Source organism: Comamonas aquatilis (assembly GCF_965139575.1).
GTDB classification, from domain to species: domain Bacteria; phylum Pseudomonadota; class Gammaproteobacteria; order Burkholderiales; family Burkholderiaceae_C; genus Comamonas; species Comamonas aquatilis.
In genome coordinates, this window is record NZ_CBCSIW010000016.1 from 1 (window position 1) to 98,790 (window position 98,790).

The 98,790-nt window shown below is 61.1% G+C and carries 90 protein-coding genes; 48 read left to right on the plus strand and 42 right to left on the minus strand.

Features of this window, described 5'->3' with window-relative positions:
* Positions 1 to 131: 131 nt before the first annotated feature.
* Complete coding sequence (locus tag ACNAZA_RS16455) at positions 132 to 1,178, minus strand: recombination-associated protein RdgC (protein WP_415797626.1); 1,047 nt, start codon at positions 1,176 to 1,178, stop codon at positions 132 to 134.
* 253 nt (positions 1,179 to 1,431) lie between these two features.
* Here ACNAZA_RS16455 and ACNAZA_RS16460 point away from each other — a divergent pair, with 253 nt between their 5' ends.
* Positions 1,432 to 1,989, plus strand: coding sequence for a Spy/CpxP family protein refolding chaperone (locus ACNAZA_RS16460; RefSeq protein WP_415797627.1), 558 nt, complete (start codon positions 1,432 to 1,434; stop codon positions 1,987 to 1,989).
* Positions 1,990 to 2,229: 240 nt separating this feature from the next.
* Positions 2,230 to 2,796 carry an acyloxyacyl hydrolase gene (locus ACNAZA_RS16465; RefSeq protein WP_415797628.1) on the plus strand — a complete coding sequence of 189 codons (567 nt, stop codon included), beginning with the start codon at positions 2,230 to 2,232 and terminating at the stop codon, positions 2,794 to 2,796.
* Positions 2,797 to 4,437: 1,641 nt separating this feature from the next.
* Here the strand turns inward: ACNAZA_RS16465 and dinG are convergent.
* The gene (gene dinG / locus ACNAZA_RS16470) at positions 4,438 to 6,603 is read right to left on the minus strand and encodes an ATP-dependent DNA helicase DinG (protein WP_415797629.1); all 2,166 of its coding nucleotides are present in this window, start codon (positions 6,601 to 6,603) and stop codon (positions 4,438 to 4,440) included.
* Positions 6,604 to 7,698: 1,095 nt separating this feature from the next.
* Between dinG and ACNAZA_RS16475 the strand changes: the two genes are divergently transcribed.
* From ACNAZA_RS16475 to ACNAZA_RS16495, 5 genes are all read left to right on the plus strand, one after another.
* Positions 7,699 to 8,823, plus strand: a complete 1,125-nt coding sequence (locus ACNAZA_RS16475) for an efflux RND transporter periplasmic adaptor subunit (protein WP_415797630.1) — start codon at positions 7,699 to 7,701, stop codon at positions 8,821 to 8,823.
* Between the two features lie 21 nt (positions 8,824 to 8,844).
* Positions 8,845 to 11,958, plus strand: coding sequence for an efflux RND transporter permease subunit (locus ACNAZA_RS16480; protein ID WP_415797631.1), 3,114 nt, complete (start codon positions 8,845 to 8,847; stop codon positions 11,956 to 11,958).
* Positions 11,951 to 13,216: a TolC family protein gene (locus ACNAZA_RS16485; RefSeq protein WP_415797632.1), complete on the plus strand. Its 1,266-nt coding sequence runs from the start codon at positions 11,951 to 11,953 to the stop codon at positions 13,214 to 13,216. Before ACNAZA_RS16480 ends, ACNAZA_RS16485 begins: the two co-directional genes overlap by 8 nt.
* Positions 13,217 to 13,354: 138 nt before the next feature.
* Complete coding sequence (locus tag ACNAZA_RS16490; RefSeq protein WP_120965427.1) at positions 13,355 to 14,059, plus strand: response regulator transcription factor; 705 nt, start codon at positions 13,355 to 13,357, stop codon at positions 14,057 to 14,059.
* Positions 14,059 to 15,459 carry a sensor histidine kinase gene (locus tag ACNAZA_RS16495; protein WP_415797633.1) on the plus strand — a complete coding sequence of 467 codons (1,401 nt, stop codon included), beginning with the start codon at positions 14,059 to 14,061 and terminating at the stop codon, positions 15,457 to 15,459. The genes ACNAZA_RS16490 and ACNAZA_RS16495 overlap by 1 nt, the downstream gene beginning before the upstream one ends.
* Positions 15,460 to 15,484: 25 nt before the next feature.
* On the opposite strand, the gene ACNAZA_RS16500 is transcribed toward ACNAZA_RS16495, so the two are convergent.
* Positions 15,485 to 15,886: a YkgJ family cysteine cluster protein gene (locus ACNAZA_RS16500; RefSeq protein WP_120965423.1), complete on the minus strand. Its 402-nt coding sequence runs from the start codon at positions 15,884 to 15,886 to the stop codon at positions 15,485 to 15,487.
* A gap of 223 nt (positions 15,887 to 16,109) precedes the next feature.
* Here ACNAZA_RS16500 and yddG point away from each other — a divergent pair, with 223 nt between their 5' ends.
* On the plus strand, positions 16,110 to 17,021 hold the full coding sequence (gene yddG, locus ACNAZA_RS16505; RefSeq protein ID WP_415797634.1) for an aromatic amino acid DMT transporter YddG: 912 nt from the start codon (positions 16,110 to 16,112) through the stop codon (positions 17,019 to 17,021).
* Positions 17,022 to 17,032: 11 nt separating this feature from the next.
* Here yddG and recX read toward each other — a convergent pair whose 3' ends face one another.
* Positions 17,033 to 17,488: a recombination regulator RecX gene (gene recX / locus ACNAZA_RS16510; RefSeq protein ID WP_415797635.1), complete on the minus strand. Its 456-nt coding sequence runs from the start codon at positions 17,486 to 17,488 to the stop codon at positions 17,033 to 17,035.
* A gap of 133 nt (positions 17,489 to 17,621) precedes the next feature.
* Entirely contained in the window at positions 17,622 to 18,734 is a 1,113-nt protein-coding gene (gene recA, locus ACNAZA_RS16515) for a recombinase RecA (protein ID WP_415797636.1), read from the minus strand.
* A gap of 139 nt (positions 18,735 to 18,873) precedes the next feature.
* Here recA and ACNAZA_RS16520 point away from each other — a divergent pair, with 139 nt between their 5' ends.
* From ACNAZA_RS16520 to ACNAZA_RS16535, 4 genes are all read left to right on the plus strand, one after another.
* Positions 18,874 to 19,365, plus strand: coding sequence for a MarR family winged helix-turn-helix transcriptional regulator (locus tag ACNAZA_RS16520; RefSeq protein ID WP_120965415.1), 492 nt, complete (start codon positions 18,874 to 18,876; stop codon positions 19,363 to 19,365).
* Positions 19,366 to 19,481: 116 nt separating this feature from the next.
* Positions 19,482 to 20,159 (plus strand): response regulator, encoded by a 678-nt coding sequence (locus ACNAZA_RS16525; RefSeq protein ID WP_120965413.1) that lies wholly within the window; start codon positions 19,482 to 19,484, stop codon positions 20,157 to 20,159.
* An 88-nt stretch (positions 20,160 to 20,247) separates the two neighbouring features.
* Positions 20,248 to 21,699: a sensor histidine kinase N-terminal domain-containing protein gene (locus ACNAZA_RS16530; RefSeq protein ID WP_415797638.1), complete on the plus strand. Its 1,452-nt coding sequence runs from the start codon at positions 20,248 to 20,250 to the stop codon at positions 21,697 to 21,699.
* Between the two features lie 107 nt (positions 21,700 to 21,806).
* Positions 21,807 to 22,784: a tripartite tricarboxylate transporter substrate-binding protein gene (locus tag ACNAZA_RS16535; protein ID WP_415797639.1), complete on the plus strand. Its 978-nt coding sequence runs from the start codon at positions 21,807 to 21,809 to the stop codon at positions 22,782 to 22,784.
* Between the two features lie 99 nt (positions 22,785 to 22,883).
* On the opposite strand, the gene ACNAZA_RS16540 is transcribed toward ACNAZA_RS16535, so the two are convergent.
* From ACNAZA_RS16540 to ACNAZA_RS16550, 3 genes are all read right to left on the minus strand, one after another.
* Positions 22,884 to 23,651 (minus strand): SPOR domain-containing protein, encoded by a 768-nt coding sequence (locus tag ACNAZA_RS16540; RefSeq protein WP_415797640.1) that lies wholly within the window; start codon positions 23,649 to 23,651, stop codon positions 22,884 to 22,886.
* Between the two features lie 3 nt (positions 23,652 to 23,654).
* Positions 23,655 to 24,488, minus strand: coding sequence for a biotin--[acetyl-CoA-carboxylase] ligase (locus tag ACNAZA_RS16545; protein ID WP_415797641.1), 834 nt, complete (start codon positions 24,486 to 24,488; stop codon positions 23,655 to 23,657).
* 139 nt (positions 24,489 to 24,627) lie between these two features.
* Positions 24,628 to 25,131 (minus strand): SET domain-containing protein, encoded by a 504-nt coding sequence (locus ACNAZA_RS16550; RefSeq protein ID WP_415797642.1) that lies wholly within the window; start codon positions 25,129 to 25,131, stop codon positions 24,628 to 24,630.
* Between the two features lie 118 nt (positions 25,132 to 25,249).
* On the opposite strand from ACNAZA_RS16550, the gene ACNAZA_RS16555 reads away from it, so the two are divergent.
* The 3 genes from ACNAZA_RS16555 (at position 25,250) to ACNAZA_RS16565 (ending at position 29,489) form a co-directional block, all read left to right on the plus strand.
* Complete coding sequence (locus ACNAZA_RS16555; protein ID WP_415797643.1) at positions 25,250 to 28,195, plus strand: DNA topoisomerase III; 2,946 nt, start codon at positions 25,250 to 25,252, stop codon at positions 28,193 to 28,195.
* A 162-nt stretch (positions 28,196 to 28,357) separates the two neighbouring features.
* Positions 28,358 to 29,149 carry a tyrosine-protein phosphatase gene (locus ACNAZA_RS16560; protein WP_415797644.1) on the plus strand — a complete coding sequence of 264 codons (792 nt, stop codon included), beginning with the start codon at positions 28,358 to 28,360 and terminating at the stop codon, positions 29,147 to 29,149.
* A gap of 187 nt (positions 29,150 to 29,336) precedes the next feature.
* Positions 29,337 to 29,489, plus strand: a complete 153-nt coding sequence (locus ACNAZA_RS16565) for a hypothetical protein (protein WP_415797645.1) — start codon at positions 29,337 to 29,339, stop codon at positions 29,487 to 29,489.
* A gap of 96 nt (positions 29,490 to 29,585) precedes the next feature.
* Here ACNAZA_RS16565 and putP read toward each other — a convergent pair whose 3' ends face one another.
* Positions 29,586 to 31,076, minus strand: a complete 1,491-nt coding sequence (putP, locus tag ACNAZA_RS16570) for a sodium/proline symporter PutP (RefSeq protein ID WP_415797647.1) — start codon at positions 31,074 to 31,076, stop codon at positions 29,586 to 29,588.
* Between the two features lie 187 nt (positions 31,077 to 31,263).
* Positions 31,264 to 33,732, minus strand: a complete 2,469-nt coding sequence (locus ACNAZA_RS16575) for a penicillin-binding protein 1A (RefSeq protein WP_415797698.1) — start codon at positions 33,730 to 33,732, stop codon at positions 31,264 to 31,266.
* A 318-nt stretch (positions 33,733 to 34,050) separates the two neighbouring features.
* Between ACNAZA_RS16575 and ACNAZA_RS16580 the strand changes: the two genes are divergently transcribed.
* Positions 34,051 to 34,545, plus strand: a complete 495-nt coding sequence (locus tag ACNAZA_RS16580; protein ID WP_415797648.1) for a glutathione peroxidase — start codon at positions 34,051 to 34,053, stop codon at positions 34,543 to 34,545.
* 88 nt (positions 34,546 to 34,633) lie between these two features.
* On the opposite strand, the gene ACNAZA_RS16585 is transcribed toward ACNAZA_RS16580, so the two are convergent.
* Complete coding sequence (locus tag ACNAZA_RS16585) at positions 34,634 to 34,993, minus strand: hypothetical protein (RefSeq protein ID WP_415797649.1); 360 nt, start codon at positions 34,991 to 34,993, stop codon at positions 34,634 to 34,636.
* A gap of 176 nt (positions 34,994 to 35,169) precedes the next feature.
* On the minus strand, positions 35,170 to 36,081 hold the full coding sequence (locus ACNAZA_RS16590; RefSeq protein ID WP_415797650.1) for a LysR family transcriptional regulator: 912 nt from the start codon (positions 36,079 to 36,081) through the stop codon (positions 35,170 to 35,172).
* Positions 36,082 to 36,272: 191 nt separating this feature from the next.
* On the opposite strand from ACNAZA_RS16590, the gene ACNAZA_RS16595 reads away from it, so the two are divergent.
* From ACNAZA_RS16595 to ycaC, 3 genes are all read left to right on the plus strand, one after another.
* Positions 36,273 to 37,178, plus strand: a complete 906-nt coding sequence (locus tag ACNAZA_RS16595) for a pirin family protein (protein WP_415797651.1) — start codon at positions 36,273 to 36,275, stop codon at positions 37,176 to 37,178.
* Between the two features lie 104 nt (positions 37,179 to 37,282).
* Positions 37,283 to 37,978 carry an isochorismatase family protein gene (locus ACNAZA_RS16600; protein ID WP_415797652.1) on the plus strand — a complete coding sequence of 232 codons (696 nt, stop codon included), beginning with the start codon at positions 37,283 to 37,285 and terminating at the stop codon, positions 37,976 to 37,978.
* Between the two features lie 39 nt (positions 37,979 to 38,017).
* On the plus strand, positions 38,018 to 38,647 hold the full coding sequence (gene ycaC / locus ACNAZA_RS16605) for an isochorismate family cysteine hydrolase YcaC (RefSeq protein WP_415797653.1): 630 nt from the start codon (positions 38,018 to 38,020) through the stop codon (positions 38,645 to 38,647).
* Positions 38,648 to 38,803: 156 nt separating this feature from the next.
* Here ycaC and ACNAZA_RS16610 read toward each other — a convergent pair whose 3' ends face one another.
* The 3 genes from ACNAZA_RS16610 to ACNAZA_RS16620 form a co-directional block, all read right to left on the minus strand.
* Positions 38,804 to 39,907: a porin gene (locus ACNAZA_RS16610; RefSeq protein ID WP_415797654.1), complete on the minus strand. Its 1,104-nt coding sequence runs from the start codon at positions 39,905 to 39,907 to the stop codon at positions 38,804 to 38,806.
* Between the two features lie 355 nt (positions 39,908 to 40,262).
* The gene (locus ACNAZA_RS16615) at positions 40,263 to 40,820 is read right to left on the minus strand and encodes a carboxymuconolactone decarboxylase family protein (protein WP_415797655.1); all 558 of its coding nucleotides are present in this window, start codon (positions 40,818 to 40,820) and stop codon (positions 40,263 to 40,265) included.
* 94 nt (positions 40,821 to 40,914) lie between these two features.
* The gene (locus tag ACNAZA_RS16620; RefSeq protein WP_415797656.1) at positions 40,915 to 41,925 is read right to left on the minus strand and encodes an AraC family transcriptional regulator; all 1,011 of its coding nucleotides are present in this window, start codon (positions 41,923 to 41,925) and stop codon (positions 40,915 to 40,917) included.
* Positions 41,926 to 42,070: 145 nt separating this feature from the next.
* Between ACNAZA_RS16620 and ACNAZA_RS16625 the strand changes: the two genes are divergently transcribed.
* The 5 genes from ACNAZA_RS16625 to ACNAZA_RS16645 are packed head-to-tail and all read left to right on the plus strand — an operon-like array spanning position 42,071 to position 46,584.
* Positions 42,071 to 43,132, plus strand: coding sequence for a beta-keto acid cleavage family enzyme (locus ACNAZA_RS16625; RefSeq protein ID WP_415797699.1), 1,062 nt, complete (start codon positions 42,071 to 42,073; stop codon positions 43,130 to 43,132).
* On the plus strand, positions 43,129 to 43,722 hold the full coding sequence (locus ACNAZA_RS16630) for an RBBP9/YdeN family alpha/beta hydrolase (protein ID WP_415797657.1): 594 nt from the start codon (positions 43,129 to 43,131) through the stop codon (positions 43,720 to 43,722). Before ACNAZA_RS16625 ends, ACNAZA_RS16630 begins: the two co-directional genes overlap by 4 nt.
* A 20-nt stretch (positions 43,723 to 43,742) precedes the next feature.
* The gene (locus ACNAZA_RS16635) at positions 43,743 to 44,717 is read left to right on the plus strand and encodes a tripartite tricarboxylate transporter substrate binding protein (protein ID WP_415797658.1); all 975 of its coding nucleotides are present in this window, start codon (positions 43,743 to 43,745) and stop codon (positions 44,715 to 44,717) included.
* Between the two features lie 32 nt (positions 44,718 to 44,749).
* Positions 44,750 to 45,784, plus strand: a complete 1,035-nt coding sequence (locus ACNAZA_RS16640; protein ID WP_415797659.1) for a zinc-binding dehydrogenase — start codon at positions 44,750 to 44,752, stop codon at positions 45,782 to 45,784.
* Positions 45,781 to 46,584 carry a TauD/TfdA dioxygenase family protein gene (locus ACNAZA_RS16645; RefSeq protein WP_415797660.1) on the plus strand — a complete coding sequence of 268 codons (804 nt, stop codon included), beginning with the start codon at positions 45,781 to 45,783 and terminating at the stop codon, positions 46,582 to 46,584. Before ACNAZA_RS16640 ends, ACNAZA_RS16645 begins: the two co-directional genes overlap by 4 nt.
* A 161-nt stretch (positions 46,585 to 46,745) precedes the next feature.
* Here the strand turns inward: ACNAZA_RS16645 and ACNAZA_RS16650 are convergent, their stop codons facing one another.
* Entirely contained in the window at positions 46,746 to 47,132 is a 387-nt protein-coding gene (locus tag ACNAZA_RS16650; RefSeq protein ID WP_415797662.1) for a winged helix-turn-helix transcriptional regulator, read from the minus strand.
* A 162-nt stretch (positions 47,133 to 47,294) separates the two neighbouring features.
* Between ACNAZA_RS16650 and ACNAZA_RS16655 the strand changes: the two genes are divergently transcribed.
* Positions 47,295 to 48,302 (plus strand): zinc-dependent alcohol dehydrogenase family protein, encoded by a 1,008-nt coding sequence (locus ACNAZA_RS16655; RefSeq protein WP_415797663.1) that lies wholly within the window; start codon positions 47,295 to 47,297, stop codon positions 48,300 to 48,302.
* Between the two features lie 315 nt (positions 48,303 to 48,617).
* Positions 48,618 to 50,435, plus strand: a complete 1,818-nt coding sequence (locus ACNAZA_RS16660; protein WP_415797664.1) for a DEAD/DEAH box helicase — start codon at positions 48,618 to 48,620, stop codon at positions 50,433 to 50,435.
* A gap of 601 nt (positions 50,436 to 51,036) precedes the next feature.
* Here the strand turns inward: ACNAZA_RS16660 and ACNAZA_RS16665 are convergent.
* Positions 51,037 to 52,098 carry a purine-nucleoside phosphorylase gene (locus ACNAZA_RS16665; RefSeq protein ID WP_415797665.1) on the minus strand — a complete coding sequence of 354 codons (1,062 nt, stop codon included), beginning with the start codon at positions 52,096 to 52,098 and terminating at the stop codon, positions 51,037 to 51,039.
* 174 nt (positions 52,099 to 52,272) lie between these two features.
* On the minus strand, positions 52,273 to 52,845 hold the full coding sequence (locus tag ACNAZA_RS16670) for a flavin reductase family protein (protein WP_415797700.1): 573 nt from the start codon (positions 52,843 to 52,845) through the stop codon (positions 52,273 to 52,275).
* Positions 52,846 to 52,950: 105 nt separating this feature from the next.
* Here ACNAZA_RS16670 and ACNAZA_RS16675 point away from each other — a divergent pair, with 105 nt between their 5' ends.
* Positions 52,951 to 53,334, plus strand: a complete 384-nt coding sequence (locus ACNAZA_RS16675) for a VOC family protein (RefSeq protein WP_120965373.1) — start codon at positions 52,951 to 52,953, stop codon at positions 53,332 to 53,334.
* Between the two features lie 56 nt (positions 53,335 to 53,390).
* Here ACNAZA_RS16675 and ACNAZA_RS16680 read toward each other — a convergent pair whose 3' ends face one another.
* Entirely contained in the window at positions 53,391 to 54,359 is a 969-nt protein-coding gene (locus ACNAZA_RS16680; protein WP_415797666.1) for a dioxygenase family protein, read from the minus strand.
* A gap of 280 nt (positions 54,360 to 54,639) precedes the next feature.
* Between ACNAZA_RS16680 and ACNAZA_RS16685 the strand changes: the two genes are divergently transcribed.
* The 6 genes from ACNAZA_RS16685 (at position 54,640) to ACNAZA_RS16710 (ending at position 59,454) form a co-directional block, all read left to right on the plus strand.
* Positions 54,640 to 54,882: a hypothetical protein gene (locus tag ACNAZA_RS16685; protein ID WP_120965371.1), complete on the plus strand. Its 243-nt coding sequence runs from the start codon at positions 54,640 to 54,642 to the stop codon at positions 54,880 to 54,882.
* A 169-nt stretch (positions 54,883 to 55,051) separates the two neighbouring features.
* Positions 55,052 to 55,663 carry a class I SAM-dependent DNA methyltransferase gene (locus ACNAZA_RS16690; RefSeq protein ID WP_120965368.1) on the plus strand — a complete coding sequence of 204 codons (612 nt, stop codon included), beginning with the start codon at positions 55,052 to 55,054 and terminating at the stop codon, positions 55,661 to 55,663.
* Between the two features lie 75 nt (positions 55,664 to 55,738).
* Positions 55,739 to 56,527 (plus strand): hypothetical protein, encoded by a 789-nt coding sequence (locus tag ACNAZA_RS16695; RefSeq protein WP_415797667.1) that lies wholly within the window; start codon positions 55,739 to 55,741, stop codon positions 56,525 to 56,527.
* Between the two features lie 155 nt (positions 56,528 to 56,682).
* The gene (locus ACNAZA_RS16700) at positions 56,683 to 57,489 is read left to right on the plus strand and encodes a tRNA-uridine aminocarboxypropyltransferase (protein ID WP_415797701.1); all 807 of its coding nucleotides are present in this window, start codon (positions 56,683 to 56,685) and stop codon (positions 57,487 to 57,489) included.
* Between the two features lie 165 nt (positions 57,490 to 57,654).
* On the plus strand, positions 57,655 to 58,614 hold the full coding sequence (locus ACNAZA_RS16705; RefSeq protein ID WP_415797668.1) for a transporter substrate-binding domain-containing protein: 960 nt from the start codon (positions 57,655 to 57,657) through the stop codon (positions 58,612 to 58,614).
* A 72-nt stretch (positions 58,615 to 58,686) separates the two neighbouring features.
* Positions 58,687 to 59,454, plus strand: coding sequence for a sterol desaturase family protein (locus ACNAZA_RS16710; RefSeq protein WP_415797669.1), 768 nt, complete (start codon positions 58,687 to 58,689; stop codon positions 59,452 to 59,454).
* Between the two features lie 63 nt (positions 59,455 to 59,517).
* On the opposite strand, the gene ACNAZA_RS16715 is transcribed toward ACNAZA_RS16710, so the two are convergent.
* Positions 59,518 to 60,069, minus strand: coding sequence for an NUDIX hydrolase (locus ACNAZA_RS16715; protein ID WP_415797670.1), 552 nt, complete (start codon positions 60,067 to 60,069; stop codon positions 59,518 to 59,520).
* Between the two features lie 26 nt (positions 60,070 to 60,095).
* The gene (locus ACNAZA_RS16720) at positions 60,096 to 60,638 is read right to left on the minus strand and encodes a GNAT family N-acetyltransferase (protein WP_415797671.1); all 543 of its coding nucleotides are present in this window, start codon (positions 60,636 to 60,638) and stop codon (positions 60,096 to 60,098) included.
* Between the two features lie 209 nt (positions 60,639 to 60,847).
* On the opposite strand from ACNAZA_RS16720, the gene ACNAZA_RS16725 reads away from it, so the two are divergent.
* The 5 genes from ACNAZA_RS16725 (at position 60,848) to ACNAZA_RS16745 (ending at position 66,595) form a co-directional block, all read left to right on the plus strand.
* Positions 60,848 to 61,102, plus strand: a complete 255-nt coding sequence (locus ACNAZA_RS16725) for a DUF2061 domain-containing protein (RefSeq protein ID WP_415797672.1) — start codon at positions 60,848 to 60,850, stop codon at positions 61,100 to 61,102.
* A gap of 394 nt (positions 61,103 to 61,496) precedes the next feature.
* Complete coding sequence (aptA, locus tag ACNAZA_RS16730; RefSeq protein WP_415797673.1) at positions 61,497 to 62,873, plus strand: omega-aminotransferase AptA; 1,377 nt, start codon at positions 61,497 to 61,499, stop codon at positions 62,871 to 62,873.
* 274 nt (positions 62,874 to 63,147) lie between these two features.
* Positions 63,148 to 65,457: an NADP-dependent malic enzyme gene (locus ACNAZA_RS16735; protein WP_415797674.1), complete on the plus strand. Its 2,310-nt coding sequence runs from the start codon at positions 63,148 to 63,150 to the stop codon at positions 65,455 to 65,457.
* Between the two features lie 167 nt (positions 65,458 to 65,624).
* Positions 65,625 to 66,044 (plus strand): guanyl-specific ribonuclease, encoded by a 420-nt coding sequence (locus tag ACNAZA_RS16740; protein WP_415797675.1) that lies wholly within the window; start codon positions 65,625 to 65,627, stop codon positions 66,042 to 66,044.
* A gap of 125 nt (positions 66,045 to 66,169) precedes the next feature.
* Positions 66,170 to 66,595, plus strand: a complete 426-nt coding sequence (locus ACNAZA_RS16745; protein ID WP_120965348.1) for a barstar family protein — start codon at positions 66,170 to 66,172, stop codon at positions 66,593 to 66,595.
* Between the two features lie 99 nt (positions 66,596 to 66,694).
* Here ACNAZA_RS16745 and rsmA read toward each other — a convergent pair whose 3' ends face one another.
* From rsmA to ACNAZA_RS16760, 3 genes are all read right to left on the minus strand, one after another.
* Complete coding sequence (rsmA, locus tag ACNAZA_RS16750) at positions 66,695 to 67,462, minus strand: 16S rRNA (adenine(1518)-N(6)/adenine(1519)-N(6))-dimethyltransferase RsmA (protein ID WP_415797702.1); 768 nt, start codon at positions 67,460 to 67,462, stop codon at positions 66,695 to 66,697.
* Positions 67,463 to 67,585: 123 nt separating this feature from the next.
* Complete coding sequence (locus ACNAZA_RS16755; protein WP_415797676.1) at positions 67,586 to 69,001, minus strand: peptidylprolyl isomerase; 1,416 nt, start codon at positions 68,999 to 69,001, stop codon at positions 67,586 to 67,588.
* Between the two features lie 15 nt (positions 69,002 to 69,016).
* Positions 69,017 to 71,455 (minus strand): LPS-assembly protein LptD, encoded by a 2,439-nt coding sequence (locus ACNAZA_RS16760; protein WP_415797703.1) that lies wholly within the window; start codon positions 71,453 to 71,455, stop codon positions 69,017 to 69,019.
* A gap of 172 nt (positions 71,456 to 71,627) precedes the next feature.
* On the opposite strand from ACNAZA_RS16760, the gene ACNAZA_RS16765 reads away from it, so the two are divergent.
* The 3 genes from ACNAZA_RS16765 (at position 71,628) to ACNAZA_RS16775 (ending at position 74,411) form a co-directional block, all read left to right on the plus strand.
* Positions 71,628 to 72,734, plus strand: a complete 1,107-nt coding sequence (locus ACNAZA_RS16765) for an aminoglycoside phosphotransferase family protein (protein ID WP_415797677.1) — start codon at positions 71,628 to 71,630, stop codon at positions 72,732 to 72,734.
* A 106-nt stretch (positions 72,735 to 72,840) separates the two neighbouring features.
* Positions 72,841 to 73,581, plus strand: coding sequence for a 16S rRNA (uracil(1498)-N(3))-methyltransferase (locus tag ACNAZA_RS16770; RefSeq protein ID WP_415797678.1), 741 nt, complete (start codon positions 72,841 to 72,843; stop codon positions 73,579 to 73,581).
* Between the two features lie 23 nt (positions 73,582 to 73,604).
* Complete coding sequence (locus tag ACNAZA_RS16775; protein ID WP_415797680.1) at positions 73,605 to 74,411, plus strand: SOS response-associated peptidase; 807 nt, start codon at positions 73,605 to 73,607, stop codon at positions 74,409 to 74,411.
* Positions 74,412 to 74,414: 3 nt separating this feature from the next.
* Here ACNAZA_RS16775 and ACNAZA_RS16780 read toward each other — a convergent pair whose 3' ends face one another.
* The 5 genes from ACNAZA_RS16780 to ACNAZA_RS16800 form a co-directional block, all read right to left on the minus strand.
* Positions 74,415 to 75,260 (minus strand): alpha/beta hydrolase, encoded by an 846-nt coding sequence (locus ACNAZA_RS16780; protein ID WP_415797704.1) that lies wholly within the window; start codon positions 75,258 to 75,260, stop codon positions 74,415 to 74,417.
* A 233-nt stretch (positions 75,261 to 75,493) separates the two neighbouring features.
* Positions 75,494 to 77,002, minus strand: coding sequence for a M20 family metallopeptidase (locus ACNAZA_RS16785; RefSeq protein WP_415797681.1), 1,509 nt, complete (start codon positions 77,000 to 77,002; stop codon positions 75,494 to 75,496).
* A gap of 194 nt (positions 77,003 to 77,196) precedes the next feature.
* A complete protein-coding gene (gene metW, locus ACNAZA_RS16790) occupies positions 77,197 to 77,781 on the minus strand; it encodes a methionine biosynthesis protein MetW (RefSeq protein WP_120965333.1) in 585 nt (194 codons plus the stop codon).
* Positions 77,778 to 78,932: a homoserine O-succinyltransferase MetX gene (metX, locus tag ACNAZA_RS16795; protein WP_415797682.1), complete on the minus strand. Its 1,155-nt coding sequence runs from the start codon at positions 78,930 to 78,932 to the stop codon at positions 77,778 to 77,780. Before metX ends, metW begins: the two co-directional genes overlap by 4 nt.
* Before the next feature lie 123 nt (positions 78,933 to 79,055).
* The gene (locus ACNAZA_RS16800) at positions 79,056 to 79,637 is read right to left on the minus strand and encodes a TMEM165/GDT1 family protein (RefSeq protein ID WP_415797705.1); all 582 of its coding nucleotides are present in this window, start codon (positions 79,635 to 79,637) and stop codon (positions 79,056 to 79,058) included.
* A 502-nt stretch (positions 79,638 to 80,139) separates the two neighbouring features.
* On the opposite strand from ACNAZA_RS16800, the gene ACNAZA_RS16805 reads away from it, so the two are divergent.
* Entirely contained in the window at positions 80,140 to 80,511 is a 372-nt protein-coding gene (locus ACNAZA_RS16805; protein WP_120970537.1) for an RNA recognition motif domain-containing protein, read from the plus strand.
* Positions 80,512 to 80,758: 247 nt separating this feature from the next.
* The gene (locus ACNAZA_RS16810) at positions 80,759 to 81,235 is read left to right on the plus strand and encodes an RNA recognition motif domain-containing protein (RefSeq protein WP_415797683.1); all 477 of its coding nucleotides are present in this window, start codon (positions 80,759 to 80,761) and stop codon (positions 81,233 to 81,235) included.
* A 111-nt stretch (positions 81,236 to 81,346) separates the two neighbouring features.
* Here ACNAZA_RS16810 and ACNAZA_RS16815 read toward each other — a convergent pair whose 3' ends face one another.
* The 4 genes from ACNAZA_RS16815 to ACNAZA_RS16830 are packed head-to-tail and all read right to left on the minus strand — an operon-like array spanning position 81,347 to position 84,335.
* Positions 81,347 to 82,153, minus strand: coding sequence for an SDR family oxidoreductase (locus tag ACNAZA_RS16815; RefSeq protein ID WP_415797684.1), 807 nt, complete (start codon positions 82,151 to 82,153; stop codon positions 81,347 to 81,349).
* A 6-nt stretch (positions 82,154 to 82,159) separates the two neighbouring features.
* Positions 82,160 to 82,777: an LPS export ABC transporter periplasmic protein LptC gene (gene lptC / locus ACNAZA_RS16820; protein WP_415797685.1), complete on the minus strand. Its 618-nt coding sequence runs from the start codon at positions 82,775 to 82,777 to the stop codon at positions 82,160 to 82,162.
* Positions 82,774 to 83,334, minus strand: a complete 561-nt coding sequence (locus ACNAZA_RS16825; protein ID WP_415797686.1) for a KdsC family phosphatase — start codon at positions 83,332 to 83,334, stop codon at positions 82,774 to 82,776. Before ACNAZA_RS16825 ends, lptC begins: the two co-directional genes overlap by 4 nt.
* On the minus strand, positions 83,334 to 84,335 hold the full coding sequence (locus ACNAZA_RS16830; RefSeq protein ID WP_415797687.1) for a KpsF/GutQ family sugar-phosphate isomerase: 1,002 nt from the start codon (positions 84,333 to 84,335) through the stop codon (positions 83,334 to 83,336). The genes ACNAZA_RS16825 and ACNAZA_RS16830 overlap by 1 nt, the downstream gene beginning before the upstream one ends.
* A 125-nt stretch (positions 84,336 to 84,460) precedes the next feature.
* Here ACNAZA_RS16830 and ACNAZA_RS16835 point away from each other — a divergent pair, with 125 nt between their 5' ends.
* Positions 84,461 to 85,018, plus strand: a complete 558-nt coding sequence (locus ACNAZA_RS16835) for an adenine phosphoribosyltransferase (RefSeq protein ID WP_120965319.1) — start codon at positions 84,461 to 84,463, stop codon at positions 85,016 to 85,018.
* Between the two features lie 27 nt (positions 85,019 to 85,045).
* On the opposite strand, the gene ACNAZA_RS16840 is transcribed toward ACNAZA_RS16835, so the two are convergent.
* Both ACNAZA_RS16840 and ACNAZA_RS16845 read right to left on the minus strand, forming a co-directional pair.
* Positions 85,046 to 85,759, minus strand: coding sequence for a hypothetical protein (locus tag ACNAZA_RS16840; RefSeq protein ID WP_415797688.1), 714 nt, complete (start codon positions 85,757 to 85,759; stop codon positions 85,046 to 85,048).
* 244 nt (positions 85,760 to 86,003) lie between these two features.
* Entirely contained in the window at positions 86,004 to 86,486 is a 483-nt protein-coding gene (locus ACNAZA_RS16845; protein ID WP_415797689.1) for a Crp/Fnr family transcriptional regulator, read from the minus strand.
* A gap of 225 nt (positions 86,487 to 86,711) precedes the next feature.
* Here ACNAZA_RS16845 and ACNAZA_RS16850 point away from each other — a divergent pair, with 225 nt between their 5' ends.
* Positions 86,712 to 87,743 (plus strand): Lnb N-terminal periplasmic domain-containing protein, encoded by a 1,032-nt coding sequence (locus tag ACNAZA_RS16850; RefSeq protein ID WP_415797690.1) that lies wholly within the window; start codon positions 86,712 to 86,714, stop codon positions 87,741 to 87,743.
* A gap of 82 nt (positions 87,744 to 87,825) precedes the next feature.
* Here the strand turns inward: ACNAZA_RS16850 and mnmE are convergent, their stop codons facing one another.
* The 5 genes from mnmE to rpmH form a co-directional block, all read right to left on the minus strand.
* The gene (mnmE, locus tag ACNAZA_RS16855; protein ID WP_415797692.1) at positions 87,826 to 89,256 is read right to left on the minus strand and encodes a tRNA uridine-5-carboxymethylaminomethyl(34) synthesis GTPase MnmE; all 1,431 of its coding nucleotides are present in this window, start codon (positions 89,254 to 89,256) and stop codon (positions 87,826 to 87,828) included.
* Between the two features lie 249 nt (positions 89,257 to 89,505).
* A complete protein-coding gene (yidC, locus tag ACNAZA_RS16860; protein ID WP_415797693.1) occupies positions 89,506 to 91,218 on the minus strand; it encodes a membrane protein insertase YidC in 1,713 nt (570 codons plus the stop codon).
* Positions 91,215 to 91,514 (minus strand): membrane protein insertion efficiency factor YidD, encoded by a 300-nt coding sequence (gene yidD, locus ACNAZA_RS16865; protein WP_415797694.1) that lies wholly within the window; start codon positions 91,512 to 91,514, stop codon positions 91,215 to 91,217. Before yidD ends, yidC begins: the two co-directional genes overlap by 4 nt.
* Entirely contained in the window at positions 91,511 to 92,065 is a 555-nt protein-coding gene (locus ACNAZA_RS16870; RefSeq protein WP_415797695.1) for a ribonuclease P protein component, read from the minus strand. Before ACNAZA_RS16870 ends, yidD begins: the two co-directional genes overlap by 4 nt.
* A gap of 63 nt (positions 92,066 to 92,128) precedes the next feature.
* Complete coding sequence (gene rpmH, locus ACNAZA_RS16875; protein WP_012207856.1) at positions 92,129 to 92,263, minus strand: 50S ribosomal protein L34; 135 nt, start codon at positions 92,261 to 92,263, stop codon at positions 92,129 to 92,131.
* Between the two features lie 518 nt (positions 92,264 to 92,781).
* Here rpmH and dnaA point away from each other — a divergent pair.
* The 3 genes from dnaA (at position 92,782) to gyrB (ending at position 98,184) form a co-directional block, all read left to right on the plus strand.
* Positions 92,782 to 94,188 (plus strand): chromosomal replication initiator protein DnaA, encoded by a 1,407-nt coding sequence (gene dnaA / locus ACNAZA_RS16880; protein WP_120965307.1) that lies wholly within the window; start codon positions 92,782 to 92,784, stop codon positions 94,186 to 94,188.
* 129 nt (positions 94,189 to 94,317) lie between these two features.
* The gene (gene dnaN, locus ACNAZA_RS16885; protein ID WP_120965305.1) at positions 94,318 to 95,436 is read left to right on the plus strand and encodes a DNA polymerase III subunit beta; all 1,119 of its coding nucleotides are present in this window, start codon (positions 94,318 to 94,320) and stop codon (positions 95,434 to 95,436) included.
* 135 nt (positions 95,437 to 95,571) lie between these two features.
* Positions 95,572 to 98,184 carry a DNA topoisomerase (ATP-hydrolyzing) subunit B gene (gyrB, locus tag ACNAZA_RS16890; RefSeq protein ID WP_415797696.1) on the plus strand — a complete coding sequence of 871 codons (2,613 nt, stop codon included), beginning with the start codon at positions 95,572 to 95,574 and terminating at the stop codon, positions 98,182 to 98,184.
* Positions 98,185 to 98,288: 104 nt separating this feature from the next.
* Here the strand turns inward: gyrB and ACNAZA_RS16895 are convergent, their stop codons facing one another.
* Both ACNAZA_RS16895 and ACNAZA_RS16900 read right to left on the minus strand, forming a co-directional pair.
* The gene (locus ACNAZA_RS16895) at positions 98,289 to 98,627 is read right to left on the minus strand and encodes a hypothetical protein (RefSeq protein ID WP_415797697.1); all 339 of its coding nucleotides are present in this window, start codon (positions 98,625 to 98,627) and stop codon (positions 98,289 to 98,291) included.
* Between the two features lie 71 nt (positions 98,628 to 98,698).
* The coding region (locus ACNAZA_RS16900) for an IS3 family transposase (RefSeq protein ID WP_415797097.1) at positions 98,699 to 98,790 on the minus strand (92 nt) is incomplete at its 5' end.

Sequence of the window (98,790 nt, forward strand, 5' to 3'; positions counted from 1 at the left end):
GCAGGCCTTTGCTGTCTATGAATTTGATAGCTGTCAGCGCTTGATCAACAAGCCACTCAATGCAATATTGCTTTATAAGTTAGGCAAATAAAGCGCAACCGGCTATTGAATCAATAGCTTTCGAATTGCACTCAGAACGGCGCTTCCTCGGGTGCCAAATCCACGGGTGCGGTCGCAGGCCCGGTCACCGTTCCCTTGCCGGCAGGGCGGCCCTGAGCCAATCGCACGGGCAGAGTTTCGGCGGCGGGTGAGCCCGCTTGCAACGCAGCCGGCAGGCCATCGCCCAGCCCAGTGCGGCCTTCACCGCCCAGAGCCTCGATCAGATCGGGAATCAGGCGCGACAACTCGCCCGTGGCAATGGCTACATCGGTATCAAAGCCGCCATCGTCTTGCGACTGGCCATCCATCACCGCATCGAGCAGCGCAATCTTCTTGATCTGCAGACCTTCGGACAGCACAAAGCTCACGCGGTCGTCCCAGGTCATGGCCAGCTTGGTCGGCAGCTTGCCGTGCTCTATGTGCTGGCGCACCTCGTCGATATCCAGCGGATGGCGTGCATAGCGCACCACGGCCTTGGATTCGTCTGCCGCCTTGAGCTCGCATTCACGATCCACGGTAAAGCCTGCAGGTGGCTCCTGCGTCATCAACCAGTGCGCCATGGCAGCCTGCGGACTGGTCTGCGTATCCACCAGCGCCAGAGAGAAACCGCTGAGGCCTTCAACCAGCAAGGTCACGACTTCATCGGCACGGCCCTGGGCGCTGGTATCGAGCACCAGCGTGCGGGCCTGCGGATCAATCCACACCCACATGCTGCCCTGCTTGGTAAACGCCATGGGCAGCAGATCCAGCTTGGCTTCGTCCTTGAGCTCTTTTTTCTCTTTCTTGCCGGGCTTGCGGCCCTCGGTGGCCTCGATGTGCGCGGCCTTTTCATTGACCTTGCGGTTGAGCACGCTGGCAGGCAGCATTTTGGATTCGCTCATGAAGCGCATCACCCATTGGCCGGCCACCGATTCGGCCAGCGGTCCATGCTGCTCGCCGCGCGGCGGCGCCCAGCCTACCGAGCGCTCCTGGGTTGCGCCGCATTCGGCAAATACTGTTTTTTGCAGCGCATCTTCCAGCGCCTGCAGATCGCCCTGCCAGCTTTCGGCAATGCGATAAACAATCATGTTTTTGAACATCAAAAACCTTCAATCAAACTTGTGCAGAAATTCCGGCTGCATCCGGTCACAACCCGGGCAGCCCACCTATGCATTGTGCCCAAGCAAGCGCTTGTTGCAGCAGGGCAAACTTCTTATTACTTTACAGAGCGGCTGCAAAACCTCACTCAGCAGAAACATGAGCAGCTCACACTTGCCCCATCCGCTGCCGAACGCCAATTGATGCGCAAGAACTAGCGGCCAGTGCTTGCACTTCTTCTGAAAGGAAATTGATATGACCCGCTTTCGCCAGACTCTCACCGGTGCCGCTGTTGCCACGGCCCTGCTCGCATCTCTGAGCCTGCCCAGCTTTGCCCAGACGGCAGCACCCGCAGCCGACAAAACTGCCACCACCCAGACCGCACATGAACAAGGCAAGCATCGCAGCGACAAGCGTGGCGATCGCCAGGAGCAGATGCAAAAGCGCATGACCCAGTTCAAGGCGGATCTGAAGCTCACTGCCGCTCAGGAAGCAGCCTGGACAACGTATGCCAGCACCATGAAACCCGCTGGCGAGCGCCCTGCCCGCATGGACCGCGAAGCCTTTGCCAAGCTGACCACGCCCCAGCGTATCGACAAGATGCGTGAACTGCGTGCCCAGCGCAATGCCGAGATGGACCGCCGCGCAGAAGCCACCAAGGCGTTTTACGCACAGCTCAACGCAGACCAGCAAAAGACCTTTGATGCAGCCAGCCTGCGCATGCACAAGGACCACGGCCCGCGTCACCATGGCCATCATGGTGGCAAGCCCGGACAGGAACGCCCGGCACCCGCACCAGCTGCAGCCAAATAAGCAAGCCGGCAGCGCCCAGGCGCTCGCCCTGCTCTCAAAAGCCTCCGGCCTCCAACGGCCGGGGGCTTTTTTCATGGCTCCGTGCGACACCTCACCTTGGCTGACTTCAGAGTCCCCTGCTTGCTGACAGCCAAACTGGGCACAGCTTCCTAAATTCATATCCACAGCAGTTGCAATAGCCAGCACCGGGAAAGCTATCTGCACTCCATACCGATTGATGCAACGTTGGAGGGAGTTGATATGAATAAGCTAAAAAAGACAGCAGGCTGCCACATCATCCTGATGCTTGGCGCTTTCGGCTGCACAGCTTTTGCACAAACAGCCCCAATCCAGCAAACCAGCGTTTACCTGCAATATGGTCAGGCCGAGCATGCTGCCAAAAGCTGGACTCTGGGGGTCAATCTGCCCTGGCGCAGCTGGAGCTGGCAACTGGGCTCAGGGCTGGTCACAGGCCACTGGGATCTATGGGTCAGCCGCTGGTCTGCTCCCTATCAGGGCGAGGACAAAGCCACCTGGATTCTGGGAGCCCAACCCGTGCTGCGCTGGCGTCCATCCATGGGCCAATCTCCCTGGTTTGCCGAAGCCGGGCTGGGCGTCAGCCTGGCAAGCAACCGCCGCTACATCAGCGATCACACCACCTTCTCCACACGCTACAACTTTGCCACCCATATCGGCGTGGGCTATCTGTTTGGTGAACAGCTGAAAAACGAAATCAGCTTGCGGCTGGCGCACTACTCCAACGCCGGTATCCGGCATCCCAATCCGGGAGAAAACTTTTTGCAGCTGCGCTACGCCCGCAGCTTTTAAAAGCGGCATTGCCACCGTCCTGCTCAAGCCACCTTCGGGTGGCTTTTTTTACGGCTCCAGGAGGTCAAGCGACCTGTGTATAAACATGATGATAAAAATCAACTTATTTCAATGTTTTCCACAGGAAGAGAAGACATCTCAAAGTTGTACCCAAAACAGCGACAGCAGCAACTGGGGTTCGGTCACAGACTTTCACCTATGCTAACAGCATGATTTTTAAGTGTTTTTTTATCTTATTCACACTTAAGTCTAGTACTTACTATTACTACTAATTAAAAAAATTAGGAATAGGAATAACAACCACAGGCATTTTTTCACAGAGCAGTCATGGGCTAGGAAAAAAAAGCGCCTTCCGGTTTGACGGAAAACGCTTGATCAGTGATCACATCCGATCAATGCCTTGTGTTCAATCGCAGTAATCTGCTTCATTAGCTATAAAAATAATAGCTAAATATCTATATATATCAACGTTTAAAGGTATTTAATTAACAAAAATCCAATTCGTATAAAACTGTGGATATCTACGTATGAAAATTCATGTTTTCCACAGAAACGATGATTTCAGCAAAACTATTCATGGAAGCAAGACAGCAGGAACAGCCCTCTGCACACATGCTTATTCTTGGAAAACTGACTTGATTTTTATAGGTTTTCAATAGTTATCAACAGAAAAAGCCATGCTCTATTACTACGACTATTTTTTTATAAGATTTCTAAAGAACAACTAGAGTCCAACACCGCTCAGCATGAAAACAGCCGCTCTTCAGCCATCGGTATCGCGCTTCAAACACGCTGTCGTAAGAGCAATTTCAGAAATCAAGGGCTTTATCGAAATACACGCACCACATCTGAAAAATTTGACGTAAGATGCGCTCCCTGCACTAAAACAGCTGGGGATAAATCTCTTTGGCAAAGCCGTTGAAGAGGTAGTTATCCACAGAATGTTCTGCACAGCGGTGGGTAAGTGCCATAGGCATTGAAAATGCTTGCTTTGGCGATCCAAGTGGTCTCCAGCATGGGTGACTTGTGTTCAAAAAAATTCAATGATCTTTATAGGTAATTGTTTTCATTGAATTTTTATGTGCAGACTCCGTGAATAAGTACAAGATTGAAGTCTTTACCCAGGTTAAAAAAGTCACCCATGTCATTGATGAATGACTGAATTTCGTCAATGTCGGATTCAGTTCTTCATCACCGGTGGAAAGCCCGATGGCGATTTCAGCTGGAGATTTTTGAAGCGCAGGACATCAGGCGCTGTGTAGCGGGACCAGTACCAAGCATTGGAAGCACTCGATGTTTAGGTCGGTTTTGTTAGAAAACTTACACCTGCAGAGGCAACAGGGCTGGTTGTCCATGAACCGGCAACATCTTCTGATTTGGGCAAAGAAAAGTCGTGGAGCCCATCACGATTTCGCGATCAGCTATCGAGATAGTGAGCAAAAACGCTTGGGTTCATCTGCATGCACGCAAGACATGCGGGGAAAGGCGGGCAGGAGCTGACTAAAGCCCGTCTCAGGCCTGCTTCGGCCGTTTTGTGACTCCGGCTGCTACCCCTGCGTGAAAACGCAGGCTGAGGCCGCCAGACCTCTTGTCTCATGCCCGCAGGCCGATCTTTCTTGAACCGGCCTGCTGCACAAGTGCTTATCGCACCGGCTGACGCTGCAAGGTAAAAGGCGGCAAGCCGTTGATCAGTTGCTGGCCGTAGCTGGTGCCAGTCAGCCGCTTGTCGTAGCAGTAGACATGGGCCTGATCTTCTTCGGTACGGATGGCCCGGCCCACCCATTGCGCCAGGCGAATGGCGGTGGCGGGCACCACCAGTTCGTTGAAGGGATTGCGGCCGCTGCTGCGCAGCCACTCGGCTCGCGCTTCGCCCACCGGGTCGTCGGGCGGGGCAAAAGGCAGCTTGGTGATGAACAGGGATTCGCACAAGGCGCCGGGCAAATCCAGACCCTCACCGAACGACTGCATGCCAAAGATGATGGAAGGCTCGCCCAGTTCCACGGCATCGCGGTGGCGGGCCAACAACGTGGGGCGGGGCAGGGCGGTCTGCACCAGCACCTGGTTGCGCATATGGGTCGATAGCGCCTCCACCGCCTGGCGCATTTGCTCGCGTGAGGTGAACAGGACCAGCGCACCGGCCTGTACGCGGCTCAGATCGGTCAACAGGGCCTCCACCATCTCCTCGGTAAAGCGGGCCGCCTCACGTGGGTCTGAGACCGTTTCGCGGGCCACCAACGTGCCTTGGCGGGCATAGTCGAAGGGGCTGGGCACTTCCAGCGTGGTGACTGCCGCGTCGTTCGCAAGACCGGCCTCGCGCAAAAAGAAGTCGAAATGCCCGCAACTGGTCAGCGTGGCCGATGTGAGCACCGCGCCGCGCACCTGGGACCAGAGATGCTGGCGCAGGGTGGAGCCGGGCTGTATCGGGCTGGCATGGGCCTTGACGACGATGTATTCGCCATCCGCCTCCAGCGTGAACCACTTGGCATTGGGCACAGGCTTGCTGTCAGCTTCGTCCTGCGATTGCTGCAGCAGCAATTGAGTGGTGTTGAAGATGGCTTCCAGGCGCGGGGCCAGGGCGCCGACCTGGGCGTAAATGGTGGACAGCCGGCGTGCTTCCTCGGGCTTGTCCTTGATCTCTGCCCGCAAGGCCTTGGAGACGGCGCGCAGTGCATCGAGAAAGCCGTCGGCATGGTGGGCAATCTGGCTCAAAGGCTCCAGCAGCGGCTCTGGCAGCAGCCCGCGGTTGGCTCGCACCCTGGCAGGGCCATAGCTGTCCTTTTGCGATTTGAGAGCCTCTCCGTACTGCTCCATCACCAGCCTGGCCATCTCCTGCATCTGCTGGCGCAGCCCGCTGGCATGCTTGGGCACATCGGCCAGCTCTTCCACCTCGGCCACGGCATTGACCCGCAGGGCGCGGCTGGCCAGCTTGTCTATCCAGCCCAGACGAGACAAGTCCATCTCGCCGGCAAACTGATCCAGGGCCGTGGCTGGCAGGTGGTGGGCTTCATCGAGCACCAGCAGGCAGTTGTCCAACTCCGGCAGCAGCTTGGAGCCTAGCGACGAAAGCAGCAAATCATGGTTGGCCACAATCACTTGAGCTGCTACCAGATCCTTGCGTCGCTCGTAATAAACGCAATTGCTGAAGGCCGGGCAATGCTTGCCGGTACAAGAGGCCGATTCGGCTGCAACAGGGCTCCAGGCCTCGGCTTCTGGCGGTGTTTCCAGTGCGTCCCTGTCTCCATTCCAGGCTTCGGTTGCCAGCGCATCGGCCATGGATTTGTAGAACTGCATGCGCGCCTGCAGCTCGTGTTGTGGGCGGCTGGCGCGGGCCTGAGCCTCCTCTTCGCCAAACAGATCGTCGGCTTCGTCATGGGTCTCGCCGGTGCTGGCCAGGCGCTCCAGCTTGAGCTTGCACACAAAGCGGCCGCGCCCCTTGGCCAGAGCGAATTTGAAAGGCTGTTCCAGCTTCTCGGCCAAGGCTGGCAAATCCTTGTTCACCAGCTGTTCCTGCAATGCCACCGTGGCTGTGGAAATCAACACCCGCGTACCGCGCGACAAAGCCATGCTGATAGCCGGAATGCTGTAGGCCAGAGATTTGCCCACGCCGGTGCCGGCCTGAACGACGGCAATGGCTTTTTTGGGCTCAGGCCCATCTTCATCCACTTTTCCCAGCTGGGCCTGGCTCAGGGTCTGTGCGATCTGGGCGGCCATTTTTCGCTGCCCTTCACGATTTCGGAAACCTGGCATGGCTCCGACCACGGTATCAAAGGAATTCAGGGCCTCTTGAGCCCACTTTTTTTCATGCATTTCAGCGTTATCTGGGACGCAAAGACACTTTGCCTTGGCGTTTTATAAGTATTCGTACATTGATATGTATTAAATAAGATTGTTTTTCTTATGCAATACAGCATACAAAACTGCGATCCTGTACGCCTTACAGAGGGTGATACATCTGATGTCAGCCTCGCTCCGGGCTCTGCATCGTCGATGTTTGTCCACCTCTTGTTTCTTGGTTATCCATTCTAGTTGTGGATTCTGGATACGGCAGTTGTCAAGAAAATTATCCACAGGGTGAAGTAGCATCAAGCCTGTTCTTATCTTGTAGATATCTCTGTTGATTTCTTTGTTGAAAATTTTGTTAAATTTTTATGAACAAAAAGCTTTTTCTAAAATCAAGTTGACTGTGAATTGTTGGTGTTGACTCAAGTTTTCCAGTGCTGTGGGTAAGCTTGTTCCAGGGAAATCATGCTGTTGCACTGCACTATCACATGTGATTTATCCACAGATTTTCTATCTTCGCTTGGTGCGAGCTTGCAGCTGAAAGTTGTGCACGCTTTCCCCGTTGAAGGCTGTTTGTATGAGCCTGGCGGTAAGAAAGTGCCTAACTGCGTTCCATGAAGCCGGAACTGCCAAGATGTTCACCGAGTGGATAACGTTGGAAAATCAAAAATGATAGCTTTATCCACATGCATTCATTGGATAAGAGTCATTTTTTAAGATTTTTCTACAAGCATGGGCTTGTTGAGCCGAGTGGAGTCTGAATGCTGCAAAAAATACTCTTGTACGAAAAAATACAGGGAATTTTCTGAATCTCGAAAGTTGATGCACTAAAGTGCACGCGCCTTTCTGTGGATTGCTTAAAAACAAGGCATTCCACCTGATTTGATGGAAAAAGCAAATTTACTGTACGAATGTACAGTTATTGCCGCAAGCGAGAGGCTTGATGAGCAAAGCGCTTACCAAACGGTAATCAAGGCGTCACCCACGCATGAAGGCCTGTTTTTTAGGATTTCTGCCATCACGGAGTGGTGAGCGCCTAGCCATGCAGCGCTTCACTTTCAAGTCAGAACGAAGGGTCAAGAGATGAAGAAAAGCCTTGCAGCATTTGCACGAGCTGCGCATATGCCGGAGCGCGCTCAGTTCAGATTGGCAATCGGTGTGGCGGCCATGGCGGTTGCAGCTCTGCTTGCGGCTTGTGATTCATCGAATGCCAGGGAAGACGCGCCCAAACCCGCAGCCGCCCTGCCCAAGGGCGTGCTGCAAGTCAGACCTGAATCCATGAAGATGCTGGAGATTGCCGTGGTGGCCGATCCCACCGGAGCGCAAACAGCCTGGGCTCCGGCGCATGTGGCTTTTGTGGAAGATCGCGTGGCCTCGGTTTCTGTTCCCGTGACGGCGCGCGTGGTTAGCGTCAATGCGCACGTGGGAGATATGGTCAAGGCCGGTGATGTGCTGGCCACTCTGGTCAGCCCTGATGCGCTGCGCACGCGCTATGAAGTGGCGGCAGCCAAGACCGCGCACGATGTGGCGGTGGTCGAGTCCCAGCGCCAGCAAAACATGGTCGACAAAGGGGTGGGCGTGGAAGTGGATCTGCGTGCTGCGCAAGCCAAGCTGCGCGAGACATCACAAGAGCTTTCTCGCGCGCAGGGCACGGCTGCATTGCTGGGCTCCGGTGGTGCTGATCGCATCGATCTGCGTGCTCCTCGTGCTGGCATTGTCGCGGAGCGAAAAGCCATCGTCGGCTCCTCGGTAGAGCCCGGTTCCGCGCTGTTCATGGTGGGTGATCCTCAGTCCATGAATGTGGTGGCCGAAGTGTTTGAAACAGACCTGCCCGGCATTCGCCTGGGCAGTTCGGTGACGGTGGAAATCCCGCAGCTGCCCAAGCCGCTCAAAGGAACCGTGCGCCACCTGGGGGCCACGCTGGACAAGGAATCCCGCCGTGCCGCCGTGGTGGTGGAACTGAGCGAGCAGAACTCCGCACTGCGCCCCGGCATGCAGGCCCGAGTGGGCGTGCAACTTTCCAATCAGCATGAGATGTTGATTCCCGTCTCGGCGGTGCTGATCAAGGACGAAAGCCGCAGCGTGGTGTTTGTGCAGCTCGACGGCAACCGATTCGAGGCACGCACGGTCAACCTGGGTCGTCCATTTCGGGGCATGGTGCCTGTGATCTCCGGCCTCAAGGTGGGCGAGAAGATTGTGGTGCGTGGCGGTCTGCTGCTGGATGGCGCTGCGGCGCAGTTGCTGTAATCGCGGCAGGAGTTTTCACACATGCTGCGTTCATTCATTTCGTTTGTCGTTCATCGACGCCTGCTGGCTGTTTGCGCCACCTTGGCCATTGCCATCTATGGCGTGTACTCCTATCTGCAAACCGCCATCGAGGCCTACCCCGATGTGACCAATGTGCAGGTCGGCGTGATTGCCCAGGCGCCGGGCCTGGCTCCGGAGGAAGTCGAACGTCAGATCACCCAGCCGCTGGAGCGTGAACTCAATGGCACGCCGGGACTGGTTTCGCTGCGTTCGGAGAGTTATTTCGGTCTGGCCATGGTCAACCTGGTCTTCAACGACGAGGCCAATAGCTTCAACGCCCGTGCCGAAGTTTCTCAGCGGCTGCCGCAAGCCAATCTGCCGGACGGCGTGACGCCTGAAATGGCGCCCGATTACACGCCTTTGGGCAAGATCTTCTACTACCGCTTGCAAAGCGACAAGCACACGCTGGCGCAGCTGCGCACCGAGCAGGAATGGCATGTGGTGCGGGTCTTGAAGCAGGTGCAGGGCGTGGCCGATGTGGTGAGCATTGGTGGCTTCGTCAAGGAATTCCATGTGGAAGTGGACCCCGACAAGCTCTACAGCCTGGGCCTGTCTCTGGACGATGTGAGCAATGCCCTGTCCAAGTCCAACCGCAACGTCGGTGGCGGCCTCATGCGCCGTGGCGAGCAGTCGCTGATCATTCGTGGCATTGGCTTGCTGCGCACGCCGCAGGAGATTCAGGAAGTCGTGGTGGCCATGCGTGGCAGCGCCCCCGTCACGATTGGCGACGTGGCCCGTGTCTCGCAGTCGCATACACCGCGCCAGGGTTCGGTGGGTATGGATGACCAGAACGATGTGGTGCAAGGCATTGTGCTGCTCAAGCGCGGTGCCAATCCCTCGCTGGTGCTGGACGATATCCACGCCAAGGTGCAAGAGCTCAATCAGGGTGGTTTGCCCGACGGCATGCAGATGGTGACCAACTATGACCGCTCGGATCTGGTGGGCCATACCCTCAAGACGGTGCAGCACAATCTGCTGTTTGGTGCCACGCTGATCGTGGCGCTGCTGTGGCTGTTTCTGCGCAGCCTGCGCGGCTCGCTGATTGTGGCCACCGTCATTCCGCTGTCGTTGCTGGTGGCCTTCATCGGTCTGCACTGGCTGGGCATGCCGGCGAACCTGATCTCCATGGGAGCGATTGACTTCGGCATCATGGTCGATGGCGCTGTGGTGCTGGCCGAGAACATCATCCGTAACGCGCGACATCGCAGGCCGCAGACTGCCAACGACATGCGCCACATCATCGTGGATTCGGCAGTCGCCGTGGCCAAGCCCACGCTGTTTGCCATGGCGATCGTGATTGCCGCGCTGATTCCGGTGTTCTCGCTGCAAAGCATCGAAGGCCGCATCTTCCGTCCCTTGGCCATGACCTATAGCTTCGCGCTGCTGGGCGCACTGGTGTTTGCCATGGGTCTGGTGCCTGCTTTGTGCGCGCTGTTTCTCAAGCCGCAACATGTGATCGTGGATGAGCCCAAGGTGTTCGACCGCATGCAGCACGGCTACCAGCACTGGATAGGCAAGGTGCTGTCTGCGGCCAGCCGCCGCTCCATGGTGTTGATCACCTTTGTCAGCGTGCTGGTGGTGGCCGGTGTTTCGGCCAAATGGCTGGGTACCGAATTCCTGCCGGAGCTGGATGAAGGCGATGCCTATGTGCTGGTGCAGATGCCGGCCTCCATCTCTCTGGAAAAAGGCCAGGAAGTGCTGCGCGAAGTGCGCATGCGGCTCAAAGTCTTTCCCGAAGTGATCACGGTCACCACAGAGCAAGGACGACCTGAATCAGGCACCGATAACGAGACCCTCAATCTTGCCAAGGCCCTGGTGCGACTCAAGCCCCATGGCGAATGGCGCAAAGGGCTGAACAAGCCGGCTTTGATCGAGGAAATGCGGGCGACCCTGGGTGAAATTCCCGGTGTGGCATTCAACTTTGCCCAGCCGATTCGCGACAGCGTGGAAGAGTCCACTTCCGGTGCCCGTGGCCAGGTGGTCCTGAAGCTGTTTGGCCCCGACATCCCCACGCTGCGCTCCATACTCAAGCAGACGGTGTCCCTGGTCAAACCCATTGAAGGCGTGGTGGACCTGGATCTGTACCGGGACGCGCCCGCGCCTCAGGTGCATGTGGAGTTTGATCGCCAGGCTCTGGCCCGCCAAGGCATTGCCATGGAGACGGCACAAAAGACGCTGGAAGTGGCCCTGGCCGGCAATGTAGCCACCACGCTGTGGGAGGGCGAGTTCCCCGTGCCGGTGCGCGTGCGTCTGCCTTATGTGGACCGCATGGATGAAGAGCGCATTCGCAACATTGCCATTCCCTTGCCCGATGGCGGTTCCGTGCCCTTGCATTCGGTAGGTGCGGTCAGTATCAAGATCGGCAACTCCTCCATTTTCCGTGAAGGCAATGCGCGCTACATGGCGCTCAAATTCAACGTGGAAGGGCGCGACATAGGCTCGGTTGTCAAGGACACGCTGGCCACCTTCAAGGAGCATGTAAAGCTGCCTGACGGCTACCAGGCCATCTGGGGTGGCGAGTGGGAAAACCAGCAACGCGCGGCTTCGCGCCTGAAGATCGTGGTGCCCCTGTCTCTGCTTATCGTTTATGCCCTGCTGTTCGGTGCGCTGGGGCAGGCGCGCAGCGCCGGCATCATCTTGCTGTGTGCGCCTTTCACCATGGTGGGCGGGATTGCGGCCTTGCATCTGGCGCATATCGAGCTGTCCATCAGCGCGGCGATTGGTTTTATTGCGCTGCTGGGCCAGGTGGCTCTGGCCGGGCTGCTGGTGATTTCTTCCGTGGAGGAGTTTCGCCGCCAGGGCATGCCCATGATGCAGGCCTTGGTCGAGGGCACGGCAGAGCGCATGCGCTCCATCATCCTGGTGGCTTTGCTGGCGCTGCTGGGCCTGCTGCCCATGGCCTTGTCCACGGGCGTTGGCAGCGAGACGCAGCGCCCGTTTGCCTCGGTGATTGTCGGCGGCATGGTGATTCTGCCTCTGGTAGCGCTGGTGCTGCTGCCGGTGCTGTATGCCCTGCTGGGTCCCAAGAACATGATGACGCAGGAAGAACGCGATGAAAGCGCACAAAATGAATAAATGGCTGACCATGGGACTGGTGGCTGCGTCATTCTCCGGCGTGGCCTGGAGCCAGGCTCAGCCCTCTGCATTGTCGGCATTGCCTGCAGCAAGCGGCGTGGTGGCTCCGGCACAGGCCGTCAGCCTGGAAGAATATCTGCGCCTGGTGGTGCAAAACCAGCGTGGCCTGGCTGCAGACCGCCTGCAGCTTGATCTGGCCAAGGCCGACAGCCGCACGGCATCGGCCTTCCCCAACCCCTCCGTGCACTACAGCAACAAGCGTGGCGAGCGTGAATGGGGTGTGGAGCAGCCCTTGCCCATTTTTGGCCAGCGCGGCATGCGCATCGAAAACGCGCGCAAGGGCGAGGTTACGGCCGCCGCCAATGTCGATCTGGCAGCTGCCGGCAGCATGAACGATGCCGCCCATGTGTTCAACGAGCTGCTGGTGGCCCAGCAGCGGTTGGCGGTATGGCAGCATGCGCAGGAAGAGCTGAACAAGGCGGCCTTCATCGTCACAGGCCAGATTGAAGCCGGAACGCGCAGCCGCTATGACGGGGCGCGTCTGAGCCTGCAGCAAGCCCAGATGTCCATGCAGGTAAGCAAGGCACAGGCGGCGCTGCGAGACTCTGCATCGCGCGTGGCTGCGCTGGCCGATCTGCCCCAGTGGCAGGCCCGCGTGGTGGGTAGTCTGAAGGCCGATGCCACCCATGCGCCAGCTGCTTATGGCAGCTTGTGGGATCAGGCGCAGACGCGTTTGCCCATGGTGCGTGCCGCGCAGGCGGCTCTGGACCAGGCCAGACAGAAAATCCGGCTGGAAGAGCGTGAGGCCTTGCCCACGCCCACAGTCGGTGTGGCCCGCATACGCAACAGCCTCGATGGCAGTTTCAACCAGGTCGGCATCCAGGTGGAAATTCCACTGCTTGATCGCAAAAAAGGCGTCATAGACCGCGCCAAGGTGGAGGCGGATCAGGCGGAGCTGCGGCGCGATGCCGCCTTGCTGGCTGCGCAGTCCGAGCTGCAGCGTGCGCTGGAGCAGCTGCGTATCCGTCGCAGCGCGGTGCTGGACTATGAAAAAGTGGGACTGGCCCAGATTTCACCCCTGCACCAGATGGCTCAGGACGGCTACAAGCTGGGCAAGGGCACCATTTTGGAGCTGGTGGATGCCCTGGCATCGATTACCGAGCACCGCCTGGAACATCTGGAGTTGGTCAAGGACATGCTGGACGCCGAGTGGGAAGTGCGTGTGGCCAGCGGCGATCTGCCGCAAGTGCGGCCTTGATTGGCCAGAGGGGAGGTTTGTGTGGAACTGCCAGAACCTGTCGATCCACCCGCATCCTCCATCACATTTACTTGCGCTGCGGATGCGGCTGCATCCCCGTATAGTGTCTGTTTGCAACCGGCAACCGACAGACATCGCATGTACCGCTACCTCATCATCGAAGACGATGCGCTCAATGCGCGGTACATCGCTGAAGGCTTGCGCCAGCAAGGCGCTTACGTGAACGTTTGCGGCGACGGGGTGCAAGGCATTGCCCAGGCCGTGGGCGAGAGCTGGGACGTGATCATTCTCGATCGCATGCTGCCCAACGGCTTTGACGGCTTGCAGATTTTGCAGACGCTGCGTTCCATGGGAAAACAGACGCCCGTACTGGTGCTCAGTGCGCTGTCTGCTACCGATGAGAGAGTGCGAGGGCTGAAAGCCGGCTGTGATGATTACCTGACCAAGCCGTTTGCTTTTTCCGAACTTTCGGCACGGCTGGAGGCTCTGGTGCGCCGCGCGCAAATTCCGGCACCGACGCGAGAGATGCGGGTGGCCGATCTGCGCATCAATTTGCTCAGCCGAAGTGCGGAGCGCGCAGGCCAGCCCCTGATGCTGCAGCCGCGTGAATTCAGGCTGCTGGCATTTCTCATGCAGCATGCCCACCAGATCGTCACGCGAACCATGTTGCTGGAGTCGGTGTGGGACTATCGCTTTGATCCGCAAACCAATGTGATCGACGTGCACATCAGCCGTCTGCGCAGCAAGGTGGACAAAGGTTTTGAACCGGCACTCATTCACACCATCCGCGGCGTGGGTTACAGCCTTTCGGACAAGCCCCACGAACTGCCCGAGGTGGTTTGATGCGCCTCGTCAAACCATGGAGCTCCCTGGCCTTCAGGTTGGCGCTCAGCTATGGCGCGCTTATGGTGCTGACCATGGCGATTGTGCTGTCGGTCTTTTATGTGCAGACCGTGGGCGTGGTGCGTATCAAGTTCGACAAACAAGCTGAGAACCATCTGCGGCGCCTGACCGAGCATCTGGCCAAGTATGGTCAGGGTGCACTGGAGGCTGAAGTTCGTCAGACCCTGCTCGATGGCGTGAACACCGACACGGAAATCCTGATTCTGATGGACCCTGAGGGCACGCCCATCATGGCCAATGCGCAAGTGTTTCCGCCGCGCCGCCTGACCGCCATGGGGGTGCGTGAGCTGACCGTCAAGCGCAACGGACGCCTGATCGTCGGACGGGTGGCCGTCTCCGAACTCTCCAATGGCAATCTGCTGGCCGTGGGCAGTGATATGCAGGTGCAGCGCAATCTGGAGGAGCTGTTCGGCCAAGCCAGTCTGATGGCCGCGATTGCGGCCTGCATCATGGCCGTCATCGGTGCGTTGATCTTCAGGCGCGTGGTGGAAGAGCGCGCTGCCGACATTCGCAGCACCATGTCACGCGTCGCCGCCGGTGATTTGAGACAGCGCATTCCAGTGACAGGCAACGATGACGAGTTCACCTTGCTCAACCGCGACATCAACACCATGCTGGATCGGCTGGAGCAGCTGATGGAGGGTATACGTCACGTCTCCAACACGATTGCGCACAACCTCAGAACGCCGCTGACCCGCATTCTGTTGCGTTTGAGAAATGCGCAGCAGGCGGGTCAAGTCGATCAGTCTGCGGTGCTGGAAAAAGTGGCCGAAGAGGTGGCGGAACTGGGCATTGTGTTTGAGAAACTGCTGCAGATTGCCGAGGTGGAAAGCGGTGCCAGCCGCCAGAATTTTGCGCCCATGGATATCAAGGCCTTGCTGGTGGACGTGGTGGATTTCTACGAGCCTCTGGTCGAGGATGCAGGAGGGGTGTTGCATCTCGATGTGCAAGGTGAGCCCATGGCCTTGGGCGATGCCGATCTGATCGCCAGTGCCGTGGCCAATCTGGTGGATAACGCCATCAAATACGGCTCGGCTCCGGGCAGCGAGCATGGTGCAGATTTGCGCCTGCACGCCGGTGTGGCGGCCGAGCATGGTAGCGAAGGCGGCGCGCCGGGTGTGGAGATCACCGTGCAGGACCAGGGCCCCGGTGTGGACGAAAAAACGCTGGAGAACATGACCACCCGCTTCTTTCGTGCCGACTCCGAAAGAGAAGGCTACGGACTGGGTCTGGCCAGCGTGCTGGCCATCGTGCAGCTGCACGGGGGCAAGCTCAGCTTTCACAACCGTCAGCCCGGATTGCAGGCGCGCATCTGGCTGCCTGCCATGGCGCGGACCTGAGAGCCTTTGAGGCGCTTTTTACTGCTCAGGAAAGCGCTCTGTTCCCGTAGGCGCAGAAGCCGGGCTTGGGGCCTTTCTTGGGGTGCAGGCGGCAGGTTTCCGGCCGCTTGTCATACACCGTGCAGCGGCGGGTCTTCTTGTCGAGAAAATTGCAATCTCCGCCGGCGCGGCGCGCCATGGTGAAGATGTTGTGCTTGGGGTTGTAGTGGTCTATCAGCTTGGCTTTGAGCAGGCGCTTGGCGATCAGCTTGGGCTCCACGTTTTCCACCTCAAACGGGTCCACCAGCTCCAGGCGCACCAGATCCGGCAACTGAACTTCCAGCGGCATGGTGCAGCAATTGGCGGCGCAGCTGTCGCACATGCCGGCTTTGTATTTGCTCCAGGTTTCGAGTCGATCCACGTCGACGATACGGATGGAGGATTTCATGGTGTTTGCGCTGCAGGGGGCGAAGAAAGAGGGCGCACTATACGGCCCGCGCCGCGCTTGGATGGCAGAGCCTGCAAACGCCCCTGATGTCTTGTCAGGTCTATCTTCGGGTCGCAGCCGGGTCGCTCAGCAATTTCTCACCCCAGTCAAAATACCCAGTCAAATCACGGTTTTGCGCTTATTCTCAAAGCGCAAGCAGCTATTGATTCAAGAGTACCCCGCCATGAATTCCTCCTCTTCAAGTGCCCAGACCCGGGCCACGGCCATAGGCTTGCTGGCAGTGCTGTGCTGGAGTTGTACCGTGGGGCTGATGCGTGCCATTGCCGAACCCCTGGGGGCCGTAGGCGGCGCCGCCTGTCTTTATTCGATGGCCGCCGTGTGTATCGCGCTGACGCGTGGCATTCAAGGGCCCAGGCAATGGCGTTCCATGCATCCCGTGTATTTCTGGGGCTGCGGCGCTTTGTTCGTGGTGTACGAAATCTGTCTGTCGGTGGCCGTGGGCCTGGCAGACGACCGATCCCAGGCCATGGAGATAGGACTGATCAACTATCTCTGGCCCAGCCTGACCATTGTGCTGGCCGTGCTGTGCAAGCAGCAAACAGCGCGCTGGTGGCTATGGCCCGGCGTGGTGCTATGCCTGTGGGGCCTGGCGCGCGTGCTGGCGGGAGACAACTTCAGCGCGCGCGCCATGTGGTCCCATGTGCAGGGCAATCCCGTGGCTTACGGCATGGCGTTTGCGGCGGCCTTGCTATGGCCTGCCTACAGCCTGCTGGCACGGCGTTTTGGCGGCGGCTTCAATGCGGTGGGTCTGTTTGTTTTGTGGACGGCTCTGGCGCTCTGGATCAAGTGGCTGATGCTCGATGGCGACAAGTCCATGCACTGGTCTGTGACCACGGGCGTGCAGGTCTTTCTGGTCGGGGCACTGACGGCGCTGGGCTATAGCTGCTGGGAGCATGGAATCCAGCATGGCAAGCTGGCCATCATGGCCGCCGCCTCGTATTTCACGCCCGTGTTCTCGGCCCTCATGGCCAGTGCGTTGCTGCAGGTGCTGCCGGGCTGGAGCTTCTGGCAGGGCGTGACCCTGGTGACGCTGGGCTCGCTGATCTGCTGGATGGCAACCCGACGCATGGGCTAGCCCGCCCGGCTTCACTCTTCTTCAAAGCCTTTGCCGCGCAGTACCTTGCTGGCGATTTCGGCGCTGAAGCCGCGAGAGGCCAGAAAGCGCATCTGCTTCATATGCTCTTGCGGCGTTTGCGGCTGGCTGCCAAAGCGCTGCAGCCAGAGCGCATGGGCGCGCTGCAACTCGGTATCGCGCAGCTGCTCGGCGGCGCTGCGCAGGGTGTCGTCATCGAGTCCCTTGGTTCGGAGCTCCTGCACCAGACGCGCCGAGCCATAGCGGCGTGCCTTGCTGTGGATCACAGACTCCACCACCCGCTGCACGCTGATGAAGCCGCGCTTTTCCAGCTCATCCAGAATGGCGTTCAGGTCATCGCCTTCCTCTACATGCCCGGCCAGCTTGCGCTGCAATTCCAGGCGGGAGTGTTCGCGTTGCGACAGCAACTTCAGTGCGCGACCCTTGAGCGAGAGCTTGGCAAAGCCCATGTCAGCAGTTCTCCAGAAACAAAAAGGCGCAGGACGAACCTGCGCAAAGATGGCAATTGGTAGGGTGGCAAGACCCAGATTTCAAAACTGGCGCGCTCAGTTTCAGAGGCGCCATTGCCGTGCGCAGCGCGTTTTATTCTGCGATCACGCCGTCTTTATCGACCTTGCCCTTGCCGTTCTTGGCGGGCTTGGCTTCGGGGGCATCGCTGTTGCCTGTGCCGGGCAGCAGGGCAATGCCCAGGCTGTCGCGCACCTTGTTTTCGATTTCGAAGGCGAGCGCGGCGTTTTCGCGCAGGAATTCACGCGAGTTGTCGCGACCCTGGCCGATTTTTTCACCGTTGTAGGCATACCAGGCACCGGATTTTTCGAGGATCTTGGCGGTCACGCCCATGTCCAGGATTTCACCTTCGCGGCTGATGCCTTCGCCAAACAGAATGTCGAACTCGGCGGTCTTGAACGGAGGCGAAACCTTGTTCTTGACGACCTTGACCTTGGTTTCGTTGCCGATGGCTTCGTCCCCTTTTTTGATAGTGCCGGTGCGGCGGATATCCAGGCGCACGGAGGCGTAGAACTTCAGCGCATTGCCGCCGGTAGTGGTTTCGGGCGAGCCGAACATCACGCCAATCTTCATGCGGATCTGGTTGATGAAGATGACCATGCAGTTGGTCTTCTTGATGGTGGCGGTCAGCTTGCGCAGGGCCTGGCTCATCAGACGTGCTTGCAGGCCGGGCAGGGCATCGCCCATTTCGCCTTCGATTTCGGCCTTGGGGGTCAGGGCGGCCACCGAGTCGATGACGATCAGATCCACGGCGCCGGAGCGTACCAGGCTGTCCACCACTTCCAGCGCCTGCTCACCGGTGTCGGGCTGGCTGATCAGCAACTCATTGAGGTTCACACCCAGCTTCTGGGCATAGCCGGTGTCCAGTGCGTGTTCGGCGTCGATGAAGGCACAGGTGCCGGCCAGCTTCTGCATCTCGGCAATCACCTGCAGCGTCAGCGTGGTCTTGCCCGAGGATTCAGGGCCGTAGATTTCGATCACGCGGCCGCGGGGCAGGCCGCCTACGCCCAGAGCAATGTCCAGACCCAGAGATCCGGTGGAAACCACCTGGATGTCCTGGATGGCTTCGCCTTCGCCCAGCTTCATGATGGTGCCCTTGCCGAACTGCTTTTCGATCTGGGCGAGTGCAGCGGCCAGTGCTTTGGCTTTTTCGCTGTTGGCGTCTGCGGACTTGGCTGTGGCGTTCATATCTGGCTCCTGGGTCGGTGGTGCGGCGGTCTGGGTTCAGCTCTGTATTGGCTTCAGAACTGGATGCTTGAACAGTAGTTTATGGGCTTGTATTCGCCGTGTGTTGAAATATTTGGTCAGTTTGCCTTACTATTTAAGAATGACCGAAATCGCCCCCGTGACCCCTGCAGACGATGCCTGGCGGCAAACCCATCTGGGCCGCTTGCTGGGCCATGCCATGCGCCGGTTCGATGCGCGGGTGCTGCAGCTCATGGCGCGCGATCTGGAGGTGCCGCTGGCACTGTCCAATCTGGCGGCGCGCGACAAGGTGGGCGCTGCCCATATCCACATCACAAGGCATTTGTCGCTGGCCGGAGACCGGCTTACCGATCTGGCCGAGAAGGCCGGCATGAGCAAACAGGCCATGGCCGACCTGGTGGCCCAGTGCGAGGCCTGGGGTCTGGTGACGCGCGAGATCGACGCACGCGATGCGCGCGCCAAGCGGGTGCGCTTCACGCAAAGCGGGCTGGCCTGGCTCAAAGCCTTTCACGATGCGGTCGCGCAGGCGCAGGCCGAATTCAGAGAGGCCGTGGGCGAGGATGTGGCCACGGTGGTGGCTCTGGGTCTGGAAGCCTATGCCGAAGGCTATTGAAGCGCTGCCGGTTGGGTCTGCAGACGGCGAGCCGCTCTCTACAATGGCAGCAAAGGCGCCGCAGATTTGCAGACTGCCTGCCCTGCGGCAGCCATACATAACCAGGAGACAAACCCATGCGCATACTGATTGCTGAAGACGACCAGGTGCTCGCCGATGGCTTGCTGCGCACGCTGCGCAGCTCGGGTGCCGTGGTCAGCCATGTGGCCAGCGGCAGCGAGGCCGATGCTGCCTTGCTCACCAACAGCGAGTTTGATTTGCTGATTCTGGATCTGGGCCTGCCCAAGATGCATGGTCTGGAGGTGCTCAAGCGCTTGCGCGGCCGTGGCGATGCGCTGCCGGTGCTGATTCTCACGGCGGCCGATTCGATTGAAGAACGGGTGCAAGGCCTGGACTACGGCGCCGACGATTACATGGCCAAGCCGTTTGCCCTGTCCGAGCTGGAAGCGCGTGTGCGGGCGCTGACGCGTCGCGGCATGGGCGGCGCCAGCTCCACCATCAAGCACGGGCCGCTGGTGTACGACCAGGCCGGCCGTGTGGCCACGATTGACGGCAAGATGATTGAGCTGTCGGCCCGCGAACTTGGCCTGCTGGAAGTGCTGCTGCAGCGCGCCGGTCGCCTGGTCAGCAAGGACCAGCTGGTGGACCGCCTGTGCGAGTGGGGCGAAGAGGTTAGCAACAACGCCATCGAGGTCTATATCCACCGCCTGCGCAAGAAGATCGAGAAGGGGCCGATTCGCATCGCCACCGTGCGCGGCCTGGGCTATTGCCTTGAAAAAATATCTTCCCCCTGAGCGGCTGCACCGCTTCCCCCAGGGGACGGCAGCCTTTGCTGCGGGGCGGCCCTTGCTGGCTGCCTCTGACCTTACGTAGCGCTTGTCCATGAAGATCTTTCAGCGTGAGCAGCGATCCCTGTTTGGCGAAATCCTGGACTGGATGCTCACGCCCTTGCTGCTGCTGTGGCCCATCAGCCTGGCGCTGACCTGGCTGGTGGCCCAGGGCCTGGCCAACAAGCCTTTCGATCGGGCGCTGGAGTACAACGCCCAGGCCCTGGCCCAGCTGGTCATCGTGCAGCGCGGCAAGGTGCAGTTCAATCTGCCGCAATCGGCCACCGAGATCCTGCGTGCCGATGACTCCGATACGGTGTTCTTCCAGGTGCTGGGTGCCAAGGGCGAGCATCTGGCCGGCGAGCGCGATTTGCCCAGACCGCCGGAGATGCAGGATGCACCCGCCACCGGCACGGTGCTGCTGCGCGACGAGGAATACAAAGGCATAGATTTGCGCGTGGCCTATATCTGGGTGCGCATGCCGCTGCCCGGGGAGCAGCACGCCTTGGTGCAGGTGGCAGAGACCCGCGAAAAGCGCAGCGTGCTGGCCACGGAAATCATCAAGGGCGTGATGCTGCCGCAATTCGTCAGCCTGCCGCTGGCGGCGCTGCTGGTGTGGCTGGCGCTGGCGCGCGGCATCAAGCCGCTGCACCGGTTGGAAGAGCGCATACGCGCCCGCAAGCCCGAGGATCTCTCGCCCATCAACCACAAGGATGTGCCGCTGGAGGTGGTGCCGCTGGTTGATTCCGTCAACGATTTGCTGGAGCGCCTCGACGACTCCATCGCCACCCAGAAACGCTTTCTGGCCGATGCCGCCCATCAGCTCAAGACGCCGCTGGCAGGGCTGCGCATGCAGGCCGATCTGGCTCAGCGCGAAGGCACAAGCCCTGAGGAAATCAAGCGCTCGCTGATGCAGATCGGCCGCTCCAGCATTCGTGCCACACACACCGTCAATCAGCTGTTGGCGCTGGCGCGGGCCGAAAGCGCCGTGCCGGCCATGCAGGCCTGCAATCTGGTGGAGCTGGCCGCCGAAGTGGTGCTGGACTGCCTGCCGCGCGCCATGGACAAGCACATAGACCTGGGCTACGAAGGCGCAGAGGCCGGCGCGCCCGGCGTCTGGCTCAACGCCAATCCCACGCTGCTGATGGAGCTGATACGCAATCTGGTGGACAACGCCATCAACTACACCCCCTCCAGCAGCTGCGCACCCGGCGTGGTCACCGTGCGCGTGCTGGCAGACCACTTTGCCCGGGTGCTGCTGCTGCAGGTCGAGGATTCCGGTCCCGGCGTGCCTCAAACCGAGCGCGAACTGGTCTTTCAGCCTTTTTACCGCGTGCTGGGTACCGAGGCCGACGGCTCGGGCCTGGGTCTGCCCATCGTGCAGGAGATTGCGCGCCAACATGGTGCACAAGTGCTGCTGGAAGACGCCAATCCGGGGCAAAACCCCTGCGGTGCCCGGTTTACGGTGCGATTTATTGCGCAGCGCATATCGGAAACTGCGTACTAGGCAAATACTTGCTTACCCTAAAATGAATTTTTATAGGACTTGCCCGTAGGGTGTGCGCACCCCGGAGGCAAGCTTTTGGTATTTCATTGGATCCGGGAGCCTTTCTGATGCAACGTCGTCATTTCATTCACACCGCTGCTGCGGCCGCCGTGGTTTCTTCTTTGCCTGGTCTGGCCATGGCCCAGGACACTTCGCGCGCTCTGCGCATCATCGTGCCTTTCCCTGCTGGCGGCGCCACCGACATGGTGCCCCGCAACATGCAGGACGTGCTGCCCAAGCTGCTGGGCGGCCAGGCCGTGGTGATCGAGAACAAGGCCGGTGCAGGCGGCTCCATCGGCATGGCTGAAATTGCCCGTGCCACCGACGGCGTGACTTTCGGCATCGCCACCCTGTCCACCCACGGCGTCAACCCTGCCGTGTTCAAGAAGCTGCCTTACGACGCCACCAAGGACTTTGTGGGCGTGACGGAAATCGTCAAGGCTCCGGGCGTGATCGTGATCAACCCCAAGCTCATCCCCGTCAAGACCTTTGCCGAATTCGTGGCCTACCTCAAGGCCAACCCCGGCAAGGTGTCCTATGCCACGCCTGGCAACGGCACCATCGGCCACATGTGGGGCGTGCAGTTCCTCAAGAGCACGGGCACCGAGATGAACCACATCCCTTACCGTGGTGCCGGCCCTGCCATCAACGACGTGCTGGGCGGTCAGGTGCCCGTGTACTTTGACCAGGTTGCGGCCTCTCTGCCCCACATCAAGGCAGGCAAGATGCGCGCCCTGGCCGTGTCCTGGCATGAGCGTCTGGACGTGCTGCCCGATGTGCCTACCTACGCCCAGACCGGCCATCCCGACCTCAACGATCCTTCCTGGTTCGGCCTGGTGGCCCCCAAGAACACGCCCGCCGCACAAGTGGAGCGTGTGCAAAAAGCCATCGTCGCCGCGCTGCAGGACCCCGCAGTTCAGCAACGCATGGCCGCGCAAGGTCTGTATCCTTCGGGCACCTCGAGCGCTGCTTTCACCAAGCAGATCGCCAGCGAAGTGGCCAAGATGAAGAAGGTGGCTGCTGCCGCCAATATTCAGATCGACTAAAAGTGATAGCTGCTGGCCCATTTATTGATTGGGTTAGCAGTCGATTTCATTGAAAAAGGCCTGCAATGCAGGCCTTTTTGTTTAGGGCTCGCCTGGGCTTTACTTGGGGCAGGCGCGCAAGGCCTTGGCTTCCAGGTGTTTGCCCAGCAAGGCCGTCACTTCCTGTTTGAAGCTGGCCGTGGCCTTGGGCAGGCGCAGCGCATAGGTGGTCAGTTCGGCGCGCTCCTGAACCACACGGGCGGTGCGCACGCCCTGGCGTGCAAACGTGGCCAGCTGGCGCTGTGCGGCTTCTTCGCTGGAGAAACGACCCAGGGACAGGCCGGGCTCCAGGGCGCCTCCGGCACGGTCAAATTCGATGTCCATCAGGCGCAGCTCGACGCGCTTGCGGTCCAGAAACTCGGCATCGGGAAACTTGCCCATGTACACCATCCAGCGACCGCCCTGATGGCTGGGTATCAGCTCCCACTGGCTCTTGGGTTTGGCGGCCAGGGTGCGACGGATATGGCTGACCTGGCGCTCGTCAAGATTGCTTGCCAGATAGCAGCTCTCGGCCTCCTTGGCGTCTGCTTTGGCTTCGGGCTTGGGCTCGGTTTTTGGCTCGGTCTTGGGGGGCTTTACATCCTCTTGAGGCTCTTCTTGCGGCTTGCTTTCAGCTTCTGTCACCGGCTTGACGGCAGCAGGCAGGGCTGGAGCAGGGACTTCACCGGGCTGCAGCACGCGCAGGGCGTCTGGTTGAATCTGCTGCAGCAGGCGCTGGGGTTCGGATTGAGTCGCCTGCTGTGCGCCCAGCGCAGCCAGATGGCCGTGGCTCCAGAGGTAATAGCCGGCATTGGCCAGTACCAGCAGCAAAAAGACGAGTCGCAGCATGGTTCAGGCCTGCAGCGGGCTGCTGGCCGGGCGCACGCTGATCTCGGAGCTGGTCACCGCCTGCACGCCGCTGGCTGTGCGCACCAGAAAGCCGCCATCGGCAGCCACGCCCTGGGCCATGCCGGTGCTGCCGTCGCTGAGCACCACTTCGCGTCCGGCCAACAGATCGCGCTGGGCAAAGCGTGGCAGCAGGGGCTCGAAACCGCTGTGGGCAAAGCTTTTTACCTGGGCCACCAGATTGGGCAAGATGCAGGCCAGGGCCGTGGGCGCATCCAGCGCGGCATCGAACTCCTGCAGACAGGCCGGCGTGGTGCGCATGCCGTCGCCGGGCCGGGGGCGGATATTGATGCCTATGCCGATCACCACATAGCGCGGCGCGTGCACATCGTGCTGATGGCTACCCACAAAGCTGGCCGTTTCGATGAGGATGCCGGCCAGCTTGCGATCGCCTTCCAGCCACAAATCATTGGGCCATTTGATGCCGATTCTGGGAATGCTGCTGCCTGCGGCCGGCAGCTGGGGCTGCAGGCTCTCGGCCACGCTCAAACCCACGGCTAAAGACAGGCCTGACCAATCTCTGGGCGTCAGCGGCAGGCCCAGGGAGAACATCAGCGAATCTCCCACGCCACTGACCCATTGGCGACCCAGGCGGCCTCGACCGGCCGTCTGCTGCTCTGCAATCAAGAGCACCGGATCGGTCTGGCCGTCGCGCGCGCGGCGCATGAGTTCGGTATTGCTGGAGTCCACGCTGGGCAGAATTTCCACGCTGAAGCCTGGCAGCTGGGGGGCAATGTGCTGCCACAGGGCTTCGGCATTCCAGTGAATGGGCTGAGTCATTTCAGTTGTCCATAAAGTGGCCTGCATCAACGCAGGCGGCTAAAACAAGCATGCCCCAGCTCACAAGTGCCCGGCAAGGGCCGACCCGCAGCGAAGGCACCGTCCCCTCGCGCGAAGCAGAGAGGGGCATCAAGAGATGCTATTTATCCCCAGGCATGGGCGGGCGCCAGCCGCGCTTGGGCGCGAGCATGGTGCCCCGGCAGTTGGATGCTCCGCACCAGCAGACATATTCGGCCTTGAGCTTGGGCGTGTAGCGCTCTTCCACCATCAGGCCGTAGTCGTAGTTCAGCTCTTCGCCGGCCGCGATATTGCGTAGCGCCACGATGAAGATGCGGCCGTCTTGCTCGTCGGTATAGCAATTGGGTCCGCAGCTGTGGTTGATCCAGCGCGAGGAATTTCCCTGGTGCGTGGCGTCGATCACATGGTCTTCGTCCACATGGAAATAAAACGTGTGGTTGGGCTGGCTGGGGTCGTGCGGGTGTCGATCCTGTGCCTCCTGCCAGCCAATCACTTCACCCACGTACTCAATAATCGTCTCGCCCTCGGCAATATCCTGCACGGCGAAAACGCCTTTGCCATGCACGCCGGAGCGTCGAGTCTGGATGCGGCGGCCCCCAGAAGGGGCCAGGGATGTGCGGGGCATGATTTCTCTGATACTTTGAATATGCACACATGTGCGCGTACGCGCGCGTGAGAAGCGGATTGTATGAGCCTGAGCGCCACACCGGAGCGCAGGCGGTTAAAGACGACGAGAACAAACAATGACTAAAACCCTGGTGATTGCAGAAAAGCCTTCTGTTGCACAGGACATCGTCCGTGCACTGACCCCTGTGGCAGGCAAGTTCGAGAAACACGATGACTACTTTGAATCGGACAGCTATGTGGTGACCAGTGCGGTCGGCCATCTGGTGGAGATTCAGGCGCCCGAGGAATTCGACGTCAAGCGTGGCAAATGGAGCTTTGCCAACCTGCCGGTGATTCCCCCGCGTTTTGACTTGAAGCCCGTGGACAAGACCAAGACGCGTCTGAACGCCGTGGTCAAGCAGGCCAAGCGCAAGGATGTGACCGAACTCATCAACGCCTGTGACGCGGGCCGCGAAGGGGAGTTGATCTTTCGTTTGATCGAGCAATACGCTGGCGGAGCCAAGGGCGGTCTGGGCAAGCCCGTCAAGCGCCTGTGGCTGCAGTCCATGACGCCGCAAGCCATCCGTGACGGCTTCAACAATCTGCGCAGCGACGCGCAGATGCAAGGTTTGGCCAGCGCCGCGCGCAGCCGCTCCGAGGCCGACTGGCTGGTGGGCATCAACGGCACGCGTGCCATGACGGCCTTCAACTCGCGTGACGGCGGCTTCTTCCTGACCACGGTGGGCCGGGTGCAGACACCCACCTTGTCGCTGGTGGTGGAGCGCGAAGAAAAGATTCGCAAATTCATCGTCCGTGATTACTGGGAAGTGCACGGCACGTTCGATGCCCAGGCCGGCCAGTACCTGGGCAAGTGGTTTGACACGCAGTGGAAGAAGAGCGAAGACCCCGAAGCCCGGGCCGATCGTCTGTGGAACAAGGCCCAGGCCGAAGCCATTGCCGCCGCCGTCAAGGGCAAGCCCGCCACGGTGACGGAAGAGAGCAAGCCCACCACGCAAGCCTCGCCCCTGCTGTTCGATCTGACCAGCCTGCAGCGCGAGGCCAACGGCAAGTTCGGCTTCTCGGCCAAGACCACGCTGTCCCTGGCCCAAAGCCTGTACGAACGCCACAAGGCGCTGACCTATCCGCGTACCGATTCTCGCGCCCTGCCCGAGGATTACCTGCCCGTGGCCAAGCAGACCTTCGACATGCTGGCCACCAGCGGCATGCGCCATCTGGCGCCCTTTGCCCAGCAGGCCATCAACGACAACTACATCCGCCCGAGCAAGCGTATTTTCGACAACAGCAAGGTGTCGGATCACTTTGCCATCATCCCCACGCTGCAGGCACCATCGGGACTGTCCGAGGCCGAGCAAAAGCTGTACGACCTGGTCGTGCGCCGCTTCATGGCCGTGTTCTTCCCCAGCGCTGAATACCAGGTCACCACCCGCATCAGCAAGGTGGAGCAATACAGCTTCAAGACCGAAGGCAAGGTGCTGGTCAAACCGGGCTGGCTGGCGATTTACGGCAAGGAAGCCGCCAATGAGGTGGAAGACGCCAAGGAAGGCGACAAGGGCCAGCCTCTGGTCGCGGTGAAGCCCGGCGAGCAGCCGCGCGCCGACCATGCCGATGTGAAGGGCCTGAAAACCAAGCCGCCGGCACGCTACTCCGAAGCCACGCTGCTGGGTGCCATGGAAAGCGCCGGCAAGCAGATCGACGATGAAGAACTGCGCGAAGCCATGCAGGAAAAAGGCTTGGGCACGCCTGCCACGCGCGCGGCCATCATCGAAGGCTTGCTGACCGAGAAATACATGTTGCGCGAAGGCCGCGAGCTGATTCCCACGGCCAAGGCCTTCCAGCTGATGACGCTGCTGCGCGGCCTGCAGGTCGAGGAGCTGTGCCGCGCCGATCTGACCGGCGAGTGGGAGTTCAAGCTCTCGCAAATGGAAAAAGGCCAGCTCTCGCGCGAAGCCTTTATGCAGCAGATTCAGGCCATGACCGAAAAGCTGGTCAAGAAAGCCAAGGAATACGACCGCGACACCATTCCCGGTGACTACGCCACGCTGCAAACGCCATGTCCCAACTGCGGTGGCGTGGTCAAGGAAAACTACCGCCGCTACGCCTGCACGGGCGCAGACGGCAACGGTGCAGGCTGCGGCTTCTCGTTCACCAAATCGCCAGCCGGCCGCACTTTTGAAACAGCCGAGGCCGAGGCCTTGCTGCGCGACCGCCGCATCGGCCCGCTGGACGGCTTCCGCTCCAAGGCCGGCTGGCCGTTTGTGGCCGAAGTGACCATCGTGCGTGACGAGGAAAACGGCAACTACAAGTTCGAGTTCGACTTCGGCGACGACAAGGCCGACGAAGAATCGGGCGAGCTGGTGGATTTCTCGGCTCAGGAAAGCCTGGGCAATTGCCCGGTATGCGGCTCGCCGGTGTTCGAGCACGGTGCCAACTATGTCTGCAGCAAGGCCGTACCCACGCTGACGCAGGCCACGCCCAGCTGCACCTTCAAGAGCGGCCAGATCATCCTGCAGCAGCCCATTGAGCGCGAGCAGATGAGCAAGCTGCTGTCTGCAGGCAAGACCGATCTGCTGGAGAAGTTCGTCTCCAACCGCACCCGCCGCAACTTCAAGGCCTTCCTGGTCTGGGATGCGGCTGCGGGCAAGGTCAACTTCGAGTTCGAGCAGCGCGAAAGCAAGTACCCGGCTCGCAAGACCGCCGGTGCTGCTGCTACCAAGACTGCAGCTGCTGGCACAAGCAAGACGGGCGCTGCAGCCAAAAAAGCGGCTGCAAAAACCACCAAGGCTGCGAGCAAGACGGCTGCCAAGACTCCAGCCGTCAAAAAGCCCCGCACCGTAAGCGCCACGCTCAAGCCCAGTGCCGAGCTGGCGGCGGTGATCGGCGGCGAGGCGACATCGCGCCCCGAAGTGATCAAGAAGCTGTGGGACTACATCAAGGCCAACGGCTTGCAGGATGCCAAGGACAAGCGCGCCATCAACGCCGATGCCAAGCTCAAGCCGGTGTTCGGCAAGGATCAGGTCAGCATGTTCGAACTCGCCGGCATTGTCGGAAAGCACGTGAGCTGATCCGCCCACCGGTGCGATCAAGCCCCGTGCAGCCGTCTGAGCTGCACGGGGCTTTTTTGTGCCCGGCTGTGCCGCTCGATGCTGCCCATGCCTGCCCGCTGCTTTTTCGGAGGTGACCTTTGCGACACAGGCGCTACTCGGCAATCAGCTATAAATCTTGTTATGCAACTGAACGACGATCTGCTGGCGACCTCGGTCGCAACCGCTGAGGCCCCAGACCCCAGCCGCCCCATTGCCCTGTCTGGTGCTTCCAACTTCCGCGACCTGGGCGGTTACCGGGGGCTGGACGGGCGCAGCCTGCACTGGCGCAAGCTGTATCGCTCGGCCCACCTGGCCCACCTGACGCCCGAGGATCTGGCCCAGCTCCAAACTCTGGGTGTGAAGCGCAGCGCCGATTTTCGCGGCTCGGGCGAGAGCCAGCATCTGGCCTACCAGTGGCCCAGCATTGCCCGCCATGCCCTGGTGGTGGAGCCCACCGTGGTGCAGCGTGCCCAGGCCATGATGAGCCAGGGCGAGGAGTTGACGGCAGGCACCACCGAGGAGCTGATGCACGACACTTACCGCAGCTTTGTGAGCGTCTACGGCCACCGCTTTGCCGAGTTCTTTGCCCTGCTGCAGGTCAGCGATGAACCGCTGGTCTTTCACTGCACGGCCGGCAAGGACCGCACGGGTTGGGCGGCCTTGCTGCTGCTGACCGCACTGGGTGTGGATGAGCAGCAGATCATGGAAGACTATCTGCTGACCAACCAGCTGTTCAAACGTCCGGCGTCGATGTACGGCAACATGTCCGAAGAGGTGCTGGACGCCTTGTGGCGCGTGCAGCCTTCCTATCTGATGGCTTCGGTCGATGTGGTACGCGCTCAAAGCGGCTCGGTGGACCGCTATCTGACCGAGGTGCTGGGTGTGGACCGTGCCGCGCGCGAGCGCCTGGCGCAGCTGTATCTGGAAGCTTGAGATAACTCCTGATTCGATAGCTTCATGCACTTGATTGCATTGGGCTTGAGCACAAATTCAACCAATTTTCGAGTGTGTTTACACTCTGAAATACCTCAGCTCCACTGTGCCGACCCGGGGTATTTTTCTAGGGGTTACCATGGGGGTAATGGTCCCGAATACCGAGTCGGGCGTACTGGAGAGATATATGCGAACCTGGATTTCATTGGCAGCCGCCGCCTTGCTGACGGCCGCACTGACCGCCTGCTCAGGCACCACCCCCACACAATCGGGCCAAAGCAGCCAAAGCGGCGTCACGGTGTTTGGCACCATCGACACCAGCATCAGCCACACGCGTTAAACGCCGCTGCGGCTGTTGTCGCGATGGGACAAGTTCCATAAAAAAGCCCCGCCGGCAGCACAGCAGGCGGGGCTTTTTGCCAGCAGACGGCGATGTTTATTCGCCGTGCATGACGATCTCGAGGTTCACCTCGGCATGGGTTTTCTGCACCGCTGCCGAAGGCGCTTTGCCCAGCAGGCTGACCACGACGATGGCCAGGCTGGACAGTGCAAAGCCTGGCACGATCTCATAGAGCTTGAACCACTGGTAGTTCTGCCAGACCAGCACCGTCACGGCGCCCACGATCATGCCGGCCAGGGCGCCGTTGCGCGTCATGCGACCCCACAGCAGCGACAGCAGCACCAGCGGGCCGAACGCCGCGCCAAAGCCTGCCCAGGCATTGCTGACCATGCCCAGCACCTTGCTGTCCGGGTCTTGCGCAATTACGATGGCGATAACGGCAATGGCAAACACCATGGCGCGGCCGAACCAGACCAGCTCTTTCTGGCTGGCCTGCTTGCGCAAAAAGGTTTTGTAGATGTCTTGCGTCAGGGCGCTGGAGCAGACCAGCAGCTGGCAGGACAGGGTGCTCATCACGGCGGCCAGCACGGCAGCCAGCAGCACGCCGCTGATCCAGGGGTTGAACAGCAGCTTGGCGACTTCCAGGAACACGGTTTCGGCGTTGCCGTTCACGCCCACGGCCAGATCGGGGCGGCTGCCGAAAAAGGCGATACCGAAAAAGCCCACGGACACGGCACCGCCCAGGCACAGCACCATCCAGCTCATGCCGATACGGCGGGCATGGGGAATGGTTTTGAGGGATTCCGCCGCCATGAAGCGCACCAGAATGTGGGGCTGGCCGAAGTAGCCCAGGCCCCAGGCCAGCAGCGAGATCACGGCAATCACCGTCTGGCCCTGGAACATGTCGAAGGCGCCGCTGCGGGCGGTCGCGATGATGGCCGTGCTGGCGCCCACGCCGCCGTCGGCGTAGATGACCATCAGCGGTGCCAGAATCAGCGCCGTGATCATCAGCGAGGCCTGGATGGTGTCCGTCCAGCTCACGGCCAGAAAGCCGCCGATGAAGACATAGGCCATGGTGGCGATGGCGCCCACCCACAGGGCGGTCTGGTAGTCCATGCCGAACATGCTCTCGAACAGGCGGGCACCGGCCACCACGCCCGAGGCGCAGTAAATCGTGAAGAACACCAGAATCACCATGGCGGTGACGATGCGCAGCAGATTGCTGCGGTCTTCAAAGCGGTTGGTGAAGTAGTCGGGCAGCGTCAGCGCATTGCCCACTTTCTCGGTATAGACGCGCAGACGCGCCGCCACAAATCGCCAGTTCAACCAGGCGCCCAGGCACAGGCCTATGGCAATCCACGAGGCCGACAGGCCTTGCACGAACACGGCACCCGGCAGGCCCATCAGCAGCCAGCCGCTCATGTCCGAGGCACCGGCCGAGAGCGCGGTGACCACAGGGCCCAGGCTGCGCCCGCCCAGAATGTAATCGGAGAGGCTGGAAGTGGCTTTGTATCCCATCCAGCCTATGGCAAACATGGCCAGCAGGTAGATGACGAAGGTGACGAGCGTTGGTGTATTGGCGGTCATGGAGGCTCCGGTTCGGCGCGGCACACTGCACGGTAGTGAGGGCGCGCAAGAAGGCCTCGCACAGGTGAACCGGATAGGTCGCACAGGGCAAGGCCAGGCCGGTATTGGAACAGCTTCTCAACAGCCCAGTAGGGCAAAAGGCTGCAGGCGCGCCTGCAGCCTGGCCCTTTGTCGTGAAATCAAGCGCTTACTGCGGTGTTGCCGGGACGGGTAACGGAGCCAGGGGTGGCAGCTGCGTGCCCACATCGCTCCAGCCGGGCGGCGTGGACGACCCCGGCTGCGATGGCGTTGGAGAGGGTTGCGCAGACGGCGGGGCCAGCCCCGGGCTGGTATCCAGATCCGGGCCGTCCTGGCCCTGCGCAGGCGGCGGCGCCGCCGAAGCATTGGAAGAGGGCAGGGCGGGCGTGCTCTCCTCAACTTCCACTGGGGTGTCGGCGGGCTGCGGTCTGGCGGGTGGCGGAGCCTTGCCCTCGTCCTTGCCGGCGTCCTCGTCGGTACCTACCCATTGCTGCAGCTTTTCGCGCAGGCGATCCGCCAGATTGCCCCACCAGTGGCTGGACTCGGGCTGGACAAACTGGGCCTTGGCATTGAGCAGCGGGCTGGCCAGCGCGCGGTGCATGAAGTCGCCCACCATGGGCAGGGCACTGCGCGCGCCCTGGCCCCAGAGATCGCTCTTGATGGTGATGCGCGCATCGTTGAAGCCGGCCCAGGCACCGGTCACGATCTGCGGATGCATGAGGATGAACCAGCCGTCGGCATTGCCCTGGGTGGTGCCGGTCTTGCCGGCCACATCGGCGCGTATGCCGTATTGCCGGCGAATGGCGCGGCCCGTGCCTTTGTCTATCACGCCGCGCAACATGTCCACCAGGGCGTAGTTGTCTTCCTCATCCCAGGCCTGCTGGGGCTTGGGCGGGGCAAATTCGGCCAGCACTTCGCCGTCGGAATTCTCGATGCGGGTGACCAGCTGCGGCGCTATATAGCCGCCTTGGTTGGCCAGACTTCCATAGGCGTTGACCATCTCCAGCAGCGTGACCGGGCTGGCACCCAGGGCCAGAGCCGGCACGGCCTCCAGTGGGCTTTGGCGTACGCCCAGGCTTTGCGCCAGTTTGATGACAGAGGCCGGGCCGACTTCCTGCATCAGCTTGGCGGTCACCGTGTTCTTGGAATAGGCCAGGGCATCCTTGAGCGTGAGTTCCACGCCCGTGGGGGCTGAGGCATCGGAGGGGCGCCAGATCTCGCCGCCGGGCAGAGCGATTTCCACCGCCTCGTCCCGGCGCTTGTCCTCGGGCTTTAGGCCGTCCTTGAGGGCTGCGCCGTAGACAAAGGGCTTGAAGGTGGAGCCGGGCTGGCGGCGCGCCTGTGCCACATGGTCGAAGGCATCCAGCGCATAGTCGCGGCTGCCCACCCAGGCCAGCACGGCCGAGGTACGCGGGTCCATGGCCACAAAGCCGGCCTGTATGCGCGTCTTGTCCGTGCGCAACTCCTTCATGAAGCTCTTGTCGGCCAGCAGTTTTTTGATGGCGTCCTGCTCGCTCAGGCTCTCGGCCTTGGCGTTTTTGACGAGCTTGCGAAAGGCATCGCTTTCGCGCACCAGTTGCACTACCAGCGGGTTGTTGGCATTCCAGCCGTCGGCGTGGTTCCAATTGTTGTTGGTGATGCCTTGCAGCGTCTGCATCTGGCGGTTCACCGCCTGCTGGGCCCAGCTCTGCAGGCGCGAATCCAGGGTGGTGCGCACGATCAGGCCGTCGGTGTAGATGTTGTAGTCGTTCTTGTCGGCCCAGGCGATCAGCCATTTGCGCAGCTGCTGCGAAAAATGCGGAGCCATGCCCGTGGGCTCTTCCTGGCGCTCGAAGTTCAGGCGCATGGGGCGTTTTTTGAGCCGCTCGAACTCATCGTCCTTGAGCTCGCCGCGCTTGACCATCTGCGCCAGCACCGTGTTGCGGCGCGAGATGGCGCGGTCCGGATTCATCACCGGGTTGTAATAGGCATTGCCCTTGAGCATGCCTACCAGGGTGGCACTTTCCAGCACCGAGAGCTTGGCCGCCGGCTTGTCGAAATAGGTGCGCGCTGCCATCTCTATGCCATAGGCGTTGTAGAGAAAAGGCACGGTGTTCAGATAGGTCTCGAGAATCTCGTCCTTGGTATAGAGCGCCTCGATCTTGAAGGCCGTGATGGCTTCCTTCAATTTGCGGTTGAGGTTGCGCGCTCGGCCGATTTCCGTGGGGTAGAGATTGCGCGCCAGCTGCTGCGTGATGGTGGAGCCGCCTTGCGGATTGCCGCCCAGCGTGTGAATCATCGAGCCCACGGTGCGCGTGAAATCCATGCCGTGGTGCTGGTAGAAGCGGTGGTCTTCGGTAGACACCAGGGCCTTCACCACCGAGGGCGAAATCTGCGCCAGCGGCACCCACTGGCGGTTGCTGCGCTTGAACTCGCCGATCAGCTTGCCGTCGGCGCTGAGGATTTGCGCCGGCTGCTCCAGCTTGGCCTTGCGCAGATCGCTGATGCTGGGTGTGAACGGAATCAGCAGCAGCACATAAAGCAGGGACAGGGCCGGCACTGCCGCCGCAAACCACAGCCATTCGCGCCCTGTGGGCAGGCGGCGCCACCAGGGCAGCTCGGCAATGCGCTGGCCCAGGGCGCTGGCGCGCCAGCGCATCCATAGCGCAGCCATGGAGGCCACCAGTTTTTCTTTGAAATCGTTCACGGACAGGCGCACGGTGCAGGGCAGCACTGGGCTGCGGATTGGCGAAAGCGCAAAGAATGCCCAAAATCAAGGCAGTTTGCTTGGGGTGGCGGTCTTTTCTACGCAGACAGCCCCGGTATTTTGGCGGCTGGCACTGCGCCGGCGGCAAAACCGCCTAGGGTGGCATCGGCACGCGGTCAACACGTTCTCAACGCATGGCGTGCCGGGCATCGGTGCTTTGCGGCTTGGCGTAAGCTTGTCGCTTCACATCAGCCCAAACGGGAGGGCCGCATGAGCAGCACAGCGCAAAGCGTTTTTGACTTTGAAGCCATGGACATCAAGGGGCAGAGCGTGCCCCTGTCGCAGTACCGGGGCAAGGTATTGCTGATTGTCAACACGGCCAGTGCCTGCGGCTTCACGCCGCAGTACAAGGGGTTGCAGGCCCTGCATGAAAAGTATGCGGACCAGGGCCTGGTGGTGCTGGGCTTTCCCTGCAATCAGTTTGGTGCGCAGGAAAAAGGCTCGGACGATGAAATCGCCAGCTTTTGCGAGCTGAACTTTGGCGTGAGCTTTCCCCTCATGCACAAGATCGAGGTCAACGGCGATGGCGCGCACCCGCTGTACCGCTGGCTGTGCAGCGAAGCGCCGGGCGTGCTGGGCACCAAGTCCATCAAGTGGAATTTCACCAAGTTTCTGCTCGCCCGCGACGGCCAGGTGGTGCGCCGTTACGCGCCCCAGGACAAGCCGGAAAAGCTGGCCGAAGATATAGAAGCGGTGCTGATGTAAGCCCGAAAAAACAATAGCTGCCAGCGCCTGTATGTAAAAGGCTGGCAGCTATTTTTGCTTGATTTTGGCGGAAATGATCCGCCCGGCTTCAGGCGATGCCGTCCAGCGCCAGCACATCGGTTTCAACACACACGCCGTTGTCCAGGCTGGTGCGCAGCACAAAGCCGTCGTCAATGGCTACCAGCTGTGCGCTGTCCACATTCTGGCCTTGCTTGCCTTGCGGGCCGTCGAAGCTGAAAAAGCCGCGCAGCGGCAGCTCGGCGGCGCATTCCATGTCGGTATCGGCATGCTGCTCCAGCAGCCACTGGCGGGCGGAGCGCAGCGTGGCGGCCACGGGCAGAAAGGCCTGCGGAAAGTCGATATGCGCGGTGCGCGTGGTGTCGTCACCGCTCAGTCCGTCAAATTCGCCAATGGTGTAGAAGGGCAGGGTAAAGCTATGGATGCTCATGGGTTTTGCTATTAAAAAGGTTAGCGCTACGTCCGTATATCAAGCATTACCGGCGAGTTGGACTGAAGTTTTTAGCTCGGTGCCGTGACGGGACTGCATTGTGCTGGATGCTGCGCTGCCCAAAAGGAAACAGCGCGTGCAGGTGAATGGCAGGCGCTCGGCGCCAGGCCCTGCCGCTATTCCTCGCCCATGGCTTTGAAGGCCGCCGCCAGGTGATCGAGCAGCGCCCGCACCGCAGGCAACTGCCCCCGGCGCGAGGCATAGACGGCGTGGATGATCTCGGCACGCGGCTCCCAGCCTGGCAGCACCTGCACCAGCGTGCCGCTGCGCAGATCGTCGCGTACAAACATGCTGGGCAGCTGCACCACGCCCACGCCGGCCATGGCAGCGTCGCGCAGCGCCAGCATGGATTGCGTGACAAAGCGCGGGCTGTGGCGTACCTCGGCACGGTTGCCGTCGGGGCCGTAAAGCTGCCAGCGGTGCGCTTCCTGTGGCGTGCCCATGTCCAGGCTGGGCCAGTGCGATAAATCCATGGGCCCGGCCGCCTGACCGCATTGCTGCAGCAGCGCCGGTGCAGCCACCAGGCACTGGCGGCGTTCGGCCAGCGTGCGCAGCACCAGATCGCTGTCCTGCAGCGGCGGCGGGCGCACGCGAATCGCCAGATCCAGGCCTTCGGCCACCACATCCACCCGGCGATTGGTTTCATCCACCTGCAACTGCACGCGCGGGTACTGCAGCATGAAGTCGGCCAGCATGGCACCCACGCGTGCGGCCAGCAAGGCCACGGGGCAGCTCAGGCGCACCAGGCCGCAGGGCTCGGACTGGATCAGCGCCACCGATTCCTCGGCGGCTTCGGCCTCGGTCAACATGGCGCGGCAGTGCTCGTAATAGCGCTTGCCCACCTCGGTGACGGCAAAGCTGCGGGTGGAGCGCAGCAGCAACTGGACGCCCAGCCGCTCTTCCAGCAAGGCCACGCGGCGGCTGAGCTTGGACTTGGGCAGACCCAGGGCACGGCCCGCAGGCGCAAAGCCGCCGTGTTCCACCACCTGGGCAAAGTAGTACAGCTCGTTGAGGTCGGGTAGTTTCATCGTTTCAAAAATAGAACTCTGAAAGCAATTATTGCCGACTACTCAAATCATTGTTCCGAATTCATACTTCTCTCCATGTTCAACGGAGCGGTGATGCCAGGCACGGGTGGTGGCTGGCTCCCGATCCTCAAAGCAGGCAACCGGCTTTTCCAAGCGAAAAGCACCGTGTTTGCCGCAACAGGAGAAGTGCCATGCTCAAGAAAATTCTGGGTGTTTATGAAGCCCCCCGTCCTCACTGGGTGGGCAATGGCTTTCCCGTGCGTTCGCTGTTCAGCTATGGCGATCACGGCAAGGCTTTGAGTCCCTTTTTGCTGCTCGATCATGCCGGCCCGCAAAGCTTTGCCCCCACCAGCGGCCGACGCGGCGTGGGCACGCATCCCCACCGTGGATTCGAGACCGTGACCATCGTCTATGAAGGCGAAGTCGCTCACCGCGACTCCACCGGCGCAGGCGGCACCATCGGCCCCGGCGATGTGCAGTGGATGACGGCGGCCTCGGGCATCTTGCATGAGGAGTTTCACTCCGAAGCCTTTGCCCGCAGCGGCGGCGCGCTGGAGATGGTGCAGCTGTGGGTCAATCTGCCTGCCAAGGACAAGATGAGCGCCCCCGGCTACCAGAACCTGCTCAATGCCGACATTCCGCAGGTCGAGCTGCCCGGCGGTGCCGGTCATCTGCGCGTCATTGCCGGTGACTACGCTGGCAGCCAGGGGCCGGCTCATACCTTCACTCCCATCAATGTCTGGGATGTGCGCATCAAGGCCGGTGCCACGACCGAGCTGAAAGCCCAGCCCGGCCACACGCTGGCGCTGGTGGTGCTGCACGGTACGGTGCTGATCAATGGCGAAGAAGTGGCGCGCGCCGGCCAGCTGGTGCATATGGATCGTGCTGAAGACACCGTGCATCTCGAAGCCAACAACGAGGTCACGCTGCTGTGGCTCTCCGGCGAGCCGATTGACGAACCCGTGGTCGGCCACGGCCCCTTCGTCATGAACACTGACGAGGAAATCGAGCAGGCGATTGACGATTTCCGCAGCGGCCAGTTTGGCCGTATTCCTGCCGTGGTGCGCGATGCGCCCCAGGCTGGACTGAACCACTGATGCATCGCCCGGACCTGCGCGGGAGCGCAGGTCTGCGATCTCCAGGCGCACCCGCTTTATCCCTGTCCCTCCCCCTGTCCTTTTCCACCCCCCAGGAGACTGCCATGAGCATCCCGTCCGCTGCGATTCCTGCCAACTTCAACGGTGCCAAGCCCGTGATCGATCCCGACAACGTGGCCATGCTGCTGATCGATCACCAAAGCGGTCTGTTCCAGACCGTGCAGGACATGCCGTTCACCACGCTGCGCCGCCTGGCCAGCACGCTGGCCAAGATCGCCAGCCTGGCCAAGATTCCCGTGATCACCACGGCATCGGTGCCTCAGGGCCCCAACGGCCCGCTGATTCCCGAGATTCACCAGAACGCGCCCCACGCCATCTACGTGCCTCGCAAGGGCGAAATCAACGCCTGGGACAACCTGGACTTTGTGCAGGCCGTCAAGAACACGGGCAAGAAGCAGCTGATCATTGCCGGCACCATCACCAGCGTGTGCATGGCGTTTCCCTCCATTGCCGCCGTGGCGGACGGCTACCAGGTGTTTGCGGTGATCGATGCTTCGGGCACCTACTCCAAGATGGCCGAGGAAATCACCCTGGCGCGCATGCTGCAGGCCGGCGTGGTGCCCATCGACACCGCTGCCGTGGCCTCCGAGCTGCAAAAAACCTGGAACCGCGCTGACGCGGCCGAGTGGGCCCAGGCCTATACCGGCATCTTCCCCAACTACCAGCTGTTGATCGAAAGCTATGCCAAGGCACAGGAAGTGGTGCAAAACCACGAAGTGCTCGATTCCCAGCGCGCCTGATTTTTACCGGTCCCATCATCTATCCTGAAGGAGATTCTCATGAGCAACAAGCCTTACGTTCGCCTCGACAAAGACAATGCCGCCGTGCTGCTGGTGGACCACCAGACCGGTCTGCTGTCCCTGGTGCGCGATATCGATCCGGACAAGTTCAAGAACAATGTGCTGGCCCTGGCCGACATGGCCGAATACTTCAAGCTGCCCACGATTTTGACCACCAGCTTCGAGAATGGTCCCAACGGTCCGCTGGTGCCCGAACTCAAGGAAAAATTCCCTACCGCGCCCTATATCGCCCGCCCCGGTCAGATCAATGCCTGGGACAACGAAGACTTTGTGAAGGCCGTGAAAGCCACGGGCAAAAAGCAGCTCATAGTGGCCGGTGTGGTGACCGAAGTCTGCGTGGCCTTCCCGGTGCTGGCAGCCCTGGAGGAAGGCTTTGAGGTGTTTGTGATTGCCGATGCTTCCGGCACCTTCAACGCCATGACCCAGCAAGCCGCCTGGAGCCGCATGGAACAAGCCGGTGCCCAGCTCATGACCTGGTTTGGCGCAGCCTGCGAGCTGCACCGCGACTGGCGCAATGATGTGGAAGGCCTGGGCGCACTGTTCTCCAACCACATCCCCGATTACCGCAATCTGATGAACGGCTACAGCGCCTTGACGGCCGGTAAATAAGCTCGCTCAGTCCGTAACAAAGCCCGCCGCGCGATGCGCTGACGGGCTTTGTTTTTTTGATAGCTGAAAGCGGATATTGCGTCTGCGCTCAGGCCGCTTTTTGCTCTGAATCTACGCCCCAGTTGCGCATGGCTGCCAGTTCCTTGTCGCACAGCTCTAAAAACTGTGGCGAATACCCAAGTCGAATCCCGATGCGTTACCGCCTGCCGTGGGTATCGGGCCATTCAATCCACCCGTGGCCACGGGCAGATTGATGCTGCCACGATTGTCGACGTAGGCGTACGTGCCATATATGGCCGTGCGTTTGGAGAGATTGTGCACATAGCCGATCGCGTATTTCTGCGATGAGCTTGCGCTGTTGTCATTGCGTGTCAGTCGCATAATGCTCATAGGAATCGTATCAGTGCCGACTTTCCATATGGCTCCCAATTGCCAGAAACGAACCTGGTTGGCCCCATCCAGTGTCGCCTGACGTTTGCCTGTCCGGTTCTCGCCGAGCAGTGCCATGAACCTATGGCCTTCCCAGAGATAGCTGCCGCCAATGCTGTACTGTGCATAGTCATCGGCTGCGCGGTTGCGCGTGGTGGCCGCAGAGATGACGGCTTCCCACTGCGTGTACCCATAGCCTATGCGCATGCCGTAGACGCGGCCATCCTGGCGCTCGGGGCCTGCGCCGTTCTCGCCAAAGGCCAGCATAGCCTGGTAGAACAGCCCCTTGCAGCTGGGACCGGAGCACCCGGGCGAGAAGTAGCCCACACTGTTGGAGGCACGGAATGCGGTGACCGTGGTTCCGTGCAGCACATGGGCGCTCATGCCGACGCCGGCGCGAAACGGGTCGTAGGCAAACAGATTCCAGAACGCTGGAGTGTAGTCACGGCCTAGACGAATTTCGCCCCACTGCTGGCTTTGCAGATAGAGGTAAGACCTCCGGTTGAAGGTCAGCCCGCCGCCGCCCGCATTGCCTGAGGGCTGGTTGTTGGTATTGGTGGTCTGACCGGTGCCGGTGTCTGTATTCAGACCTGCTTCCAGGTCAAAGCCTGCACGCAGGCCGCCACCCAGATCCTCACGCTCTCTGAAACCCAGACGGCTGGCCTGGTTGCCGCCGGGGGTCAGCAGCTGGCGCGAGCCGGCCCCCTCTGCCCGATAGGACGACAAGGCCGTATCCACGATGCCGTAGATCTGCAGTGAGGACTGCGCCGAGGCGCCGCCGGAAAGGATGGCGCAGGTCAGAGCGCCGATAGCCAGTGTTGAAGAGCGCATTGCAATCTCCTTGCATTGTGTGAATCGACAAAGAATCAAACGGAAGACATGCGTGAACCGCGCTCGCGCAATGACGGTGCAGGCAGCACTCCGCCGGCCAGACCAGAAAGCTGGTGCAGCGGGCGCAGGTCGACGCTGCTGCAGGCGATCTGTTCAGAACGCCATGCAGCGATGGGTAGTCAGGTTGAGGTCCGAGCCGTGGCGGTCCGGTGGGGCCGGGGAATGTGCTTGTAGAGCAAGCCCACGCCGCAGCGCAGTCATTGGCTGGTGCTGAATTCGATGCCGGTTTATCAGGTCTCTGCTTGAGACAGGGCGCTGAGCGCCGGGCCCATTTCGCTCAGTGCAGCCCGCAGACTCAGGCCGCTGGTCTGAGTGTGTGGGAGGTGTCTGCTTCGGGTTCGAGTTCGCAGTCCAGCGCGTTGACGATGCGTGCCACGCTGCAATAGAACGCGCCGGTTGCGAGCAGCTCCACCAGGTGCTTTTCTCCGAAATGCTCCAGCAAGGCTTTCATGGTTGCGGCGGTCGCACCGCTGGCGTGCGTCAGGTCGTCGGCGAGTTGCAGAACCAGGGATTCTTCGGCGTCAAACAGCGTGCTGTCGTGCCACTGCGGCAGCGAGGCCAGCTGTGCCTGGGTGACGCCTTCTGCCAGCGCCATGTGTGCGTGGTGTCCGTATTCGTAGCTGGATTCGTGCCGGCAGGCGATCTGCACGATCAGCAGCTCGCGCAGCCTGCGCGGTACCGAAAGCTCGTTGCGCAGGCCACGCGAGAACGGCGCCCACACCTTGGCGAGCGCCGGGGACCAGGCCATCATCCGCCAGACGTTCATCACCGTGCCGCGCTGTTTCATCTTCTCGAACACGTCTTTCAGTTCAGGATCCACGGTGTCTGTGTCGACCATCTTCATGCGTGCCATGTTCTTGTCTCCTTGGGTGTTCGTGTGCCTGAAATCATGCGATCTGCCGATCAAGGCCAATTGATCGGTTGTCGCATCGAATTGCTTTTCTGTCTCATGCGCGTTGAGATCGCCTGAATCGGATGAAGCTGGTGCCAAAGCTGGCGCGGAACCAGTGCGCGAAAGCACTGGCGGAGGAGAAGCCGAGCATCGAGGCAGCATCTTCGAGTGAATGGTCGCCGTCGTTGCACAGTTTTATCGCCACTTCGCGACGGACAGAGTCCAGCACCGACTTGAACTGCTCCCCCTCCAGGCTCAGTTGCCGATGCAAGGTCTGCCGGCTGATTCCAAGGTGTTGTGCCACCTTGTCTACCGTGCAACGGCCGTTTCCCAACAAGGCCATGATCAAGTGGCGTACGGTTTCTCGTCGCGCAGGCTTGTGCTGGCTGAGTGCCGTGTCGAGAAAGCGGCGTGCGAAACTGGCAAGCCCCGGTTGCGTCGGTGTCAGTTCGCGTGCCATGTCACTCGCTGAGCAGACGATGCCGTTGAACGAGCTGTTGAACTCAAGGCGCTTGCCGAGGAAGGACTGGTGAAACCGCAGATCGCGCGGTGGCCGGTGGGTGAAGCAGACCAGGCGAGGTTGCCATTCGGCACCAAGCAGGTCGCGCAGCATCTGAAACATCACGCCAACCGTCAACTCCATCGCCTGACGTGTCGGAACCGATTTACCCAGCATCAATTCCTCGCGGATGACGACAAGCTCGTCCTCTTCATCGACCCGCGCCTGCAGCGCGTCGTTGAGCACCCGGTTGTAGCTCAGCAGCGTCTTCAACGCTGTTAGCACTGTGCTCTCCTGCTTGATGACAAGGCTGACGGGCCCGAGTTCCCAGATATGTCGGCGGCTGGCCAGCCTCAGGCCGAACGCTTCCATCTCGGAGGCCTGCGCGCATTGATCCAATAAGCGGCACACCGCCTCCATACCGATCAGGGTCTCGTTGTCATCAAGGCAGCGGCGAGGCAGACCCGCCTTGTGCATCATGGAAAACGGGTCGATTCCGGCGGACTGCGCAAGGTCCGTGAAGCCCGTCAGGCTGGCGCTGCGGATGAGATGGGAAGTCAAGGTCATGGGAATCTCCGTCACCCTCGCGCTTGCAACAACTAATCAATTTGTCGCAACAACGGATCAATCCGGCAGCGGCGACGGTGCGCATCATAAGGGCAAGCGCGGTCACAGCCTGCAATCGCAGACTCCGCTGCTACCAGGGAAAACCATGCACTTCCTCGACGGCGCCTTGCTTCCAGAAAACCAGGAAAAATTGGTCATCACCGCTGCCCCGTACGGCCCGCAATGGGAGCCGGGTGACTTTCCATCCGACATTCCGGTCACCATCGAGCAGCAGGTGCAAAAGGCGGTGGATTGCTACAACGCCGGCGCCACAGTGCTTCATTTCCATGTCCGCGAGGATGACGGCTCCGGCTGCAAGAACCTCGATCGTTTCAACGAGGTGCTCTCACGCTTGAAGCAGGCGGTGCCCGACATGATCATTCAGGTCGGCGGCTCGATCTCGTTTGCGCCCGTCGAGGAGGGTGCGAATGCCGAGTGGCTGAGCGATGAGACTAGGCATATGCTGGCGCGCCTGAAACCGACGCCCGAGCAGGTCACCGTGGCCATCAATACCGGCCAGATGAACATGGTGGAACTCATGACTCCTGAGGACCGCGCCGGAACCTCGTTTGCGCGCAAGGCGGTCTATGACGCCTACGAGGAAATGATCGTGCCGGCAGGCCCTGCCTGGCTGCGGGAACATCTCGCGCAACTGTCTGCCAACGGCATCCAGCCGCATTTCCAGATTACGCAGAAATCCGGGCTCGTCACTCTCGAACGTCTGATCCGTGAGGGCATTTACAAGGGCCCGCTCAATGTGAACTGGGTTGCGCTCAGCGGTGGTTTCGACAACCCCGATCCCTACAGCATGATGGAGTTCATTCGCCTGGTCCCGGATGGCTCGACGCTCACGCTGGAAGCACAGATGCGGGCCTGTTTGCCTATCAACGCCATGGCGATCGCCATGGGCTTGCATGTGCGCTGTGGCATCGAGGACACGCTCTGGGGACCTAGCGGGGATCGCATGAGCAGCGTGCAGCAGATCGAGCAACTGGTGCGCATCTCGCGTGAAATGGGACGAGGCATCGCCTCAGCCAAAGAGGCGCGCACCATCTTCAAGATTGGTACGCAATACCAGACAGTGGATCAGACGCTGGCCGAGTTGCGCTATCCGAGCGCTCGCCGTCCGGTGCGCCCCGCGTTGGCAGAACGCAAGGTGGCGGCATGAACGCCGCACCCACGCTGCTGCTGATTCCCGGCCTGCGCGACGAAGCGACCGGGCACTGGCAGACCATCCTCGCCGGCCAATGGCCGGGCGCGGTGTCGCTGCCTGCACTGGGCCGCAGAAACATCGATCTGGCCGCTCGCCTGGTGCAGATCGAAGAAGCAGTTCAGGCCATTTCAGGGCCGGTGGTGGTGGTCGCGCACAGCGGCGGAGCCATCGCCACGGCGCATTGGGCCCAGCGTACCCGCGCTGCCGTCCAGGGAGCGCTGCTGGCAACGCCGCCGCTGTTCTCGGGCTCGTTGGGAGCCGAGTTTCCGGAGCTTGCTGAATTCCAGCGTCACGGTTGGGCGCCCATTCCCCGCTTGCCGCTGCCGTTTCGCAGCATCGTGGCGGCGAGCAGGAATGACCCTCTGGGCTCCTACGCCGGCGTCAGCGAGCTGGCGCGGGACTGGGGGGGCAGGCTGTTCGACCTGGGGGAGAGCGGCCATCTGAACCCGGCCTCCGGTTTCGGGCCCTGGCCTGCGGCGCTTGAGCTGGTCCGTGAGCTGGCATTTCCGAAGTCTAGAATGCCCGCGAAACGCCACGCCGCGTGAAATAAATCTAGGAGACAGCAATGAAAAATTCGATCCACGTGGTTTGTCGTTTCACGCTCGCCGCATTGTTTCTGGCCGGCTCATCGCTGGCCCAGGCCTGGCCTGAACGGGTCATCAAAATCATTGTTCCTGCGCCAGCTGGAGGGAACATGGATGTGCCCGCGCGTGTCTTTGCCAGCTATCTGTCCAAGGAGGTCGGTTTCCCCGTCATCGTCGAGAACAAGGCTGGCGCTGGGGGAGGCATAGGCGTTCAGGCCATGCTGAACGCGCCTGCCGACGGGCACACGATTCTGTACACCAGCTCCAATGTGCTCACCGAGATACCGCACGTCATGAAGCTGTCGTACGACCCGATGAAGGACGTGCGGCCGGTGGCAGCGCTCGCCAAGTACCGTTACGTGCTGGTGGTGGCGCAGGACTATCCAGCCAACGACCTGGCCGGCATGGTGCGCCAGCTCAAGGCTGAGCCGGACAAGAGCAGCTTTGCCTCCCCAAGTCCCGGAACGATCGCGCAGCTCGGTGGCGAGATCCTCAATCGCAAACTTGGGGTGAACATGCAGCATGTACCGTTCTCCGGAACACCTCCCGCACTGAATGCGCTGATGTCCAAGCAGGTCACCATGGTTCTGGACAGCGTCGTCACCTCCGGGCCTCTGCTGCAAGGTGGCAGGCTCAAGGCGCTGGCCATCGCAGGAACCACCCGCTACGCCGGCATGGCCCAGGTGCCGACCTTCGCCGAGCAGGGCTTTCCGGAGTTCAGCGATTTCACCAGCTGGCAAGGCATCGCGGTGTCGCCCAAGGTACCGGCCGCCGTTGTCGAGAAACTCTATGCCGCCACTAGCCGCATCGCCGGCCGGGCGCCATACCACGAGCAGATTGCCCGCATAGGTTTCGAGCCGGTCCAGCCCGATTCGCCGCAGCAGTTCGCACAGCGCCTGCAGTCGGATTACGAGCACTTCGGCGCGCTGAACCGCACCCTGGCCCTGAAGCAATGAAGTCTTGCAACCTTGAAGGAAACGAGTCAGCTATGAAAGCAGCCATGATTGTTTCGGGCCCACTAGGCGGCCGTCTGGAGATTCTGCAGATTCCTCGCCCGACGCCCGGCCCAGGCCAGGTGGTGGTACAGGTGATGGCTTCGGGTTTGAACCGGGGCGAACTGATCCGTGTGCGTGAGGCGAGAAGCGGGTCGCCCATCCTGGCCGGCATTGAATTCGCCGGCATCGTCAGCCAGGTCGGTCCGGGTGTGAACGGCCTGCGCGAAGGCGACCGCGTCGCCGGTCACGGCTGGGGAGGTCAGTCCGAATATGTGCTGGCCGAGTCACGTGCGCTGATGCCAATGCCGGCGACCTTGTCCTGGCCCGAGGCGGCTGCCTTCCCCAATGTGTTTATCACCGCACACGATGCGCTGGTCACCAATGGCGAGTTCCGTGCCGGTCAGACCGTGTTGGTCAATGCTGCCACCGGCGGCGTCGGTCTGGCCGCCATACAGCTTGCCGCCCAGCTTGGCGCCAGCCGGGTTATAGGCAGCTCGCGCTCGGCGGCAAAACTGGCGCGGCTGCACGAATATGGCGCGACGCACGTCATTGACGCTTCGCAGCCGGACAATGTGCAGGCCGTGCTGGATGCCACGGATGGACGCGGCGTGGATGTGATCATCGACTCGGTGGGCGGTTCGGTGTTCGATGCAAATCTGAAAAGCATGGCGTTGCGCGGTCGGCTGGTCATCATTGCGCGCATGAGTGGCATCGAGACGGCCCAGGTCGACATCAAGCATCTGTGGATCAATCGCCTGAAAGTGATAGGGACCACGTTCCGCACTCGCACCGAGGAAGAGCGGCTCACCCTGATCGAAGCCTGCGCGCGCGACGTGTTGCCGCTGTTGTGCGAAGGCCGTCTCAAGCAGCCAATCGACCGCGTTTTCGCGCTCGACGACATCGCGCAGGCCCATGCCCACATGGCCAGCGACCAACACTTTGGCAAGATCATCCTGGCTGTCCATGAGGATGCCCTGACCACCGACACACAAGCCCTGTCACTGCAGACGACGAAGGAGATGGTATGAACTTGAAGACAACATCGCTGACCGGGTCAGTAGGCGCCGCAGTTGACGGCATTTCGCTCTCGGAGCCCTTGAGCGGAGAACAGCTGGAGCAACTGCGCGAGGCATTCCGGCGCCATTGCGTGCTGGTGTTCCGTGACCAGCAGCTCGCTCCTGCGCCTCAGCTGGCTTTCGCCCGTCTATGGGGCGAGCCCATGGTGTCGGCCCTGCTCTCCAAGCTGCAGCTAGGGGAGTATCCCGAGGTGGTTCAAATTCGCACGACTTCGAAGGAGCTCGTGTCCACCGAGGCTTGGCACTACGATGCGCCCCATACGCCCGTACCGCCCAAGATCACCATGCTCAGCGCACAGGTGATTCCGGCGGGTGGCGACACGATGTGGAGCAACCAATACCTGGCCTACGAGAGCCTGTCTCCTGTCATGCAGCGCATGCTGGAGGGTTTGCGTGTGCATTTTCGTGCCGTGAAACTGGCCCGATCTCAGGGTGTCATGGATTCCGACGTGCCATCGGCCGTGCATCCCTTGGTGCGCACGCATCCCGAGACCGGCCGTAAGGCGCTGTATATCGGCCACGCCGACAACGTCGTCGGCATTGAAGGCATGCACGAGGCCGAAAGCCGGCCTTTGCTGAATTTCCTGTACCAGCACAGCACGCAGCCGGACAACATTTACCGCCACATGTGGCGTGCCGGTGATGTCGTCATGTGGGACAACCGCTGCACCATGCACTACGCGGTGCATGATTACGGCACGCAAGAGCGTGTGCTGAACCGGGTGACTCTGAAGGGCGAGGTGCCGGCCTGACGCGGCTCTGGCCGGTGACTGCTGGCAGGATTTTCCCACCTCGAATTCGCATTGGGAGCGACCTTGACCAAGGTCTCACACCGTGCATCGTTTCCGTGATTTGTGGCCGGAGTGGTGGCTCCGGTTTTTTTGATAGCTGAAAGCGGATATTGCGTCTGCGCTCAGGCCGCTTTTTGCTCTGAGTCTTCGGCGCAGCTGGCGGGCAGGGTGTCGTCATGCAGACGGTCCTTGGCATATTCCTGGCCCCAGTTGCGCATGGCAATTAGCACCGGCTGCAGGCTGCGGCCCAGTTCGGTCAATTCATAGTCCACACGCGGCGGTACTTCGGCATATACCGTGCGCAGCACAATGCCCGCGTCTTCCAGCTCGCGCAGTTGCAGCGTGAGCATGCGCTGGGTGATGGCGCCAATCGAGCGACTCAACTCGCTGAAGCGTTTTTTGCCATGCAGCAGATGGAACAAGATGATGGGCTTCCAGGTGCCGCCCATGACAGACAGCGTCACCTCCACGGCGCAACCGCTTTTGCTGTTCAAACGTTTCACAAGCACCTCTTTTCCTGACTTCCAGATACGCTGCATCCTAGCGCCAGGCCAGTATTCATGCATTACTTACATTTTTAATACTATCCAACAAATATGTGGGTTCTGGCGTTCTTCATCCTTTGACTGCACCATGCACAGCCTCTGTATTTTTTCTTCACAAGGACAGCCATGAAAGCCATGCAACTTGCCGCCCCCGGTGGCCTGGATAACCTGAAGATTACCGACCTGCCTGCCGCCGCAGCCCCTGCTGCGGGACAGATCCAGGTGCGCATTCACGCCAGCTCGCTCAACTATCACGATCTGGGCGTGGTTCGTCGCCCCGGCGCGGCTGCCGACGGACGCATTCCCATGGCCGATGGCGCGGGCGTGGTGACCGCCGTAGGCGCTGGCGTGACGGAATTTGTCGTGGGCGATGCCGTGGTCTCCACCTTCTTCCCGCAATGGCTGGCCGGCCGCAAGGTGCCGACTGACTTTCAGCTGGTGCCCGGCGACGGCGTGGACGGCTTTGCCCGCGAGTCCGTGACCCTGCCTGCCACCTCTTTTACCCATGCGCCCAAGGGCTGGACGCATGCCGAAGCCTCCACGCTGACCACGGCCGGCCTGACGGCCTGGCGCGCTTTGGTGGTTGATGGCGGCATCCAGGCCGGCGATACCGTGCTGGTGCTGGGCACCGGCGGGGTCTCGATTCTGGCGCTGCAAATGGCCAAATCCATGGGTGCCAAAGTGATTGCCACCACCTCCAGCACCGCCAAGGCCGAGCGTCTGCGCGCCCTGGGTGCCGATGTCGTCATCAACTACAGCGAAACCCCTGAATGGGGCGACGCCGTCCTAGCCGCCACCGGCGGGCGCGGTGCCGACATCGTGGTCGAAGTCGGCGGCCCCGGCACTCTGCCGCAATCGATTCGCGCCTGTGTCCCCGGCGGCCATATCGCGCTGATCGGCGTGCTCACCGGCATTGCCGGCGCCGTGCCCACGCTGGAGCTGATGCGCAAGCAGCAGATCCTCAAAGGCCTGATCGTCGGCAGCCGTGAGCAGCAGCAGGACATGGTGCGCGCGCTGGAGCTGTTCGGCTGGAAGCCGGTGATCGACAGCAGCTACCCGCTGGAGCGCATGGCCGAGGCATTTGCGCACCAGGCGGCAGGCAAGCATTTCGGCAAGATTTGCTTGGAATATTGATAGCTGATGGCGCTTGATGCGCCTTGGTTTGAGATGAATCGGGCATGCGATTATTTTTAAATCGCATGCCCGATTGGCTTTTAGCGGGCGGCTTCGATACGCCACGGCTGGATAGCCATGCTTTGCAAGCAAAGAAAATCGAATTTCTATTGCTAATAGCCAATATTAATTGACCGATAAATGCGAGACCGTAATCAGTGAATGGATTGATATCTCTCGCCCGATGGAGATTTATCCGCTGAAAGACTGACGCCGGGCCCATAGGCTATAAACACCCATCCTTGAAACAACAAGATACAAGTGAGGGTGGAGGCAATGGCGGTACTGATACCCGCATTCGGCAGTTGCGCGGGGCGCATGACGCATGGTGAAAAGCGTCTGGCCCAGCGTTTGCAGCAAAAGCTGGAAGACGATTATTGGCTGTGGTGGGATGTGCCTATCGGCCCCAAACAGACGCGGCCCGATTTTGTCTTGGTGCATCCGCGCCGGGGGGCGCTGATTCTGGAAACCAAGGACTGGCATCTGGAAACCATTCGCAAAGCCACGCGCGAATATTTTGAAATTCTGGATGCCGGCAGCAGCCGAGCCAAGGTGGTGATGAGCCCGCTGCAGCAGGCGCGCCACTGCGCGATTCAGGTCATCAATGCGCTGGAACGCGATCCGCAATTGGTCGCTGATGACGGCCCGCACCAAGGCAAGCTGGCCTTTCCCTGGGGCCATGGCGTGGTTTTCACCCGCATCACGCGCAAACAGTTCAACGATGCCGGTCTGGGCCATGCCATTGCCGGGCATCTGGTGATCTGCCAGGATGAAATGCTGGAAAACGTCGATGCCGAAGTCTTTCAGCAGCAGCTGTGGAATATGTTCCCGCACCGCTTTGGCCCGGGCATCAATGTGCCGCAGCTGGAACGCATCCGCTGGATTCTGTTCCCCGAGGTTCGCGTGCCTCAGCAGCAAAACCTGTTTGACGACAGCGCCCGGAATGAGGACGAGCTGCCCGACATCATGCGCGTGATGGACTTGCAGCAAGAGCAGCTGGCGCGCAGCCTGGGCGACGGCCACCGCGTCATTCACGGCGTGGCAGGCTCGGGCAAGACCATGATTCTGGGCTACCGCGCCGAGTATCTGGCTCGGACGCAACAACAGGCGGACGCGCCGGGCAGCAAGCCGATTCTGGTGCTTTGCTACAACGAGCCGCTGGGCGTGCAACTGGCGGCCAGCATGGAGGCCAAGGGCCTGCAGGACCGCGTCCATGTGCGCCATTTCCACAAATGGTGCCGCGAGCAACTGGCGGCCCATGACCTGCTGCCCGAAGACACCCACGGCTGGCCGACAGGCAAGCTGATGGAGGAATATGTGCGGCGCGTCATTCGGGGCGTGGAGGACAAGCTGATCCCCACCGGCCAGTACCACGCCATCCTCATCGACGAAGGCCATGACTTTGCGCCCGAATGGCTCAAGCTTGTGACCCAGATGGTGGACCCGGGCACCGACAGTCTGCTGCTGCTCTATGACGATGCGCAAAGCATTTACGACCGGGGCCAGAAGCGTAACTTCAGCCTCAAAAGCGTGGGCATACATGCGGCCGGCCGCACCACCATTCTCAAGATCAACTACCGCAACACGCACCAGATTCTGCAACTGGCCCACCGTGTGGCGGGCGACATGCTCACGCCCGAAGACGCCAAGGACGAAGACCGCATTCCCCTGCTCAAACCTCTGAGCTGCGGCCGCGAAGGCCCGGATCCCATCGTCATCGACCTGCCCACCTTGCCCGAACGCGCCGCCCGCGTGGCCGAGCTGCTGGCCGACCAGCATGCCCAAGGCCATGCCTGGGGCGATATGGCCGTGCTGTGCCGCCACAAGGATGAGCTATGGGTTTGCGCAGACGCCTTGCGCCGCAAAGCCTTGCCGCATCGCGTGCGGGAAAAGTCCGGCGACTTCAAGCCAGAGCACGACTCCATCAAGCTCATGACCATGCATGCCAGCAAGGGGCTGGAGTGGCCGGTGGTGGCTGTGGTTGCTTCTGACGCAGAGCGCAGAGCCAAGGACGTGAAGAAGGATGGGGCGCTGGAGGCTAGATTGGTTTATGTGGCTGCAACTCGCGCAACATATAAAGCAATTCAAGTTTGATTATTTAATGTGCTTTTTAGGAAGAGGTAGGTATGAAACCTAGGCCAATACATTGCCGCAAATTTGCGCATGATGCGGCCGTACTCTTCGGTGCAGCTGCGCGTAACAAGAGGCTGCCGTCACCGGCGTGGGCATAAGGGGCGATTACCTGGGCGGAATAGCTTCATTATGAAATTAATAGCTGTTAGCGCAAACAGTTATTGGGCTGAAGGCCTATTTCGCTCATAAATCTCGCAGGCCGTCTTCTCCCACCCCTTTTGACGGCGCCTGTGGTGCGCGTTCGGGCTGCGGGCATTGGCACCGCAGACTGGATTGCGTGACGCAGGTTTGCCCGTACGAAGCGCAGGGACGCAGACAGCAGGGCGGCGTTCTTTGCTTACTTTCTGGGGCGTCAGAAAGTAAGGCGCCCACCGGGGCGAGACCCGGCATGTCTGGTCAGGCCGCTGGCGGGCAATGTCAGGCCATATCAATTTGATAGCTGTATGCGCTTGATACGAAAGCGCTAGAGGCCCATCAAACATATAGGAACGAGCGACCTTTGCGCCATGCCTGATGCACCCTCCAGCAACCGGGCTGCACGCCCGGCCCTGAAGGCGCAGGCTTACTTCTTCAGCGCGGGCGCACCGTTTTGCCAGGTGGTCCAGTCGCGCACGATGGTGTCCACCATGATGCTGCCGACCTTCGTCACATTGGCCACGGTTTCGGCAAAGCCGCCGGCGGTTTCGCCGGGCGCGGGGTCCAGGTGGGCCAGCGTGGTTTCGTTGGGGTTGCCCTGGTCGAAGTTGACCGATCCGCGCAGGCTCAGGATGCGGTCCGTGCCATGGGTGCGGGCCAGCACCAGGGCGATGGCGGCGGCTTCCATTTCGGTGGCCACGTAGTCGTCTGCACCGTAGCTCTTGACGATGTACTGCGCTTCGTTCGACAGGCCGGGGCCGTGGAAGAAGGTGTCGCCCGACACATGGGTGCCCACGCCCACATGGGGGGCACGGCGTGCCTGTGGCTGGGGGTAGCGCAGGCGGTAGCGCTGGGCCGATTCGGAGTCCTGCAGCTGGGTGTCCTGGGTCAGCCGCATGGCCCATTGCACCAGGGTTGGGTTGAGCTGGAAGCGGCGGTAGTTTTCGTAGCCTTTGCGCGGCATGAAGACGGGCGCGCCGGGCTTGCCTTCTTCGGGTGCCCAGCGGTGGCCCAGGTCGTAGTCGACCAGCCAGCTGCCCCAGGTCACGTCGCCTATGGTGCCGCGCGCTGGCGGTGTGCCGGCTACGCCGGAGATCACGTAATAGGCCTTGGAGAAGTCGAACTGCGGGTTCAGCACGATGGCCTGCACCGAGGCCGAGGAGTTGACCTTGCCCATGCCGAGCACGCTGCCGCAGACGCCGTCGGCGTTGCAGAACACGGGGCTCAGTGCGCCGGGTACGTTGATGGGCGTGGCGTCTTTCCAGTAGCGCTCGAACCACAGCTGAAACTCACCCGCGCGGTCGCCGGTGTTCTTGCCGATTTCAAACATGGCGCCGATAAAGACTTTCACCGCCACGGGTTTGGCTGCTGCCACGCTGGCGGTCGGAGCCTGGGTTTGTGCCTGGTTTTGTGCACAGGCGCCGCTTGCTGCAGCGGTCAGTACTGCGGCTGCCAAAGCGATTCGGGAGAGTGAGAAAAAAGCAGACATGGTGGGCAAGAAAAATGAGAGAGGGAAGCCAGCGAGAAAGGGCCGGATTTTCGCATCTGCACCTTGGTGCGAGAGGCCGTGCGCCTAATTCACCCGGGTTTTGATGCCGGCCCCGGTACGGCCTTCAGCTGGCTATCCGTGCGCTACCGGCCTGTGCGGGTGTGCCGTCAAGCATTACACCGCCACCCCATCCCCGATCGCAAAGAACTGACCGCCCGCCACATAGTGCAGCGTGCGCAGCTCGGCCGGTGCCGAATCAAACTCCCAGTGCCCGTCGCGGAACACGCGTTCGTCGGCCCAGGCGGCGATAACTTCGCCTATGAACAGGTCGTAGGTCTGCTGGTTGTGCGGCTCGGGTATGAGCTTGCAGACCAGCCAGGCCGCGCAGCCTGCGACCAGGGGCAGGTCTAAGCCCGGGGTCTCGAACATCGGCACGCCATGCTTGGCGAGCTTTTCGGGCTCGGTCACGGCGCTGTCCGTGCCAATGCCTACCGTCATGGCGGCCTGGGGCACGGTGGGCAGTTGCAGGGCAAACAGGCCGCTGGCTTCGACCAGGGCACGGGTGCGCGTGGCCTTGTCGAGCACGACGGTGACCTTGGGCGGCGCAAAGTCCAGTGCGCAGGCCCAGGCGGCGCTCATGGCATTGCTCTGACCCGCATGCCGGGCCGAGACGATGACTGTGGGGCCGTGGTTGAGCAGGCGGTAGGCTTTTTCCAGAGGGACGGGAGTGAAGTGTGCAGGCAGCATGGCAAGTGGTGATTGCAAGGAGACAGGGTTGGCTCAAAAGCCCGTTACGATGGCGCGGCGATTTCCCCATCTTCGCCCGAATCCGGGCCCCTCAAGGAGAACACCATGTTTAGCCACATCATGCTGGGTGTGAATGATCTGGAGCGCGGCAAGCGCTTTTACGACGCGTTGCTGGGTCAGTTGGGCATTGCGCCCGGCGTGGCCAACCGCAACCGCTTTTTCTACCGCAGCCCCACGGGCACGTTTGCGATCTCCACGCCCATCAATGGCGAGCCTGCCTCGGCAGGCAACGGCGCGACCGTGGGCTTTGGCGCACAGTCGCCCGAGCAGATCGATGCCGCGCATGCGGCAGGTCTGGAAGCCGGTGGCGTGTCGATCGAAGACGCACCGGGCTGGCGCGGCGAAGGCGCTGCCGCCATGTATCTGGCCTATCTGCGTGACCCGGACGGCAACAAGATCTGTCTGGCTTATCGCAAGCCCAAGGCGTAAACAGCAAAGCGGCCCACGGGCCGCTTTTTTACTGGTGCGCGTGGCTTGAGCGAGGCTCAGGGCTGGCGTGGCGGCTCGCCAGGCGGGCGCATGCCGCCGCGCCCCGGTCCCCGGCTGCCTGGTGGCGGGCCGGACGGGCGCTTGCCCCTGGCCTGGCACACCGCGTCGTCCAGATTGCTGCGAATGACCAGCGTCTTGCTGGCCAGCATCACACCGTCCACATTCCGGATATCGAAAAGATAGGGCGATTTGTCGCTCTCGTTGCCTATGACGTTGTCGGTGTCCAGCGTGGTGTCCGGCAGGCCTTTGGCGGTGTACAGCGGCTGCTGCGCAAAGATGGCGGTGTTGAGAGCGTCGGGAAACAGCAGCTGGCTGACCAGCCAGGACGGGGCTCGGTCGCGCCCGTCGTAGCTGCCCTTCATCACGCGCAAATGCACATGGTTGGCGCGCCCGCCGTACCAGCCGGGAAAGCAGCTATCAAAGTGCACCACGCCCAGCGCATCCGTGCGCTGCCAGCCGCGGAAAAACTGCCGGCTCTTGTCTTGTGCGTTGTTGTTGCACATGGGGTGTATGTCGCCCGAATAGCCGCCTGTGTGGTTGGTGTGCCAGACCTCCACGATGGCACCCGCCACCGGCTGGCATTGGGCATCCACCACCCGCAGCTGCATCAGCATGGGCAGGCCGTTCCAGCCGTCGCTGATGTCCTGGCGCTCTGGCGATTGGGTGTGGCAAGGGCCTATGGTGGCTTCGCAGCTTAGCTGGCAGCTGCTGGCGACGGCGGCTGCCGAAAAGGGGTTGACGGCACGCGCAGCGGCTCCAATGCCGGCCGTGCCGCCGCTGGTCCAGCGGGCCTGAGTCCAGCTTTCTGCCGCCGTTGCGTGGCGAGCCTGTGCGCCTGCCAGGGTGCTGTAGCCGCCCAGAGTGCCCCATAGCGGCAGTGCCCAGGCGGCATGGCTGGCGTGGCGCATCAGCGCACGCCGCGAGAGTGGGGCCGAAGCGGCAAATTCGTATGGGTCTGTGGGCATGGTGCGCCTTCCTGATGACGCGCAAATGCTAAGCGGCAGCAGCCGGCCGCTGCTGTGTGTGGCCGGGTCTTTACCTGGCTTTACCTTGTTGCCATCATGGCTGTAAGAATAATTTTGATAGCTAAATGCGTTTGTCTGTATTGCGCTGCAGCCGATTTTTCTTCAGTCGAACCTGCCAAATTCCCGGCATGCCCGAGTGGGCAGGGGTGGCGATGTGGGATGGGCCGGTGCAAATGCGGTCTGGGCGGCACAATGGCGGCAATTACTGAACGATCAAGACATGAACAAGACCACCAAACCTTCTGAAGAGCATTTGTGCGAACCCTGCACCGGTATTCAGCGCAACTGGCGCAAGGCCCCGGGCCATGCCGAGCTGATGCAGCGCGGCAACCGCAATGAAGAGCGTGGCTCCCACAGTGTGACGATCACGCGCTATCTGTGCGAGCGCTGCGGCACCGTGTGGGACTACGAGAACGACAAAAAGGATCAGCGCAAGGGCTGGTCCGTGGTGGGACGGGTGTAACCCCCTGAGGCGCTTTGCGCCTTCCCCCTGAAAGGGGGACGACGCCATCGCCGCGAGGCGGCTCTTGCTCGGCGTCTCTGAGTTGGGGCGCCAGTTTTTAACATTGCGGTACCTATGGGTGCCGTTTGTTTTTTGACGGAACCCCTGGTTCCCCATCTGAGGAGGCTGCGTGCAATCAGCAAGCAACGAGTGGTTTGACGAGGCGTATTACCAGCGCTTTTACTTTGACAAGAAGACCAGCGTGATCGACCCCGAGCACGCGCGGCGGCTGGGTGCTTTTGTCTGCTCGTATCTTGCCTATTTGCGCGTGCCGGTGCGCCGCGTGCTGGATGTGGGCTGTGGCATCGGCCTGTGGCGCGAGCCGGTGTTGCAGCACTTTCCGGGTGCCAGCTATCACGGTGTGGAGTTCAGCCCTTATCTGTGCGAGCGCTATGGCTGGGAGCAGGGTTCGGTGGTGGATTACCGGCCCAAGGACGGCCAGCCCTTCGATCTGGTGATCTGCCAGGGCGTGCTGCCGTATCTGAGCCCGGCCGATCTGAAGAAGGCGCTGGGCAATCTGGGTGCGCTGTCCAGCGGCGGTCTGTATATCGAGGCCGTGGCGCGCGAGGACTATGAGCGCGACATCATTGACGAAGACCTCACCGATGCACGCCTGTACCGCCACCGCGCCGAGCTGTACCGGCGCGGGCTGCAGCCCCATTTCAAGGAGCTGGGCGGCGGCGTGTGGCTGAGCCGCAAGGCCGAGTTGCCGCTGTTCGAGCTGGAGTGCGTGGGCGGCTGATCTTCGAGCGCGCAGCTTGGTTTTTTGCAGGCAGCAGCCTATATTTCGAATCATTGCAAAAGACGAGAGACGGGAATGCGAAATAGAAGAATCGAGCTGCTGCTGATGGGCGTGGTGACTGCGGCGGCCCTGCTGGCCGGCTGCTCCGACTCCAAGGATGCGGCAGCACCGGCGGCCCAGCCGCCAGTGGCAGCGGCGCCAGAGCCTGCCAGCACCGGCGCAACGCCAGCCGCAGCGCCGGGAGACAAGCGGGTCATTGATCAGCTGTTCAGCCTGGAGACGGTTGGCATGAACCTGGCCTATGTGGAAAAAATCGCCGGCCCGGCCATGCGCTCCGAATTTCACCGCCATCAGTTCCGCAGCGACGGCTGCGAAGTGACGCTGCTCACCGACGATGCCGACAAGGTGGTCAATGGCGTGGAAGTGGCGATTGCACCGAGCTGCAATCTCTCGCTGGCCCCGCTGCTCGGTGGCTTTGCGGGCGAGCCGCCCATCACGCTCAATGAGCTGACTTTTGGCAGATACGAGCAGATGCTGGGAGGCGGCTATTACGCCGATTGCCTGAGCCTGTGCGGCAATGCCGCAGACCCCGTGGTGTACCTGCATGCCGAGGGCTCGCGTGCCATGCATTTGATGGAGTTCATGGTGCAGGCCCCCATGGTGTCGGGCCCGGTGCTGAACGCGACCAGTCAATGGCGCGATGCCATGATCAAGGCCGAGTCCGAGGACTATGTGCTGGACACGCGCTTCAACTGCGATCCCCAGCGTTTCCGCTCCGTCATCGCCACGGGTCTGGCAGCGGTCAAACCCATGGCCTTCACCTTTGGCCGCGATCTGGGCTTTCCTCCGGGCGAGTGCCGCTAGGCCGGCGGCAGTGGCTGCGCCGTAGCCGCAAAGCTGCAGGCGAATGAACTGGCTTGCGAACGCGCGCACAATGGCCGCCCTTGTGACTGAATCTGTTGGTACGCCTTGTGTCCGCTTTCTTGCCGTCCGCTTCCACGCCCTTGCCTTCTGCTGAAATGCTTGTTCCGCAGCCTCCTTTGAGCCATCTGCAAGCTGTGGAGTCTGAGGTGGAGCCGCATGCGGTTTCGCGTCTGCGCACCGCAAGACTGGCACGCAGCACGCGGCCGTTTCTGGCCCGTGGCGGCCCGCGTGGCGAGCGCTGCGAAGGCTGTCGCCTGCGTCCCTCGCACTGCATGTGCGCGCTGCGCCCGCAGCAGGTAACGCGGGCCGGCATGTGTGTGCTGATGCACGACGCCGAACCCCTGAAGCCCAGCAACACCGGCTGGCTGATTGCCGATGTGGTGCAGGATACGTTTGCCTTTGGCTGGGCGCGCACGGAAATCGACCCGCAACTCGAGGCCTTGCTGGCCGACCCGCAGTGGCAGCCCTATGTGGTTTTTCCGCGCGAGTTTGTGCACGAAGAAGGGCGCTCCGTGCAGGCGCTGGATGGCGAGACGGCGGCGCTGCAGCCGGGCAAGCGGCCCTTGTTCATTCTGCTCGACGCCACCTGGCACGAGGCGCGCAAGATGTTCCGCAAAAGCCCATATCTGGACGGCTATCCGGTGCTGAGCCTGCACCCCGATCAGGTCTCGGGCTACCGCCTGCGCCGCTCCACGCGCGACGATCACTTTTGCACCAGCGAGGTGGCAGCACTGTGCCTGGAGCTGGTGGGCGATGCGGCCGATGTGCGTGCCGGCCAGGTGCTGGAGAGCTATCTGGGCGTGTTTACCGAGCGCTATCTGCAGGCCAAGAACCAGCAGCCGGCCGATGCACAAAGCGCCGCCCATCAGCGCCTGCGCGAGTTGATGGGCAGGACCTCGTGAAACCGCAAGGGCAGGCATAAGCATTCCACTCAAAGCGATAAGCCAGCAACGACAATCAAGTCATCGACCTCCCGTGCTGTGCCAGGGGAGAGCTTTGCCGGATTGGGTTGGTGAATCAGCGCCGATGGCCATGGGTCTCGGCGCTTTTGTTTTTTGGAGTGGGTGATGAGCAAGTCCTTGAAATGGGTTGGGTTGGCTGCGGCCCTGGTTTGCGCGGCTTCGGCCCTGGCAGCAGGCAAGCCGGGCAAGGCCGAGCTGATTGGCGCCAACATCGATACGGCAGTGGATGTGAGCCAGTCGCCCACGCTGCAGCGCTGGCAGGCCGGCGGCACGGTGGTGCTGGGCGTGCGCGAGGCGGCCTCGCCCATGGTTTATGCCCTGGGGGCCAACGAGAAGTTTGTCGGCTATCACATGGAGTTGTGCGAGCGCGTGGTGCAGGCGATTGCGCCGAAGGCCCAGATCAAGCCCATGGTGTTGACGGCACAGAACACCATGCCGCTGATCCACAACGGCACGGCGGATTTCAACTGCGCCAGCATGACCAACAACCTCAACCGCCAAAAGCAGGTGGCTTTCGGTCTGACCACCTATGTGAGCGAGGTGCGCATGGCGGTGCGCTCGGATTCACCCATCACCTCCTTCAAGCAGCTGCAAGGCCGGAATGTGGCGGCCACCACGGGCACGACGGCCGTGCAGATTCTGCGCAAGTACGCGGGCGAGAATGAGCTGAAATTCAAGACGCTGATGAGCAAGGACCACTTCGAGAGCTTCATGCTGCTGGAGTCGGGCCGCGTCGATGCCTTTGTGCTGGACGACAACCTGCTGGCCGGCGTCATCAGCCAGAGCAAGAACCCCAAGGACTACAAGATCGTGGGCGAGGTGATTGGTGCCGAGCCGATTGCGATTCAGTTCAGCAAGGACGATCCGCAGATCAAGAAGGCCGTGGACGGCGCCATCCTGCAGCTGATCCGTTCGGGCGAGATGCACAAGCTCTATGCCAAGTGGTTTATGCAGCCGATTGCGCCCAAGAACGTGAATCTGAACCTGCCCATGGGCGAGACCCTGAAGAAGCAGCTGGCCGTGCCCAATGACACGCCGCTGGAAGAGTTCGTGATACCCCTCTAAACCGCTGCGCGGGCGCAGCAGATAGACTGGCTGGCAACGTTTGGGTCGCTGAAATGCGAGGGAGTTGCCGCCGTGCTGGAGTATCTGGTCTATCCGCTGATTGCGCTGATGTTTGTCGCCGTGTTCACACGCGAGGTGATCGCGCCCGCATCGCGCAATCTTTGTGACCGGCGCTGGCTGATCTATAGCGCGGGACTGGGTGCGTTGACCATGCTCAGCGCGCTGGCGCTGGGCTATTTTCTGGAAGACCGCATACGCGCCCATGCCCTGCTGGAGGTGGGCGCTCGCTGGAATCCGCTGCTGGTGGGATTTCTGAGCTTTTTCCTGACCAGCTTTGTCTTTTACTGGTGGCACAGGGCCACCCATGCCAGCGACCTGTTGTGGCGCAGCTTCCATCAGCTGCACCACAGCGCACGCCGAGTCGAGGCGCTGACCGCGTTTTATGCCCATCCCATGGATTCGGCCGCTGCCGTGATGCTGAGCACGCTATCGAGCTACTGGGTGCTGGGAGCCAGCCCTGTGGCAGCCGCAGTGGCGCTGGCGCTGACGGCAGGATTTGATCTTTTCACCCATGCCGATATGCGCACGCCGCGCTGGCTGGGCTATGTGCTGCAGCGGCCCGAAATGCATACCGTGCATCACCAGTACGGCCACCATGCGCAAAACTACGGCCTGCCGCTGTGGGACATTTTGTTTGGCACCTGGACCAATCCCGCAGAGCGCGCGCAGCATCTGGGTTTTGATGATGAAAAATCAGAGCGCCTGGCCGAGATGCTGCTGTGGCGTGACGTGCACAAAAGCCCGCCGGCCTGCACCGCAGGCAGCAAGCCAACAGACTGAGTGGATTCTCCTGAAAACATAGCTGCTGGCGCTTGAACATCAAGCGTTGCAGCCGGTTTTGTTTCAGGCCAGGTCGTGGGCGAGAACTTCGTCCAGCGTGGCCGGTGCATCGCCTGGCACCGGCTGTGTGGGCGCCGGAGCGCTGTAGATGCTGGGGTCGGCCTGGATCAGGCTGACATCGAAGCGCTGGCCTGCCAGATAGTCACCAATCGACTGCAGCACGATGGGACTGCGGTGCAGATGGGCGCTGGCCTTGAGCTCGTCCAGCGTCAGCCAGACGCTGCGCACAATGCCGTCATCAAGCAGGCGGTCGGCATGGTGCTGGCCCAGCAGCCCGGTAAAGGCAAAGCGCATATAGGTGATGTCGGCGCCGGTACGCGTGCGTACAAAACGGTTCATGTAGATGCCTACCAGCGACTGGGGTGTGAAGCTGTATGCGGTTTCCTCCATCACCTCGCGCACGCAGGCTTCAATGGGGGTTTCAGCGGGGTCCAGGTGACCGGCAGGCGTGTTCAGACGCAGTCCATCCGCCGTGTTTTCTTCCACCATTAAAAAGCGGCCATCGCGCTCGATGATGGCCGACACAGTGACATTGGGTTTCCAGCGATTGGGCATGGCGGGCATTATCCCAATCTCGCCCATCATTCGTGTCGGATTTTTCCTACCATGTAGAGCGCACCCGCTCCGTAGGTGGCCAGATGTTGTTGCTGTGCAGCATTTGTCACCTGTGTGGCGCGAAAGCCTTGACGTTCCCAGTAAGCCTGTGAGCCCTGAACCGACACCAGGGCCGCCTGCCTGATGTTGCGTTGCCGGGCCTGCTGATACACGGCCGCCAACAGCCGCCCTGCCGCGCCACGGCCTGCGGCGGCGGGCGAGACGGCCATGTCATGCAGATAGAGCACGCTGGCGTCTTGGTACTCGGCAAAGTCGCCGTTCAGCGGCGTGATGGTGCCGGGGCGCGACCAGTAGGCGGCCAGATAGGCAATCACCTCATCGCCGCGCACGGCAGCCCAGGAGCAGTGCCAAGCCGTTTGCAGGCGGCGCAGAAAAACGGCACGCGGCTCCGCAAAATGCTCGCCATAGCATTGCAGCTGTATGCGCATCACGGCATCGATATCTGTAGCACTCAGAGGGCGCACGGACAGAGCTGCTGGCGGCTTGGATGACTTGTGGCTGGCCGACATTTTGATTTTCAAGATGGATAGCTGGTCACGCTTTTGGAATAAGCGCTAAAGGCTTGTTGCCTTGTATTTCTCAGCCTTAGCTTAGCAAGCTTGCGCGGCCAAGCCGGACGCTGCGGCTTTGCGGGCTATCGCGCTGGTAATGATTCTTAATTGGATAAATATATGGCGTCAACCTACCATCAAGGTAACAGCTATCAGAAAGAGCCGCCATGACACGATTGATCAACACCTTGCGCACCCACCAGACCACGCTGGCCAAGACGGGCAGCTATTACTGCATTCACGTGGTGGTGGCCGCCTGCGTGGCCTATGCCGTCACCGGCAATCTGTGGGCATCGCTGACGCTGAGTCTGTTGGAACCCACGGTGCAGGCGGTGGCGTTTTTCTTTCACGAAAAAGCTTGGGACCGCGGCCTGAAAAAGCACGACAAGAGCGCGCACCCACTAGTGGCCGGCGCGGCTTGAAGGAGGCAGTGATGCGCTTTGAACACTTTGGTCCGTGGCTGTTACAGACCCTGGCCGCATGGGGTGACTGCGGCGGTCACGGAAGCTGATTGATGCTGTGTATTTTGTGTTGACAAATATGAGCAAAAGTTTTTGAAAAACCTGTGGAATAGATTTCATTATCTTGTGATGAGTTTTTGTTGCTTCATCAGATAAAACAAGAGATTCATAGTATTTTGTGAACAAGCCTGTTGTTTGATTGTTGGCTTCTTGTTTTCTGCCTTGTTTTGTTTGTGGATAACTTTGGTTTCATGGACAAATAAGGTCGATGACAGACAGCCGCCAGGGGTTTGCGGCTATTTCGAAAATCGAGGTGGCAGGGCAACATGGGCCGCTTGTTGAGCCAGGAGTTTCCATGCCGTTTGCCAACGTCCGACCCGAGACCTCCCAGACCGAAGTGCGCCGGGATGCGCAGTGGCTGGAAGCCCATTGGATGCCCTTCACCGGCAACCGCAACTTCAAGGCCAACCCGCGCATGATCACCGGCGCCCAAGGGGCATATTTCACCGATGCCGACGGGCGCAGGATTTTTGACGGGCTCTCGTCGGGCCTGTGGTGTTCCGGCCTGGGCCATGGCCGGCGCGAGATTGCCGAGGCCGTGGGCAAGGCCGCGCTGCAGCTAGATTACGCACCGGCCTTTCAGTTCGGTCACCCGGCGGCATTTGCGCTGGCCAACAAGATCAAGAGCCTGATGCCCGAGGGGCTCTCGCATGTGTTTTTCACCGGCTCGGGTTCGGAAGCGGCAGACACTTCGCTGAAGATGGCGCGCGCCTACTGGCGAGCCAAGGGGCAGGGCAGCAAGACCCGGCTGATAGGTCGCGAAAAAGGCTATCACGGCGTGAATTTCGGCGGCATTTCCGTGGGCGGCATGGCGGGCAACCGCAAGGCCTTCGGTCAGGGCGTGGAAGCCGACCATCTGCCCCATACCCAGCCGCCGCTGGGCTCGTTTTGCAAAGGCATGCCGCAAACCATAGCCCACAGCGACGGCCGCGCCCTGGCCGAGCGTTTGCTGGACCTGATTGCCTTGCATGACGCCAGCAATATTGCAGCTGTCATCGTCGAGCCCATGTCGGGTTCGGGCGGCGTGGTGATACCGCCGGCCGGCTATCTGCAGCGGCTGCGCGAGATTTGCACCCAGCACGGCATCTTGCTGATTTTTGACGAAGTCATCACCGGCTTTGGCCGGATTGGTGCCATGACGGCGGCCGAGGCATTTGGCGTGACGCCCGACATCATGAACATCGCCAAGCAGGTGACCAACGGCACGCAACCGCTGGGCGCCTGCGTGGTGACGGGTGAGATTTATCACAGCTTCATGGCGGCTGGCGGGCCCGAATACATGCTGGAGTTTGCTCACGGCTATACCTACTCGGCCCACCCCGTGGCCTGCGCTGCAGGCCTGGCGGCGCTGGACTTGCTGGAGCAGGAAGACGGGCCGGGCCGTGTGCAGGCCATGGCCCCGTTTTTCGAGCAGGCCGTGCATAGTCTGCGGGGCGCCAAACATGTGCTGGACATTCGCAACATCGGGCTGGCGGCAGGGCTGAGCATTGCACCGCTTCCCGGCGAGCCGGCCAAGCGCCCTTACGAGATTGCGATGAAGTGCTGGGACGCCGGGTTTTATGTGCGCTATGGCGGAGACACGATTCAGCTGGCTCCGCCCTTCATCAGCGAAAAAGCCGAGATTGAGCGTCTGGTCAATGCCCTGGGCGACGCCTTGCAGGCCACGGACTGAGCGCGCCTGGCCTATCTGCCCAGGCCAGGTCATCAAGGCCTTGGCCATCACCGTCGTGACCGGTTGAGGGGTGGAAACGAGCAGCTTTTACCCTTGCCTACAAGTCACAGCAGTTTGACCCGCAGCGGCGTACTGTTACGCCTCTTTTTTTGATAGCACTCGGCCTACAATGGCCGATTCGAGACCTATCATCCGCGCGCTGAGAAGGGCTGGGCCGTCAGGCCTGAGAGAGTCCTCACTGCGGATGGCTTACTTTGCGAGCTGGAGACTGCTGATGTCCGACACCAAGCCAATTACATCGATTGATAAGCGCGCGCTGCTGCGCCAGTCTGCACTGGAATATCACGAGTTCCCCAAGCCCGGCAAGGTGGCGATCATGGCGACCAAGCCCATGGCCAACCAGCACGATCTGGCTTTGGCTTATTCGCCCGGTGTGGCCGCTCCCTGTGAAGAAATCGTCAAGGACCCCGCTGCTGCTTACAAGTACACCAGCCGCGGCAACCTGGTCGGCGTGATCTCCAACGGCACGGCCGTGCTGGGTCTGGGCGACATCGGCGCGCTGGCTTCCAAGCCGGTGATGGAAGGCAAGGGCGTGCTGTTCAAGAAGTTCGCCGGCGTGGATGTGTTCGACATCGAAATCGATGAAAAAGACCCGCAAAAGCTGGTAGACGTGATTGCCGCGCTGGAGCCTACGTTTGGTGCTATCAATCTTGAGGACATCAAGGCGCCAGAGTGCTTCTTCGTCGAGCGCGAGCTGCGCAAGCGCATGAATATCCCCGTCTTCCACGACGACCAGCACGGCACGGCCATCACCGTGGCGGCCGCCATGGTCAATGCGCTGAAAGTGGCGGGCAAGAAGATCGAAGAGATCAAACTGGTGGCCTCGGGCGCCGGTGCTGCGGCCCTGGCCTGCTTGAACCTGCTGCTGGAAGTGGGCCTGAAGCGCGAAAACGTGTTTGTGACCGATATCGCCGGCGTGGTCTACGAAGGCCGTACCGAGCTGATGGATCCGGACAAGGCGCTGTTCGCCCAGAACACTCCGCTGCGTACCTTGGGTGAAGTGATCGAGGGTGCCGATGCCTTCCTGGGTCTGTCGGCCGGCAATGTGCTCAAGCAGGACATGGTCAAGAAGATGGCAGCCAAGCCCATCATCTTCGCTCTGGCCAACCCCAACCCCGAAATCATTCCCGAAGATGTGAAGGCGGTGCGCGACGATGCCATCATCGCCACGGGCCGCACGGACTACCCGAACCAGGTCAACAACGTCCTGTGCTTCCCCTATATCTTCCGCGGTGCGCTCGATTGCGGTGCCACCACCATCACCACCTCGATGGAAATCGCCTGCGTGCACGCGATTGCCGCACTGGCGCAGGCCGAGCAGAGCGAGGAAGTGGCTGCCGCCTATGTGGGTGAGGAGCTGAGCTTTGGCCCCGAGTACCTGATTCCCAAGCCCTTCGACCCGCGCCTGATGCTGATCGTGGCGCCTGCCGTGGCCAAGGCTGCGGCAGAAGCCGGTGTGGCCAAGCGTCCCATTGAGGACATGGACGCCTATCGCGAGCATCTGAAGACCTTTGTCTACGCCTCCGGCACCATGATGAAGCCCATCGTCATGGCCGCCAAGAAGGCGTCCAAGAAGCGCATTGCCTACGCCGAAGGCGAGGAAGAGCGCATCTTGCGCGCTGCGCAGATTGTGGTGGACGAGCGCATTGCCCGCCCCACGCTGATCGGTCGCCCCGGCATCATTGCCCAGCGAGTAGAGAAGTTCGGCCTGCGTCTGCAGGAAGGGCGCGACTACGATGTGGTTAACGTCGAGCATGACGAGCGCTACCGCGACTTCTGGCAGAGCTACCACCGCATGACGGAGCGCAAGGGCATTACCGCGCCCATCGCCAAGATCGAAATGCGCCGCCGCCTGACGCTGATCGGCTCCATGCTGCTGCACAAGGGCGAGGTTGACGGTCTGATCTGCGGCACCTGGAACAACACCAATGTGCACTTGAACTACATCGATCAAGTCATTGGCCGCCGCAGCGGTGTGACCACCTATGCCTGCATGAACGGCCTGCTGCTGCCCGAGCGCCAAGTGTTCCTGGTGGACACCCACGTCAACTACGACCCGACCGCCGAGCAGCTGGCCGAGATCACCATCATGGCCGCCGAGGAAATGATGCGCTTCGGTATCAAGCCCAAGGCCGCGCTGCTGAGCCACTCCAACTTCGGCTCCAGCAACCAGCCCAGCGCCATCAAGATGCGCCAGACCCTGGAACTGCTGCGCGAGCAGGCGCCCTGGCTGGAAGTGGATGGCGAAATGCACGGCGATGTGGCCCTGGACGGCAAGGCCCGCGCCAAGCTCATGCCCAACAGCACGCTGCTGGGTGATGCCAACCTGCTGGTCTCGCCCAATATCGATGCGGCCAACATCAGCTACAACCTGCTCAAGCAGGCGGCAGGCGGCGGCATTGCGGTCGGCCCGGTCCTGCTGGGTGCGGCCAAGCCCGTGCACGTGCTGACCCCCAGCACCACGGTGCGCCGCATCGTGAACATGACGGCCCTGACCGTGGCGGACGCCAACGTCGGTCGCTGAGACCAGCCCGCCTTTCTCAAGCCCAGCCCGGCAAGCCTTGCGGCTGCCGGGCGGGCATCACACGGGTTTGCTTAAAATTTGGGCATAACTTGCATTTTTGAGGGCTATCCGTCACACTTACGGGTCGAAATTTCAGGCCTTCCCTGAGATTCTGAAAGGTGTTTTGAATGCTGAAGGCCACTGCCGCCAAGCTGTACCAGACCGGTTTAGCACTCGTATTGGGTGCTGCTTTTGTGTTGGCCTCTCCGGCTGCGCAGGCGCGCAAGGCTGTAGAACCCGTGGCGGCGGAGCCTGGCCTGGCGACCATCGCCCTGGCCGACTTGCCGCGCGATGGTCGCAGCACCTATGCCCGCATCCTGCAGGGTGGCCCTTTCAGCAGCGACAAGGACGGCACGGTTTTTGGTAACCGTGAGCGCATACTTCCCCGTCAATCCCGAGGCTATTACCGTGAGTACACGGTGCGCACGCCCGGGGCCAAGAATCGCGGTGCACGCCGCATCGTCTGCGGTGGCGAGCAGCCACAGCGACCCGATGCGTGCTTCTACACCGGCGATCATTACAACAGTTTTCAGCAGATCGTCGAATGAGCCCCTCCATTGCTGCTAGTCTGGAGAGGCTGGAAGACGTTGACGCGAGTCGCGCCTCTGACTTACAACAGCGGTCAGTACCCCATCTGCCACCTGCTTTGATGTTTTTAGAAAGAATCACGGAGATGGACACGCCACTTCGTAAAGCCTCAGAAACCCCGCTGCGCAATGTTCGCCCGAACATCGTGCAGTCCATTCGTGCCTATCGCATTCCCGATCTGCAAAAGGCCGCGGAGACTCTGGGATCCCATTTTCTGTATGCCAACCTGGCCCATGCCCAGAGCAAGGCCGACATCATGGAGCTGCTGGCCACACAGTTCCACCTGCCAGCGCACTTCGGCAAGAACTTCGATGCTCTCTATGACGTGATGACGGACCCCATCCACAAGGCCGGCGAGCAGCCGGGCTTTATCGTGGTGCTGGACCAGATTCCCACGGCGCCCAAGTTCGACAAGGAGGCGCGCGAGCAGTTGCTGGATGTGTTCCGCGACACGGCCGAGTTCTGGGGCGAGCGCAAGACGGCTTTTCGCTGCTTTTACTCGTTTCTGTAGCGCGTAAGCACGCAGCATCAATAGCAACGCCCGCTTGTTTAGCGGGCGCTTTGCATTGAATGAGATCTGAAACGCTTGAATATCAAGCGCCTGCAGCTCTTATTTTTGCGATAGCTGGGCGGCTACCGCCTCGTATTCGGCCACGGGCACCTCTTCGGCACGTCTCTGGAGATCGAATTCGCCGCTGAAGCCTTTTTCGTCCAGCCATTTGCCCAGGGTGTTGCGCAGGATCTTGCGGCGCTGGCTGAAAGCGACCTGCACCATGGTCTCCAGCAGCTTGGCATCGAGCTGGGCCGGAGTGGCGCGCGGGATCATGCGCACCACGGCGCTGTCGACCTTGGGCGGCGGGTTGAAGCTGCCGGGCGGCACAAACAGCACGCTCTCCATGGCGTAGCGCCATTGCAGCATCACCGTCAGGCGCCCATAGGCGGCCGTGCCGGCATCGGCCACCATGCGATCGATCACCTCTTTTTGCAGCATGAAGTGCTGATCCTGCACCACATCCACCTGCTCCAGCAGATGAAACAGGATGGGGCTGGAGATGTTGTAGGGCAGGTTGCCAACCACGCGCAGCTTGGCCACGCCCAGGCGTGCCGCAATGGCGCGAAAGTCCACCTTGAGCACGTCCGACTCCACCACATCCAGATCGGAGCGCAGGCGCAGGCGTGCGGCCAGATCGCGATCAAGTTCGATCACGGTGAGCTTGCCCACGCGCTCGACCAGGGGCTGGGTCAGCGCCATCAGGCCGGGGCCGATTTCCACCACGGGCTCGCCTGCCTGGGGGGTGATGGCATCGACAATACTGTCAATGATGGCGCCGTCGGTCAGAAAATTCTGGCCGAAGCGCTTGCGGGGAATATGTTTCATTGCCATGAGAAAGCGGTGCCTCAGCACCGCTTGATAAGTAATTGGGATGGACTGTGCCTTGGCCGCCATCATGACACTGCCTTGTCGATTGACGGCAGGGCAGGGTCATCTAGGGGCCGTCTGTTACAGCGGGGCCTCGCGGTATTCCACATAGGCGCGGCCGCGCAATTCCTTGAGCCAGGTGCCGTAGTCCTGCTCGGCCTTGCGTTCGCGCACCACGTTGCGCACCATTTCACGCTGCTCGCGTGGAGTGAGCTTTTCCTGGCGGCGTTCGATCAGTTGGATCAGGTGAACGCCAAAGCGCGAAACCACAGGGGCGCTGATCTCGCCAGGCTGCAGCGTATCCAGGACGCGTTCGAATTCGGGCACAAACTGGCCGGGCGAGGACCAGCCCAGATCGCCGCCGCTGCGGGCGCTGCCGTCCTTGGAGAACTCCTGCGCTAGTTGCTCGAAGGTGGCCTGGCCGCTTTGCACGCGGCGCTTGTAGTCTTCCAGGCGCTTGGCAGCCTGGGCTTCGTTCATGCCGTCGCCCACCAGCAGCAGAATATGGCGTGCATGATTTTGCGTGATCATCACAGGCAGTCCGCCCTGGGATTTTTCCAGCACCTTCAACACGTGAAAGCCTGCGCCCGAGCGGATGGGGCCGACCACGGCGCCGGTGGCCGCAGCGCCTGCCGCCTTGGCAAACAGCTCGGGGTAGTCGCTCAAGGGGCGCAGGCCCATGGCGCCGCCGCCCTGGCCGTTGGGAACATCCGAGAAGTCTTTGACCACGGCGGCAAAGTCTGCATTGGCAGTGGCGGCTTCGGCCGCCTTCCTGGCTTTGGCCTCGCGCTCGGCAACCACGGCGGGGCTGGCGTTCTCGGGCACGGTGATCAGGATGTGACCCAGATTCACGGCCGATCCCGCCTGGGCGTCGCCAGGGCGCTTTTGTTCCTTGAGATAGCGGTCGATATCGGCATCGCTGACCTTGACGCGATTGTCCACATCGCGTTCCTTCACGCGCTGCATCAGCATCTGGTTGCGGATTTCGCTACGGAACTGGGTTTCGGAGATGCCGTCAGCCTTCAAACGGGCCATCAGACCCGCATGATCGGTATTGTTCTGGCGGGCCACGTTGGCGATGGTCTGGTTGATGGTCAGGTCATCGACATTGATGCCGGAGTCTTTGGCTTCCTGCAGCTGCACTTTTTCCACCACCAGGCGTTCCAGCACTTCGCGCGCCAAGACGGCTTCAGGCGGCAACTGGCCGCCTTGCTCGGTCACGTTCTGAGCGACACGCGCCATGCGGGCACGAACTTCGTTGTTGGTGATGGGCTCGGAATTGACCACGGCCACGATGTAGTCGGCCGAGCGCACACCGCTTTTGCCGGCATCACGCAAGGTCGCCGCAGGCTGGGCCGTGGCATCCAGGGCGCGGGAAACCGCTGCATCGCTTTTCTTGGCCTGGCCGGGGGCACGCATAGTCTGGGCTTGAGCGCCGACGGCCAGCATGGCGACGGCGACAGCGGCGGCGCACGATGTCTTGGAGAGAAAACGCATGAAAAAAAGCCTTGATCAGTCGTAATTGGTAAAGCGGCTAGGCGGGGAGACCGCTTCACGCAGATATTCATAACGGGGTACGTTGCGCTTGAGGCTGGCCGTGGGATCGGCGCCAAAGCTCAGGCGCGAGAAGCCCACAAACTCGACCTGGAACAGCAGACGCAGATTGGACTGCACGACCGAGCTTTGCAGGCGTTCCAGCACCACGCGGCCAATCCAGCAGCAACCGTCGTATTCGAAGCCCACCACGGTATCCACCAATTGTCTGTCTTTGATGCTGTAGTTGAGGCGGCCCACGGTATACCAGCGACCGCCGCCCTGGCCTCGGCCCTTGCCCAGATCCCGACCTTTATCGCCCCAGAGATCATTGATGGGCCATTGCCAGCCTACATCGATCAACTCGCTGGTCGGCTTCTTGGTCGTGGTGTCCAGTTGGGTACGGTAGCCGATATTGAAAGTTCTATACGGGCTGGGGCTGTATCGCGCCGTGGCCGTGGTGCGCACGGTACGGTTCAGGTCCTTGTTGTACTGGGTCGTGGCTTCCGTGGACCATTTGTCCGTCCAGTTGATGCTGGCACCCAGCAGAATGTCGGACAGCCCCTTGGTGGCCACCGGGCCTAAAGCGACCTTCTGGTCGGAAAAGCGCACGCGCTGGGCAATCGCCAGCTTGAATTTTTCGGCACCGGTGTCTGGATCGATGAAGCGCGAGGTTGCGCCTAGCGACAGCAAATTGTTGTCTGCAATGCGATCCTGGCCGCCGTAATCGTTTTCCGAGAAGATGCTGGCGAAGTTGAAGTCGTTGCGTGCCGTGTCATACAACGGCAGCATGCTCTGGTCGCGGTAGGGCGTATAGGTATAGAAGGCGCGGGGTTCCAGGGTCTGCAGCAAGCTGCTGCCGAACAGCGAGGTGTCGCGCTCGAACACCAGGCCGCTGTCCAGGCTGAAGGTGGGCAGGTTGCGGTTGGCGCTCTTGCTGCCGTTGCTCATCAGCTGATCGGTCTGGTACAGCGACGAATGGAACATCACCTTGGGCGTGATGAAGCCCCCTGGCGACAGAAAGGGGCGGCTCAGCTGGGTTTGCAAATAACTGCGCTGGCCGTTGTTGCCAGCTTGACCGGCCAGGGGCTTGAGCAGCTCAAAGCGCGTGGTGTCCGCCACTAGGCTGAAGTCCAGGCCATGCGGCAGATCCAGCGGCGTGTAGCGGTACTGCAGCTGGGGAGTGATGCTATAGGGCGCCGCAATCGGGGCCGCAGGGTCTTGCAGGGTCTGGTAGCGGACCATATTGAGGCTCAACACCCCGTCGCCCTTGGCCCAGCTCAGTCCGCCGGTGCTGGTGATCAGACGCTGGCGCAGCCTGATGGGGGCCAGGCGGAAATCACGCCAGTAATCGTTGTCGCTGACCTGGTTCAGATCCAGGTTCAGCCCCAGTCCTCCCAGCGGGGTGTCAAAAGTACCGCGGTGCTGCAAGGAATAGGCCCAGCGCGAACGGTCGCGCAGATTGTCCTTGGGCATGTAACTGGCATAGGCTTCGCCGGAGTAGCTGGGCTCCAGGTAACGGAACAGGCCGGCCAGATTGGAGCCGCGCTTGGTCATCACGGTAGGCGTTATCGTCAGGTCGCGGTTGGGCGCAATGTTCCAGTAATAGGGCTGGGTCAGCTCAAAACCGCCCAGCTTGTCCATGCCGAACATGGGCGGCAGCAGGCCTGATTTACGCTTGTCCGACAGCGGAAAGCTCATGCGCGGCACGGGCAAAATGGTCACGCCCTTGAACTGCAAGGCCGCGTTATGGGCCACGCCCACCTCTTCGCCCATGTCCATCTCTATGGTTTCGGCCTTCATCTGCCAGGAGGGGGTCCAGCTGGCCTGGTCGTCACGCTGGCAGGTGGTGTAGGTGGCGTTGTGGATGACGGCGTGGTCTCTGTCGATAAAGTCCACGCGGGTGGATTCGCCGTGACCACCGGTCTCCAGAAAACGGTATTTGGCGTTGTCGAACTGGCCTTTGAAGGCGTCCATCTGCAGGTCCAGTGCCGTGCCTTCATAGACATTGCCCGCTTGGTTGATGTGCACAGAGCCCACGGCGTTGACCCGGTCATCGGGCACGGCATAGTCCAGGCGATCGGCGCGGATCATGGTGTCGCCACGGCGAATTTCGGCTTCGCCGGAGACGGATGCCTTGATATCGGGCTGGCCTGAGAGTGCATCGCCTTTGATATAGGTGGGCTGCTGGTCCTGCACCTCTTTGGAGTAGGTCTCCTGCAACAGATTGCTGGACTTGAGCTCCAGCGGAGCCAGCCCGTCGGGCGCCGTGCCTGGCGTTGCTTGAGCTGCCGTGACCTGGCTGACTTGCGAGGTCTGGGCCAAAGACGCTGCCTCTTGCGCGTAGGCCGACAAGCCCGCGCCTGACCAGGCCAGAGCCACAGCCCAGGCCAGGGGGCGGATGACCGGCCGCGCCATAGCGGCCCGGCGGGGGCTATGCGGCTGGGCTGGCAAAGAATCTCGCGGGTTGGATGGGGAGGGCACGGTGATCAAAAGCGCGCGCGCGCAGGCAGACGATGGGGGAAAACTACAGAGCCTAGCACCTCTGACTTCAGGTGCTATGGCATCGGTTTGTAAAATCCGATTATCCATGACCGCTTCAATCACCTCCACCTCCGCCGTTGTCTGGGCTGACGCAGACCGCCATGCAGCCTTTGATGCCTGGCTGGCACCCCTGGCCGCCAGCCACCAGCTGCGCCCTGAAACCCTGCGTCCCGCTTCGGCCGATGCCAGCTTTCGCCGTTATCTGCGCCTTGATGGCGCCGGCGGCCAAAGCCTGATCGTCATGGACGCGCCGCCGGACAAGGAAGATTGCGCGCCTTTTGTCAAAATCCAGGCCCTGCTGGCGGGTGCCGGCCTGTGCGTGCCGCAAATCCTGGACTGGAACGCCCAGCATGGTTTCATGTTGCTGAGCGACCTGGGTAGCCAGACGGTGATCGAGGCGCTGAACCCCGAAAAGCCGCAGGATGCAGAGGCTTGGTATCGCGCAGCGACTGAAGCGTTGCTGGACTGGCAGCTGGCTTCCAAGGCCGGCAATGTCGGCCAGTTGCCTGAATACAACGAAGCCCTGCTGCGCCGCGAGCTGCAGCTGTTTCCCGACTGGTACATTGCCCAGCACCGTCAGTTCACGCTGGATGACAAGCAGCAGGCCTTGCTGACCAAGACCTTTGACCAGATCGTGGCCCACAATCTGCAGGCACCCCGCGTGTATGTGCACCGTGATTTCATGATGCGCAATCTGATGCAGCCGGTGGCCGCAGGCGCTCCTTTGGGCGTGCTGGACTTTCAGGATGCCGTCTATGGCCCCATCACGTATGACATTGCCAGCCTGTTGCGCGATGCCTTCATCAGCTGGGAAGAGGAATTCATCATCGACATCACCGTGCGCTACTGGGAAAAAGCCCGCAAGGCCGGTCTCGTGGGCGCCAACAGCGCCAGCGGCTGGGGCGATGACTTTGGCGAGTTCTACCGTGGGGTGGAATGGATGGGCCTGCAGCGCCATTTGAAGGTTGCTGGTATCTTTGCGCGCCTTACCCTGCGTGACGGCAAGCCCAAATACCTGGCCGATGCACCGCGCTTCATCCACTACATCCGCTCCACCTGCAACCGCTATCGCGCGCTAGGCCCCTTCTTGAAGTTGATCGATGAGATCGAAGGCATTCAGGCCCAGGTGGGCTACGCCTACGGCCGGATGTAAGCTATATAAAACCATAGCGGTTAGCGCTTGTTCAATATGAACTTCAGTATCGAATTGGCCTGAAGTCATTGATCAACCAGCGCAAGCCGCTCCACTTTTGAAATCCATGCCCCGTTTTCACTGCCTCACGCCCTTGCACCTGGGCGCCGAACTGGATCTGCCCGCGGGTGCAGCCCGCCATGTGCAGGTGCTGCGCCACCAGCCGGGAGACACCGTCACCCTGTTTGAAGGGCAGACGGGCCAGGGCTTCAGCGGCGGCGAGTTCGAAGCCGTCATCACCCATATGGGGCGCAGCGATGTAGGCGTGCGCATTGAAGCGCACCGCGCCGTGGAGCGCGAGGCTGCCCGTGCCGTGCATCTGGTGGTCGGCATGCCGGCCAATGAGCGCATGGACTGGCTGGTGGAAAAAGCCACCGAGCTGGGCGTGGCCAGCATTCAGCCCGTGATGGCCGCGCGCAGCGTGCTCAAGCTCAAGGGCGAGCGCGCCGACAAAAAAATCGAGCGCTGGCAGGCGATTGCTGTTTCGGCCTGCGAGCAATGTGGCCGCAATCAGGTGCCCGTCATTCATGCCCCTCAATCGCTGGCCGATTGGCTCAAGGGCAAGCATGCACCGGCTGCCGATGCCGCCCGTTTGCTGCTGTCGCTGCGCGACGGCAGCCGTCCTTTGCGCGTTGCGGCCGGTGATGCGGCTGCCGTATGGGTGCTGCACGGCCCCGAAGGCGGGCTGACCGCGCAGGAAGAAGATTGGGCGCTGGAGCAGGGCTGGGCACCCGCTGGCCTGGGCAGCCGTGTGCTGCGCGCCGAGACCGCCTCTGTTGCGGCCCTGTCCTTGCTGGCTCTTGATTGAGCGGGCAATAAATTGAGATTCCTATGAGCAGTTTTCACCTTTCCCTCCACGATGCCGAGCTGTACCGCCAGGCCTTTCGCGTGGATGCGCCCGAGCCCCTGCCCGAGCGCCACATCACCCCGCGCAAGCTCGGTTGCATCATCGTCAACGCCGCGGCCGACGCATCGGCCGTGCTGCTGGGCCGCACACCTGCTGTGGCTGAAGAGGTGCCTGCCGCTCCTGTAGAGGCCGCGGCAGATACGCCTGCTGCCGCAGCGGCACCCGAGGGCAAGCCCAAGGAGAGCGCTCCTTTGAGCGTGGAGCGGGTGCTGGTGCCCGCCCAGTTCGGCCTGGTGCCCCACTGGGTCAAATCTGCCTCCGATGGCCGCCTGCGCGCGCTCAAGCTGGTCAACGCAAAAATAGACAACCTGACCACGGGCACGGCGTTTCGCGATGCCTGGCTCAACGGCCAGCGCTGCATTGTTCCCATCCAGTCGTTTCAGGTCGACGATATGCGCCCCGGCAAGGCACTGCCTACGCGCATCACGCGCGTCGATAACCAGCCCATGGGTGCCGCCGGCGTCTGGGCCCGCTGGGTGGGTGAGGACGGCGAGATCATCACCAGCTATGCGCTGATCACCATCAACGCCAATGCCCATGCGCTGATGAACCGCTACGGCCACCACGGCAATGACAAGGCCATGCCTGCCATCCTCAACGAAGGTGCTTATGACGCCTGGCTGCAAGCCAAGGTCAGCAAGGCCAAGGAATTCTTGCGCCCCTATCCCGCAGAAAAGCTCAGAGCCAATCCGGTGGAAAAAGGCCGCAAGCAGCCGCCCTCGTTTCTGTGAACTTCACGCGGGCGCGAACTGCTGATCCAGCCAGTGCCTGAGGCGTGAGAACACGGGCGCGGCCAGCGTCTCGCTTTCATTGAAGATCTCGTGATAGGCCTCGCCAAAGCGCTCGGCCTGCAGCACGGCAGGTGGCGCATGCTCGGCAAACAGCTGGCTGCCGGCGGGGTCCACCAGCTTGTCCTGCCCGGCCCACAGCAGCAAGGTGGGCACGCACCAGGCCCTGGCCCTGGCCTGCACGCGCGGGCCGCCTTCCGCCATGTACTGCGCCAGCCTGGCGCTGATGCGCCGGTGCTGCAGTCCATCTGCGTCATAGGCCTGAACCACGGCCAGATCATGTGACAGATATTGCGACTTCACCCCGTTGCTGACTTGCAGCTTGGGCAGCAGCTTGGGCAAGGTGTTGATCAGCAGCCGCTGAGCGCCCGACAAGTGCAAAGCCAGTGCCGGCGAGGAGAGCACCAGCGCATCCACATGGCGCAGGCCCGAGGCCACAAAATCTGCAGCGACCAGGCCGCCCAGACTATGGCCCAGCAAGACCAGGGGCAGTTGTTGCAGCTGGCTGGCGCGGGTGGCATCCATCACGGCGGCCAGATCGTCGAGCAGGCGTGTGTCGCTGGTCAGGCCGCCGCGCGGCCCGCCCGAGAGACCGTGACCGTACTGGTCATAGCTGCGCACGGCAAAACCCCATTCGTTGAGATGGCGCGCCAGCAGGTCGTAGCGGCCGCAATGCTCGCCCAGGCCGTGGACGATGAGCACCGTGGCGCGCGGGCGCTCCGAAGGTGGCAGCGGCCAGTCGCGCAGGGCCAGTTCCGTACCGTCTGGCGCCAGCATATGGCTGATGCGCATGGCAGTCTGTGTGGGATGTGTCAGCGTCACGCTCGGCTTTCTTGGCTCTCCTGCGTCCGCAGGCGGTGTGAAGGCGGTGTTCGTCCAGGGCTACGAGGATGACGGGACGGGTGCCCAGCGTCAACACGGGCTTACCTGTTGGGGTCAAGCCGAGCTATCAAAAAAATAGCTGCTTGCGCTCTATGTGCAAGCGCAAGCAGCTGTTTTCATTTCAAAAATGAGGAGGTCGATCTTCAGGCCGTTGGCGTGTTTTCTCCGGGCTCTTCGCTTTGCGCACGGGCCATGGCGGCAATCACTTCGGCCACCGAGGCGGTGAGCTTTTTGGCGTAGGGCACGTGCAGAAACTCATTGGGGCCGTGGGCATTGCTCTTGGGGCCGAGCACGCCGCAGACCATCATCTGGGCCTTGGGGAAGCCCTGGCTCAACTGGTTCATCAGCGGAATCGTGCCGCCCTGGCCGATATAGCCACAAGACGCGCCAAAGTGGGCCTGGCTGGCGCTGTTGAGGGCTTTTTCAAACCAGCTGTCCATGCCCGGCGCATTCCAGCCGCTGGAGCTGGACAGCCCTTCCCAGGTCACCTTGGCGTCGTAGGGGGCGTTATCTTCCAGTAGGGTTTTGAGTTCCTGCACGCAGACAGAGGCATCCACCAGCGGCGGCAGGCGCAGGCTGAGCTTGAAGGCGGTGTAGGGGCGCAGCACATTGCCGGCATTTTGCAGGCTGGGAATGCCGTCCACGCCGGTCACGCTGAGCGTGGGCGACCAGGTGCGACGGATCAGCGCCTCCACGGGGTCGGTGGTGGTGGGCAGGGAGATGCGGCCCGAGCCGCCGCAGTCATAGTGCGCCCAGGGAAAGCGGGCATAGGTATCCTCGCCCAGAATGTCGGCCGTGGCGCGGATCTGTTGCAGACGTTCGGCCGGCACCTCGCAGTGAAAACTCTGGGGCAGCAGGCGGCCGCTCTTGCTGTCTTCCAGGCGGTCCAGCACCTGGCGCAGGATGCGAAACGAGGAGGGCACCACACCCGAGGCATCGCCCGAGTGAATGCCCTCGGTCAGGATCTGCACCTTGAGCGTGCCGCTGGCCATGCCGCGCAAGCTGGTGGTCAGCCACAGCTGGTCGTAGTTGCCGGCGCCGCTATCGAGGCAGATCACCAGGCCCACATCGCCGAGGCGGGGGCGCAGCATTTCCACATAGGGCAGCAGGTCGGCTGAACCGCTTTCCTCGCAGGTTTCTATGAGTCCGACGATGCGCGGATGCGGCACGTTCTGGCGCTTGAGCTCCTGGATGGCGGCGATGCTGGCATAGACGGCGTAGCCGTCATCGGCACCCCCACGGCCGTAGAGCTTACCGTCTTCGTACTTGGGCGTCCAGGGGCCCAGATCGCTGCGCCAGCCTTCGAATTCGGGTTGCTTGTCCAGGTGGCCGTACATCAGCACCGTGGGATTGCTGGCCGCTTGGTCGGCCGTGCCATCGACTTCGAAGAACAGCACCGGCGTGCGGCCCGGCTGCTGAATCACCTCGAGTTTGAGTCCGGCCACTTTTTGCGCTTCCACCCAGGCTGCGGCATTGCGCATCACGGTGGCGATAAAGCCCTGCTGCTCCCAATCGGGTGCAAACATGGGCGATTTGGCAGGGATGGCGATGTAGTTCTTCAGCTCGGGGACGATTTGCTGGTCCCACTGGGCGGTGATGTGCTGCAGTGCTTCGGGTGCTTGCAGCAGCTGGGCGGGAGTGCGTGCGTTCATGGTCGGCTCCTTCAATAAGGGTGCGGGCCTTCTTGGATGGAAGGTCCCGCAATACGCCCTATTTTGCGCCAAGCCTTCTAGGCCGCACCGCAGGCCTTGGCATGTACCTCGTGCCGTGTCGGCCGTCGATTCAGAGTCAAACAGCCATGAAGCCCATATGAATCATGGGCAGGAAGCTATCAATGCTGATGCTTTCAGGCGTGTTCGAAATGGAACACGGCCGTGGTGGCCAGCAGATTGGGCAGGCTGCGTACCACCTGGCCGTTTTGCAGGCCAAAGGAGTCCAGGATGCGCAAGCGGTTCTTGGTGGCCAGCACCTCGAAATCCTTGTAGGTGCCGACGCGGATATTGGGCGTGTCATACCACTGGTAGGGCAGGCGGCGCGTGACCGGCATGCGCCCGCGCAGCACGGACATGCGGTTTTGCCAGTGTGCAAAATTGGGGAAGGCGACAATGCCGGCGCGGCCTATGCGGGCGGTTTCCTGCAGCATCACCTCGGCATTGCGCAAATGCTGCAGCGTGTCGATCTGCAGCACCACATCAAAGCTGTTGTCGCCGAACACGGCCAGGCCGTCTTCCAGATTGAGCTGCAGCACATTCACACCGCGGCGGGTACAGGCCAGCACATTGGCATCGTCCAGCTCCACGCCATAGCCGGTGCAGCCGCGCTCGCGCACCAGATGCGACAGCAGGGCGCCGTCACCGCAGCCCAGATCCAGCACACGCGAGCCCTGGGGCACGAGCTTGGCAATTGCATGCATGGTGGTCAGTTCGGTCATGCGGCCTCCGGGGCAAGGGTAGCGGTGTTCAAAGCTTTGGCAATTCCATCAAAATAGGAGCGCATCACGTTCATGTAGCGTGGGTCATCGAGCAAAAACGCATCATGACCATGGGGCGCATCGATCTCGGCATAGCTGACGTCGCGGTCGTTCTCCAGCAAGGATTTGACGAGCTCGCGGCTGCGCGTCGGGGCAAAGCGCCAGTCGGTGGTGAAGCTCACCAGCAGGAATTTGGCCTTGGCCAGCGCCAGCGCCTGGGTCAGATCGCCGTCATGGGCGCGGGCCGGATCGAAGTAATCGAGCGCGCGGGTGATCAGCAAATAGGTGTTGGCATCGAAGTAGCTGCTGAACTTCTCTCCCTGGTAGCGCAGATAGCTCTCGATCTCGAACTCCACCTCTTGCGTGCTGTATTTGAGGTCCAGGCCGTCGCGTAGCTGGCGACCGAACTTCTGGTTCATCACATCGTCGGAGAGATAGGTGATGTGGCCGATCATGCGGGCAATGCGCAGGCCGCGTGCCGGCACCACGCCTTGTTCGTAGAAGTGGCCGCCGTAGAAATCCGGGTCGGTCACGATGGCGCGGCGGGCCACTTCGTTGAAAGCGATGTTCTCCGCGTTTAGATTGGGCGCGCTGGCCACCACCACGGCATGGCCCATGCGATCCGGGTAGCGTAGCGACCAGGACAGCGCCTGCATGCCGCCCAGGCTGCCGCCGAGCACGGCCGCCAGCTTGTGAATGCCCAGCCTGTCCAGCAGTCGCGCCTGTGCATCGACCCAGTCTTCCACCGTCACCACGGGAAAGTCGGCGCCATAGGGCTTGCCTGTGGCCGGATTGGCGTGCATGGGGCCCGTGGAACCAAAGCACGAGCCAAGGTTGTTGATGCCGATGACAAAAAACTGCCGGGTATCGACCGGTTTGCCCGGGCCGATCATGTTGTCCCACCAGCCCTCGCTCTTGGGCTGGCCTTCGTAGCTGCCCGCGACATGGTGGGAGGCGTTGAGCGCATGACAGACCACGATGGCATTGCTCTTGTCGGCATTGAGTTCGCCATAGGTCTCGAAGGCGAGGTCGTAGTTGGCGATGGAGCTGCCGCTCTGCAAAGGCAGCGGCTCATCGAAGTGCATGGATTGAGGTGTGGCGATGAAGGACATATGAAAAAACCCGGCATCGCTAAAAACGAGGCCGGGTCGGTGTACTGTCACTTCGCGGACGGGTCTTTAGCTGGATTTATAAAGCGCCCGCAAGCTGTAGCAAATCGGCGCGTAGTGGTTTCACTATACCAAAGCCTGGATGGCAGGAGCGAACAAAACAGCCAGACCCAGAACCAGGAAGATGGCCGCACATACCCGGTGAATGATGCGGATCGGCAGCTTCTTGGTGATCTTGTCGCCCCACCAGACCACGGGCGCATTGGCCAGCATCATGCCCAGCGTGGTGCCCACAATCACCCAGAAGTACTCGCCTACATATTTGGCAGCCAGTCCCACGGTGGCCAGCTGGGTCTTGTCGCCCATCTCGGCCAGGAAGAACAGCATGACCGTGGTGCCGAAAATGCCCCAGCGGTTGCTGTTACCTACGCTCTCGTCGTCGAATTGGTCCGGAATCAGCATCCAGGCCGCCATGGCGATGAAGGAAATGCCAAGAATCCAGCGCAGCACGTCAGCGCCCAGCACCGAGGCAATCCAGGCGCCCACGGCACCGGCCAGTGCGTGATTGACCAGAGTGGCCACCAGAATGCCCAGAACAATCGGCATGGGTTTGCGGTATTTGGCCGCGAGGACCAGGGAAAGCAACTGCGTTTTATCGCCCATCTCGGCCAGCGTGACGCTGGAGGTGGACACTAGGAAAGCTTCAATCATGAGGGGTATGGGGCCGGAGTGATGCCAAAACGCATTGACCACGCACCAACTCCGGCCCATGAATCGTTATGGGATTGGCGCACGGTCAATGGTCTCGGCCGGTCGCACTGCGGTGTTGCACCGCAGGCCGCATATGCCATAAGCCACGAAGGCTCAAGTCTGTTGACACATGCATCCGGCTGCATGAATTGCGTGCCGGACGGCCTACTCCCCAGGGACAGTAGGGTTTTATTCTAACATTTGATCTATGTAAGACAAAAAGCTGTTTTTTTATTCCATTTTTACATTTGAGGGTAAATCCCAGGCGCTCGATGTTGTTACGAGCATGAAATTTAGCCTTTTCGTAAAACATGGACAAAGCTTCTGCCACATAATGACGAAGTCTTTGTGTAGAGATACTATTTCTTCATAGGCGAGTGCGTTTGCGTCTCTAACGTTGTCATCCGTTGTTGACTCCCTAGGGCTCCATCGCGTTTTCATGTTTTTTCAGGAGTCCATCATGGGCAACAAGCTTTACGTCGGCAATCTGCCTTACTCTTTCCGCGACCAAGATCTGGAGCAAGCCTTCAGCGAATTCGGCACTGTGAACAGCGCCAAGGTCATGATGGAGCGCGACACCGGCCGTTCCAAGGGTTTCGGTTTTGTGGAAATGGGCAGCGATGCCGAAGCACAAGCTGCTATCCAAGGCCTGCACGGTCAAAACCACGGTGGCCGTGACCTCGTTGTGAACGAAGCACGTCCCATGGAAGCCCGTCCTCCCCGTTCCGGCGGCTTCGGCGGCGGCTTCGGTGGCGGCCGTGAAGGCGGCGGCGGCGGCTTCGGCGGCGGCCGTGGTGATGGCGGTGGCTACGGCCGTCGCAACAGCTACTAAGCAACGGGCAACCTCGCTTACTAGATAAAAGGGATCTTCGGATCCCTTTTTTGTTGCCCAAACGCTGTCACCCCCTCGATTTGGAGCATTTATTTTTCTACCAGCCCTGCTTCATAATTGTTTCTGGAGCATTCCCCGTTCGGAAATGAATCGGCATTTGGGTCTGTGCATGCGCTTTCGCAAGCAACTGGATGCTGAAATCCTGAAATTGATCGCCAAATTGAAAGCATTGAGGAGTTGAGGAGTTATGGGTAATAAGCTTTATGTCGGCAACCTTCCTTATGGTGTGCGTGACAACGACTTGGAGCAGGCCTTCGGCCAATTTGGCGCAGTTACCAGTGCACGCGTCATGATGGAACGGGACACCGGACGTTCCAAAGGCTTTGGCTTTGTGGAAATGGCCAGTGAATCTGAGGCGTTGGCGGCAATTCAGGGCATGAATGGCCAACCGCTGGGTGGCCGCAGCCTGGTAGTGAATGAGGCTCGACCCATGGAGCCGCGCGCTCCCCGCCCTGGTGGCTTTGGCGGCGGTGGCGGATATGGTGGCGGTCGCGATGGCGGCTACGGTCGCAACGAGGGTGGAGGTGGTGGTGGATATGGGGGCGGCCGCGGTGATGGCGGCAGCTACGGCCGGGGTGATGGTGGCTTCCGCAGCCCCTATGGTTCCGGTCCTCGTCACGGTGGCCGTGGCGGTTATGGCGGTGGTAATAACCAAGGAGAATGATATTTTTTGATGCAGCTTGTTCTGCATCAAAAAGATAAAGGCACCATTTGGTGCCTTTATCTTTTTGGGTAATCGTAGCTCGAAGACCAGGGCCTCTAAGCGCGCAATTACTTACTTGTTGGATTGTAGATACCGAGGTTTGCGGCTTTTTCCTACAAGGAGTTTGTCCCAAATTGTATTTGGTAAAAAGCGCATTATCTTTGCGACCAAGCCCATTTGCCAGGGGATGGTGGAATAGCTGGTTTTTCTCTCAATGGCTTTGAAAGCCCGGGCTGCAAATACCTGCGGGCTGAGTAAGAAAGGCATGGCATAAGGATTATTTTGGGTCAGTGGCGTATCCACATATCCCGGCAGCAAAGTGATTACTTGCACGCCGGATGTCTGTAATTCCCCACGCAAACTTTCGCAGTATGCAATGGCTGCAGATTTGCTTGCGCAATATGCACCATGGCCTGGCAAACCCCTGATTCCAGCCACACTGGCAATGCCGACCAGGCTGCCGGAGCCGCGTTCCAGCATGGGGGCGATGAAAGGCTGAAAGCTGGCCGCCATACCCGTGGTGTTCACGGCCAGTACCTGCTGCATGACTTCAAGGTCCTCACGCAGTGCGGTGTCCACGCCCCAGCTGATGCCTGCATTGGCGATGACGATGTCCGGCAAACCTTGCTGCTCCAGGCAGCGGCGGCCTGCTGCACAGGCGCTGTCAATCACGGCGATGTCGGCTGCATAGAGTGCGTAGCGCTGGGGCTCCAGCTGCTGTTCCAAAGCCCATTCCTGCATGAGCTGCGTGCGCCGTGCGACCAAGGCCAAGGTATAGCCGGCCTGGTAATAGCGCAGGGCCAGAGCCTGGCCAATACCGCTGGATGCGCCCGTGATGTAAACCAAAGGGCGGGTTGGGGCTGAGCTGGTGCGGGTCATGGCTGGTCAGCGCTTGCTGGGCTGGATGAAGCCTTTGACCCGGCCATTCATCTGCAGCACCTGGTCCAGATTGCCGTATTCCATGCTGTCGCCGGTGAAGCGATCTTCACCACGGGTCATGACCACGGGCTTGTGGGTGCTGATACGCTCTTCATTGGGCCAGATCTGCAGAAATTCGCTGCTTATCTGCATGGGCGGAACCGCTTTTTTACCCGGGGCGGCCGCGACGGCCTCACGGGTGATCACGGCATCGCCAAAGAGCTGGACTTCAGAGCCGTCGCCATTGCTCAAGGCACGCTTGGCGCTGCCTACCGAGGTGCGGTTATCGGGCGTGATGCTGAGCATGCGCGCCTCATCCACTTCCAGCGTATCGGTATCCGGATAGTGGCGACCCTGGGTACCCGTCAAACGGGTCTTGAGGCGTCCGGAGGCTTCAAAATTCTTGATCGAGAAATCTTTCATAAAGTAGTCGGGCTCGTGCACGCGCACTTTTTGCACGCCCGAACTAACCGGCTGCGGCGCATTGCGTACCAGCCACCAGGTGCCCAGGGCCAGCAGCGCCATGAGCAGGGCTGGCAGATACAGCGTGGCCCTGTCGCTATAGCGTCGCCATGAGGTGCTCATGATGTGTAATCGGCCAGCAGGCCGGCATAGGCGCCGCGTGCCGCCAGCAGCAGGTCGCACAGCTGGCGTACTGCGCCATCGCCGCCGCAGCGAGTGGTGATGTGATCGGCCACGGCCAAAACCTCTTCGTGGGCATTGGCGGGGGCACAGGCAAAAATACTGCGTTGCAGCACGGGTAGATCGGGCCAGTCGTCTCCCATGGCGGCGGTCTGGCTCCATTGCAGGCCCAGCTCGGCCAGTATGGACTCGGCAGCCGGTACCTTGTCCTCGGTGCCAAAGCGTGCGTGCTCAATGCCGAGATTGCGCAGGCGCAAGCGCAGGGCGGGAGAGTCGCGCCCCGTCACCACGGCGGGAGTGATACCGGCTTTCTGCAGCATCTTGAGCCCATGGCCATCCAGGGTGTGAAAGCGCTTGAGTACCTCGCCCTCGCCGCTGAAGTACAGACCGCCGTCAGTGAGTACGCCATCCACATCAAAAAATACCACGCGCACATCCTGGGCCTTGAGCAACAGCTCGGGAGCCCATTGCTGGCGGGGAGTTGAGGTTGTTTGCTGCATCAGATCACCTTGGCTCGCATCAGGTCACGAATATGCACCACGCCTTGCAGGCTCTGTTGCGCGTCGGCCACCAGCACGGTGGTGATGCCCTGCTCTTCCATCACGCGGGCTGCAGCCACGGCCAGCAGATCGGCGTTGATGGTGCGCGGATTGGCATGCATGACGTCGCCGGCCTTGCGCTCGCGCAGATCGATGCCCGCTTCTACACAGCGGCGCAGGTCGCCGTCGGTGAAGATACCCACCAGCATGCCCTGTGCATCGACCACGGCAGAGCAGCCCAGGCCCTTGGCGCTCATCTCACGCATCAAATCCATGCAACTGGCATCCTGGGTGACAAAGGGCAGGTCTTTGCCGCTGCGCATCACATCGCGCACATGGGTGAGCAGCTTGCGGCCCAGCGAGCCGCCCGGGTGGGAGCGGGCAAAGTCTTCGGCACCGAAGCCGCGCGCATCGAGCAGGGCTACGGCCAGGGCATCGCCCATGGCCAGCTGGGCTGTGGTGCTGGCGGTAGGCGCCAAGTTCAGCGGGCAGGCTTCGCGCTCTACCTGGGTGTCCAGCACCCAGTCGGCGTGCTTGGCCAGTGTGGAGCGCAGGCCGCCGGTCACAGCCACCAGAGGAATGCCTTGACGCTTGATTGCGGGCAGCACGCCCGTGAGCTCATCGGTCTCGCCGCTGTTGGACAGTGCCAGCACCAGATCGTCCGTGGTGAGCATGCCGAGATCGCCGTGGCTGGCCTCGGCCGGGTGCACAAAGAAGGCGGGCGTGCCGGTCGATGCCAGTGTGGCGGCAATCTTGCGGCCTACGTGGCCGCTTTTGCCCATGCCCATGACCACGACGCGGCCCGAAATCTGCAGAATACGCTGCACGACCTGGGTGAAATCGCCGTTGAGACGCTGCGACATGGCTTGCAGGGCTTCAACTTCGATGGCGAGTGCTTCGCGCGCCAGGCGCAGGGCATTCGGAGCGTCGTCGGGACGGGTTGGGGCGGCAGCAGAATTCATGTCTAGGATTCTAGCCAGCGCAGGCGATCTATACCGGGCCGGGTTCTTGCCGTTTATCCCTTTGGGCGTTCTGGTGGATGCCAGCTACTACACTGACTTCCCCCCAAGCGATCATCCTCAGCGCCATGCAATCCCACACCAGTGTTAACGACTATCTGCGCGCCCACATTCGCACCGTGTCCGACTGGCCAGCGCCCGGTGTGCAATTTCGTGACATCACGCCCCTGCTGCAAGACCCCAAGGTCTTTCGCGTGATGACGGACGCTTTTGTACACCGCTACATGGACCGCGATCTGCGTCCCGATGTGGTGGCCGGCCTGGATGCCCGCGGCTTCATCCTGGGGGCCGTGATCGCCCACGAGCTCAATGTCGGCTTTGTGCCCATTCGTAAAAAAGGCAAACTGCCCTTCACCACGGTGGAGGAGACTTATGAGCTGGAATACGGCAGCGCCACGGTGGAGTTGCATACCGATGCCGTCAAACCCGGTGACCGGGTGCTGCTGATCGATGATCTGATTGCCACCGGCGGCACCATGATGGCAGGCAAGAAATTGCTGGAAAAGCTGGGCGCCACCGTCATCGAGGGTGCGGCCATTGTGGACTTGCCCGAGCTGGGCGGCTCTGCCCATTTGCGCGAAAAAGGCCTGTCGTTGTTCACACTGGTGGATTTCGCCGGGCATTGAGTCCGGCACAGTCGCCCGGCGACCGGCTTAGCGCAGCTCGCCGTACTGGGTCACACCCAAAGAACCCATATCCGAGGCATGGAAGTCGCTGCGAGCCTCTTCGTGCCCCTGCGTGCCGGGCCCCAATAGCGGGCCGGAGCGCTGCTGGCCGTGCGCGGTGGATGACTGACGCGGGTGCTGCACATCGATAGTTCCCGAGGCTGCCACAGCCAGCCTGAAGGCATCCATCTCTTGTGCATCGATGGGCTCGAAGGATCGTGGCAAGGAGCGTGCGGGCTGAGTGGCCCTTGCCGCGCGGGCCTGATGCAGCTGCTGTACGGCTGAGTTCAGCGGTGATGGGCTGGCGCTGGCTTCTGCTGGTGGTTTTGCGGGTTTGAGCTGCTCGCTCACACGCCAGTACACGGCGTGCACGATGGCAGCCATGCGGGCCTTGGCCAAATCGGCAATCAAGCCCTCAATTTCTCGCAGGCGTGCGGGCTCGGCCGCATAGGCATGGTCCAGATCCACCATGACCACAAAGCGCTGGCCCGCGTTATCCAGCGAAAGCACTTTGAACTTATAGCCTGCCGACAGAATGCTGACGCGCACCATGGCATCGCGCACGACGGAATAGAGCTGCTCGCGGCGTGCCGAGCGTTCGCTGCGCGGATGCTCCGAATCATGGCGGTCCTTGGGCGCTTCAGTGCGGATGGCACTGCCCTCTGTACGCGGCCTGCGAGTGAGCCATTGGAACAAAGACATGCTGCCCTCTTTAAAACCCATTTTTACAAATGAAGATATTTTGCCTGTTCCCGTGGGTGAGCCGCCTTTATTTGCCGCAATGTGCACATTCATCCGATGTGCATCAAAGGTCCGCGCCCGCCAATTTGCTCAAAGTCGGCCAACAGCTTGGAGGATGCCAAGCCATGATTACCTAATACTGGGTATGTCGGCAATGGCACTGCTGGCTGAAGTCTGAGGGCGTGGTCTCATTGCCACGCAGCCTTCAGGTGCTGGCGATGCGGCGGCGGCTGTCACTGGCGCGTCGAGCCAGCACCTGGCCGGCCATGACGACCAAAGCCAGTGCCAGAGCCGGCTGGCGGTTGGAGAGTTCCGAAAAGCGCAGAGCCGTGAGGCACCAGAGGCGGCTGGGCGTGGAGGCCTGTACCGTGGCGCGGCGGGGGCGGTGGGCAAAGAAGGCTCCTTCGCCCAGCACGGCGCCGGGGCCGACCAGGGCCAGGCGGATGCGCTCCTTGGCATCCTGGTAATGCACACTCAGAGAGCCGGATTCCACCAGGTACAGGTTGCGGTCCAGTGCGCCTTCGGCAAATAGTGTCTCGCTGACGCTCAGCTTGACGGGCACCAGATAGGGGGCCAGCATTTCCCACTGCCCCGCATGCAACACGCTTTGTGCGCTGTCAGCCGCCATGGACGAGGTCATGGCTTGCATAAGGGCGGACAGGTCGTGGTGCGTGGCAATGGTGGACATGGACGGCGGAGATCTCGAAGATTGAAAGCAGATGTACAGGCCGCGAGCGGTGGCTGGCAGGCATGCTAAGTCAGCGTGGCGTTTTCGCCAATCCGGTAACTGCTGTTTTTTGTAGCAAAACTTGCATCAAGCTGCATTGTCTGGCGTAAACGCCGCACACTCCGGCTGCATCGGCCGTCGTTACGGCCAGGTTCGTGAAAAAGGAGCGGGACCGACTTGCTGCTCATGACTGTTTTCATGCTGCTGCTGGCCGCAGCGGCGCTGTGGGGCCTGGGAGCCATCTGGTTCCAGGGGCCTGGCAATGCGGTGTTGCGTCTGCTCTGGATGGCGGCCTGGCTGCTGTGGCTGGCTGGCTGCGGCTTCTGGGGGCTAGGCCGGGGCCTGCCTGCGGTCAGCGCCGCTTTGTGGGTGGTCAGCCTGCTGCTGATGCTGACATGGTGGCGGCAGATCGTGCCCAGCGGCAGGCGTGACTGGGCAGACGATGTGGCCGTGCACATGCAGCTGCAGGCCGATGGTGCTTTGGCCGATTCACGTCAGCGCGTTCTGTTGAAGAATGTGCGCAATTTCCGCTGGCGCAGCGATGAGGACTATGACGTGCGCTGGGAATCGCGCCGCTATGAGTTGGCACAGCTGGCCAGTGTGGACGTGGCCACTTCGTACTGGATGGGGCCGGCAATCGCGCACACGCTGGTGTCTTTTGGCTTCAACAACGGAGAGCATGTCGTCTTTTCCATTGAAATCCGCAAGCAAAAAGGCGAGCAGTTCGATGCGCTGGCCGGGTTTTTCCGACGTTACGAGCTGGCGCTGATCGCTGCGGATGAGCGCGATATCCTGGCCGTTCGCACCAATATACGGGGCGAGCAGCTCAGGTTGTACCGTTTGAATATGCGCCAGAGCGTGATGCGCGAGCTGTTCATGGCCTATGCGCGGGAGGCCGACTCGCTCAACGACAAGCCGCGTTTCTACAACACGCTTACGGCCAATTGCACCACCATCGTCTGGCAGCTGGCGCGGCGTGTGGGGGCCACGTTGCCGCTGGACTGGCGGCTGCTGGCTTCGGGCTATCTGCCCGAATACCTGAACAGCCTGGGTGTGCTCACGCCCGGCTATTCACTCAATGAATTGCGCCTGGCGGGCGATATCACCGAGCGGGCCAAGGCCTGGCAATCATCGGCCGAGGTCAGCGATGCGCAGGCCGGCGTGGACTTTTCCCGTGCCATACGCGCCGGCATGCCGGGGCTGGAAAATACTCCCTGAATAGGAGCTTGTGACGCAAGCTATGATTTGATTTCAGGCATGAAATGCCTTGAAATCAAGATGAGCTGAGTGCAAGCCGCTCTTATTTTCCTATGCAGAACGAGCTGAAGATGACGCCCAGCAAGTCATCCGAGCTGAATTCGCCGGTAATTGAGTTCAGCGACAGCTGGGCCAGACGCAGCTCCTCAGCCAGCAAGTCCAGGTGAGCGGCCTGGGCCGCGAGCTGCTCGTCGGCCATCTCCAGGTGCGCTGCCACGGCCTGAAGCGCTTCCACATGGCGGGCGCGGGCCAGATACAGGCCTTCGGGGGCCGATTGCCAGCCCGCCACTTGCAGCAGATGGCGGCGCAGCGCATCCAGTCCATCGCCGGTGCGGGCCGACAGCGCGACCTGGGCCGTCTCCACGGCCGCCGCGCAGCGCTCCAGCACGCCTGCGGCGGCGGTGTCGGTCTTGTTCCAGACATGGATGACGGGTACCTGATGCGGTAGCTTTTGCTGCAGCGTCTGGCCAATGGCCGCATCGGCGGCCACATAGTCGGCCTGCTCCATGCGGGTGAGGTCGTGCAGAAACAGCACGGCGTCGGCGGCGGCGATTTCGTCCCAGGCGCGGGCAATGCCTATGCGCTCCACCTCGTCCTCGCTGTCGCGCAGGCCGGCAGTGTCGATCACGTGCAGGGGCACACCTTCGATCTGAATGGTTTGCTGCACCTTGTCGCGGGTGGTGCCGGCGATGGGGGTGACGATGGCCAGCTCCGCCCCGGCCAGGGCATTGAGCAGCGAGCTTTTGCCGGCATTGGGCTGGCCGGCGATCACCACCTTGATGCCTTCGCGCAGCAGGGCGCCTTGGTGGGCCTTGCCTAGCACGGTGGCTACCTGCGCACGCAGGCGCTCCAACTGGCCGAAGGCATCGGCTTTTTGCAGAAAGTCGATTTCCTCTTCGGGAAAGTCCAGCGTGGCCTCGACCAGCATGCGCAAATGCACCAGCGCTTCGCGCAACACATGGATTTCCTGGGAGAACGCGCCCGACAGCGAGCGGCTGGCGCTGCGCGCGGCGGCTTCGGTGCTGGCGTCGATCAGATCGGCAATCGCCTCGGCCTGGGCCAGGTCGATTTTGTCATTCAGAAAAGCGCGTTCGGTGAACTCGCCGGGCTGGGCCAGCCGCAAACCGGGCAATGTGGCTGATTTGGAGTGTTCGCTTACTTGTTGTGCTGCCTCCAGGCAGCGGGCCAGCAGCAGCTGCAACACCACGGGGCCGCCATGGGCCTGAAGCTCCAGCACGTCTTCGCCCGTGTAGCTGTGCGGGCCGGGGAAGTAAATGGCCAGACCGTGGTCTATGGGCGAGCCGGCTGCATCCTTGAAGGGTAGGTACGTGGCTTCGCGCGGCTTCAAATCCTTGCCGCACAGTGCTTTCACCAGCGCCGCAATGCCTTTGCCCGAGACCCGCACAATGCCCACGGCCCCGCGCCCTGGAGCGGTGGCGATGGCGGCAATGGGGTCGTTATGGCGGGGCAACATGGGTGGAGAGTCTTTCCAGAAGATAAGCGGTACAACAGCGCCGCGATGATAGCCCGCACCAGGCTTTGAGGTGGCTGTGGGGCATATCGTGCATGCCGATATTTACTATCTATTTGATAGCTTCAAGTGTTTGATATGTATGGGCTGAAGTTCAAAAAACCATGCAGTCTGATTGCCTGTTTTTTGATCAATCTCCCATGAAAAAAGCCGCCACCCTAGCGGGTAGCGGCTTGGTGGCTTCAGCGAAGCTTATTTGCTCTCGGCAGCCTTGCCAAACTTGGGCAGGTTGAACTGAGGCGGCACACCCATACGCTTGTTGATGATCCACTGCTGGGCAATCGACAAGATGTTGTTCGTCAGCCAGTACAGCACCAGACCGGCGGGGAAGAAGAAGAACATCACGCTGAACATCAGCGGCATGATCCACATCATCTTGGCCTGCATGGGGTCTGGAGGTGCGGGGTTCAGCGCCGTTTGCAGCAGCGAGGACAGCGTCATCAGCAGCGGCAGGATGAAGAACGGATCGGGCATCGACAGATCGTGAATCCAGCCAATCCAGGGAGCATTGCGAATTTCCACGCTGGACTGCAGCACCCAGTACAAGGCCATGAAAACCGGCATCTGGATGATGATGGGCAGACAGCCGCCCATGGGGTTGACCTTTTCCTCGCGGTAGATGCGCATCATCTCCTGCTGCATCTGCTGAGGTTTGTCCTTCAGGCGCTCGCGCATTTCCTGAATCTTGGGGTTGATGGCCTTCATCTTGGCCATCGAGCTGTAAGCCTTGGCGTTGAACCAGTAGAAAGCAATCTTCAGCAGCACCACCAGGGCCACGATGGACCAACCCCAGTTGCCGATGAATTTGTGCAGCTCGGCCAGCAGCCAGTACAGCGGCTTGGCCAGAATGGTCAGCCAGCCATAGTCCTTGACCAGTTCCAGGCCGGGAGTCAGCGACTCGAGCATGGGTTCGATCTGAGGGCCGGTGAACAGGCGTGCGGACACGGTCTTGGTCTGGCCGGGTTCCACGGTGCCCAGGGGGGTAACCATGCTTACGGCAAACAGGTTGTCGCCGACCTTGGCCACGCGGTTGTCGCGCTGGATGCCGTCTGCCAGCAGCCAGGCGCTGGCAAAGTAGTGCTGCACCATGGCCACGTAGCCGTTGGTGGAGGATTTGTCCACTTCGGCCTTGCCGCTGGCAATGTCCTTGAACTCCACCTTGTGGTACTTCTTGGCTTCGGTATAGACCGCAGGGCCGGTGAAGGTGGAGTAGAAGGTGGATTCGTGCTCAGGCTTGTTGCCGTCACGCACCAGTTGCAGATACAGCTGGGGAGCCACGGCCGCCGTGCCGGTGTTGACCACATCGTGCTGCACGTCGATGGCGTAGGAGCCGCGCTTCAGGGTGAAGGTCTTGATCAGCTTGACGCCGCCCACGGGCGCCGACTCGAAGCGAACCTGCACGCTGTCCTGGCCATCCTTGAGCTCGCGCTCGCCAGGCATCACGGTCATCGGTGTCTTGTGGTTGGGGAAGCTGCCGGCAGCACCGGTCAGACCCGTCTGGCCCAGGTACACGCGCTTGGCGTTTTCCTCGAACACGGCCATCAGCTTGTTCTGATCCGTGGTGTCCGAGTACTTGAGCAGCTCGGAGCCCTTGAGCGTGCCGCCTTCGCTGTCAAACGTCAGTCGCAGCACGTCGCTGGACACGGTCACGTTCTGGCGAGGCGTGGCGGGCGCTGCGGCGGGCGTGGCCGCAGCGTCGTTGGGCACGTCGCTGGTGGAGGCGGTCGCAGCGGAAGGCACTCCCACATTCGCAGGCTTGGCTGTCTCAGCCGTAGGCGCACTGGCGACCTGAGGCTGGGGGAAGAAGGTTGGCTTGTTGCCGTTATGGATTTGCCACTTGTCCCAGAGCAAAACCATGGAAAAGCCAAATATCACCCACAGTATGGTGCGGCGAATATCGTTCATGAAGACTTCTTAGGTGAGGAAGGTTGGGTGGTCGCGGAAGAGTCCGGGGCTGAATTCAGAAAGGAAAACAGCCTGGGCTTTTGCTGTGGCACAGGATCATGCCCTCCGTCACACCACGGATGGCAGCGCGCCAGTCGGCACACTGTCAGATAGGAGCCTACCGCAGCGCCGTGTTGCTCCAGCGCTTGAAGGGAATAGGCCGAGCAGGTCGGCTCGAACCGGCAGGCCGAGCCCAGCCAGGGGCTGAGCATCAGCCGGTAGCCTCGCACCACAGCCATCAGCAGGCGCTGCATCATGATGCAACTCCCGTGCCGGGCGCTATCAAAGTAGAAGCTTCTTGCGCTTTGATATCTTGGGCTAGAACCGACTTTTTATCGGCATCGGCAGGCGTGTCGACCTCGGCCTTGGCGCGTGCAATGCGGCGCGCTGCAGAGCCGAACAGCTGTTGCAGCTCGGTGCGCACGGCGGCCTTGAGCGCATCCGAGCTTGCACTGACGAACTGCTTGCGGTCAAAGCCCGAGCGCAGCCGCACCACATGAGAGGCGCCATGCAGCGCTGTCTCATGGTCTTGTGCCACGGCATAGGCCTGGCGCTTGATCGTGTGACGTGTCACCGAATGCTTGGCCCAGCGCTTGGGCACCATGGCGCCCAGCCAGGCTTGCTCGCGCTCAGCACCAATGCCAAACAGGGCCTGCGGATCTTGCGATCCGGGCCCTGTATCGGGGTTGGCAGCCATATCCACTCCCGCACTCAGCACCATGCGATGCAAAGCGAAGTGAGGCGTGCGGGCAATAGTGCCCGCCGACATGGTTGCCTGGAACTGCGGACGTGTTTTCAGTCGTTGCATAGGAAAGCCCCGTTCAGAGGCCGTCAATACAGCGAAGGAGCAGACCGCCGAGCAATGCCGGCCTTAGACGGCCAGGCGCTTGCGACCCTTGGCTCGGCGAGCGTTGATCACGGCACGGCCACCCTTGGTCTTCATGCGAACCAGGAAACCGTGGGTACGGGCGCGGCGAGTCTTGGAAGGTTGGTAAGTACGTTTCATGTTGGTTCCTTGAGAAGGTTCAGTATTTGCGTCGGCAAAGCGCTACGTCTGCGCCCCGCCATCCAGGTTTTGCGCCGCACACTGTCGCCGCCAAGCCGGGTATTTTTTCACATGCGAGCATGTGTTGCGGCAAAACGGTTAACTTGTGGAGCAAAAGCACTCGCCGCATGCCCGAAAGCAGGTGGAAAATGCGCCCAAAAATTGGCGCCCGGGTCATATCACCCTGAACACATTCAGGGAAACCCGCGATTATCACAGTGTTGGCGCTTTGATGCAATGACCCCAGAATTTGATTAGGGAGATAAGCCCACATTGCCAGAGGTAGGGCGGGGCTTCAAACCGGGGACGGCTTTCTTTACAAATGCCGTGCCGTCATGGTCCTGTCAATCCAGTAGGATAGGTGGGCTATCCCGCACCGCGGCGGGGGACTGCCTTCTGAAACCGTGTGGATAACTTCCGCAAAAGCTACAATAGCTACCCCGCAACTGTTCCTCCTATCCACAACTAGACTTTTGACAATGACAGAGGAACATACGAACGACGCAGGCCAGGCCCTGTGGCAGGTCTGCGTTGAGCAACTGGGTCAGGAGCTGCCCGAGCAGCAATTCAACACCTGGATCAAGCCGCTGACGGCGCTGGTTGCTGAAGATTTTTCCAAGGTCACGGTCTACGTGGCCAATCGCTTCAAGCTCGACTGGATCCGTGCCCAATATGCGGGCCGAATCTCGGCCATGCTGGAGTCGCTTTATGGCCAGCCTGTGACGCTGGAGCTGGCCATGGCCCACCGCGAAAGCGTGGTGCGCACCTATGTGCGCCCGCCATCGGGCGAGCGCAGTGCGCCGGCCGAGACGGTTTCCGTTTCCGTGCCCACGGTCAGCAATGAAGAAAGCGCAGCCCCCGTCTTCCGCACCCGCCTGAACCCCGCGCTCACCTTCGAGACGCTGGTGGAAGGTACGGCCAACCGCATGGCCCGCTCGGCGGCCATGCATGTGGCCGGTTCGCCCGGCCATCTGTACAACCCGTTGTTCATCTACGGCGGCGTGGGTCTGGGTAAGACCCACCTGGTGCATGCCGTGGGCAACCAGTTGCTCAAGGACAAGCCGGACGCCAAGATTCTCTACATCCATGCCGAGCAGTTCGTCTCGGATGTGGTCAAGGCCTATCAGCGCCGCACCTTTGACGAGTTCAAGGAGCGCTACCACTCGCTGGACCTGCTGCTGATCGACGACGTGCAGTTCTTCGCCAACAAGGACCGGACGCAGGAAGAATTCTTCAATGCGTTCGAAGCCCTGCTGGCCAAGAAGAGCCACATCGTGATGACCTCGGACACCTATCCCAAGGGGCTGGCGAATATTCACGAACGTCTGGTCTCGCGCTTTGATTCCGGCCTGACGGTGGCCATCGAGCCGCCCGAGCTGGAAATGCGCGTGGCCATTCTGATTAACAAGGCCCGCGCCGAGAACGCCGAGATGCCCGAGGAAGTTGCCTTCTTCGTGGCCAAGAACGTGCGCTCCAACGTGCGCGAGCTTGAAGGCGCGCTGCGCAAGATCCTGGCCTATTCGCGCTTCAATCAGAAGGAAGTGTCGATTCAGCTGGCACGCGAAGCGCTGCGCGATCTGCTGTCCATCCAGAACCGTCAGATCTCTGTGGAAAACATCCAGAAGACGGTGGCGGATTACTACAAGATCAAGGTCGCCGACATGTACAGCAAGAAGCGCCCGGCCAGCATTGCCCGGCCGCGCCAGATTGCCATGTACCTGGCCAAGGAACTGACGCAAAAAAGCCTGCCCGAAATCGGCGAGCTGTTTGGCGGTCGCGACCACACCACGGTGCTGCACGCCGTGCGCAAGATCGCGGCCGAGCGTCAGACCAATACCGAGCTGAACCAGCAATTGCATGTGCTGGAGCAGACGCTCAAGGGTTGATGAAAACTCCCCCATGAATGTCAAACGCACACGGCAAAATGGGGAATTCAAGCGGCATGAGGGAGAGCCCGTACCACCCTGCGGGCGCCGCCGCTTTACAAGATGCGCACTTAAATCACTGAGGTTGACATGATCGTCCTGAAAGCCACACAAGACAAAGTCCTCGCGGTTCTGCAACAGGTGGCAGGCATTGTTGAGCGCCGCCACACGCTGCCCATCCTGGCGAACGTGCTGATCAAAAAGACCGGCAACGCCCTGCAACTGACGACCAGCGATCTGGAAATCCAGATCCGCACCACCGCCGAACTCGGCGGCGATACCGGCGACTTCACCACCACGGTGGGCGCCCGCAAGCTCATCGATATTCTGAAGACCATGCCCGGCGACCAGACCGTGAGCCTGGAGACTCAGCAGTCCAAGATGGTGTTGAAGGGCGGCAAGAGCCGCTTCACGCTGCAAACCCTGCCGGCCGAAGATTTCCCGCTGGTGCAGGAGTCGGCCGCTTTCGGCCCCGCCTTCAGCGTGCCGCAGAAAGTCCTGAAGGATTTGCTGGGCCAGGTGTCGTTTTCCATGGCGGTGCAGGACATTCGCTACTACCTGAACGGCATCCTGTTCGTGGCCGAAGGCAAGCAGCTGAGCCTGGTGGCCACCGACGGTCACCGTCTGGCCTGGGCCAGCGCCACGCTGGATGTGGAAGTGCCCAAGCAAGAAGTGATTCTGCCGCGCAAGACGGTGCTGGAGTTGCAGCGCCTGCTGTCCGACGCCAGCGGCGACAACCAGCCCGTGATCGAGATGCAGTTCGCGAACAACCAGGCCAAGTTCACCTTTGGCGGCATGGAGTTCGTGACCAAGCTGGTCGAAGGCAAGTTTCCCGACTACAACCGCGTCATTCCGCGCAACCATCAAAACAGCGTCACCCTGGGCCGCGCCCCGCTGCTGGCCAGCCTGCAGCGCACGGCCATCATGACCAGCGACAAGTTCAAGGGCGTGCGTCTGTCGGTGGAGCCCGGCACGCTGCGCGTGGCATCCAACAATGCCGAGCAGGAAGAGGCCATGGACGAACTCGATATCGACTACGGTGGCGACACCATCGAGATTGGCTTCAACGTGACCTATCTGATCGACGTGCTGACCAATATGAGCCAGGACATGGTCAAGATCGATCTGCAGGACGGCAACAGCTCGGCGCTGGTTTCCATCCCCGAGAACGACAGCTTCAAGTACGTCGTCATGCCCATGCGCATTTAAGCGCGGGTTTGCTGACTGCTAATGCTCATAATTCAATAGCTTGCAGCGCTTGACGAATAAGCGCTGCAAGGCTGTTTGACAGATATTTTCTTTTGGGAGGCGTCAAGCCTCCACCGGATCGCAAGGCTTTCTTTCATGACCGCTGACAACACGCTGCCCGAACCTCAAGGCACTCCCGAGCCGGAGCAGGCCCCCAAGATCGACTCCCAGCAGCCCGGTGCCAGCGAAGGCTATGGCGAAGGCGCGATCCAGATTCTTGAAGGTCTGGAAGCTGTGCGCAAGCGCCCCGGCATGTACATCGGTGATACCTCCGATGGCACAGGCCTGCACCACCTGGTCTTCGAAGTGGTGGACAACTCCATCGACGAAGCCCTGGCCGGTCACTGCGACGACATTCTGGTCACCATCCATGCCGACGGCTCGCTGTCCGTCATCGACAACGGCCGTGGCATTCCCACCCGCGTGAAGATGGACGACAAGCACGAGCCCAAGCGCTCGGCGGCCGAAATCGCCCTGACCGAACTGCACGCCGGCGGCAAGTTCAACCAGAACAGCTACAAGGTCTCGGGCGGTTTGCACGGCGTGGGCGTGTCCTGCGTGAATGCGCTGTCCATCTGGCTCAAGCTCACCGTCAGCCGCGAAGGCCAACGCTACGAGATCGACTTCGCGCGCGGCTTTGTGCAAAACCGCCTGATCGAGGTGGTGGACGGCGTGGAAGTCTCGCCCATGCGCGTGTTGGGCCCCAGCGACAAGCGCGGCACCAAGGTGCACTTCTTGCCCGACCAGGAAATCTTCAAGGAAAACTTCGAGTTCCGCTATGAGATCCTGGCCAAGCGCCTGCGCGAACTCTCCTTCCTGAACAACGGCGTGCGCATTCGTCTCAAGGACGAGCGCGACGGCAAGGAAGACGACTTCTCGGGCGCCGGAGGCGTCAAGGGCTTTGTGGAGTTCATCAACGGCACCAAGAAAGTGCTGCACCCCACCACCTTCCATGCCGTGGGCACGCGTCCTGCAGATTCCTATGGCGGCATTCCCGGCACCGAAATCGGTGTGGAAGTGGCCATGCAGTGGAACGACAGCTATGCCGAGCAAGTGCTGTGCTTCACCAACAACATTCCCCAGCGTGACGGCGGCACCCACCTGACCGGCCTGCGCGCCGCCATGACCCGCGTGATCGGCAAATACATTGCCGACCACGAACTGGCCAAGAAGGCCAAGGTGGATGTTACCGGCGACGATATGCGCGAAGGCCTGTGCTGCGTGCTGTCGGTCAAGGTGCCCGAGCCCAAGTTCTCCAGCCAGACCAAGGACAAGCTGGTCAGCTCCGAAGTGCGTGCGCCCGTGGAAGACATCGTCGGCAAGCTGCTCACCGATTACCTGGAAGAAAAGCCGGGCGACGCCAAGATTCTCTGCGGCAAGATCGTGGAAGCCGCTCGCGCCCGCGAAGCGGCCCGAAAGGCCCGTGAAATGACTCGCCGCAAGGGCGTGCTGGACGGCATGGGCCTGCCCGGCAAACTGGCCGACTGCCAGGAAAAAGACCCCTCGCTGTGCGAAATCTACATCGTCGAGGGTGACTCCGCCGGCGGCTCCGCCAAGCAAGGCCGCGACCGCAAGTTCCAGGCCATCCTGCCCCTGCGCGGCAAGATCCTGAACGTGGAAAAAGCCCGCTACGAAAAGCTGCTCTCCAGCCAGGAAATCATCACCCTGATTACCGCATTGGGCACCGGCATCGGCAAGGCCAGCGAAGAATCGGGCAAGAGCGGCAGCGACGACTACAACGTCGACAAGCTGCGCTACCACCGCATCATCATCATGACCGACGCAGACGTTGACGGCGCCCACATCCGCACCCTGCTGCTGACCTTCTTCTACCGTCAGATGCCGGATCTGGTCGAGCGCGGCCACATCTACATTGCCCAGCCGCCGCTGTACAAGGTCAAGAACGGCAAGGAAGAGCTGTATCTGAAGGACGGCCCGGCACTGGACCGCTACCTGCTCAGGATTGCGCTGAACCACGCCAGCGTGGACACCGGTGGCGCCAATGCCCGCACCGTTGACGGTGAAGAGCTGGCCAAGCTGGCCGACATGCATCTGGCGGCAGAAACCGTGATCGAGCGCCTGTCCAACTTCATGGATGCCGAAGCCCTGCGCGCCATTGCCGACGGCGTGCAGATCACGCTGGACACGATGGAAGACGCCCAGGCTTGCGCCTCCGTACTGGAAGCCAAGCTGCGCGAACTCTCCGCTACCGGCGTGCCTGCCGCCGTCACGGCCGAGATCGACCCGAACAGCGAGCACCCCATCTTGCGCATCAGCCGCCACCATCACGGCAACATCAAGAGCTCCATCCTCACACAGGAGTTCGTGCGCAGCCATGACTATGCCGCGCTGTCTGCCGAGGCACAGAACTTCAACGGCCTGCTCAATGAAGGCGCCAAGGTCACGCGCGGCGAAGGCGACAAGGCCAAGACCGAAAAAGTGAGCGACTTCCGTCAGGCCATGACCTGGCTGATCTCCGAAGCCGAACGCACCACGGGCCGCCAGCGCTACAAGGGTCTGGGTGAAATGAACCCCGAGCAGCTGTGGGAAACCACCATGGACCCCAACGTCCGCAGCTTGCTGCAGGTCCGAATCAACGACGCCATCGAAGCCGACCGCGTGTTCACCATGCTGATGGGCGACGAAGTGGAACCACGCCGTAACTTCATTGAAGACAACGCCTTGCGCGCTGGCAATATCGACGTTTGATGATGTCGAATGCCACCATTGGTGAAAACTTTGCCAAGTTGGTGAAAAAACTTTGACACGGTTAGTGAAAAAAAGAGCCCGGGACACTCCGGGCTCTTTGGCTTCTAGGCTGTGGCGGGGTAGCCCCGAGGATGGACGATTCGATCAAAATCTTCCTTTGTCACCTCAAGCCCTTCGGCATTGAACTTACGAATCAATGCGAACACGTAGGCCCGTGAATACAGTTTTTCCAAGCCTTCTCTACCCGATGCTCGGTAAAGCCCATGAGATTCTGCGAGGCTGCGCCGTGGCTCGGTGTAGTTCTGCCCCTTCACCTCTTGAAGCCAGCGCTTGTAGCCAGCGCCACCAATCTTTCCAAGGACGGCGGATGACGCGATTCTGTAGCTGGCGTTCTTGAGCTTGTCAGACTGGCTTCTCTGGAAATAAAAATCCAATGCCTCCATAGCCTGCACACTATGTTAATTTCCACGCAAAACTGACCCGCCGGAGGTGCGGATAAAAACTTGGACTGGTTTTATGCGGCTAGGCCAAGCTTGTGCCGGTATTCCACAGGACTTAAACGTCCCAGAGATACTTTGATACGTTTTTCGTTGTACCAACGAATAT

Bases quoted from the DNA above. Each gene is read 5' to 3' on its own strand.
- ACNAZA_RS16455 (WP_415797626.1), bottom strand. From the start codon at position 1,178: ATGTTCAAAAACATGATTGTTTATCGCATTGCCGAAAGCTGGCAGGGC.
- ACNAZA_RS16460 (WP_415797627.1), top strand. From the start codon at position 1,432: ATGACCCGCTTTCGCCAGACTCTCACCGGTGCCGCTGTTGCCACGGCC.
- ACNAZA_RS16465 (WP_415797628.1), top strand. From the start codon at position 2,230: ATGAATAAGCTAAAAAAGACAGCAGGCTGCCACATCATCCTGATGCTT.
- dinG (WP_415797629.1), bottom strand. From the start codon at position 6,603: ATGCATGAAAAAAAGTGGGCTCAAGAGGCCCTGAATTCCTTTGATACC.
- ACNAZA_RS16475 (WP_415797630.1), top strand. From the start codon at position 7,699: ATGCCGGAGCGCGCTCAGTTCAGATTGGCAATCGGTGTGGCGGCCATG.
- ACNAZA_RS16480 (WP_415797631.1), top strand. From the start codon at position 8,845: ATGCTGCGTTCATTCATTTCGTTTGTCGTTCATCGACGCCTGCTGGCT.
- ACNAZA_RS16485 (WP_415797632.1), top strand. From the start codon at position 11,951: ATGAATAAATGGCTGACCATGGGACTGGTGGCTGCGTCATTCTCCGGC.
- ACNAZA_RS16490 (WP_120965427.1), top strand. From the start codon at position 13,355: ATGTACCGCTACCTCATCATCGAAGACGATGCGCTCAATGCGCGGTAC.
- ACNAZA_RS16495 (WP_415797633.1), top strand. From the start codon at position 14,059: ATGCGCCTCGTCAAACCATGGAGCTCCCTGGCCTTCAGGTTGGCGCTC.
- ACNAZA_RS16500 (WP_120965423.1), bottom strand. From the start codon at position 15,886: ATGAAATCCTCCATCCGTATCGTCGACGTGGATCGACTCGAAACCTGG.
- yddG (WP_415797634.1), top strand. From the start codon at position 16,110: ATGAATTCCTCCTCTTCAAGTGCCCAGACCCGGGCCACGGCCATAGGC.
- recX (WP_415797635.1), bottom strand. From the start codon at position 17,488: ATGGGCTTTGCCAAGCTCTCGCTCAAGGGTCGCGCACTGAAGTTGCTG.
- recA (WP_415797636.1), bottom strand. From the start codon at position 18,734: ATGAACGCCACAGCCAAGTCCGCAGACGCCAACAGCGAAAAAGCCAAA.
- ACNAZA_RS16520 (WP_120965415.1), top strand. From the start codon at position 18,874: ATGACCGAAATCGCCCCCGTGACCCCTGCAGACGATGCCTGGCGGCAA.
- ACNAZA_RS16525 (WP_120965413.1), top strand. From the start codon at position 19,482: ATGCGCATACTGATTGCTGAAGACGACCAGGTGCTCGCCGATGGCTTG.
- ACNAZA_RS16530 (WP_415797638.1), top strand. From the start codon at position 20,248: ATGAAGATCTTTCAGCGTGAGCAGCGATCCCTGTTTGGCGAAATCCTG.
- ACNAZA_RS16535 (WP_415797639.1), top strand. From the start codon at position 21,807: ATGCAACGTCGTCATTTCATTCACACCGCTGCTGCGGCCGCCGTGGTT.
- ACNAZA_RS16540 (WP_415797640.1), bottom strand. From the start codon at position 23,651: ATGCTGCGACTCGTCTTTTTGCTGCTGGTACTGGCCAATGCCGGCTAT.
- ACNAZA_RS16545 (WP_415797641.1), bottom strand. From the start codon at position 24,488: ATGACTCAGCCCATTCACTGGAATGCCGAAGCCCTGTGGCAGCACATT.
- ACNAZA_RS16550 (WP_415797642.1), bottom strand. From the start codon at position 25,131: ATGCCCCGCACATCCCTGGCCCCTTCTGGGGGCCGCCGCATCCAGACT.
- ACNAZA_RS16555 (WP_415797643.1), top strand. From the start codon at position 25,250: ATGACTAAAACCCTGGTGATTGCAGAAAAGCCTTCTGTTGCACAGGAC.
- ACNAZA_RS16560 (WP_415797644.1), top strand. From the start codon at position 28,358: ATGCAACTGAACGACGATCTGCTGGCGACCTCGGTCGCAACCGCTGAG.
- ACNAZA_RS16565 (WP_415797645.1), top strand. From the start codon at position 29,337: ATGCGAACCTGGATTTCATTGGCAGCCGCCGCCTTGCTGACGGCCGCA.
- putP (WP_415797647.1), bottom strand. From the start codon at position 31,076: ATGACCGCCAATACACCAACGCTCGTCACCTTCGTCATCTACCTGCTG.
- ACNAZA_RS16575 (WP_415797698.1), bottom strand. From the start codon at position 33,732: ATGCGCTGGCGCGCCAGCGCCCTGGGCCAGCGCATTGCCGAGCTGCCC.
- ACNAZA_RS16580 (WP_415797648.1), top strand. From the start codon at position 34,051: ATGAGCAGCACAGCGCAAAGCGTTTTTGACTTTGAAGCCATGGACATC.
- ACNAZA_RS16585 (WP_415797649.1), bottom strand. From the start codon at position 34,993: ATGAGCATCCATAGCTTTACCCTGCCCTTCTACACCATTGGCGAATTT.
- ACNAZA_RS16590 (WP_415797650.1), bottom strand. From the start codon at position 36,081: ATGAAACTACCCGACCTCAACGAGCTGTACTACTTTGCCCAGGTGGTG.
- ACNAZA_RS16595 (WP_415797651.1), top strand. From the start codon at position 36,273: ATGCTCAAGAAAATTCTGGGTGTTTATGAAGCCCCCCGTCCTCACTGG.
- ACNAZA_RS16600 (WP_415797652.1), top strand. From the start codon at position 37,283: ATGAGCATCCCGTCCGCTGCGATTCCTGCCAACTTCAACGGTGCCAAG.
- ycaC (WP_415797653.1), top strand. From the start codon at position 38,018: ATGAGCAACAAGCCTTACGTTCGCCTCGACAAAGACAATGCCGCCGTG.
- ACNAZA_RS16610 (WP_415797654.1), bottom strand. From the start codon at position 39,907: ATGCGCTCTTCAACACTGGCTATCGGCGCTCTGACCTGCGCCATCCTT.
- ACNAZA_RS16615 (WP_415797655.1), bottom strand. From the start codon at position 40,820: ATGGCACGCATGAAGATGGTCGACACAGACACCGTGGATCCTGAACTG.
- ACNAZA_RS16620 (WP_415797656.1), bottom strand. From the start codon at position 41,925: ATGACCTTGACTTCCCATCTCATCCGCAGCGCCAGCCTGACGGGCTTC.
- ACNAZA_RS16625 (WP_415797699.1), top strand. From the start codon at position 42,071: ATGCACTTCCTCGACGGCGCCTTGCTTCCAGAAAACCAGGAAAAATTG.
- ACNAZA_RS16630 (WP_415797657.1), top strand. From the start codon at position 43,129: ATGAACGCCGCACCCACGCTGCTGCTGATTCCCGGCCTGCGCGACGAA.
- ACNAZA_RS16635 (WP_415797658.1), top strand. From the start codon at position 43,743: ATGAAAAATTCGATCCACGTGGTTTGTCGTTTCACGCTCGCCGCATTG.
- ACNAZA_RS16640 (WP_415797659.1), top strand. From the start codon at position 44,750: ATGAAAGCAGCCATGATTGTTTCGGGCCCACTAGGCGGCCGTCTGGAG.
- ACNAZA_RS16645 (WP_415797660.1), top strand. From the start codon at position 45,781: ATGAACTTGAAGACAACATCGCTGACCGGGTCAGTAGGCGCCGCAGTT.
- ACNAZA_RS16655 (WP_415797663.1), top strand. From the start codon at position 47,295: ATGAAAGCCATGCAACTTGCCGCCCCCGGTGGCCTGGATAACCTGAAG.
- ACNAZA_RS16660 (WP_415797664.1), top strand. From the start codon at position 48,618: ATGGCGGTACTGATACCCGCATTCGGCAGTTGCGCGGGGCGCATGACG.
- ACNAZA_RS16665 (WP_415797665.1), bottom strand. From the start codon at position 52,098: ATGTCTGCTTTTTTCTCACTCTCCCGAATCGCTTTGGCAGCCGCAGTA.
- ACNAZA_RS16670 (WP_415797700.1), bottom strand. From the start codon at position 52,845: ATGCTGCCTGCACACTTCACTCCCGTCCCTCTGGAAAAAGCCTACCGC.
- ACNAZA_RS16675 (WP_120965373.1), top strand. From the start codon at position 52,951: ATGTTTAGCCACATCATGCTGGGTGTGAATGATCTGGAGCGCGGCAAG.
- ACNAZA_RS16680 (WP_415797666.1), bottom strand. From the start codon at position 54,359: ATGCCCACAGACCCATACGAATTTGCCGCTTCGGCCCCACTCTCGCGG.
- ACNAZA_RS16685 (WP_120965371.1), top strand. From the start codon at position 54,640: ATGAACAAGACCACCAAACCTTCTGAAGAGCATTTGTGCGAACCCTGC.
- ACNAZA_RS16695 (WP_415797667.1), top strand. From the start codon at position 55,739: ATGCGAAATAGAAGAATCGAGCTGCTGCTGATGGGCGTGGTGACTGCG.
- ACNAZA_RS16700 (WP_415797701.1), top strand. From the start codon at position 56,683: ATGCTTGTTCCGCAGCCTCCTTTGAGCCATCTGCAAGCTGTGGAGTCT.
- ACNAZA_RS16705 (WP_415797668.1), top strand. From the start codon at position 57,655: ATGAGCAAGTCCTTGAAATGGGTTGGGTTGGCTGCGGCCCTGGTTTGC.
- ACNAZA_RS16715 (WP_415797670.1), bottom strand. From the start codon at position 60,069: ATGCCCAATCGCTGGAAACCCAATGTCACTGTGTCGGCCATCATCGAG.
- ACNAZA_RS16720 (WP_415797671.1), bottom strand. From the start codon at position 60,638: ATGTCGGCCAGCCACAAGTCATCCAAGCCGCCAGCAGCTCTGTCCGTG.
- ACNAZA_RS16725 (WP_415797672.1), top strand. From the start codon at position 60,848: ATGACACGATTGATCAACACCTTGCGCACCCACCAGACCACGCTGGCC.
- aptA (WP_415797673.1), top strand. From the start codon at position 61,497: ATGCCGTTTGCCAACGTCCGACCCGAGACCTCCCAGACCGAAGTGCGC.
- ACNAZA_RS16735 (WP_415797674.1), top strand. From the start codon at position 63,148: ATGTCCGACACCAAGCCAATTACATCGATTGATAAGCGCGCGCTGCTG.
- ACNAZA_RS16740 (WP_415797675.1), top strand. From the start codon at position 65,625: ATGCTGAAGGCCACTGCCGCCAAGCTGTACCAGACCGGTTTAGCACTC.
- ACNAZA_RS16745 (WP_120965348.1), top strand. From the start codon at position 66,170: ATGGACACGCCACTTCGTAAAGCCTCAGAAACCCCGCTGCGCAATGTT.
- rsmA (WP_415797702.1), bottom strand. From the start codon at position 67,462: ATGAAACATATTCCCCGCAAGCGCTTCGGCCAGAATTTTCTGACCGAC.
- ACNAZA_RS16755 (WP_415797676.1), bottom strand. From the start codon at position 69,001: ATGCGTTTTCTCTCCAAGACATCGTGCGCCGCCGCTGTCGCCGTCGCC.
- ACNAZA_RS16760 (WP_415797703.1), bottom strand. From the start codon at position 71,455: ATGGCGCGGCCGGTCATCCGCCCCCTGGCCTGGGCTGTGGCTCTGGCC.
- ACNAZA_RS16765 (WP_415797677.1), top strand. From the start codon at position 71,628: ATGACCGCTTCAATCACCTCCACCTCCGCCGTTGTCTGGGCTGACGCA.
- ACNAZA_RS16770 (WP_415797678.1), top strand. From the start codon at position 72,841: ATGCCCCGTTTTCACTGCCTCACGCCCTTGCACCTGGGCGCCGAACTG.
- ACNAZA_RS16775 (WP_415797680.1), top strand. From the start codon at position 73,605: ATGAGCAGTTTTCACCTTTCCCTCCACGATGCCGAGCTGTACCGCCAG.
- ACNAZA_RS16780 (WP_415797704.1), bottom strand. From the start codon at position 75,260: ATGCGCATCAGCCATATGCTGGCGCCAGACGGTACGGAACTGGCCCTG.
- ACNAZA_RS16785 (WP_415797681.1), bottom strand. From the start codon at position 77,002: ATGAACGCACGCACTCCCGCCCAGCTGCTGCAAGCACCCGAAGCACTG.
- metW (WP_120965333.1), bottom strand. From the start codon at position 77,781: ATGACCGAACTGACCACCATGCATGCAATTGCCAAGCTCGTGCCCCAG.
- metX (WP_415797682.1), bottom strand. From the start codon at position 78,932: ATGTCCTTCATCGCCACACCTCAATCCATGCACTTCGATGAGCCGCTG.
- ACNAZA_RS16805 (WP_120970537.1), top strand. From the start codon at position 80,140: ATGGGCAACAAGCTTTACGTCGGCAATCTGCCTTACTCTTTCCGCGAC.
- ACNAZA_RS16810 (WP_415797683.1), top strand. From the start codon at position 80,759: ATGGGTAATAAGCTTTATGTCGGCAACCTTCCTTATGGTGTGCGTGAC.
- ACNAZA_RS16815 (WP_415797684.1), bottom strand. From the start codon at position 82,153: ATGACCCGCACCAGCTCAGCCCCAACCCGCCCTTTGGTTTACATCACG.
- lptC (WP_415797685.1), bottom strand. From the start codon at position 82,777: ATGAGCACCTCATGGCGACGCTATAGCGACAGGGCCACGCTGTATCTG.
- ACNAZA_RS16825 (WP_415797686.1), bottom strand. From the start codon at position 83,334: ATGCAGCAAACAACCTCAACTCCCCGCCAGCAATGGGCTCCCGAGCTG.
- ACNAZA_RS16830 (WP_415797687.1), bottom strand. From the start codon at position 84,335: ATGAATTCTGCTGCCGCCCCAACCCGTCCCGACGACGCTCCGAATGCC.
- ACNAZA_RS16835 (WP_120965319.1), top strand. From the start codon at position 84,461: ATGCAATCCCACACCAGTGTTAACGACTATCTGCGCGCCCACATTCGC.
- ACNAZA_RS16840 (WP_415797688.1), bottom strand. From the start codon at position 85,759: ATGTCTTTGTTCCAATGGCTCACTCGCAGGCCGCGTACAGAGGGCAGT.
- ACNAZA_RS16845 (WP_415797689.1), bottom strand. From the start codon at position 86,486: ATGTCCACCATTGCCACGCACCACGACCTGTCCGCCCTTATGCAAGCC.
- ACNAZA_RS16850 (WP_415797690.1), top strand. From the start codon at position 86,712: ATGACTGTTTTCATGCTGCTGCTGGCCGCAGCGGCGCTGTGGGGCCTG.
- mnmE (WP_415797692.1), bottom strand. From the start codon at position 89,256: ATGTTGCCCCGCCATAACGACCCCATTGCCGCCATCGCCACCGCTCCA.
- yidC (WP_415797693.1), bottom strand. From the start codon at position 91,218: ATGAACGATATTCGCCGCACCATACTGTGGGTGATATTTGGCTTTTCC.
- yidD (WP_415797694.1), bottom strand. From the start codon at position 91,514: ATGATGCAGCGCCTGCTGATGGCTGTGGTGCGAGGCTACCGGCTGATG.
- ACNAZA_RS16870 (WP_415797695.1), bottom strand. From the start codon at position 92,065: ATGCAACGACTGAAAACACGTCCGCAGTTCCAGGCAACCATGTCGGCG.
- rpmH (WP_012207856.1), bottom strand. From the start codon at position 92,263: ATGAAACGTACTTACCAACCTTCCAAGACTCGCCGCGCCCGTACCCAC.
- dnaA (WP_120965307.1), top strand. From the start codon at position 92,782: ATGACAGAGGAACATACGAACGACGCAGGCCAGGCCCTGTGGCAGGTC.
- dnaN (WP_120965305.1), top strand. From the start codon at position 94,318: ATGATCGTCCTGAAAGCCACACAAGACAAAGTCCTCGCGGTTCTGCAA.
- gyrB (WP_415797696.1), top strand. From the start codon at position 95,572: ATGACCGCTGACAACACGCTGCCCGAACCTCAAGGCACTCCCGAGCCG.
- ACNAZA_RS16895 (WP_415797697.1), bottom strand. From the start codon at position 98,627: ATGGAGGCATTGGATTTTTATTTCCAGAGAAGCCAGTCTGACAAGCTC.